At 70.3% G+C, this 113365-nt stretch carries 100 protein-coding genes and 2 pseudogenes (1 of these 102 cut by a window edge); 50 read left to right on the top strand and 52 right to left on the bottom strand.

The genetic code is table 11. The features are described 5' to 3' along the window. The 6 genes from PV396_RS05180 to PV396_RS05155 all read right to left on the bottom strand — a co-directional run. On the bottom strand, positions 1-565 hold the 5' portion of the coding sequence (locus PV396_RS05180) for a M55 family metallopeptidase (RefSeq protein ID WP_319200855.1). 269 nt of this gene lie to the left of the window's left edge; 565 of the gene's 834 nt are visible here — the first part of the coding sequence; it begins with the start codon at positions 563-565; its stop codon lies off the left edge, out of view. Positions 566-753: 188 nt separating this feature from the next. Continuing rightward, positions 754-1683, bottom strand: a complete 930-nt coding sequence (locus PV396_RS05175; protein WP_319200853.1) for a hypothetical protein — start codon at positions 1681-1683, stop codon at positions 754-756. Between the two features lie 237 nt (positions 1684-1920). Continuing rightward, the gene (locus tag PV396_RS05170; protein ID WP_319200851.1) at positions 1921-2646 is read right to left on the bottom strand and encodes a class I SAM-dependent methyltransferase; all 726 of its coding nucleotides are present in this window, start codon (positions 2644-2646) and stop codon (positions 1921-1923) included. Between the two features lie 228 nt (positions 2647-2874). Beyond that, entirely contained in the window at positions 2875-5355 is a 2481-nt protein-coding gene (locus PV396_RS05165) for a SpoIIE family protein phosphatase (RefSeq protein WP_319200849.1), read from the bottom strand. 197 nt (positions 5356-5552) lie between these two features. Next, a complete protein-coding gene (locus PV396_RS05160; protein ID WP_319200847.1) occupies positions 5553-7937 on the bottom strand; it encodes an MFS transporter in 2385 nt (794 codons plus the stop codon). Positions 7938-8097: 160 nt separating this feature from the next. Further along, entirely contained in the window at positions 8098-8541 is a 444-nt protein-coding gene (locus PV396_RS05155; RefSeq protein ID WP_319200845.1) for an SRPBCC family protein, read from the bottom strand. A gap of 176 nt (positions 8542-8717) precedes the next feature. Between PV396_RS05155 and PV396_RS05150 the strand changes: the two genes are divergently transcribed. Together PV396_RS05150 and PV396_RS05145 are read left to right on the top strand one after the other, a co-directional pair. Beyond that, complete coding sequence (locus PV396_RS05150) at positions 8718-9776, top strand: Rv2578c family radical SAM protein (protein WP_319200843.1); 1059 nt, start codon at positions 8718-8720, stop codon at positions 9774-9776. A 44-nt stretch (positions 9777-9820) separates the two neighbouring features. Continuing rightward, positions 9821-10348 carry a GNAT family N-acetyltransferase gene (locus tag PV396_RS05145; protein ID WP_319200841.1) on the top strand — a complete coding sequence of 176 codons (528 nt, stop codon included), beginning with the start codon at positions 9821-9823 and terminating at the stop codon, positions 10346-10348. 13 nt (positions 10349-10361) lie between these two features. Here PV396_RS05145 and PV396_RS05140 read toward each other — a convergent pair whose 3' ends face one another. Further along, positions 10362-10937, bottom strand: coding sequence for an adenylosuccinate lyase (locus PV396_RS05140; RefSeq protein ID WP_319200839.1), 576 nt, complete (start codon positions 10935-10937; stop codon positions 10362-10364). Between the two features lie 360 nt (positions 10938-11297). On the opposite strand from PV396_RS05140, the gene PV396_RS05135 reads away from it, so the two are divergent. The 9 genes from PV396_RS05135 to pssA all read left to right on the top strand — a co-directional run bounded on the left by PV396_RS05135 (position 11298) and on the right by pssA (position 22375). After that, entirely contained in the window at positions 11298-13103 is a 1806-nt protein-coding gene (locus PV396_RS05135) for a 3-hydroxybutyryl-CoA dehydrogenase (protein WP_319200837.1), read from the top strand. A 184-nt stretch (positions 13104-13287) separates the two neighbouring features. Then, positions 13288-14100: a TetR family transcriptional regulator gene (locus PV396_RS05130; RefSeq protein ID WP_319202236.1), complete on the top strand. Its 813-nt coding sequence runs from the start codon at positions 13288-13290 to the stop codon at positions 14098-14100. Positions 14101-14513: 413 nt separating this feature from the next. Then, positions 14514-15857 (top strand): crotonyl-CoA carboxylase/reductase, encoded by a 1344-nt coding sequence (ccrA, locus tag PV396_RS05125; protein WP_319200835.1) that lies wholly within the window; start codon positions 14514-14516, stop codon positions 15855-15857. A 15-nt stretch (positions 15858-15872) separates the two neighbouring features. Further along, entirely contained in the window at positions 15873-18023 is a 2151-nt protein-coding gene (locus PV396_RS05120) for a protein meaA (protein ID WP_416071341.1), read from the top strand. Further along, a complete protein-coding gene (locus PV396_RS05115) occupies positions 18020-18985 on the top strand; it encodes a CoA ester lyase (RefSeq protein ID WP_319200833.1) in 966 nt (321 codons plus the stop codon). Before PV396_RS05120 ends, PV396_RS05115 begins: the two co-directional genes overlap by 4 nt. Positions 18986-18990: 5 nt before the next feature. Next, the gene (locus PV396_RS05110) at positions 18991-19503 is read left to right on the top strand and encodes a MaoC family dehydratase (protein ID WP_319200831.1); all 513 of its coding nucleotides are present in this window, start codon (positions 18991-18993) and stop codon (positions 19501-19503) included. A 2-nt stretch (positions 19504-19505) separates the two neighbouring features. Next, positions 19506-20711, top strand: a complete 1206-nt coding sequence (locus PV396_RS05105; RefSeq protein WP_319200829.1) for an acyl-CoA dehydrogenase family protein — start codon at positions 19506-19508, stop codon at positions 20709-20711. A gap of 169 nt (positions 20712-20880) precedes the next feature. Further along, a complete protein-coding gene (locus tag PV396_RS05100) occupies positions 20881-21537 on the top strand; it encodes a phosphatidylserine decarboxylase (RefSeq protein WP_006377315.1) in 657 nt (218 codons plus the stop codon). A 16-nt stretch (positions 21538-21553) separates the two neighbouring features. After that, complete coding sequence (pssA, locus tag PV396_RS05095) at positions 21554-22375, top strand: CDP-diacylglycerol--serine O-phosphatidyltransferase (RefSeq protein ID WP_319202232.1); 822 nt, start codon at positions 21554-21556, stop codon at positions 22373-22375. Positions 22376-22467: 92 nt separating this feature from the next. On the opposite strand, the gene PV396_RS05090 is transcribed toward pssA, so the two are convergent. From PV396_RS05090 to PV396_RS05070, 5 genes are read right to left on the bottom strand one after another with little or no spacing between them, the layout of a single operon-like run. Further along, positions 22468-23739, bottom strand: coding sequence for an ABC transporter substrate-binding protein (locus PV396_RS05090; RefSeq protein ID WP_319200827.1), 1272 nt, complete (start codon positions 23737-23739; stop codon positions 22468-22470). After that, positions 23736-24836 carry a branched-chain amino acid ABC transporter permease gene (locus PV396_RS05085; RefSeq protein ID WP_416071340.1) on the bottom strand — a complete coding sequence of 367 codons (1101 nt, stop codon included), beginning with the start codon at positions 24834-24836 and terminating at the stop codon, positions 23736-23738. The genes PV396_RS05090 and PV396_RS05085 overlap by 4 nt, the downstream gene beginning before the upstream one ends. After that, positions 24829-25719, bottom strand: coding sequence for a branched-chain amino acid ABC transporter permease (locus tag PV396_RS05080; RefSeq protein ID WP_319200825.1), 891 nt, complete (start codon positions 25717-25719; stop codon positions 24829-24831). Before PV396_RS05080 ends, PV396_RS05085 begins: the two co-directional genes overlap by 8 nt. Beyond that, the gene (locus PV396_RS05075; RefSeq protein ID WP_416071339.1) at positions 25716-26531 is read right to left on the bottom strand and encodes an ABC transporter ATP-binding protein; all 816 of its coding nucleotides are present in this window, start codon (positions 26529-26531) and stop codon (positions 25716-25718) included. Before PV396_RS05075 ends, PV396_RS05080 begins: the two co-directional genes overlap by 4 nt. Before the next feature lie 6 nt (positions 26532-26537). Then, positions 26538-27452 carry an ABC transporter ATP-binding protein gene (locus tag PV396_RS05070; RefSeq protein ID WP_319200823.1) on the bottom strand — a complete coding sequence of 305 codons (915 nt, stop codon included), beginning with the start codon at positions 27450-27452 and terminating at the stop codon, positions 26538-26540. A 198-nt stretch (positions 27453-27650) separates the two neighbouring features. Between PV396_RS05070 and PV396_RS05065 the strand changes: the two genes are divergently transcribed. Beyond that, positions 27651-28892, top strand: coding sequence for a helix-turn-helix domain-containing protein (locus PV396_RS05065; protein WP_319200821.1), 1242 nt, complete (start codon positions 27651-27653; stop codon positions 28890-28892). A 75-nt stretch (positions 28893-28967) separates the two neighbouring features. On the opposite strand, the gene PV396_RS05060 is transcribed toward PV396_RS05065, so the two are convergent. Beyond that, positions 28968-30086 carry a glycerate kinase gene (locus tag PV396_RS05060; protein ID WP_319202226.1) on the bottom strand — a complete coding sequence of 373 codons (1119 nt, stop codon included), beginning with the start codon at positions 30084-30086 and terminating at the stop codon, positions 28968-28970. Positions 30087-30280: 194 nt separating this feature from the next. Between PV396_RS05060 and PV396_RS05055 the strand changes: the two genes are divergently transcribed. Together PV396_RS05055 and PV396_RS05050 are read left to right on the top strand one after the other, a co-directional pair. Then, entirely contained in the window at positions 30281-31381 is a 1101-nt protein-coding gene (locus tag PV396_RS05055) for an ADP-ribosylglycohydrolase family protein (protein WP_319200819.1), read from the top strand. 51 nt (positions 31382-31432) lie between these two features. Next, positions 31433-31924, top strand: coding sequence for an NUDIX hydrolase (locus tag PV396_RS05050; RefSeq protein ID WP_319200817.1), 492 nt, complete (start codon positions 31433-31435; stop codon positions 31922-31924). Positions 31925-31943: 19 nt separating this feature from the next. Here the strand turns inward: PV396_RS05050 and PV396_RS05045 are convergent, their stop codons facing one another. Beyond that, positions 31944-32150 carry a DUF2191 domain-containing protein gene (locus PV396_RS05045; RefSeq protein WP_319200815.1) on the bottom strand — a complete coding sequence of 69 codons (207 nt, stop codon included), beginning with the start codon at positions 32148-32150 and terminating at the stop codon, positions 31944-31946. Positions 32151-32270: 120 nt separating this feature from the next. Here PV396_RS05045 and PV396_RS05040 point away from each other — a divergent pair, with 120 nt between their 5' ends. Continuing rightward, entirely contained in the window at positions 32271-33008 is a 738-nt protein-coding gene (locus PV396_RS05040; RefSeq protein ID WP_319200813.1) for an SIR2 family NAD-dependent protein deacylase, read from the top strand. A 12-nt stretch (positions 33009-33020) separates the two neighbouring features. Here the strand turns inward: PV396_RS05040 and PV396_RS05035 are convergent, their stop codons facing one another. Then, positions 33021-35552 (bottom strand): glycoside hydrolase family 2 protein, encoded by a 2532-nt coding sequence (locus PV396_RS05035; RefSeq protein ID WP_319200811.1) that lies wholly within the window; start codon positions 35550-35552, stop codon positions 33021-33023. 258 nt (positions 35553-35810) lie between these two features. Here PV396_RS05035 and PV396_RS05030 point away from each other — a divergent pair, with 258 nt between their 5' ends. Then, positions 35811-36272 (top strand): GNAT family N-acetyltransferase, encoded by a 462-nt coding sequence (locus PV396_RS05030; protein WP_319200809.1) that lies wholly within the window; start codon positions 35811-35813, stop codon positions 36270-36272. A 9-nt stretch (positions 36273-36281) separates the two neighbouring features. On the opposite strand, the gene PV396_RS05025 is transcribed toward PV396_RS05030, so the two are convergent. From PV396_RS05025 to PV396_RS05010, 4 genes are all read right to left on the bottom strand, one after another. After that, a protein-coding gene (locus PV396_RS05025; RefSeq protein WP_416071338.1) for an IS5 family transposase occupies positions 36282-37150 on the bottom strand; the annotation gives its coding sequence in 2 pieces (ribosomal slippage) (positions 36282-36764 and positions 36767-37150; 867 coding nt in all). Positions 37151-37194: 44 nt separating this feature from the next. Beyond that, positions 37195-37677, bottom strand: a complete 483-nt coding sequence (locus PV396_RS05020) for a methylated-DNA--[protein]-cysteine S-methyltransferase (protein ID WP_319200805.1) — start codon at positions 37675-37677, stop codon at positions 37195-37197. A 29-nt stretch (positions 37678-37706) separates the two neighbouring features. Next, entirely contained in the window at positions 37707-39278 is a 1572-nt protein-coding gene (locus PV396_RS05015) for an AlkA N-terminal domain-containing protein (RefSeq protein ID WP_416071361.1), read from the bottom strand. Positions 39279-39500: 222 nt separating this feature from the next. Beyond that, entirely contained in the window at positions 39501-41468 is a 1968-nt protein-coding gene (locus tag PV396_RS05010; protein ID WP_416071337.1) for a heavy metal translocating P-type ATPase, read from the bottom strand. A gap of 67 nt (positions 41469-41535) precedes the next feature. Between PV396_RS05010 and PV396_RS05005 the strand changes: the two genes are divergently transcribed. The 3 genes from PV396_RS05005 to PV396_RS04995 all read left to right on the top strand — a co-directional run bounded on the left by PV396_RS05005 (position 41536) and on the right by PV396_RS04995 (position 44373). Next, the gene (locus PV396_RS05005; RefSeq protein ID WP_319200800.1) at positions 41536-41922 is read left to right on the top strand and encodes a metalloregulator ArsR/SmtB family transcription factor; all 387 of its coding nucleotides are present in this window, start codon (positions 41536-41538) and stop codon (positions 41920-41922) included. A 221-nt stretch (positions 41923-42143) separates the two neighbouring features. Next, a complete protein-coding gene (locus PV396_RS05000; RefSeq protein ID WP_319202224.1) occupies positions 42144-43808 on the top strand; it encodes a SulP family inorganic anion transporter in 1665 nt (554 codons plus the stop codon). A 214-nt stretch (positions 43809-44022) separates the two neighbouring features. Beyond that, on the top strand, positions 44023-44373 hold the full coding sequence (locus PV396_RS04995) for a metalloregulator ArsR/SmtB family transcription factor (RefSeq protein ID WP_319200798.1): 351 nt from the start codon (positions 44023-44025) through the stop codon (positions 44371-44373). A gap of 79 nt (positions 44374-44452) precedes the next feature. Here PV396_RS04995 and PV396_RS04990 read toward each other — a convergent pair whose 3' ends face one another. Beyond that, complete coding sequence (locus tag PV396_RS04990) at positions 44453-44965, bottom strand: O-acetyl-ADP-ribose deacetylase (RefSeq protein ID WP_319200796.1); 513 nt, start codon at positions 44963-44965, stop codon at positions 44453-44455. 7 nt (positions 44966-44972) lie between these two features. Next, a complete protein-coding gene (locus PV396_RS04985; RefSeq protein WP_319200794.1) occupies positions 44973-46382 on the bottom strand; it encodes an NAD(P)/FAD-dependent oxidoreductase in 1410 nt (469 codons plus the stop codon). Between the two features lie 96 nt (positions 46383-46478). On the opposite strand from PV396_RS04985, the gene PV396_RS04980 reads away from it, so the two are divergent. Next, positions 46479-47141: a hypothetical protein gene (locus tag PV396_RS04980; RefSeq protein ID WP_319200792.1), complete on the top strand. Its 663-nt coding sequence runs from the start codon at positions 46479-46481 to the stop codon at positions 47139-47141. Here PV396_RS04980 and PV396_RS04975 read toward each other — a convergent pair. Both PV396_RS04975 and PV396_RS04970 read right to left on the bottom strand, forming a co-directional pair. Next, a complete protein-coding gene (locus PV396_RS04975; RefSeq protein ID WP_319200790.1) occupies positions 47077-47922 on the bottom strand; it encodes an inositol monophosphatase family protein in 846 nt (281 codons plus the stop codon). The genes PV396_RS04980 and PV396_RS04975 overlap by 65 nt on opposite strands. 109 nt (positions 47923-48031) lie before the next feature. Further along, complete coding sequence (locus PV396_RS04970) at positions 48032-49867, bottom strand: gamma-glutamyltransferase family protein (protein ID WP_319200788.1); 1836 nt, start codon at positions 49865-49867, stop codon at positions 48032-48034. A gap of 104 nt (positions 49868-49971) precedes the next feature. Here PV396_RS04970 and PV396_RS04965 point away from each other — a divergent pair, with 104 nt between their 5' ends. The 4 genes from PV396_RS04965 (at position 49972) to PV396_RS04950 (ending at position 54596) form a co-directional block, all read left to right on the top strand. Then, positions 49972-51198 (top strand): sensor histidine kinase, encoded by a 1227-nt coding sequence (locus PV396_RS04965; protein ID WP_319200786.1) that lies wholly within the window; start codon positions 49972-49974, stop codon positions 51196-51198. A gap of 346 nt (positions 51199-51544) precedes the next feature. Continuing rightward, positions 51545-52543 carry a YdcF family protein gene (locus PV396_RS04960; RefSeq protein ID WP_319200784.1) on the top strand — a complete coding sequence of 333 codons (999 nt, stop codon included), beginning with the start codon at positions 51545-51547 and terminating at the stop codon, positions 52541-52543. Positions 52544-52600: 57 nt separating this feature from the next. Then, positions 52601-53752 carry a VanZ family protein gene (locus tag PV396_RS04955; RefSeq protein ID WP_319200781.1) on the top strand — a complete coding sequence of 384 codons (1152 nt, stop codon included), beginning with the start codon at positions 52601-52603 and terminating at the stop codon, positions 53750-53752. Positions 53753-53933: 181 nt separating this feature from the next. Continuing rightward, the gene (locus tag PV396_RS04950; protein ID WP_319200779.1) at positions 53934-54596 is read left to right on the top strand and encodes a hypothetical protein; all 663 of its coding nucleotides are present in this window, start codon (positions 53934-53936) and stop codon (positions 54594-54596) included. Positions 54597-54627: 31 nt separating this feature from the next. On the opposite strand, the gene PV396_RS04945 is transcribed toward PV396_RS04950, so the two are convergent. The 9 genes from PV396_RS04945 to PV396_RS04905 form a co-directional block, all read right to left on the bottom strand. Further along, on the bottom strand, positions 54628-56154 hold the full coding sequence (locus PV396_RS04945) for an NCS1 family nucleobase:cation symporter-1 (protein ID WP_319200777.1): 1527 nt from the start codon (positions 56152-56154) through the stop codon (positions 54628-54630). A 160-nt stretch (positions 56155-56314) separates the two neighbouring features. Continuing rightward, the gene (locus PV396_RS04940) at positions 56315-57334 is read right to left on the bottom strand and encodes a TIGR03842 family LLM class F420-dependent oxidoreductase (RefSeq protein ID WP_319200775.1); all 1020 of its coding nucleotides are present in this window, start codon (positions 57332-57334) and stop codon (positions 56315-56317) included. An 11-nt stretch (positions 57335-57345) separates the two neighbouring features. Next, positions 57346-58749 carry a dihydropyrimidinase gene (gene hydA, locus PV396_RS04935; RefSeq protein ID WP_319200773.1) on the bottom strand — a complete coding sequence of 468 codons (1404 nt, stop codon included), beginning with the start codon at positions 58747-58749 and terminating at the stop codon, positions 57346-57348. A 114-nt stretch (positions 58750-58863) separates the two neighbouring features. Then, the gene (locus PV396_RS04930; protein ID WP_319200771.1) at positions 58864-59706 is read right to left on the bottom strand and encodes a nitrilase-related carbon-nitrogen hydrolase; all 843 of its coding nucleotides are present in this window, start codon (positions 59704-59706) and stop codon (positions 58864-58866) included. A 181-nt stretch (positions 59707-59887) separates the two neighbouring features. Then, positions 59888-61453 carry a PucR family transcriptional regulator gene (locus tag PV396_RS04925; protein WP_319200769.1) on the bottom strand — a complete coding sequence of 522 codons (1566 nt, stop codon included), beginning with the start codon at positions 61451-61453 and terminating at the stop codon, positions 59888-59890. A gap of 44 nt (positions 61454-61497) precedes the next feature. After that, positions 61498-62784, bottom strand: a complete 1287-nt coding sequence (locus tag PV396_RS04920; RefSeq protein WP_319200767.1) for an aspartate aminotransferase family protein — start codon at positions 62782-62784, stop codon at positions 61498-61500. Beyond that, on the bottom strand, positions 62781-63623 hold the full coding sequence (locus PV396_RS04915; RefSeq protein ID WP_319200765.1) for a nitrilase-related carbon-nitrogen hydrolase: 843 nt from the start codon (positions 63621-63623) through the stop codon (positions 62781-62783). The genes PV396_RS04920 and PV396_RS04915 overlap by 4 nt, the downstream gene beginning before the upstream one ends. A 171-nt stretch (positions 63624-63794) precedes the next feature. Next, positions 63795-65801 carry a hypothetical protein gene (locus PV396_RS04910; protein WP_319200763.1) on the bottom strand — a complete coding sequence of 669 codons (2007 nt, stop codon included), beginning with the start codon at positions 65799-65801 and terminating at the stop codon, positions 63795-63797. 162 nt (positions 65802-65963) lie between these two features. Beyond that, positions 65964-66224, bottom strand: coding sequence for a helix-turn-helix transcriptional regulator (locus PV396_RS04905; RefSeq protein ID WP_319200761.1), 261 nt, complete (start codon positions 66222-66224; stop codon positions 65964-65966). A 32-nt stretch (positions 66225-66256) separates the two neighbouring features. Here PV396_RS04905 and map point away from each other — a divergent pair, with 32 nt between their 5' ends. Both map and PV396_RS04895 read left to right on the top strand, forming a co-directional pair. Beyond that, positions 66257-67048 carry a type I methionyl aminopeptidase gene (gene map / locus PV396_RS04900; protein WP_319200759.1) on the top strand — a complete coding sequence of 264 codons (792 nt, stop codon included), beginning with the start codon at positions 66257-66259 and terminating at the stop codon, positions 67046-67048. 11 nt (positions 67049-67059) lie between these two features. Next, a complete protein-coding gene (locus PV396_RS04895) occupies positions 67060-67623 on the top strand; it encodes a GNAT family N-acetyltransferase (RefSeq protein WP_319200757.1) in 564 nt (187 codons plus the stop codon). Between the two features lies 1 nt (position 67624). Here the strand turns inward: PV396_RS04895 and ggt are convergent, their stop codons facing one another. After that, entirely contained in the window at positions 67625-69445 is a 1821-nt protein-coding gene (ggt, locus tag PV396_RS04890) for a gamma-glutamyltransferase (protein WP_319200755.1), read from the bottom strand. Between the two features lie 105 nt (positions 69446-69550). On the opposite strand from ggt, the gene PV396_RS04885 reads away from it, so the two are divergent. Beyond that, positions 69551-70309 (top strand): hypothetical protein, encoded by a 759-nt coding sequence (locus PV396_RS04885; protein WP_319200753.1) that lies wholly within the window; start codon positions 69551-69553, stop codon positions 70307-70309. Positions 70310-70364: 55 nt separating this feature from the next. After that, positions 70365-70543, top strand: a pseudogene (locus PV396_RS04880) (acyl esterase); the annotation flags it as partial. Positions 70544-70806: 263 nt separating this feature from the next. On the opposite strand, the gene PV396_RS04875 reads toward PV396_RS04880, so the two are convergent. Both PV396_RS04875 and PV396_RS04870 read right to left on the bottom strand, forming a co-directional pair. Continuing rightward, on the bottom strand, positions 70807-71550 hold the full coding sequence (locus PV396_RS04875; protein ID WP_319200751.1) for an amino acid ABC transporter ATP-binding protein: 744 nt from the start codon (positions 71548-71550) through the stop codon (positions 70807-70809). A gap of 126 nt (positions 71551-71676) precedes the next feature. Continuing rightward, a complete protein-coding gene (locus PV396_RS04870) occupies positions 71677-72117 on the bottom strand; it encodes a DUF6278 family protein (RefSeq protein WP_319200749.1) in 441 nt (146 codons plus the stop codon). 177 nt (positions 72118-72294) lie between these two features. Here PV396_RS04870 and PV396_RS04865 point away from each other — a divergent pair, with 177 nt between their 5' ends. Beyond that, the gene (locus PV396_RS04865; protein WP_319200747.1) at positions 72295-74094 is read left to right on the top strand and encodes an SGNH/GDSL hydrolase family protein; all 1800 of its coding nucleotides are present in this window, start codon (positions 72295-72297) and stop codon (positions 74092-74094) included. Between the two features lie 22 nt (positions 74095-74116). On the opposite strand, the gene PV396_RS04860 is transcribed toward PV396_RS04865, so the two are convergent. The 3 genes from PV396_RS04860 to pcaC form a co-directional block, all read right to left on the bottom strand. Next, positions 74117-74896 carry an exodeoxyribonuclease III gene (locus PV396_RS04860; RefSeq protein ID WP_319200745.1) on the bottom strand — a complete coding sequence of 260 codons (780 nt, stop codon included), beginning with the start codon at positions 74894-74896 and terminating at the stop codon, positions 74117-74119. Between the two features lie 37 nt (positions 74897-74933). Beyond that, complete coding sequence (locus PV396_RS04855) at positions 74934-75566, bottom strand: MBL fold metallo-hydrolase (RefSeq protein ID WP_319200743.1); 633 nt, start codon at positions 75564-75566, stop codon at positions 74934-74936. A 112-nt stretch (positions 75567-75678) separates the two neighbouring features. Then, positions 75679-76974, bottom strand: coding sequence for a 4-carboxymuconolactone decarboxylase (pcaC, locus tag PV396_RS04850; protein WP_319200741.1), 1296 nt, complete (start codon positions 76972-76974; stop codon positions 75679-75681). 136 nt (positions 76975-77110) lie between these two features. On the opposite strand from pcaC, the gene PV396_RS04845 reads away from it, so the two are divergent. The 3 genes from PV396_RS04845 (at position 77111) to PV396_RS04835 (ending at position 78404) form a co-directional block, all read left to right on the top strand. After that, positions 77111-77497: a hypothetical protein gene (locus PV396_RS04845; RefSeq protein WP_319200739.1), complete on the top strand. Its 387-nt coding sequence runs from the start codon at positions 77111-77113 to the stop codon at positions 77495-77497. A 199-nt stretch (positions 77498-77696) separates the two neighbouring features. Beyond that, complete coding sequence (locus PV396_RS04840; RefSeq protein WP_319200737.1) at positions 77697-77873, top strand: hypothetical protein; 177 nt, start codon at positions 77697-77699, stop codon at positions 77871-77873. Between the two features lie 222 nt (positions 77874-78095). Further along, positions 78096-78404: a hypothetical protein gene (locus PV396_RS04835; RefSeq protein WP_319200736.1), complete on the top strand. Its 309-nt coding sequence runs from the start codon at positions 78096-78098 to the stop codon at positions 78402-78404. Positions 78405-78413: 9 nt separating this feature from the next. Here the strand turns inward: PV396_RS04835 and PV396_RS04830 are convergent, their stop codons facing one another. Beyond that, the gene (locus PV396_RS04830) at positions 78414-78707 is read right to left on the bottom strand and encodes a CHAT domain-containing protein (RefSeq protein ID WP_319200734.1); all 294 of its coding nucleotides are present in this window, start codon (positions 78705-78707) and stop codon (positions 78414-78416) included. Between the two features lie 210 nt (positions 78708-78917). Between PV396_RS04830 and PV396_RS04825 the strand changes: the two genes are divergently transcribed. Both PV396_RS04825 and PV396_RS04820 read left to right on the top strand, forming a co-directional pair. Beyond that, the gene (locus tag PV396_RS04825; protein WP_319200732.1) at positions 78918-82310 is read left to right on the top strand and encodes a hypothetical protein; all 3393 of its coding nucleotides are present in this window, start codon (positions 78918-78920) and stop codon (positions 82308-82310) included. 260 nt (positions 82311-82570) lie between these two features. After that, positions 82571-82888: pseudogene (locus PV396_RS04820) on the top strand (ABC transporter ATP-binding protein); the annotation flags it as partial. Positions 82889-82907: 19 nt separating this feature from the next. On the opposite strand, the gene PV396_RS04815 reads toward PV396_RS04820, so the two are convergent. Beyond that, entirely contained in the window at positions 82908-83681 is a 774-nt protein-coding gene (locus PV396_RS04815; RefSeq protein ID WP_319200730.1) for a DUF6193 family natural product biosynthesis protein, read from the bottom strand. A gap of 227 nt (positions 83682-83908) precedes the next feature. Beyond that, a complete protein-coding gene (locus PV396_RS04810) occupies positions 83909-84139 on the bottom strand; it encodes a hypothetical protein (RefSeq protein ID WP_319200728.1) in 231 nt (76 codons plus the stop codon). A 391-nt stretch (positions 84140-84530) separates the two neighbouring features. On the opposite strand from PV396_RS04810, the gene PV396_RS04805 reads away from it, so the two are divergent. Beyond that, positions 84531-85124, top strand: coding sequence for a CGNR zinc finger domain-containing protein (locus PV396_RS04805; RefSeq protein WP_319200727.1), 594 nt, complete (start codon positions 84531-84533; stop codon positions 85122-85124). Positions 85125-85162: 38 nt separating this feature from the next. Here PV396_RS04805 and PV396_RS04800 read toward each other — a convergent pair whose 3' ends face one another. Beyond that, positions 85163-86011 carry an MBL fold metallo-hydrolase gene (locus PV396_RS04800; protein ID WP_319200725.1) on the bottom strand — a complete coding sequence of 283 codons (849 nt, stop codon included), beginning with the start codon at positions 86009-86011 and terminating at the stop codon, positions 85163-85165. Positions 86012-86232: 221 nt separating this feature from the next. On the opposite strand from PV396_RS04800, the gene PV396_RS04795 reads away from it, so the two are divergent. Together PV396_RS04795 and PV396_RS04790 are read left to right on the top strand one after the other, a co-directional pair. Further along, positions 86233-87408, top strand: coding sequence for an alpha/beta hydrolase (locus PV396_RS04795; protein WP_319200723.1), 1176 nt, complete (start codon positions 86233-86235; stop codon positions 87406-87408). 2 nt (positions 87409-87410) lie between these two features. Then, on the top strand, positions 87411-88328 hold the full coding sequence (locus tag PV396_RS04790) for an alpha/beta hydrolase (RefSeq protein WP_319200721.1): 918 nt from the start codon (positions 87411-87413) through the stop codon (positions 88326-88328). A gap of 322 nt (positions 88329-88650) precedes the next feature. Here the strand turns inward: PV396_RS04790 and PV396_RS04785 are convergent, their stop codons facing one another. The 4 genes from PV396_RS04785 to PV396_RS04770 form a co-directional block, all read right to left on the bottom strand. Continuing rightward, positions 88651-90348, bottom strand: coding sequence for a CocE/NonD family hydrolase (locus PV396_RS04785; RefSeq protein ID WP_319200719.1), 1698 nt, complete (start codon positions 90346-90348; stop codon positions 88651-88653). Positions 90349-90540: 192 nt separating this feature from the next. Beyond that, positions 90541-91695 carry a serine hydrolase domain-containing protein gene (locus PV396_RS04780; RefSeq protein ID WP_319200717.1) on the bottom strand — a complete coding sequence of 385 codons (1155 nt, stop codon included), beginning with the start codon at positions 91693-91695 and terminating at the stop codon, positions 90541-90543. A 75-nt stretch (positions 91696-91770) separates the two neighbouring features. Continuing rightward, entirely contained in the window at positions 91771-92718 is a 948-nt protein-coding gene (locus tag PV396_RS04775; RefSeq protein WP_319200715.1) for a glycosyl hydrolase family 32, read from the bottom strand. Positions 92719-92831: 113 nt separating this feature from the next. Beyond that, a complete protein-coding gene (locus PV396_RS04770) occupies positions 92832-93857 on the bottom strand; it encodes a LacI family DNA-binding transcriptional regulator (protein WP_319200713.1) in 1026 nt (341 codons plus the stop codon). A 296-nt stretch (positions 93858-94153) separates the two neighbouring features. Here PV396_RS04770 and PV396_RS04765 point away from each other — a divergent pair, with 296 nt between their 5' ends. The 6 genes from PV396_RS04765 to PV396_RS04740 all read left to right on the top strand — a co-directional run bounded on the left by PV396_RS04765 (position 94154) and on the right by PV396_RS04740 (position 101798). Beyond that, the gene (locus PV396_RS04765) at positions 94154-95743 is read left to right on the top strand and encodes an ABC transporter substrate-binding protein (protein WP_319200711.1); all 1590 of its coding nucleotides are present in this window, start codon (positions 94154-94156) and stop codon (positions 95741-95743) included. A 42-nt stretch (positions 95744-95785) separates the two neighbouring features. Further along, positions 95786-96724, top strand: coding sequence for an ABC transporter permease (locus PV396_RS04760; protein ID WP_319200709.1), 939 nt, complete (start codon positions 95786-95788; stop codon positions 96722-96724). An 11-nt stretch (positions 96725-96735) separates the two neighbouring features. Further along, on the top strand, positions 96736-98697 hold the full coding sequence (locus tag PV396_RS04755) for a dipeptide/oligopeptide/nickel ABC transporter permease/ATP-binding protein (RefSeq protein ID WP_319200707.1): 1962 nt from the start codon (positions 96736-96738) through the stop codon (positions 98695-98697). Then, entirely contained in the window at positions 98694-99719 is a 1026-nt protein-coding gene (locus PV396_RS04750; RefSeq protein ID WP_319200705.1) for an ABC transporter ATP-binding protein, read from the top strand. The genes PV396_RS04755 and PV396_RS04750 overlap by 4 nt, the downstream gene beginning before the upstream one ends. A 54-nt stretch (positions 99720-99773) precedes the next feature. Then, positions 99774-100661 (top strand): SGNH/GDSL hydrolase family protein, encoded by an 888-nt coding sequence (locus tag PV396_RS04745; protein WP_319202222.1) that lies wholly within the window; start codon positions 99774-99776, stop codon positions 100659-100661. Positions 100662-100808: 147 nt separating this feature from the next. Next, on the top strand, positions 100809-101798 hold the full coding sequence (locus PV396_RS04740; RefSeq protein WP_319200703.1) for an alpha/beta hydrolase: 990 nt from the start codon (positions 100809-100811) through the stop codon (positions 101796-101798). Between the two features lie 219 nt (positions 101799-102017). Here PV396_RS04740 and PV396_RS04735 read toward each other — a convergent pair whose 3' ends face one another. From PV396_RS04735 to PV396_RS04725, 3 genes are all read right to left on the bottom strand, one after another. After that, positions 102018-102638, bottom strand: a complete 621-nt coding sequence (locus tag PV396_RS04735; RefSeq protein ID WP_319200701.1) for a nuclear transport factor 2 family protein — start codon at positions 102636-102638, stop codon at positions 102018-102020. 280 nt (positions 102639-102918) lie between these two features. Continuing rightward, complete coding sequence (locus PV396_RS04730; protein ID WP_319200699.1) at positions 102919-103854, bottom strand: ester cyclase; 936 nt, start codon at positions 103852-103854, stop codon at positions 102919-102921. Between the two features lie 64 nt (positions 103855-103918). Next, a complete protein-coding gene (locus PV396_RS04725; RefSeq protein ID WP_319200697.1) occupies positions 103919-104701 on the bottom strand; it encodes an MBL fold metallo-hydrolase in 783 nt (260 codons plus the stop codon). A gap of 315 nt (positions 104702-105016) precedes the next feature. Here PV396_RS04725 and PV396_RS04720 point away from each other — a divergent pair, with 315 nt between their 5' ends. After that, a complete protein-coding gene (locus tag PV396_RS04720) occupies positions 105017-105832 on the top strand; it encodes an AraC family transcriptional regulator (RefSeq protein ID WP_319202220.1) in 816 nt (271 codons plus the stop codon). Between the two features lie 189 nt (positions 105833-106021). Here PV396_RS04720 and PV396_RS04715 read toward each other — a convergent pair whose 3' ends face one another. Next, positions 106022-106873: an MBL fold metallo-hydrolase gene (locus PV396_RS04715; RefSeq protein WP_319200695.1), complete on the bottom strand. Its 852-nt coding sequence runs from the start codon at positions 106871-106873 to the stop codon at positions 106022-106024. A gap of 96 nt (positions 106874-106969) precedes the next feature. Between PV396_RS04715 and PV396_RS04710 the strand changes: the two genes are divergently transcribed. The 3 genes from PV396_RS04710 (at position 106970) to PV396_RS04705 (ending at position 108586) form a co-directional block, all read left to right on the top strand. Beyond that, positions 106970-107695 (top strand): hypothetical protein, encoded by a 726-nt coding sequence (locus PV396_RS04710; protein WP_319200693.1) that lies wholly within the window; start codon positions 106970-106972, stop codon positions 107693-107695. Further along, positions 107581-107985 (top strand): helix-turn-helix domain-containing protein, encoded by a 405-nt coding sequence (locus PV396_RS45000; protein WP_416071360.1) that lies wholly within the window; start codon positions 107581-107583, stop codon positions 107983-107985. Before PV396_RS04710 ends, PV396_RS45000 begins: the two co-directional genes overlap by 115 nt. A gap of 166 nt (positions 107986-108151) precedes the next feature. After that, on the top strand, positions 108152-108586 hold the full coding sequence (locus PV396_RS04705) for a hypothetical protein (protein ID WP_319200691.1): 435 nt from the start codon (positions 108152-108154) through the stop codon (positions 108584-108586). A 20-nt stretch (positions 108587-108606) separates the two neighbouring features. Here the strand turns inward: PV396_RS04705 and PV396_RS04700 are convergent, their stop codons facing one another. Further along, positions 108607-111069, bottom strand: a complete 2463-nt coding sequence (locus PV396_RS04700; protein WP_319200689.1) for a SpoIIE family protein phosphatase — start codon at positions 111067-111069, stop codon at positions 108607-108609. 235 nt (positions 111070-111304) lie between these two features. Between PV396_RS04700 and PV396_RS04695 the strand changes: the two genes are divergently transcribed. The 3 genes from PV396_RS04695 to PV396_RS04685 all read left to right on the top strand — a co-directional run bounded on the left by PV396_RS04695 (position 111305) and on the right by PV396_RS04685 (position 112682). Beyond that, positions 111305-111670 carry a hypothetical protein gene (locus PV396_RS04695; protein WP_319200687.1) on the top strand — a complete coding sequence of 122 codons (366 nt, stop codon included), beginning with the start codon at positions 111305-111307 and terminating at the stop codon, positions 111668-111670. A gap of 25 nt (positions 111671-111695) precedes the next feature. Then, positions 111696-111926 (top strand): hypothetical protein, encoded by a 231-nt coding sequence (locus PV396_RS04690; protein WP_319200685.1) that lies wholly within the window; start codon positions 111696-111698, stop codon positions 111924-111926. Between the two features lie 402 nt (positions 111927-112328). Next, a complete protein-coding gene (locus PV396_RS04685; protein WP_416071336.1) occupies positions 112329-112682 on the top strand; it encodes a hypothetical protein in 354 nt (117 codons plus the stop codon). Positions 112683-113010: 328 nt separating this feature from the next. On the opposite strand, the gene PV396_RS04680 is transcribed toward PV396_RS04685, so the two are convergent. After that, a complete protein-coding gene (locus tag PV396_RS04680) occupies positions 113011-113124 on the bottom strand; it encodes a putative leader peptide (protein WP_319200681.1) in 114 nt (37 codons plus the stop codon). Positions 113125-113365: the final 241 nt, after the last annotated feature.

Genomic DNA, 113365 nt, shown 5'->3' with positions numbered 1-113365 from the left:
GCGTCCGGCACACGGCCGCATACCGGGAGACATGGTCCTTGACGGCGACCTTCAGCGCCTCGGGCGCGTACCCGAGCGCGTCCTCGCAGGCGAGGTCGTCCCCGGTGACAAGGATGACGGGAACCCCGTACTCGGCGACCACATGGGAGTTGAGGAGCCCTTCGCTGGCCCGTACGTCGTTCACCCACACGCCGGTGATGGAGTTGGCGAGGTAGGTGTGGGCGAGGACGCCCTCCATGCCGGCGCCCGCGTGGTAGCCGACGAAGGCGATGCCGTCGATGTCGCCGTGCTGCACGCCCTCCACCATGGACAGCGACTTGTGGCGCCCGGTGAGCATCTCCACCCGCTCGTCCAGTCGTTCGAGGAGCAGGTTGCGCATGGTCCAGTGGGCCTCGTTGACCAGCACCTCGTCGGCGCCGCCGTCGAACAACCCGAGGACGGCGGCGTTGACGTCCGAGGTGAACATCGAACGGCAGCGCTCCCACTGCGGGGTGCCCGGCAGTACATCGGCCGGCCAGGTGACGCCGGTGGCGCCCTCCATGTCGGCGCTGATGAGGATCTTCATGTGAGACAGTCCCGTCGCAGGTCAGCGGCTCGCTGTCCGAACGTTACGCGCCGGGCCGGGTCCCGGCCAGGAAGCACCGCCTCACGCTCGCCCGCCACGTGAGCGGCGACAGCCCCGCCTCCCTGCGGAGACGGGGCTGTCGGAGAGGCTGTCGTGTTACCAAACGACCGCGTTCCGCGGGCTCCTGGTCAGGAGCGGCGGGCGCGGCGGGCCAGGAAGAGGGCTCCGGCGCCGAGGGCGACGACCACGGCCGCGGCACCGGCGATCGTCCCGACGGGCGCGCCGGCGCCGGTCTCGGCCAGCGGCGGGGTGCTCTCGCTGGGCGTGGGCTCCGGGGCGGTGGGAGGCGTGCTGGGCGGCGTCGACTCCGCCGGGGGCACGTCCGGGGTGGTGGGCGGGGTGGTGGAGGTGTCGGGGGTGGTCGGCGGGGTGGACTCCTCGGCGGGCGGCTCGCTGCCCGCGGGGGTGGTGGGAGTCGCGGGCGTGGTCGGTGTGGCCGGGGTGCTCGGCGCCGGCTCCGACGGGGTGGGGGCGGGCGGCTCGGAGGCGCCGGTCTCGCACGCCTTGTCGCCACCGTTCCAGGCGGCTATGAGGTGGTACGGGGTGACCACGTTGCCGGGCTTGTAGGGGGCGGGTCCGTGGCCCTCCCCGGTCTGGCCGTCGTACGTGATGTCGTCGCCGTAGAGGTCGATCTGCCCGTAGCAGTCGGGGGACTTGACGCTCAGCTTCTGCCAGTCGCGCTCGGCGCCACCGGCGTCGGCCACGTCGGCGGAGGTGAGGTAGACGGTGTCCTTGTCGACCAGGGTCTGGAAACCGGAGGTGTTCCAGTCCGGGCCCTCGGTCGTGTACTCGGCCAGGGACACGGGGTACTTGCAGCCCTCCCCGACGTTCTGGCCGGGGGCCAGCCGCACCTCGACGGCGCCGGGAGCGCTGGCCCAGGCGTGGAACCCGCCCTGCGAGGTCCAGTCGCCGCCGGCGATGCGGTACTGGACGGTGGCGGACTGGCAGGCGCGGGTGGTCGCGCTCGCCGTGCCCGCCCCGAGGACGGGGAGGGCGGCGGCGGCGAACGCGGTCGCGGCGAGGACAGTCAGGGTTCTGGGCTGGTGCGAACGCGACAAAATAAGCCTCTGTGGTTCGAAATGTGTGGGAGGTGTGTCGAATGCGGGAGACCGGCGCGGGCGGACACACGAAGCGCGCGCGACCAAGTCACTCGTGTCACTTCACTCGCTCCAGGCGCAGCGAAGTGATCCGCATTCTCGCCACGCCGAGCGACTCCCGTCAATCCTGCACCAGTTCTCCACATTTCGAGTTGGTCACGGCGGCCACCGGCGTCGCGTCCCCGGCCGCCGTGGTGCTCAGCGCTGTTGCGCCACGACGACCCATTTCGAGGGCAGCACGATGCGGGTGCCTTCCGCCGTGTACTCCGTCGTGGTGAGCGGGAGTTCGCCGCTGCCGAGGACCTCCAGGCCCGCCGCGCCCAGGTACACGGGCACCGCGGAGTCCGCCACCTCGCCGGGTGCGATGCCGTGCTCGAGGATCGGGCGCAGTTTCGGCGGCGGGCCCTCGGAGCTCTGGGCGAGGCCCATCAGGATGGGGCGCGCGTCCTGCGACAGTTCGACCAGGAAGGCCCGGCCACTCCGCCCGATGAGCGTGGCGACGCCGTCGACGAGGGTCTGCCGGTCGTCGGCGTCGCACTGGTGGAGCACCCCGCGCATGTACACGTTGGTGTCGCCGAGCTTCGCGTGCAGTGCGTCGACCTCGGACTTCTCGGCGCAGTCGAGCAGTTCGTACTCGGCCGCGCCCTCCGGGTCGGCGCGCCGGGCACGCTCGAGTGCCGCGGGCGAGAGGTCTGCGCCGACGACCCGGGTGAACCGGTCGGTGAGGAAGCGGGTCTGGGTGCCGTTGCCGCAGCCGAGGTCCAGCAGGGGCAACTCGAAGTCCGCGAGGTGCGGTTCGTACACGGCGAGGTGCAGGCCGGCCGTCAGCATCGGCTCCGAGTCCCAGAAGACGGCGCCCTGCCCGTCGGGGGCCTCGCGCCAGAAGCCCTCCCAGGCCTCCCGGTATCGACTCGTCACGCTCATACCCAACTCCCCAGGGTGCGACGGCTGCCCGTCCGAGGTGACGGGCCAGTTCGGTCTACCGCGCCCCGGTTACGCCGACAAGCGCGCCGCGCATACCTGCACGGCGCGTTCGAGAGGTGTACGCCGGTGTGCGCCTCACACGCCTCCCCGGCCCCGCGGCACCATCAATCCAAGCACAGGGCGCCGACCGCGACGGGCGCGGCGCCACCGGCCGTCGTGGCCGGAAGGTCAGCGTCTGCGTGGCAGCGTGAGTTCGAACCAGACGGTCTTGCCCGCGCCCGTACGGCTGGTCCCCCACTCCCTGGCCAGCGTGCTCACCACCCGCAGCCCGCGACCGGACTCGGCCATGGGCTCGGCGTCGAGCAGCGTGGGCAGGGTGTGGTCGTCGTCGTCCACCTCGCACAGCAGCGTCTCGCCGCGCACCAGCCGCACCTCGACCGGACGCCCGTGCGAGTGCCGTACGGCGTTGGTGACGAGTTCGTCGACCAGCAGCACGGCGCTGTCCACCAGCCGCGCCAGGCCCCACTCGTGGAGCTGTTCGCGGACCACGGCACGGGCCCGGCCCACCTCGGCCGGGTCGAGGGCGAGCCGCCATTCGGCGACGTCGTCCGGTTCGATGCCGTTGAGGCGGGCCAGCAGCAGCGCCACATCGTCCTTGCGGCCCCCGCGTGTGTTGAGGGCGCGGATGATCGTGTCGCACGCGTCGTCCATGGAGGCGGCCGGGTGGGCGGCGGACTCGCAGAGGGTCGCCAGGCCCACGCCGATGTCCTCACCGCGCACCTCGACCAGGCCGTCGGTGCACATCACGAGCCGGTCGCCGGGCTCCACGCGCACGCGTACCGCCTCGAAGGGCACTCCGCCGACGCCGATGGGCGCACCGGTGGGCAGGTCGAGCAGCTCGCTCCGGCCGTCCTCCGCGCGGACCAGCACGGGCGGGATGTGGCCCGCGTTGGCGATGTGCAGTTCGCTCGCGATCGGGTCGTAGACGGCGTACAGGCAGGTCGCGAGATAGGTGTCGCCGAGTCGCTGGGCGAGGTCGTCGAGGTTGCGCAGAAGCTGGGCGGGCGGCAGGTCGAGGGCGGCCATGGTCTGGACGGCCGTACGCAACTGGCCCATCATCGCTGCCGAGTTGAGGCCGTGCCCCATGACGTCGCCGACGACGAGGGCGGTGCGGGCGCCGGGCAGTTTCACGGAGTCGAACCAGTCGCCGCCGACGCGGCCGAGCAGCGTGCCGGGGAGATAGCGGGTGGCGATGTCGCAGCCCGCCATGCGCGGCGGGATCTGCGGCAGCATGCTGTCCTGGAGGGTCTCGGCGACGCTCTCCTGGTAGGTGTACATGCGCGCGTTGTCGAGCACGAGGCCTGCGCGGGCGGCGAGTTCGGCGCCGGTGACCCGGTCCATGTCGTTGAACTCGACGCGCTCCGGGTGGCGCAGCAGGATCATGAAGCCGAGGACGACGTTGCGCGCCTTCAGCGGTACGACCAGCATGGAGCGGCCCGTGATCAGCGGCCGGATGTCACGCTTCTCGAACTGCGAGGCGATCATGTGCCCCATCTGCTCGCTGATGCGCGGCACGAGCACGGGCTGACCGCTGGTCATGCACTGGAAGAACGGGGTGTGCGCCGGGAACGGCATGGCCTCGCCGACCGGTACGACGTCGTCCCAGCGGCCTGGTTCGTCGGTGTGCTCGAGGGCGACCCGGTGCCACATGGTCGTCGTGTCGGGCACGCCCTCGGGGAACCCCTCCCCGGCGACGACCTGTTCGCGCAGATAGGTGCCCGCCACGTCCGTGAAGCGGGGTACGACGGCCTTGCTGACCTCGATGATCGTGCGGGACAGGTCGAGCGAGGTCCCGATGCGTCCGCTGACCTCGTTGAGGAACTCCAGCCGCTCGCGCACGGCCGCGTGTTCGAGGTCCTCGACGTCGTCCTGGAGGTCCTCGGGCAGGGGCTCGCCGGCCGCCACCGCCCGCGCCGCCCGATCCCGGCGGGCCTTGCGCTCCGCGCGCCGGGGCACACCCCAGTCGGGGGTGACCGGTACCAGGTCGTTCTGGCTGAACTCCAGGACGGGATAGCCCAGTTCGAGGATCTGGGCGACGATGCGGGCGCTCTCCCCGACGCTCATGCTGGGCAGGATCTCGGGGAGCCTGCGGGCGAGTTCGTCGGCGCCGGGGAAGTCCGTGTGCAGGGCGAATCCGGGCGCGATGCGCTCGACGGCGACCCCGTCGTCCTCCTGGCGCAGTACGTCGGTGTCGGCGGCCAGCACGAGGAGGCGCTCCAGGCCGGGGCCCACCAGGGGGTAGGCCCACCACAGCACGTCGACGCGGTCGCCGTCGCGCCCGGGCACCGTCAGACGAGCGCGGCCGGCGGCACGGTAGGCGAGCCGCCCGTCGAGCGAGGACTCCAGGTCGGGGCCGAGGCCGTCGTGGGCCGCGTACGAGCCGTAGGCCCCGTACGGCGTGGTGTCCTGGTCGTCGGTGTCGGGGAAGGCACCGGAGACGGGCAGCAGGTCGACGGCGGGCCGGCCGAGCGCCTCCTCCTTGGAGGCGCCGAACAGGCGGCGCGCGCCCCGGCTCCAGTGCGAGACCATGCCGTCACGGTCGACGACCACCACGGCCAGCGGGATACGGCCCGCCGTGGCGTGCTCCGCCGACGCGTTCTCCCCAGCTCCGCGGCTGGGAGATGCGCCCGTCTCGGTGCCACGGTCCATGGCGCAGGCCCCTTCTTCCCACGGCTCCGCAAGATCTGTGCCGTCGCCACCACCGTACGGCGCCGGTCCGTCGCGATGTGTGGCATTCCGGTAATTGGTCTCGGCCGGTCCGCTCCGGCGCGCGTACGCACGCCCCGCGCGCCGGAGCGGCCGCGAGGCCCGGCCGGCCGGTCGGCGCCGAAGCCCGGACCTGCGGGTCAGTCGACGTACCCGAGTTGGAGGTCGCGTTCCGTCAGGCCGCCACCGCCCACCCGGAGCACGGTGGCGACCGGCGGGTAACCGGTGGCGATGACCGTGTACTCGCCGGAGGCCAGGTCGACGAACCGGAAGGTTCCGTCGACCGTGGTGGTGAGCGTGTTCATCACGTTGCCCGCCAGGTCGAGCAACGTCACGCGCGCGTCCTCGACGGGCCGTCCGTCGACCGTCCGCACGGTGCCCTTCAGGACGGCGCCGCCCGCGAGTTCGACGTCCTGGCGGGTCTCCCTGGACGGCTTCACGGTGACGGGGAGCGCGGCCGGGCGGAACGCGGGAGCGCCGACGGCGAGGGTGTACTCGCCTGCCACCAGTTCGGTGATGGCGTATCCGCCTTCGGGTCCGCTGCGGGTGGTGGCGACGACCTCGCCGTGCACATTGGTGAGGGTGACGATGGCGTCCGCCACCGGAGAGCCGTCGACGGTCCGTACCCGGCCCTTCAGATGCCCCGCGGCGCCGAGGACGAGGTCCAGCTCGACGGGCCGCTCGCCCACGGTCACGGAGACGGCCTGCGGCTGGTGGCCGCCCGCCGCGGCGATCAGGACGTACGCGCCAGAGCCGGGCGTGGACAGCGCGTACCGCCCGTCCTCGGCGCTCGCGCCGCGCCCGATCTGTGTTCCCGTGATGTCGATGAGGGTGAGCGCGGCGCGCGGTACGACGGTCCCGTCCGGGTGCTGCACCGTGCCGCACACCGGGATTCCGGCGGTGTACTGGGCACGGGCCTGCGACATCGCCGGGCCGGCCGGGGGGAACGGGGAGTCGAGGTCGGCGGGGGCGGTCTGGTGGGACACCAGCGGTTTCTCCTTGAGGAAGCAGGCGACGAGCAGGCCGAGGACCAGCACCGGCACCAGGTACAGGAAGATGCGCGGCATGGCGTCGGCGTACGCCCTGATGTAGCTGTCGCGCAGCGCCGGGGGCAGCGTGTGGACGAGCTGCGGGGTGATCGACTCGGGGTCGGGCAGCCGGGCACCCGCGCGCGTGGGGAGCCTGTCGCGCAGGGACTCGGCGAGCCGGTTGGCGAAGAGGGTGCCGAAGATCGCGGCGCCGACGCTGCCGCCGATCTGCCGGAAGTAGTTGTTGGCGCTGGTCGCCGTGCCGAGGTCGGCGGGGCGTGCGGAGTTCTGCACGGCGAGGACCAGGACCGGCATCACCATGCCGATGCCGGCGCCGAGTACGGCCGTCCAGAGGCTGTAGTGCAGCCGGGGCGTGTCCACTTCGAGGCGGGACAGCAGCCACATGCCGAGTGCGGCCACGGCGCTGCCGAGGACCGGCCAGAACTTGTAGCGGCCGGTGTGGCTGATGAGCTGCCCGGAGACGATCGACGCGCCGACGATGCCGGCCATCATGGGCACCATCAGCAGACCGGACTCGGTGGCGGTGGCACCGTCGACCATCTGGAGGAAGGTCGGCAGATAGCTGGCGGCCCCGAACAGCGCCACCCCGATCACCAGGCCCACCAGAGCGCTGACGTTGAAGACGGAGTCCCTGAACAGCCGCAGGGGGATGAGGGGTTCGGGCGCGAAGTGCTCGGCGACCACGAAGAGCACACCGGCCGTGACCGCTCCGGCGCCGAGCCCGAGGATCTCGCGCGAGTCCCACGCGTACTCGGTGCCGCCCCAACTGGTCAGCAGGACCAGGCAGGTCGAGACGACGGCGAGCAGCAGCGCCCCGAGGAGGTCGAGCCGGGCCCTGGTGGCGGGCTTCGGCAGCTTCAGCACGGCGGTGACGACGGCCAGGGTCAGCAGACCGAACGGCACGTTGAACCAGAAGCACCACCGCCAGGAGAGGTGGTCGGTGAAGTAGCCGCCCAGAAGGGGCCCGGCGACCGAGGCGAGGCCGAACGAGGCGCCGATCAGGCCCATGAAGCGTCCGCGTTCGCGCGGGGGCACGATGTCCGCGATGATCGCCTGCACGCCGATCATCAACCCGCCCGCGCCGACGCCCTGGAGGGCGCGGAAGGCGATGAGCTGTTCCATGGTCTGTGACCGGCCCGCCAGCGCCGAGCCGACGACGAAGACGACGATCGCGAACTGGAAGACGCCCTTGCGGCCGAGGAGATCACCGAGTTTGCCGTAGATCGGCAGACCGACGGTGGCCGTGAGCAGATAGGCGGTGATCGCCCAGGACATCTTGTCCAGGCCGTGCAGTTCACCGACGATCTTCGGGAGCGCGGTGGCGACGATCATCTGCTCCAGGGCGGCGAGCAGCAGTGCGAGCACAAGCCCGAAGACCACCAACCGCACCTGGCGCGGGCCGAGTTGTGCCGACTCCGGAGGGGGTGGCGGGAGCTCGGTCGCCGGTTCGGCCTGCACCAGAGTGATCCCGCCCATGTACCGCTCCCCTCGCCGCACCTACCGCACAATTCCCGCTTTGGGCGACAACTGTGAGCAAGCGCGACGAGTTACGGCGTACCGGTGTACGGGAGAGAGATCCACTCGAACCGGTGAGGGGCGCGACGCCGCAGGCCAACGCCCCTCAGGAGGCTGTCCCTTACTTCTCCAGCTCGGTGGCGAGCTTGTCGAGGAGGGCGTCGTAGATGCGGGCGAGGCCCTTGGGGGCGAAGGTCCGCTCGAAGAAGCCGCCGATGCCGCCGGCGCCGTCCCAGACGGTGGTGACGACGACCCGCGACTTGCCCTCACCGGCGGGGGTGACACGCCAGGTGGTGACCATCGAGGAGTTGCGGTCCTTCTCGACGAGCTCGCCGTCGGTGGGCTCGGTGACCTCGAGGAGGCAGTCGCGGACGCGCTTGCTGGTGGCCTGGAGCTTCCAGTGGACGAGGGTGCCCTCGCCGTCGCCGCCCTCGCGCACCTCGTACTCGCTGAACTGTTCGGGCATCACTGTCGCGCGCGTGCCGCTGTAATCGGCGAGGGCGTCGAACACCGTCTCCGCGTCCGCCGCGACGATGCGCTCCGTGGTGGCCTCGACCTGCGCCATTGCGTTCCTCCAGCAGCTGGTTCTTCGGGGGTTGGGGCTCACCCAACCACCCCGCCGCCCGGCCGCCCAAATCGGGGTGAGGACTGTCGACGAGCTTCACAAGACTCGAACATACGATCGCACGATCAAGGGAACATGTGTTCTATTCTGGAGTCAGTACCAACCGAGGAGGTGTCATGCGCTGGGAGAACCTCACAGTGGAGTCGGGCTCCGGCTCCGGCCCGGCCGACGCCGCGCTGTTCGGCGCGGACGCGGTGACCACCCGTACCTTCGACTCCCCCGAGTTCCGCGGGATCACCTTCCACGAGATCCGGGCCCGTTCGATCATCAACCGTGTGCCGGGGGCCTCCCGGATGCCGTTCGAGTGGACGGTGAACCCGTACCGGGGCTGCACGCACGCGTGCGTCTACTGCTTCGCCCGCAAGACGCACAGCTATCTGGACCTCGACACCGGTCTCGGCTTCGACTCGCAGATCGTCGTCAAGGTGAACGCGCCCGAGCTGCTGCGCCGCCAGCTCGGCTCGCGCCGCTGGCTCGGCGAGCACATCGCGATGGGCACCAACGTCGACTGCTACCAGCGCGCGGAGGGCCGTTACCGGCTGATGCCGGGCATCCTCACCGCCCTGCGCGATCACGCGAACCCCTTCTCGATCCTGACGAAGGGCACGCTGATCCTGCGCGACCTCGACCTCCTCGTACAGGCCTCCCAGGTCACTGACGTCGGGATCTCCGTCTCCGTGGGCTTCACCGACCCCGACCTGTGGCGGACGGTCGAGCCGGGCACACCGGCTCCGGAACGGCGTCTGGACGTCGTACGGACGCTGGGCGAGCACGGCATCGGGTGCGGGGTGCTGATGGCCCCGGTACTCCCCTTCCTCAGCGACCACCCGGACCGGCTGCGGGCCACTGTGCGGGCGATCGCCGCCTCCGGGGCGACCTCGGTGACCCCGCTGGTGCTCCATCTGCGCCCCGGTGCCCGCGAGTGGTACATGGCCTGGCTGGGGCACCACCACCCGCATCTCGTGCGCCGCTACGAGCGGTTGTACGCGGAGGGCGCCTACGCGCCCAAGTGGTACCAGCGCCGGATCACCCGCCAGGTCCACGACCTGGCCCAGGAGTACGGGATCGGCCCCACGCGCGCGGGGATGCCCCGCAGGATCCCGCCACCCGTCGAGACCGACACCCTCGCACCCGAGACCGCGCCGGCCGAGCCGGTCCAGCTGACCCTCCTGTGAACAATTCGGAGGCCGCCGCGCGCCCCTACGCCTAGGGTGCCGCCATGAACGACCCGATCCTCGTCCGCGCGATGGTCCACGACGACTGCGAGCGCGTCTCCGAAATCCGTATCCGGGGCTGGCAGCACGCCTACAAGGGCCTGATGCCCCAGCCGTACCTCGACGCCCTCAGCGTGAGCGAGGACGCCGAGCGGCGGCGTACGTTCTTCGTGCGCGCCGGGTCGGAGGTCGTCAACCTGGTCGCGGAGCGGGCCGGCGAGATCATCGGCTGGGCCTGTCACGGGCCCTACCGGGACGGCGAGATCCGCACGGACGACGCCGAGCTGTACGCGATCTACGTGGACGTCGGACAGTTCGGCGCCGGCGTCGGACAGGCGCTCCTGCGAGAGGCAGCAGACAGGTGCGCCGACGCCGGACACCGGCGCATGTTCCTGTGGGTGATCGAGGGCAACGACCGCGCGCGGCGGTTCTACGAGCGGGCGGGGTTCACGGCCGACGGCGCCGAGGAGCCGTTCGACGTGGACGGGGTCGCCGTACGGGAGGTGCGGTACGTGCGAGAACTGCTCGGCTGACGGCCCTTCCGCTTCACCTCTGCTTCGGGATGCGCGCCAGCGCGTGCACCGCCGCCTCCGCGAGGGCCGGGTGCGCGAGGGCCTCGTTCAGGACCGGTGCCGCGCGCCGGTCCCCCAGCGTGCCCAGCGCCTCCACACAGGCGAGTGCCACCCGCCGGTGGGGGTCGTGCGGTCTCAGGCGGCGGGCCAGCGTGGTGATCAGCGCGGGCACGGACTCGGGGGCGCGCAGCTGGCCCAGCAGCCGGACCGGGTGCAGGGCATAGGCCACGCGCAGCTCGTTCGTCGCGAGGGCGGCCGCCGCACGGGCCGTGCGCGGGTCGCCGAGGCGGGCCAGGGCGTACGCGGCGGAGGCGCAGCGCTGCGGCTCACGGTGGTTGAGGAGGAGGACGAGGGCCTCGAAGGCCCGCCGGTCCCCCGCCAGTCCCAGCCGGAAGGCCGCCAACTCCCTTGCCCACAGCGGCTGTCCGGGAGCGGTGAGGACATCCGCCAGTTCGTCGAGGTCGTCGGTCGCCACGAGGTGTACGTACGCGGCGGACGTCCCCGACTCCCGCCGTAAGCGCTCCGTGAGTGATCGCAACTCTTCGTCCATGATGCCGAGATTAGGTGCGTGGGCGGACCGCGTGGGGCAGGATCCGGGGACGCACATCACAAAACCGGGGGCTGGCGCGCTCGTTACCCACCGGTTAAGCTCAGACGAGCGAGTTACCCACTCGCGTGTTTGCTTACGACGGCCTGGTGACGCAGCCGCCGTGAGTGCTGGTCGGTTCGGTACCTCGTGTACCGCAGTAGGGCATCGGCTCGGGACAGGGCCGGTCGGATCCACCAACTCCCCGGGCGTGTGCGCTTTCGCAGCCCGGCAACACCCGCACTCCTTCTCGCACCTGGTGCGCCCCTCGGCGCACCCCCAGTGCTCCCCAGTCGTCACCACCCTCATTTCTGGAGTCCCGCGATGGCCACTCCCCTGTCCCACACCTCTCCGTCCTCGCTCAGGACCGTCGCCGTGGTCGGCCTCGGCACGATGGGCACGGGCATCACCGAGGTCCTCACCCGTGGCGGCCACGAGGTCGTCGGCATCGACATCAGCGAGGCCACGGCCGCCAAGGCCGTCACCGCCCTGGAGACGTCGACCGCCCGTGCCGTGGTGCGCGGCCGGCTCACCGAGCAGGAGCGCGTGGACGTCCTCGCCCGCTTCCGCACCTCCACCGACCTGCGCGACGCGGCCGACGTCGACCTGGTCATCGAGGTGGCGCCGGAGTCGTACGAGATCAAGCACCAGATATTCCGCGCCCTGGACGACATCGTGCGCCCCGAGACGATCCTCGCGACGGGCACCAACGCGCTCTCCGTGACCCGTCTCGCCGCCGACTCGGCGCGTCCCGAACGCGTTCTGGGCCTGCACTTCTTCAACCCGGCCCCGGCGATGAAGCTGGTCGAGGTGGTCTCGTCGGTGCTGACCGCGCCGCAGGCCGTCGCCGCGGTCACCGATCTGGCGGTCGGGCTCGGCAAGGAGCCCGTCGCGGTCGGCGACCGCCCCGGATTCGTCGCCGACGGACTGCTGTTCGGTTACCTCAACCAGGCCGCCGCGATGTACGAGGCGAAGTACGCCTCCCGTGAGGACATCGACGCGGCGATGCGGCTCGGCTGCGGGCTGCCCATGGGCCCGCTGGCCCTGCTCGACCTGATCGGCATCGACACGGCCCGTACGGTCCTGGAGGCCATGTACGCCGAGTCGCACGACCGCCTGCACGCCCCGGCGCCCGTCCTGAAGCAGCTCAGCGAGGCGGGCCTGACCGGCAGGAAGTCGGGGCGCGGCTTCTACTCGTACGAGGCGCCCGGCAGCGCGACGGTGGTGGCGGACACCCTGACCCCGCTCGCCGACGCTGCCGGGACCCCCGGCCGCACGGTCCGCTCCGTCGGTGTCGCCGGCTCCGGCACGATGGCGTCGGGCATCGCCGAGGTCTTCGCGAAGGCCGGGTACGAGGTGGTCCTCGCCGCCCGCAGCGAGGAGAAGGCGCAGGTCGCCAAGGCCAGGATCGGCAAGTCGCTGGCCCGCTCCGTCGACAAGGGCCGCCTCACCGCCGAGGCCGCCGCGCAGACGCTCGACCGGATCACCGCGGCGGGCTCGTACGACGCCTTCGCGGACGTCGATCTGGCCGTCGAGGCCGTCGCCGAGGACCTGGAGATCAAGCAGCAGCTGTTCGCGACGCTGGACAAGGTCTGCAAGCCGGGCGCGGTGCTCGCGACCACCACGTCCTCGCTGCCCGTCGTCGCGTGCGCCCGGGCCACCTCGCGTCCCGAGGACGTGATCGGCATGCACTTCTTCAACCCGGCGCCGGCGATGAAGCTGGTCGAGGTCGTCCGTACGGTGTTGACGGCCGACGACGTCCACTCAACAGTCCGTGAGGTCTGCGTCAAGATCAAGAAGCATGCCGTGGACTGTGGTGACCGAGCTGGATTCATCGTCAACGCATTGCTTTTCCCGTATCTCAACAACGCGATCAAGATGGTGCAGGAGCACTATGCATCTCTTGACGACATTGACGCGGCGATGAAGCTGGGCGGCGGCTACCCGATGGGCCCGTTCGAACTGCTGGACGTCGTCGGGCTGGACGTCTCGCTGGCCATCGAGAAGGTCCTGCACCGCGAGTTCCGTGACCCGGGTCTGGCGCCGGCGCCGCTCCTGGAGCACCTGGTGGCCGCGGGCTGCCTCGGCCGCAAGACGGGCCGCGGCTTCCGCGAATATGCCCGGCGCTGACGGGCCCGGCGACTGGTCCGGCGACAGGTCCGCCGAGAGTCCCGAACGCGGCTTCGGACGCGCTTTCGGACAGGAGAACGACTGGGGCGGACTGCTCGGCCCGGCCTCGGCACCCCCGCCCACCCGGGGCGGGGGTGATCCAGGACGTGCGCGCCACCCTGCGCACATGCAGTACGTTCGCCTTATGTCCCAGGCCGCCAAGTCCTCCCGAACCCCCGCCACGCCCGACGCTCCGGAGAGCGCCGCGGGCAGCCGCGCCGCCGCCCAGCGGCTCAAGATGCGCCGTGAACTGGCGGCCGCGGCAATGGAACTGTTCTCGGCCAAGGGCTACGAGGGCACCACCGTCGACGAGATCGCGGCCCGGGCCGGCGTGGCCCGCCGCACCTTCTTCCGGCACTTCCGTTCCAAGGAAGAGGCGATCTTCCCGGACCACGACGACACGTTGATCCGGGCCGAGGCGGTGCTCAACGCGGCACCCGCGCACGAACATCCGCTCGACACCGTGTGCCGGGGCATCAAGGAAGTCATGAGGATGTACGCGGCCCGGCCGGAGATCTCGGTCGCCCGCTACAAGCTGACCCGCGAGGTCCCCACCCTGCGGGAGGCGGAGATCGCGTCGGTCGCCCGCTACGAACGTCTCTTCACCCGCTATCTCCTGGGCCACTTCGACGAACACGCCCACGACGACGACGCGAACGACGACCCGCTACTGGCGGAGGTCGCCGCCTCGGCCGTGGTCACCGCCCACAACCACGTCCTGCGGCGCTGGCTGCGGGCGGGCGGCCAGGGCGACGTGGAGGCGCAGCTCGACCACGCCTTCGGCATCGTGCAGAAGACCTTCGGTACGGGCATCGGGGTCGGCCGCGACACCGCGCCCCGGACGGTGCCGGCCTCGGTGACCTCACAGGGGGAGGTGCTGGTCGCGGTCGCGCGGACCGACGCGCCGCTCGACGAGGTCATGCGGACCATCGAGCAGGCGCTGAAGGAACGGTCGTAGGCACAGGCATGAGCGAGGCGGGTCGCGGATACTGCGGCCCGCCTCTTTCATGCCCCACGTCTACCCCACGACCGCTACTCCCCAGTAGCTTTTGATCGATCATCGCTCATTTGTTACGTAAAGATTTCATTTGAGGTCAGTTTCTGGCACCCAGTGCCTTGTCACCTGACACGGGGTGCCATACCTTGAAGGTGTCCGGGCGGCCGGCGTGCAGAGACCATTCGTACGTCGGCTGTCCCCGCAATCCACGTGATTGCGCGCCCGGACGCCTGCGTCACAGGCAACCTCCCGCGCCACCACGCGCTGCCGGAAGCACCACCCGCCGAACCGACGGCACCTCTCACCCAACCCTCAGCAGCACCGACGTAGCCCTCAGCGTCTTCCCTCGGACGCCATTCGCCGGAGGCACCACCGTGACCGTTAAGGACATCCTGGACGCGATCCAGTCGCCGGAGTCGACTCCGGCCGACATCGCCGCACTTCCGCTCCCCGAGTCGTACCGTGCGATCACCGTGCACAAGGACGAGACGGACATGTTCGCGGGCCTCGAGACCCGCGACAAGGACCCCCGCAAGTCGATCCACCTGGACGACGTCCCGGTGCCGGAACTCGGCCCGGGCGAGGCCCTGGTCGCCGTCATGGCATCGAGTGTCAACTACAACTCGGTCTGGACGTCGATCTTCGAGCCGCTGTCGACCTTCGGCTTCCTGGAGCGCTACGGAAAGCTCAGCGAGCTCACCAAGCGCCACGACCTGCCGTACCACATCATCGGTTCCGACCTCGCGGGCGTCGTCCTGCGCACCGGCCCCGGCGTCAACTCGTGGAAGCCCGGTGACGAGGTCGTCGCGCACTGTCTGTCGGTGGAGCTCGAGTCCTCCGACGGGCACAACGACACGATGCTCGACCCCGAGCAGCGCATCTGGGGCTTCGAGACGAACTTCGGCGGGCTGGCAGAGATCGCCCTCGTCAAGTCCAACCAGCTGATGCCCAAGCCGGACCACCTGTCGTGGGAGGAGGCCGCCGCACCCGGTCTGGTCAACTCCACCGCGTACCGCCAGCTGGTGTCGCGCAACGGCGCCGGGATGAAACAGGGCGACAACGTCCTCATCTGGGGGGCGAGCGGCGGACTGGGCAGCTACGCCACGCAGTTCGCGCTGGCCGGCGGCGCCAACCCGATCTGTGTCGTCTCCAGCGAGCAGAAGGCGGACATCTGCCGGGCGATGGGCGCCGAGGCGATCATCGACCGCAACGCCGAGGGCTACAAGTTCTGGGCCGACGAGCACAACCAGGACCCGCGCGAGTGGAAGCGCTTCGGCAAGCGCATCCGCGAGCTGACCGGCGGCGAGGACGTCGACATCGTCTTCGAACACCCCGGCCGCGAGACCTTCGGCGCGTCCGTCTACGTCACCCGCAAGGGCGGCACGATCGTCACCTGCGCCTCCACCTCGGGCTTCAACCACGAGTACGACAACCGCTACCTGTGGATGTCCCTCAAGCGCATCATCGGCTCGCACTTCGCCAACTACCGCGAGGCCTGGGAGGCCAACCGGCTGGTCGCCAAGGGCAAGATCCACCCGACGCTCTCCAAGGTGTACTCCCTGGAGGAGACCGGGCAGGCCGCCTACGACGTCCACCGCAACCTCCACCAGGGCAAGGTCGGCGTCCTGTGCCTGGCCCCCGAGGAGGGCCTCGGTGTGCGCGACGCGGAGAAGCGCGCCCAGCACATCGACGCCATCAACCGCTTCCGGAACGTCTGAGAGCGGAGGCCATCGATGACTGAGCGTCAGCCCGCGTCTGCGCCCGAGGGCGCGCCGGTGCCGAAAGAGACGAAGACAAGGGAGCGGAGCGACCGCGGGCTGAGGAACGTCGGCACCGGCAAAGAGCGCCCTCGGGCGCAGACGCAAAAGGAAAGGGACCGGCCGTGGCTCATGCGCACGTACGCCGGTCACTCCACGGCAGAGGCGTCCAACGAGCTGTACCGGCGCAACCTCGCCAAGGGCCAGACAGGTCTGTCGGTGGCCTTCGACCTGCCGACCCAGACCGGGTACGACCCCGACCACATCCTCGCCCGCGGCGAGGTCGGCCGGGTCGGCGTGCCCGTCTCGCACCTCGGTGACATGCGCCGGCTGTTCCAGGACATCCCCCTGGACCAGATGAACACCTCGATGACGATCAACGCCACCGCCATGTGGCTGCTGGCGCTCTACCAGGTCGTCGCCGAGGAGCAGGGTGTCGACATCACCACGCTCCAGGGCACGACGCAGAACGACATCGTCAAGGAGTACCTGTCCCGGGGGACGCACGTGTTCCCCCCGGGACCCTCGCTCCGGCTGACGACCGACATGATCTGCTACACGGTCAACCACATCCCCAAGTGGAACCCGATCAACATCTGCAGCTACCACCTCCAGGAGGCGGGGGCGACCCCGGTCCAGGAGATCGCGTACGCCATGTCGACGGCCATCGCGGTGCTGGATGCCGTGCGGGACTCGGGGCAGGTGCCCGCCGAGAAGTTCGGGGACGTCGTCGCCCGTATCTCCTTCTTCGTGAACGCGGGTGTCCGGTTCATCGAGGAGATGTGCAAGATGCGGGCGTTCGGCCGGATCTGGGACCAGGTCACGCGCGAGCGGTACGGCATCGAGAACCCCAAGCAGCGGCGCTTCCGCTACGGCGTCCAGGTCAACTCCCTCGGGCTGACCGAGGCGCAGCCGGAGAACAACATCCAGCGGATCGTGCTCGAGATGCTGGCCGTGACCCTGTCGAAGGACGCACGCGCGCGTGCCGTCCAGCTCCCCGCGTGGAACGAGGCCCTGGGGCTCCCCCGGCCCTGGGACCAGCAGTGGTCGCTGCGGATGCAGCAGGTGCTCGCCTACGAGAGCGACCTGCTGGAGTACGAGGACATCTTCGCCGGGTCGCACGTCGTCGAGGGGAAGGTGGCCGAGCTGGTCGAGGAGTCCCTCGCCGAGATCGACCGCATCCAGGAGATGGGCGGCGCGATGGCCGCCGTCGAGTCGGGCTATCTGAAGTCGAACCTGGTCGCCTCGCACGCCGAGCGCCGGGCCCGTATCGAATCCGGTCAGGAGAAGATCGTCGGCGTCAACATCTTCGAGTCGACCGAGCCGAACCCGCTCACGGCCGACCTCGACGCGGCGATCCAGACCGTCGACCCGGCCGTCGAGGCACGGGTGGCCACGGCGCTGCGGGGCTGGCGCGACACGCGGTACCAGCCGCCGTTCAACCACCCGCGCCCGTGCAAGGCGCTGGAGCGGCTGAAGGAGGCCGCGAAGGGCACCGACAACCTCATGGAGGCCACCCTGGAGTGCGCCCGCGCCGGGGTCACGACCGGCGAGTGGGCCGGGGCCCTGCGCGAGGTGTTCGGGGAGTTCCGGGCACCGACCGGTGTCTCGTCCGCGCCGGTCGCGGTGACCGCCGAGGAGGGCACCGCGCTGGCGCTGGTGCGCCGCAAGGTGGAGGTGACCGCGCGCGAGATGGGTGTCGGGAAGCTGCGGTTCCTGGTGGGCAAGCCGGGTCTGGACGGGCATTCCAACGGCGCCGAGCAGATCGCGGTGCGGGCCCGGGACGCCGGCTTCGAGGTGGTCTACCAGGGCATCCGGCTCACCCCGGAGCAGATCGTGGACGCGGCGATCGCCGAGGACGTGCACGGCGTCGGCCTGTCCATCCTGTCCGGCTCGCACGCCCAGCTGGTGCCGGATGTACTGGAGCGGCTCCGTGTGGCGGGTGCCTCGGATATACCTGTCATCGCCGGTGGGATCATCCCCAATGGCGACGCCGAACTGCTCAGGGCCGCGGGTGTGGCCGCGGTCTTCACCCCGAAGGACTTCGACATCACCGGAATCATCGGCCGCATCGTCGACGAGATCCGGAAAGCGAACAAGCTCGACCCCCTGGAGGTCCCCGCATGACCACGCCCGTCAACCGACTGCGTCCCCGGCGCTCCTGTCTCGCGGTCCCGGGGAGCAACCCCCGCTTCCTGGAGAAGGCCCAGGGCCTGCCGGCCGACCAGGTCTTCCTGGACCTCGAGGACGCGTGCGCCCCGCTCGCCAAGCCCGAGGCGCGGCACACCATCGTCAAGTTCCTCAACGAGGGCGACTGGACGGGCAAGACCAGGGTCGTACGCGTCAACGACTGGACGACGGAGTGGACGTACCGCGATGTCGTGACGGTCGTCGAGGGCGCGGGGCCGAATCTCGACTGCATCATGCTGCCGAAGGTGCAGACGCCGCAGCAGGTCGTGGCGCTGGACCTCCTGCTCACCCAGATCGAGAAGACGATGGGCTTCGAGGTCGGCAGGATCGGCATCGAGGCGCAGATCGAGAACGCCCAGGGCCTCAACAACGTCAACGAGATCGCGACGGCCTCCCCGCGCGTCGAGACGATCATCTTCGGCCCGGCCGACTTCATGGCGTCGATCAACATGAAGTCGCTGGTGGTGGGTGAGCAGCCGCCCGGTTACCCGGCGGACGCCTACCACTACATCCTGATGAAGATCCTGATGGCCGCCCGCGCCAACAACCTCCAGGCGATCGACGGCCCCTACCTCCAGATCCGCAATGTCGACGGCTACCGCGAGGTCGCGCAGCGCGCCGCCGCCCTCGGGTTCGACGGCAAGTGGGTGCTGCACCCTGGCCAGGTCGAGGCGTCCAACGAGATCTTCTCGCCGTCGCAGGAGGACTTCGACCACGCCGAGCTGATCCTGGACGCGTACGACTACTGCACGTCCGAGGCCGGCGGCAAGAAGGGCTCCGCGATGCTCGGCGACGAGATGATCGACGAGGCCAGCCGCAAGATGGCCCTGGTCATCTCGGGCAAGGGCCGCGCCGCCGGTATGCAGCGCACCAGCAAGTTCGAGATCCCGGAGGCGTGACGGCCATGCAGTTCGGACGTACCTACGAAGAGTTCGAGGTCGGGGCGGTCTACAAGCACTGGCCCGGAAAGACGGTCACGGAGTACGACGACCACCTCTTCTGTCTCCTGACGATGAACCACCACCCGCTCCACATGGACGTCAACTACGCGGAGAACACGACCGACTTCGGCAAGAACGTGGTCGTGGGGAACTACATCTACTCCCTGCTCCTCGGCATGTCCGTGCCGGACGTGTCGGGCAAGGCGATCGCGAACCTGGAGATCGAGTCGCTGAAGCACGTGGCGCCGACCTTCCACGGCGACACGATCTACGGCGAGACGACGGTCCTCGACAAGACGCCCTCCCGCTCGAAGAACGACCGCGGGATCGTCTACGTGGAGACCAAGGGCTACAAGCAGGACGGCACGCTGGTCTGCGTGTTCCGCCGCAAGGTGATGGTGCCGACCGAGACGTACATCAAGGAGCGCGGCGGCGAACAGCCCGGCCGGCCCCAGCTCAAGGAGCAGGAGAAGTAGCCATGGCGCGACTCGCCCAGACCGCCGGTCTGACCGACATCCAGCAGGAGATCCTTTCCACGGTCCGGGACTTCGTGGACAAGGAGATCATCCCGGTCGCGACCGAGCTGGAGCACCGCGACGAGTACCCGCAGCAGATCGTCGACGGCCTCAAGGAGCTGGGCCTGTTCGGTCTGATGATCCCCGAGGAGTACGGCGGACTCGGCGAGTCGCTCCTGACGTACGCGCTGTGCGTCGAGGAGATCGCGCGCGGCTGGATGTCGGTCTCCGGGATCATCAACACGCACTTCATCGTGGCGTACATGCTCAAGCAGCACGGCACGCAGGAGCAGAAGGACCACTTCCTGCCGAGGATGGCGGCGGGCGACATCCGGGGCGCGTTCTCGATGTCGGAGCCGGGGCTCGGCTCGGACGTGTCGGCCATCACCTCGAAGGCGGTCCAGGACGGCGACGAGTACGTTCTCAACGGTCAGAAGATGTGGCTGACGAACGGCGGAACGTCCACTCTGGTCGCCGTACTCGTCCGGAGTGACGAAGGACACCCGGAGGGGACCGCGCCCCACAAGTCGATGACCACCTTCCTGGTCGAGAAGGAGGCGGGCTTCGGTGAGGTCCGGCCGGGGCTCACCATCCCGGGGAAGATCGACAAGATGGGGTACAAGGGTGTCGATACCACCGAACTCATCATGGACGGGCTGCGGATTCCGGCCAATCGGGTGCTCGGTGGCGTCACCGGCCGAGGTTTTTACCAAATGATGGACGGTGTCGAGGTAGGGCGCGTCAATGTGGCGGCACGTGGCTGTGGTGTCGCTCAGCGTGCGTTCGAGCTGGGTGTCCAGTACGCCCAGCAACGCCACACTTTCGGCAAGGCGATCGCCCAGCACCAGGCGATCCAGTTCAAGCTGGCCGAGATGGCTACCAAGGTCGAGGCCGCCCATGCCATGATGGTGAACGCGGCACGCAAAAAGGACTCCGGCGAGCGAAATGACCTCGAAGCAGGGATGGCGAAGTACCTCGCCTCCGAGTACTGCAAGGAGGTCGTGGAAGACGCCTTCCGGATCCACGGCGGCTACGGCTTCTCCAAGGAGTACGAGATCGAGCGCCTCTACCGCGAGGCCCCGATGCTGCTGATCGGCGAAGGTACCGCCGAGATCCAGAAAATGATCATCGGGCGAAGGTTGCTCGAAGAGTACAAATTCCAGGGCTGATTGTCGGTTTCGGGGTGTTTTCTTGGAGAAGAAGATCACACCCCGTCAGCACTCTTCAGCCGTGGACTCGGCTTCCTGGCTTACCCAGTTGTGGCTGCGAGCCGCTACGATCGCCGGAAAGCCGCCGTCCCCTGATACAGCGCGGCATCATCCGCTACGAAGGTCATCCATGCCCCACAGCCAAACCTCTGCACCTCGCGACAGCCTGGCAGGCGTACGCCTGGCGCGCGGAGCATCGCCGTGGCTCCTCCCGACCGTCGCCACCGCAGCCCTCAGCCTGGTACGTGCGCGCAAGTCCGGCGCCGCCAAGGCCGTGGCCGTACCCGTCACCGCGCTGGCGGCGGGCATGCTGTGGTTCTTCCGCGACCCCGAGCGCGAGATCACCCAGGGCCGGGTCATCTCCCCCGCCGACGGAGTGGTGCAGAGCATCATGCCGTGGAAGGACGGGCGTACCCGCGTCGCGATCTTCATGAGCCCGCTCAACGTACACGTCAACCGCGCGCCCCTCTCCGGGACGGTGACGTCCGTCGAGCACATCCCCGGCGGGTTCGTTCCGGCGTTCAACAAGGAGAGCGAGAACAACGAGAGAGTTGTCTGGCACTTCGACACCGAGCTCGGTGACATCGAGATGATCCAGATCGCCGGTGCGGTCGCTCGCCGCATCGTGCCGTACGTGCCGCAGGGAACGAAGGTCGAGCAGGGCGAGCGGATCGGCCTGATCCGTTTCGGCTCGCGCGTCGACATCTACCTCCCCGAGGGTGTCGAGGTCGCCGTCGAGGTCGGCCAGAAGACGGTGGCAGGGGTGACTCGCATTGACCGTGATTGATCCCGAGACCCAGTGGGTGCCGGAGGCCGACGAGGTGGACGACGACGAGGAGGAGATGCCTCTTTCTCTCCGCCTGTCGATAGCGGACACCCTCACGCTCGGCAACGCCACCTGCGGGTTCATGGCGGTGTACTTCACCACCACCGGCATCCTGATCCCGCACCTCACCGGCAGTGACGAGTCGGGCATGGCCCGTCACTCGGCGGCGTCCGCAGTGATCCTGATGCTGTGCGCGGCGGTCTTCGACCTCTTCGACGGCCTGGTCGCCCGCAAGCTGCGCTCCTCCCCCATGGGCGCCGAGCTGGACAACCTCTCCGACCTGATCAGCTTCGGTCTCGCGCCGGCGTACTTCGTGCTGGTGTACGGCATGGTCGCGGACGACGCGTACCAGAAGGTGGCCGCGGTCGGCGCGATCGTCGTCCTGCTCGCGGTGGTGCTGAGGCTCGCGAGATTCTCCTGTGTGACCGTGAAGGACGGCACCTTCCAGGGCATGCCGAGTCCCTTCGGCGCTCTGACGGTCGTCTCGATCGTGCTCCTCGAGCTGCCGTTCGTGGCCACGCTCCTGGCCATCGTGGGCACCGCCTGGCTGATGGTGAGCCGGGTCGAGTACCCGAAGCCGCGTGGTCCGCTCGCGATCGCGATGGTCTCCTGGATCGTCTCCGGGATGGCCCTCCTGGCGGCCTGGGCCTTCGACGCCCCCGGCGGCCAGCTCCTCCTCCAGACCGGCTGTGCTCTGCAGCTCGTCCTGGGCGCGGTGATCCCGCTGTTCGCCACGGCCCGCCGGGTGAACAACTTCCGCGGCAACCGCCGCGAGGCACGGGCGGCACAGCTTCCGTAGCGGTGGCGATGACGCAGGTGTGACGCAGATGTACGGAGGGCCCCGAACCGGACGGTTCGGGGCCCTCCGCGTTGCGCACCCGGTGTTTCGGGTCACGCGCTCGGCGAGTAGCCCTCCGCGACGGACGAGGCCTCGGACTCCCGTACGACCTTCATGCCTCCCGTCACGCTCTTGTCGGGCTGCAGGATGACGCTCTCCTTGGAGGAGGGGGCCTTAGGGTCGGTGAAGTCCTGCGGGCTGCCGAAGCCCGCGTCGAACGCGTTGATCGTCAACAGGGCCTTGTCCACGCCCGCGCGGGTGAGGTCCTTGTTCGCGCAGGCCTTCTTCAGGGCCTCGCCGAAGACGGAGGCCGCCGTCCAGCCGGCCACCACGCCGTTGTCGAGCGAGTCGCTCGGGTAGGCGGCCTGGTAGTCGGCCACGAGCTTCTGCGCCTGCGGGGTGTCCGCGCCGATGGGCAGGGACGGTGAGGCGACCCAGTAGTTCTTGGCGAGGGCCGGGCCCGCCTGGGTGGCCAGGAGCTGCGGGGCGAACGCCGAGTTGTTGCCGATGACGGGGACGCCGAAGCCGCCGGCGGCGGCCACTCCGACCAGCGAGGCTGCCTGACGCGGACCGGCGCTGATCACGATCGCCTTGACGCCGGCCTGTTTCAACGCCGCGACCTGTGCGGTCATGTCGTTGTCGGTCGGCTTGATCTTCTGCTCGACGACCGTCAGCCCCGATTTCTCCGCCATGTACTTGGCACCGGCCAGGGCGCTCTCCCCGTAGTCCCCCTCGAAGTACACATGACCGATCTTGTCGCCCTTCTTGATCCCCTTCTCATTGATCAAGAAGTCGACGGCATTGATCGTCTCGATGTCGTACGTTGACCCAATCACGCGTATGTACGGACTGCCGAGCAGCGAGGCCGCCCATGCCTGGGGCAGCACGAGGACCTTGTCCTGGCCGTCGACGCGCTGTTTGACCGCCGCGACGAACGGCGAACCGATGAACTGGGCGAAGCCCAGCACCTTCGGGACCAGTTCCGTGTAGCCGGAGACGGCCTTCTGCGGGTCGTAGCCGTGGTCCCGGACCGTCAGTTCCACCTGACGGCCGCAGACGCCTCCGGCGGCGTTCAGCTGCTTCACATACAGCTGCTGGGCCTGGGTGACGCTCTTGCCGAGTGTCGCGTAGACGCCGGTCATGTCGGTGAGCGCGCCGAGCGTGATCGTCTTGGCGGACACGCCCACGTCGGTCTTGACGCCGCCCTTCGAGGCCGAGCCCTTGTCGCCCCCATCGTCGTCCTTGGCCTTGGAGCTGCATCCGGCCACTGCGAGCAGCACGGCGAGCGCGCCCGCGGCAGCTCGGGCCGCGTATCTCGTGGTCATCGTTCCTCCCCTGGATTACGTTCGACGCGGCGCCGGGCGGCCACCCTGACCAGCCCGCCCGGCAGGAAGAGCACCACCGCCACGACGGCGGCGCCGTACAGGTACCGGGACGCCTCGCCCGGTGCGATCCCGCCCGTGCCCGGGGCCGAGACCAGGGGCAGGGCGTCGCTGTAGCGGGTCAGCAGCTGGGGCAGCAGCGAGACGAACACCGCGCCGACCACCGCCCCGGAGACCGATCCGAGCCCGCCGATGACGATCATGGCGAGGTACTCGAGCGAGAGCGTGATGCCGAAGTAGTCGGGCACGGTCCGCTGGAAGACGAGGGCGAGCAGCACGCCGGCGAGCCCCGCGTACATCGACGACAGGACGAAGACGGCGGCCCGGTAGCGGGCCACGGGCACGCCGATCACCCCGGCGGCGATGCGGTGGTCGCGGATGGCGTTCATGGCCCGTCCGGGCCGTCCGCGCAGGACGCCCCGGGCGAACAGGGCGCAGCCGAGGAGGACGACGAGTCCGGCGTACCAGAGCTTCTCCGCGGAGCCGAACGGCACGTTCGCGACGAGGAGTTCACGGTCGTCGAAGGTGAGGCCGAAGAGGTTCAGCGGCGGTACGTCACGGCCGTTGAAGCCGCCGGTCAGGTCGCGCGCGTTGAACAGGACGTGCTGGCCGATGAAGATCAGGGCGATGGTGGCGATGCCGAGGTAGGGGCCTTGCAGGCGTCCGGCGATCGGGCTGAACAGACCGCCCGCGACGCCCGCGACGAGCGTGGCCAGGACGGCCGCGAGCCAGGTCGGCAGCCCGAGCCCGCTCAGCCCGTCTCCCCCGTCCGCGGCGAACACGCAGTAGCTGTAGGCGCCGACGGCGAGGAAGAAGGCGTGGCCCATGGAGAGCTGCCCGGTCGCGCCGGTGAGGAGGTTGATGCCGATGGCGCCGATCGCGGCGGCCATGGCGAACAGGCCCGCCTGCAGCCAGAACCGGTCCAGGTAGAACGGAAGGGCGAGCAGCAGAAGGGCGCCCGCGGCGGTCGCGTACGTACGCGCGTGCGGCTGTCGGAGCATGCGTCGGCGTTCGGCCGTCCCGGCAAGGGCTTCAGACACGGGCGAGCTCCTTCGTGCCGAAGAGCCCGGAGGGCCGCACGAGCAGGATCACGACCATGACGAGATAGGGCGCGAGGTCGCCGAGACCGCGGCCCATGAAGGCCAGGTCGCTCTGGTAGCCGGTGGCGAGGGACTCGGTGACGCCGACGACCAGGCCGCCGACGAGGGCGCCGGTCGTGGAGTCGAGGCCGCCGAGGATCGCGGCCGGGAACGCCTTGAGCGCGGCGAGGGAGGTGGCCCGTTCCAGGCCCGGGGTCGGGAAGACGGTGAGGAACAGGGCGGCGACGGCCGCGAGTCCGCCCGCGACGGCCCAGGCGCCGAGCGACACCCGGCCCAGTCTGACCCCCATGAGGGCGGCCGTCTCCGTGCTCTCGGCCGCCGCGCGCATCGCCACGCCCCAGCTGGTGTAGCGGAAGGCGAGCAGGAAGGCGGTGATGAGCAGGGCCGCTGCGACGAAGGCGGCGATGCGGGTGTGCGCGAGCGAGATCGGGCCGAGGGTGAGGACGGCGTCGCCCCAGGGGTCGCCGAGGGCGAGGACGTCCGTACCGAGGCGGCGGGTGAGTTCGGTGGTCAGCAGGATGTCGACGCCGATGGTGACGATGGCCAGCACGCTGTGGTCGCCGCCCCGGGCGCGGCGCATCACCAGGAACTCCACGGCCGCGCCGACGAGCGCCGCCCCGGCGATTCCCGCGCCCAGCGCCGGCCAGAAGCCGATGTCGTCGTGGAGGGAGGCGGTGACGTAGCCGCCGGCGAGCAGCAGTGAGGCGTGCGCGAAGTTGACGACCTCGGTGGCCCGGAAGATCACGACGAAGCCGAGGGCGATCAGGGCGTAGACACTGCCCATGGAGATGCCGTTGAGGAGCAGTTCGGCGAAGGTGCTCACGGGGTTGCCTCCTCACCGAGATAGGCCCGGACGACCTCGGGGTCGTTCTGTACGTCCGCCGGGGCCCCGTCCGCGATCAGTCGGCCGAAGTCCAGGACCGTGACCGTGTCGGCGAGTCTCATCACCACCCCCATGTCGTGCTCCACCAGGACGATCGAGATACCGAGGCTGTCGCGGACCCCGGCGATGACGGCCGCGACGCGGCGCCGTTCGTCGGCGGTCATACCGGCCACCGGTTCGTCGAGGAGCAGCAGTCGTGGCTCCATGCACAGGGCCCGGGCGAGTTCCGCGAGCTTCTGCTGTCCGTAGGGCAGGGAGCCCGCGGGGCGTCGCAGGTGGTCCTCCAGGCCCACGAACTCGGCGATCTCCCGCACGCGCGCGCGGTGCCGGCGTTCCTCGCGCGCCGCCGACGGCAGCCGGAGGCCGGCGGCGACGAAGCCGGTCCTGGTCAGCCGGTGGCGGCCGAGCAGCAGGCTGTCCTCGACGCTGGCGTGGGGCGGCAGGGCGAGGTTCTGGAAGATGCGGGCTACGCCGAGATCGGCGACGCGGTGCGGGGGCATTCCGGTCAGCTCGTGCTCGCCGAAGCGGACGCTGCCCGAGGTGGCCCGGTAGACCCCGGACAGGACGTTGAAGCACGTGGACTTGCCCGCGCCGTTCGGCCCGATCAGGGCGTGGACGGTGCCTGGGCGGACCGTGAAGGTGACGTCGTCGAGGGCGAGGAGGCCGGCGAAACGGACGGTGAGGTGGTCAACATGGAGGGTGGGTACGGTGGACGGCTCAATGGTGGACGCCGATCCGTCATGTCCGGTCAATGTGGATCAACCCTCCCATCTGGTCAACGTCGGCATGGAGTGCGTCAACCCGGGCACGTCCGCCGCCGCCGTCTCGTCCACCACGCCCAGATAGCGCCGCCGCACCTCGTCGGAGGCGGCGAGTTCGGCGGAAGGGCCGGAAAGGGTGACCTCTCCGACCTCCAGGACGTAGGCATGGGTGGCCAGCCGCAGCGCCAGGGCGGCGTTCTGTTCGACGAGCAGGACGGAGGTGCCCTGAGCGTTGATCTCGCGCACGGTGTCGGCGATGCGCGCGGCCATCAGGGGGGCGAGCCCCAGCGACGGCTCGTCGAGAAGCAGCACCTTGGGGGCGGCCATCAGGGCACGCGCGACGGCCAGCATCTGCTGCTCGCCGCCCGACAGCAGTCCGGCACGCTGCTGGGCGCGGTCGGCGAGGACGGGGAACAGTTCGTGAACGCGGCGCAGGGCGGCGGCCCGGTCCGCGCGTCCACCGCGCGCGCCGAGGGCTCCGGCACGCAGGTTGTCGGCGACGGTCATCCGGGCGAACACCCGCCGCCCTTCCGGGACTTGCGACACTCCGGCGGCCACCACCCGGTCGGCGGCGAGAGCGTCGATCCGGCGCCCGCCGAGGGTGACGGTGCCACCGGTCGTGGCCCCGCCCTGGAAGGAGAGGGTGCGGCTGATGGCGCGCAGCAGGGTGGACTTGCCGGCGCCGTTTCCGCCCAGCACCGTCACGACGGCGGCCTCGGGAACCTCGAGGGACACCTGACGAAGGGCGCGCACGGGCCCGTACCCGACCGACAGATCCCGTACGACGAGATCGGCGCCGCCCGTGGACCGGCGCGGCGGCCCGCCCGCGACCCCACCCGCGAAACCGTCTGCGGAACCAGCCGCGAGACCGTCCGGGGAGGCACCCGGAGATCCTCTCGTTCCACCGCCCATGGCGACCGCTCCCTCCCGCACACCCGTCCGGTGTGGCGCTCAGCCCAGCACCGGTGCGGCCGTCCGTCCACGGGTCGCGGCCGAAACCCCACCGAAACGTGGCCGGTGACCAGAGGAGTCCGCCGCCCGTTGTGCGCGTGCACAACACCGCGTGTCAGGGGCCTGCCGAAGGGGCGCGGAGGGTGGCATCCTCCGCTCATGGGACCGCGCAGAAGGCGTACGGGTCATGACTGGCAGGTGCTCGCCGAGTCCTGTGCCGCGCTGCTGGAACGAGTGCCGGAGCTGGTGGACGAGCATGTGCGGCAACTGTCCGAACACTCCCCCGTCTACGGCCAGGTTCTCCCGCTCGACCAGCACTGGCGGGAGGCCGAGGAGGCGATGCGGATCGGCATCGGGACGATCTCCGCGCCCCGGGGCTCACCCCGCCGCGACCTGGAGTACGCGGAGGACGCGGGTCGGCGCCGCGCCCAGCAGGGCCTGCCGCTGGACCTGCTGGTGCACGCGTACCGGAGTGCGGGCTATCTGGTGTGGGACGCGCTGCTGGAGGGCGCGACCGGCCAGGAACCGGAGCGGCTCGGCGTGCTGATGCGGTCGGCGACCCTGGTGTGGGCGGCGATCGACGCGCAGGCGGCGGTGGCGTCCGAGGCGTACCGGGCGACGGAGATGGAGTTACGGCGGCGTACGGACGAGCAGTTGCAGGCGTTACTGGACGCCCTGCTCGACGGCCAGGAGTCGCCGGGGCTGGCCGCGAGGGCCGCGGCGGGGCTCGATCTGCCGGAGCGGGGCGCGTACGCGGTGGTCGTGCTGCGGGCGGAGCGGCGGGATCCGCGGGAGGCCTTCCACCGGCCGTTACGGGGCGCCGGGTACCGGTTCGTGTGGCGGATGCGGGCCGACCGGGAGGTGGGCGTGGTGCTGCTGGGGCCCGACCAGGGGCTGGACGCGGTGGCGCAGGCGCTGAGCGGGCGGTGCTCGGGGGCCGGCGGGATCAGTCCCGTCGTACCGGGGCTGACCGAGCTGGGGCGGGCCCGGCGGCTGGCCGAACTGGCGTTGCGGACCTGCCCGCCGGACGCGAGCGAGGTCGTACGGCTGGATCAGCGGATGCCTACAGCGCTGGTGGTGAGCCAGCCGGAACTCGCGAACCGCCTGGTGTCGGCCGTCTTCGGCCCCCTGGCCGGGCTGGAGCCCGCCGACCGTGAGGTGCTGCTGGAGACGCTGGACGTGTGGCTGGCCTGCGAGGGGTCGGCGGGGCGGGCGGCGGGGCGGCTGTACTGCCACCGCAACACGGTGTTCAACCGGCTGCGGCGGCTGGAACAGCTGACGTCCAGGTCCCTGGCGAGGCCACGGGATCTGATCGAGATGACGCTGGCCCTGGACGCGTACCGGCTGTCGGGACCGGCCGGCGCGCCGGAGGAGACGGCGCGGCTCGCGGGGAGCGGGTGACGGCCCCGGCGGTGTCGGCCCCGGCGGTGTCGAGCCCGGCGGTGTCGAGCCCGGCTGTGTCGACCCCGTGAACCCTCAGACCAGGAAGTCGCGTCCGATGTTCTCCGCGACACGCTCCAGGATCGGCCCGGCGTCGGCGATGCACTTGGCGACGTCCGGCTCGATCTCCGTGAGGGGGTACGCGCGTCGGATACCTGCCCGGCCCAGGGCCTCCGGGCGCAGGGCGAGGCGCCCGCACACCGCGACGACCTCGCGGCCCTCGGCCCGGGCCGCCGCCGCGACACCGGCCGGGGCCTTGCCGTGCAGGGTCTGCTCGTCGAGGGAGCCCTCGCCGGTGATCACCAGCGTGGCGCGTTCCAGGGCCTCCGCGAAGCCGAGGACGTCGAGCATGATCTCGATGCCGGGCCTGAACCGGGCGCCTAGAACCAGCGCGCCGTAGCCGATGCCGCCTGCGGCGCCCGCGCCCGGGGCGGCGGCGTACTGGGCGGCCTTCGGGCCGATCGCCGTCTCCAGGATCTTGGCGTAGTGCGCGAGGGCCTCGTCCAGGGCGGCCACGTCGTCCGGGGACGCGCCTTTCTGCGGGCCGTACACCGCGGGTGCTCCCGTCGGCCCGGTCAGCGGGTTGTCCACATCGCTGGCCAGCACGAAGTCGATGTCCGCGAGGCGGGTGTCGAGGCCCGAGAGGTCGGCCGTGACGAGTCCGCCGAGCCCACCGCCGCCGGGCGGCACCGGCTCGCCGTCGGCGTCCAGGAAGCGCGCGCCGAGCGCGGACAGCATGCCCGCGCCGCCGTCGTTGGTGGCGCTGCCGCCGACCCCGAAGACGATCGTGCACGCGCCCGCGTCCAGCGCGGCCCGCAGCAGTTCGCCGGAGCCGTACGTCGATGCCGTGAGCGGCGCGAAGACGCCGGCGGGCAGCCGCTGCAGCCCGCTCGCCTCCGCCATCTCCACCACGGCGGTGTCGCCGCGCAGCGCGAACGCGGCCGTCACCTCGTGTCCGAGCGGCCCCGCGACCCGTACCTCACGCCGTTCGAATCCGGCGGCGATCGCGGCGGCCACGGTCCCGTCGCCGCCGTCGGCCACGGGAAGCGACTCGACCTCGACGCCGGGGGCCGCCTTTCGCAGACCGGCGGTGACCCGCTCGGCGACCTCCACGGCCGTCAGCGACCCCTTGAACTTGTCGGCGGCGATCAGCACCCGCGCCACCCGCACACCTGTTCCCGTCGCCGTAACCGCAGCGTCCGACACCCTGTACTCCCCTTGCTCTCGGCCCCGTATTCGTCAGGGCAGTCGCGCCGCTGCGACCATAACCGCAGGAGGCCCGCCCCGTCATGCCCTCCCGGCCGCTCACAGCCGGTACCACCGGCCTCGGATGGTGGTAAACCGGAGAGATGACCGCTGCGGGCACCGCCACCGGACAGACCGACCGCGTTCTCGGGGGCTGGCTGGGCCGGATCGCGGGCAACATGCTCGGCAAGCCGGTCGAGCGGGGCGACTACTGGACGCGCGACCGCATCGACCGCTATCTGCGACGCACCGGCGCCCTGCCCCTCACGGACTACCTGCCCGAGCCTCCGGCCCGCCGCCAGGACGGGATCGGGGACGACGAAACCGACGGCTTCGCACTGCGTCCCGAGTGGCGCCAGTGCGTGCGCGGCCGGATCCACGGCAGTTGCCGTGACGACGACGTCGACTACGCGATCCTCGGCCTGGACCTGCTGGAGACCCACGGCTTCGACTTCAGCACCGAGCAGGTCGGCGAACTGTGGCTGCTGCGGCTGCCGTTCCTCCAGACGTTCACGGCGGAACGCGCCGCCTACCGCAACCTCGCGGCCGGTCTCAAGCCGCCGCTGACCGCCACGTACGACAACCCGTACCAGGAGTGGATCGGCGCCCTGATCCGCGCCGACATCTACGGCTGGACCTGTCCGGACGCCCCGGAGCGCGCCGCCTACCTGGCCCGCCGGGACGCCGTCCTCTCCCACACGGGCAACGGCGTGTACGGGGCGATGTTCGCGGCGGCGCTGATCTCGGCGGCGTTCACGGCACCCGATGTGCGCCGCGCCCTGGACACGGCGCTGACGGTGATCCCGGCGAGCAGCCGCCTGGCCCGTACGGTCCGCCGCGTCATGTCGCTGCACGAGGCCCGACTGCCCTGGGAGGACACGCTCGCCACGGTCGCCGAGGAGACCGCCGGGCTCGGCTGGATCCACACCATTCCCAACATCGGCGTCCTCACCGCCGGACTCCTGTACGGGGACGGCGACTTCACCCGCACGATCGCCCTGACCGTGCGGGGTGGCCTGGACACCGACTCGAACGGCGCGACCGCGGGTTCGGTGGCCGGAGTGCTGTGCGGCGCGGAGGCGATCCCGAGCCAGTGGAAGGACCCGCTGGAGGACACCGTACGCAGCGCGGTGTTCGGTTTCGACGGAGTGCGGATCAGTGAACTGGCGGAACGGACCGTGCGGTTGGGACACCCACAGGTGTGACGCGACCCGGACGGCCTCTTCCGCCGTCCGTCCCCTGGTTACGCTTCCCCGGTGACCATTCAAGACTTCGCCACGTACATCGCCGGCCTGCCCCGCGTCCTGTCCGGCGCCGCCGCGCTCTTCCGCGACACCGAGGGCCGGGTGCTGCTCGTCGAGCCCAACTACCGTGAGGGCTGGGCCCTTCCGGGCGGCACGATCGAGTCGGACGACGGGGAGACCCCGCGCCAGGGCGCACGCCGCGAGACCCTCGAGGAGATCGGCCTCGACCGTGAGATCGGCCGTCTGCTGGCTGTCGACTGGGTCCACATCGCGGGCCACCCGCCGCTGGTGGCGTATCTGTACGACGGTGGCGTCCTCGGTGAGGAGGAGCTCAAGTCGATCACCTTGCAGGAGGAGGAGCTGCTGTCCTGGCGGCTCGTGGCGCGCGAGGAGCTCGCCGAGTACCTCAGGGGCTCCCTGGGCCGCCGGGTCCTGCACGCCCTCGACGTCCTGGCGGAGGGCGCGGGGACGGTCGAGCTGGAGAACGGCGAGCGAGTGGGCTGAGGCTTCCCCGGCCCGGGTGTCAGCCCTGCGTGTCCGGAGGCCGCACGTCGTCCGCCGCCCGCCGTGCGTCGTCGCGCTCGGCGACCCGGGCCTCCGTACGGTGACCGCGCGCGATGTAGTCCCGTACGACGAGCTCGACGGCGTCCTGGGGGCTTCCGACGCCCGCGAGCACCATGACTTCGACGACGAGTTCGGCGTCGAGGGAGACGGAGACCTTGGCTGCCATGCGGGGACATTAACACCGGACGGGCGTTCGTACAGGGGTACGGCGGCAACGGCCTCGGCGGCGGCCTTCCGAGCGGATATCCAGTCGCCGCCCGGGACCCGGAGACCTACTCTCGGTCACATGACCAGGCCCCTCGTCGCCGTCCTCAGCGGCGCCGGCATATCGACCGACTCCGGGATCCCCGACTATCGCGGCCCGAACGGTCTGTGGCGGCGCGATCCCGAGGCCGAGAAGCTCGTCACGTACGACTACTACATGGGCGATCCGGAGATCCGGCGCCGTTCCTGGCAGATGCGGCGCCAGAACCGGACCCTTCGGGCCGAGCCCAACGCCGCGCACCTGGCCGTGGCCGAGCTGGAGCGGGCCGGGGTGCCGGTGCGGGTGATCACGCAGAACGTGGACGGGCTGCATCAGCTCGCCGGCATGCCGTCCCGCAAGGTGCTCGAACTGCACGGCACCGCACGGGAGTTCGTGTGCACCAAGTGCCATGCGCGCGGGCCCATGGAGGACGCCCTCGCCCGGGTCGAGGCCGGGGAGGACGACCCGCCGTGCCTGAAGTGCGGCGGAATCCTCAAGTCGGCGACGGTGATGTTCGGTCAGCGCCTCGACCCGGTCGTCCTCGGTGACGCCCTCGCCATCACCAAGGCCTGCCAGGTGTTCATCGCCGTCGGGACCAGCCTCCAGGTCCAGCCCGCCGCCGGTCTCGCCGGTGTCGCCGCCGACCACGGCGCCCGGCTCGTCATCGTCAACGCCGACCCGACCCCGTACGACGACCGGGCCGACGAGGTCGTACGCGAGCCGATCGGCACGGCCCTGCCCCAACTGCTGCGCGAGCTGCAGAAGTTCGGGGCGGCCTAGACGACCCGGAGTTCACGACGGCGGGAGCTCCGTGAGTCCCCCCGTCGTCGTGACAGAGGTGGACGTGACCGTCACCGTGCCGGTGGCCAGGCCGCCGCGTGTGGCGCGGACGGTGACGGGGCCGGCTGTGCGTGTCATGCGTACGAAGATCCTGTTGATGCCGGCTTCCGTGTCGACGTAGGACTGGAACACGCTGTGCGGGACGCCCGCGTTGTGCCCGCCGAGGAGTTTCGCCGGGCCGGTGAGCGTGAAGTCCACCCGGGCTTGGTCGGTCGGGACGCGGCGGCCCGCCGAGTCCACCGCCTCGACGTCGATCATCGCCACGTCGGTGCCGTCGGCCTTCAGACCGTCGGGTGAGACGTGGGCGGTGAGGCGGAGGGCGACCGGTGTGCCGGTCGTCTGCTTCTGGGCGCGGGTCAGTTCGGTGCCGCCCGCGTCGTAGCCGACGGCGGTGATCGTGCCGGACTGCCACGCGACGCCGGTGAAGGTGTGCAGGAAGTCGTACTGCGGGGAGGTGGACGTGCCGATCGACCTGCCGTTGACCAGCAGTTCCACCCGGGCGACGCCCGCCGCCATGACGTACACCGTCTTCACCGTGCCGGCCGGGTAGGTCCAGTGGCCGACGATGTGCAGGTCCGGGGTCGGGCTCTGCATGACACGGTGGGTGTAGTAGGTCTCCTTGGGGATGCGGACCGCGTCCACCCGGCCGGAGAGGCGGCAGGTCTCCCAGTTGTACTGGCGGCCGTGCTGGTTGGAGTCCGCCCAGGTCAGGGCCGCCGCCCCGGAGTAGCGGCTGTTTCCGGGGCCTTGGATGCGCTGGCTCCAGAACTCGTGGCGGGTGCTCGCGGCGACGGTGGCGGCGAAGTCCTCGGACGTCCAGTGGTAGGTGACGTCCGGGCCGGTGACATAGCCGAAGTCGGGTGGGGAGGCGGTGTCCCAGACGCGGCGGGGGGCCTCGTCGCGGGTGAACTCGGACTCGATGAGCGGCATCCGGTCGCGGGCGTAGTCGCTGTAGTGACGGTTGAGCATCGTGCCGATGTACTCGCACTGGTCCACGGCCGCCGTGCCGCCGTAGGCGGAGTTGTCGGAGGTGGCCCGGGAGCCGATCGCGCGCATCCCGCTGGGGTCCCAGGTCTGCTTGAGGGCGCGCATCTGCTGCTGGTGGTCGGCGGTCAGCCAGTTGTTGCCGGACTCCCAGAACAGGATGCTCGGGCTGTTGCGGAAGTAGATCATCACGTCCCGCATGGCGGCGAGACGCTGGTCCCACTGCACACCGGTGACGTCGGCCTCCTTGTCCCCGGCGGGCTGGACCGACACCAGCCCGTACCGGTCGGTCATCCGGATGTTGGCAGGCTGTGCGGCGAGGTGCATCCAGCGGATCAGGTTGGCGTTGCTCTCCCGGATGAGCCGCCCGTCGTGGTCGCGCAGCCACTCGGGTACGGCGTCGCCGAGCACCGCCCATTCGTTGGTGGCGCGCTGCGCGTACCCGGTGAGGAAGATCTGCCGGTCGTTGATGTAGACACCGCCGGTGCTCGCCCCGCCACGGAACTCGGCCTTCCGAAAGCCGGTGCGCACCGTGTACGTGTCGACGACCGTCGTTCCCTCCGCGAGCGTCAGCCGCACGGTGTAGAGGGCGGGGTACGACGGTGACCAGAAGTTCAGCCTGCTGATCCGGTTGCTCACCTTGACCACATGACTGGTCCCGGCTGCCAGGGTCACCGTCGAGGCGGGCAGCGTGCCGACCGACGCGCCCTGTTCGTCGAGGACTTCGGCCGACACCGACAGGGTCCGGGAGCGGTCCTCCTGGTTGCTGATCTGGGCCTCCGCGTTGATCGTCGCGGTGTGGCCGGAGACGTTGGCGGCGGACGGGTAGACGTAGGTCCCGAGGGTGCCCAGCTTGCTGTACAGCGGAAGGGTGAAGTGGGTTTTCGGGACGACGTGCAGGATGACGTTCCTGGTGAGGCCGCCGAAGGTGGGGTTGAAGTCCCGGGTGTCCCACTGGAAGGGCATCCCGGTGGCGGCTTCGGGCCGCCACTTGGTGTTGTCCGCGCAGATCGCCAGCACGTTGTCGGCGCCGAACAGGACCTTGTCGGTGAGGTCGAAGCCGAAGGGCGTGACGCCGGCCTCGTAGCTGCCGATCAGGACGCCGTTCAGGTAGACCGTCGCTGCCTGCCGGATGCCCTCCAGTTCGAGGATCACCTTGTGGTCCGCCAGCTCCGCCGGTAACTGAAAGCGCTTGCGGTACCAGGTCGGTTGCATCGCCACCGAGGACTCGCCGGAGCTGCCGATCCAGTTGTCGAAGGAGTCCGTGTCGTTGTAGGTGTGCGGCGCGCTGACCACGGCCCACGACGAGTCGTCGAAGGTGGTCCGTTCGGCGCCGACGACGTTCGACTTGATGAACCGCCAGTCGAGATTCAGGCTGAAAGTCCGCCGCCCGGCGGCCTCGGCCTGGGCTGCCGAGGCCGATCCGCCCACTGGAAGGGCCACCGCACCCACGCCTGCGGCGGCCCCTTGCAGTACGCGCCGTCGACTGGTGAACACCATCGTCTACCGCCCTTCGGGGGCGCGCCGCTGTCGGCACACCCACCAGACTGATGTCAGGAACGCGACAGAAAGCGCTTCACATCATGCGCCGCGGTGCGGCGGGCGACAAGGTGCGTGACGGGAGCAGTTCGTGAGGGAGGTGGGGTGGTGGATACGAGAGGGATCAGCGAGTGGGGGACTAAGGTCTGTGGTGAAAGTGGATCAAGGTCCTGAGTAATCGCGTGGTGTGGAGTCGGACGGACTGACATACTCCGCGCCGTGACGACTGACCACGGCCCCGGCCCAACTCTGACCATCGGCGAGCGCGACACCGACCTCAATGACCGATTGACCGAGGAATTGGTCGCCTTCAACACAGCCGCCACAGGTGCGGCTGACCGCGGAACGTTCTCGATCAAGGTCGCCGATCAAGCAGGCGAACTGGTCGGCGGGCTGGCCGCATGGACTTGGGGCGGCCTCTGTGGCATCGAACTGCTGTGGGTTCGCGAGGACAGCCGCAAGGACGGGTGGGGTCGCAGGATCCTGCAGGCAGCCGAGAGGGAGGCTCGGCTACGCGGTTGCGATCGCGTCGCCGTCTCCTCTTTCACCTTCCAGGCTCCCGGCTTCTACCAGCGCCACGGCTACGCCGAGACCGGTCGGACCCTGGGTATCCCCGGAGGGCACGCGGACGTGCACCTGTTCAAGTCACTGACCGCTTCGACGCCGTCGTGCCAGTCGTAGGCGTGCTGGTCACAGCCATTCGTTGATGGCCGCAACCAACACCGTTGCTTCGTAGCGGACCGCGAGTTTCTCGTATCTCGTGGCCATGGCCCGGCGGCGCTTGAGCCGGTTGATGCCGCACTCCACCGCGTGGCGCTCCTTGTAGTCGTCCTTGTCGAACTTCGGCGGGCGGCCGCCGCGGGCCCCGAGTTTCTTGCGATTGCGGACCTGGTCTGCCTTCTCCGGGAGCGTGCATCCGATCCCGCGTCTGCGCAGGTAGGCCCGGTTCGCGCGGGAGCCGTACGCCTTGTCCGCGCGGACCTTGTCCGGCTTGGCCCGTGGCCGGCCTGGGCCGATGCGGGGCACCCGGATGCCCTCCGGGACCGGCTGGAACTGTGGGCTGTCGTGCCGCTGCCCGGCGGTGATCAGTAGCGACAGCGGCTTTTGCCCCTGCTCCACCGCCAGGTGCAGCTTAGTGGTCAGCCCCCCGCGCGACCGACCGAGGCCGTGGTCGTCGGGCTCGGTGAAGACGCCGCCAGGAGGCTCCTTCTGCAGGGCCCCTTTTTACGCGCACCGGCGGCGTGCTGGTGAGCCCGGGCGACCGTGGAGTCCACGCTCACGTCCCATGTGATCAAGCCCTTCGCGTCGGCCTCGGCCTGTAGCTGCACGAAGATCCGCTTCCAGCTGCCGTCCCGTTGCCGGCGTCGGAACAGGTCGTAGACCCGGTCCCAGTGCCCGTACCGTTCGGGCACGTCCCGCCAGGGCTCGCAGGTCCGGGTCCGCCACCTTATTCCGTCGATTAGCTGCCTACGCGTCCACGTCGGTGGCCGGCCAGGCTTCTTGCCATGCGGCAGCAACAGCTGAGCCCACTGACCGTCCGTCAGATCACTACGCCCCACGACCAGCGATCATCCACGACCTTGATCCACTTTCACAACAGAACCTAGAAGAGCGCCGCCCCTCGTTCGAAGTCCAGCAGTCGCTGCTTGCGCTCGATGCCGCCTCCGTACCCGGTGAGGCTGCCGTCGGCGCCGACCACCCGGTGACAGGGCACGATGATCCCGACCGGGTTCTTGCCGTTGGCCAGACCCACGGCACGGGACGCCTTCGGGTTGCCCAGGGCGGCGGCGAGTTCGCCGTACGAGCGGGTCTCGCCGTACGGGATACGGCACAGCTGCGCCCACACGCTGCGCTGGAAGTCGGTGCCAGGAAGCCGGAGTTCGAGGGTGAACTCCTTCAACTCGCCCTCGAAGTAGGCCTTCAGCTGGTCGACCGTCTCCCCGAAGGGTGTGTCGTCGCGGCCGCCGAAGTTCTCCTCGGGCGGGCGGTGGCGCTGGTCGACCATGTAGAGGCCGCAGAGGACGCCGTCCTCGGCCACGAGGGTGAGGGGGCCGTACGGGCTGTCGATGACCGCGTGCTGTTTCACTTTGCTTCCTAACGTCCTGGCTGATGTCCCTATACCGGGAGGAAGTTGATCGGGTGACTGTCCGTCGCCCACAGATACTGGACCGCGTACGCCCGCCACGGCCGCCACGCCGCCGCCCGCGCGGTGAGCGCGGCCGGGGTCGACGGCATCCCCAACTCCTGGGCGGCGCGCCGGATTCCGAGGTCCGTGGGGAGAAACGCGTCCGGGTCGCCGAGGGCACGCATCGCGATGACGTCGGCGGTCCAGGGACCGAAGCCGGGGAGGGCGAGGAGCCTGGCGCGGGTCTCCGGCCAGTCGCTCTCGACACCCAAGTGGAGCGTTCCGTCAGCGAGTTGGGCGACGAGGTTGGTGAACGTGGTTCGCCGGGTGCGCGGCATGGCCAGCGCCTCGGGGTCGAGGGCCGCGAGGGCCTGCGGGGTCGGGAAGAGGTGGGTGAGACCGCCCTCCGGATCGTGGACCGGGTCGCCGTGCGCCAGGACGAGGCGGGCCGCGTGGGTACGGGCGGCGGCCGTCGAGACCTGCTGTCCGAGCACCGCCCGTACGGCGAACTCCGCCTCGTCGACCGTACGCGGGACGCGTCGCCCCGGGGCCTTCGCGACGAGCGGCGCCAGCACCGGATCGGTACGCAACTGCTCGTCGACCTCGACCGGATCGGCGTCGAGATCGAGCATCCGGCGGCAGCGGCTGATGGCGACGGGCAGATCGCGCAGGTCGCTGAGGGTGAGGCGGCACGCGATGTGGTCGGGCTTCGGGGTGAGGGCGGCGATGCCGTGTCCGTACGGGAGGCGCAGGGTCCGGCGGTAGGCGCCGTCGCGCCACTCCTCGACGCCGGGTACGGCGGTCGCGGCGAGGTGGCCGAAGAGGTTGTCGGGGTTGAGCGGGGCACGGAAGGGGAGGCGGAGGTTAAGCGCGGCCGGGGTGCCGGCGGCGGCTTTCACCGCACTCTCAGCGCTCTCCGCACCCTCTGCACCCTCTGCACCCACGGCACCCACGGCACCCACGGCACTCGTACCGCTCGGGTGCGTCTCGGTGCGTGTTTTCGGCAGGCGGTCGCGCAGTGCGCTCGGGGAGAGGGCGAAGACCTCGCGGACGGTGTCGTTGAAGGTGCGGATCGAGGAGAAGCCCGCCGCGAAGGCGATCTCCGCCATGGGCAGGGCGGTCGTCTCGACGAGGAGCCGCGCGGTCTGGGCGCGCTGCGCGCGGGCGAGGGCGAGAGGGCCCGCGCCCAGTTCGGCGAGGAGTTGTCGTTCGATCTGCCGGGTGCTGTAGCCGAGACGGGCGGCGAGACCGGGAACTCCCTCGCGGTCCACTATCCCGTCGCCGATCAGCCGCATCGCGCGGGCCACGAGGTCGGCGCGCTGGTTCCACTCGGGTGAGCCGGGGCTGGTGTCGGGCCGGCATCGCTTGCAGGCCCGGAACCCGGCCTGCTGGCAGGCCGCCGCGCTCGGGTGGAAGGTCATGTTCTCGGGCTTGGGCGGCACCGCGGGGCAACTGGGCCGGCAGTAGATCCGGGTCGTCGTGACTGCCGTGAAGAACCAGCCGTCGAAACGTGCGTCCTTGGACTGGACGGCACGTACGCAGCGCTCGGTGTCCGTGTGCATGGCGTTCCGCATACGTCCAGCATCGACGATGCGACGGGTGTGGGCTGGCGGAAATCCGACATCGAGGTGGCGTGTACAGGGGCGGCCCGGATCACTGTTCGAACTGGGTGAACCACTCAGTCACGCACAGGCTCACTCACTGACTCAGTAGCTCCTGACTCAGTGGCTCAGTGGCTCACCGGCTGGTCCACTCCCCCGTTTCCGATCCCCCTTTCCGAGCCTTCACTGGGTCCAAGCCCGCTCCCGCAGCAACCGCAACCCATTGAGGCCCACGAGGACGGTCGAGCCCTCGTGGCCAGCGACGCCGAGCGGGAGCGGCAGCGTGCCGATCAGGTCCCAGGCGACGAGGCCCGCGATGCACACCCCGGCGATCACCAGATTCTGCACGACCAGGCGTCCGGCGCGCCGGGAGAGGGCGATCACGGCGGGCACCGCGGTGAGCTCGTCCCGCACGATCACCGCGTCCGCGGTCTCCAGCGCGAGGTCGGAACCGGCCCGGCCCATGGCCACGCCGGTGTGGGCGGCGGCCAGCGCCGGGGCGTCGTTGACGCCGTCCCCGACGACCATCACCCTGCGTCCGGCTTCCTCCAACTCCCTCACGGCGTCCAGCTTCTGCTGGGGAAGCAACCCAGCCCGCACGTCCTGGATCCCGACCTCGGCGGCCAGTACGGCGGCGGCGCGCGCGTTGTCGCCGGTCAGCAACACGGGTGCGGTGCCGGTGAGTTCGGTGAGCGAGGCGACGGTGGCGGCGGCGCCGGGACGCGGGCGGTCGGCGAGCCCGAGCACCCCGGCCGGCACATCGTCGAGGACGACAAGGATCGCCGTACGACCGGACGCCTCAAGTTCCCTGACCAGCCGCCAGGTTGGCGAGCCGGCCGACATCCCGGCCGCCACCCCCAGCCGATCCGGCGCCCCCACCGCGACCGTGCGCCCGTCGACGACCGCCGTCACGCCCACTCCGGGCGTCGAAGCGAAGTCCGCCACGAGTGCCGTCATCGTGAGCCCGCGCTCACGCGCCGCCTCCACCACGGCCCGAGCCAGCGGATGCTCGCTCGGGTGCTCGGCCGCCGCCGCGAGGGCCAGCAGGTCGTCCTCGCCCAGGTCCGATCCGGGCAGCGGCCGCAGGTCCGTCACCCTCGGCGTGCCCTCGGTGAGCGTGCCGGTCTTGTCGAGGGCGACGGCGTCGACCTGTCGGAGGCGTTCCATCACGACCGCCGACTTGACCAGAACACCGTGGCGCCCGGCGTTGGCGATCGCCGAGAGCAGCGGCGGCATGGTGGCCAGCACGACCGCGCAGGGCGAGGCCACGATCATGAAGGTCATGGCACGCAGGAGGGCGTCGGTGAGGTCCGTCCCGAAGGCGAGCGGTACCGCGAAGACCGCGAGGGTGGCGGCGACCATGCCGAGCGAGTAGCGCTGCTCGACCTTCTCGATGAACAGTTGGGTGGGCGCCTTGGTCTCGGACGCCTCCTCGACCATGCGCACGATCCGGGCGATCACCGAGTCGGAGGCGTCGCGCTCGACCCGTACGCGCAGGGCGCCGGTGCCGTTGAGGGTGCCGGCGAAGACCTCGTCGCCCGGTTCCTTGGGCGCGGGCAGTGGTTCACCGGTGATGGTCGCCTGGTCGACCTCGCTCGCGCCGTCCAGGACGCGGCCGTCGGCACCGACGCGTTCTCCGGGGCGTACGAGGATGGTGTCGCCGACGGTCAACTCCGCGACCGGGACGGTCAGTTCATGTCCGTCGGGAGTCACCCGGGTCGCGGTGGCGGGGGCCAGGTCGAGGAGGCCGCGGACCGAGTCGGCGGTGCGGGCGGTGGCCAGGGCCTCCAGGGCGCCGGAGGTCGCGAAGATGACGATCAGCAGGGCGCCGTCCATGACCTGGCCGATCGCGGCGGCGCCGAGGGCGGCGACGATCATCAGCAGGTCGACGTCGAGGGTCCGTTCCCGTAGCGCCTTCAGACCTTCCCAGCCCGGCTCCCAGCCGCCGGTGGCGTAGGCCAGCGCGTAGAGCGGACCCCAGGTCCAGGCGGGCGCGCCGGTCAGTTGCAGGGGCAGCGCGAGCAGGAAGAGGGCCGTGGCCGCGGCGGCCCAGCGGGCTTCGGGGAGCGCGAGGACGCGGGTGGGGCGGCGAGGCGCGGTCTGTGCGGTGGGCGACGGGGCGGCAGGGGTGGGGGTGAGAGTGACGGACACCCGCACACCATACAGGAACGCATGAACACTCATTCATTCTTTCATGTGTGATGAGTAGGATACGGCCATGGGTCATGGAGCCGTCACCACCGCGCAGGACGCCGCCGAGCGCGTACGCCTCGACGCGGACAACGTCGCGAAAGTGGCCACCACTCTCCAGGCCCTCTCCACGCCCTCCCGGCTGCTGATCCTGGCCCGGCTGCGTGAAGGGCCGCTCCCGGCGACGGAGTTGGCGGCCGAGGTGGGGATGGAGCAGTCAGCCTGCTCGCACCAGCTGCGACTGCTGCGCAACCTGGGCCTGGTCGTCGGCGAGCGGCGCGGGCGTTCCGTGGTGTACGCGCTGCACGACCACCATGTCGCCGAGCTCCTCGACCAGGCGGTCTACCACGTGGAGCACCTGCGACTGGGCCTGAGCGACACGGACGCCGACGCCGAGGCGGGCGTCGCCGGGTAACGTCGCCGGTAAGCCCGGTCAGACCGGCAGGGCTACTCGAAGACTCCCCCATCTGCAGAATTGCCAATTTTCGCAATTAGCTAGATGCTTAATAAATCGTGTCCGGAACTACCGGCCGCGCCGATGGAAGCCGAGGTCGCGGCCGAGTGAGCAGTTCTGTGATCAGCCGCGCATGGGGCCCGGTGCGGTCCCTGCTGCCCGTGCGAGCCGACCTCAAGGCGATGGCCCGCGACCCGCGCCGGGACCTCCTCGCCGGGCTGACCGTGGCGATCGTGGCGCTCCCCCTCGCGCTCGGCTTCGGCGTGTCCTCCGGTCTCGGCGCTGCGGCGGGACTGGCGACCGCGGTGGTCGCGGGCGCGCTGGCCGCCGTGTTCGGCGGATCGAACCTGCAGGTGTCCGGGCCGACCGGGGCAATGACCGTCGTCCTCGTACCGATCGTCGCCCAGTACGGGCCGGGCGGGGTACTGACCGTCGGGCTGCTGGCCGGGCTGCTGCTGATCGGGCTCGCGCTGGCCCGTGCGGGCAAATACATGCAGTACGTGCCCGCTCCCGTCGTCGAGGGCTTCACGCTCGGCATCGCCTGTGTCATTGGGCTGCAGCAGCTGCCGAACGCGCTGGGAGTGCCGCGGCCCGAGGGCGACAAGGTTCTCGCGGTCGCCTGGCGGGCCGTCGAGGCGTTCGTCCGCCATCCCAACTGGACAGCGCTCGCGCTGGCCGCCGGTGTCGCGTCGGTCATGCTGCTCGGTGCGCGATGGCGGCCGACCGTGCCGTTCTCGATCGTCTCGGTGATCGTCGCCACCGTGCTGGCACAGACCCTCCATCTCGACGCGGCCGCTCCGATCGGGGATCTGCCCGCCGGTCTGCCCGCACCCTCCCTGGCCTTCCTCGACCTGTCCGCCCTGTCCTCGCTGCTCGCCCCGGCTGTGGCAGTGGCCGCGCTGGCCGCGCTGGAGTCGCTGCTGTCGGCGACGGTCGCGGACGGCATGACGGTCGGCCAGCGGCACGATCCCGACCGGGAGCTGTTCGGGCAGGGCATCGCCAACCTGGCCGCCCCGCTGTTCGGCGGTGTGCCGGCCACGGCCGCGATCGCGCGGACCGCCGTGAACGTCCGTACGGGCGCCGGTTCCCGACTCGCCGCGCTCACCCACGCCGTGATCCTCGCGGTGATCGTCTTCGCGGCCTCGCCGCTGGTCTCGAAAATCCCGCTGGCCGCGCTGGCGGGCGTCCTGCTGGCCACCGCGATCCGCATGGTCGAGGTCGGCTCCCTGCGGTCGATGGCCGGAGCGACCCGCTCCGACGCGCTGATCCTGGTCCTGACCGCCGTCGCGACCCTCGCCCTCGACCTGGTGTACGCGGTGATCATCGGCCTGGTCGTCGCGGGCGCCCTCGCGCTCCGGGCGGTGGCCAATCAGGCCCGTCTCGACGAGGTGCCGCTGGACCCGGGCGACCACAGCGCCGAGGAGCACGCCCTGCTGGCGGAGCACATCGTCGCCTATCGCATCGACGGGCCGCTGTTCTTCGCCGCCGCCCACCGCTTTCTGCTGGAGCTGACCGAGGTGGTGGACGTACGGGTCGTCATCCTGCGGATGTCGCGGGTGTCGACCATGGACGCGACCGGTGCGCTGATGCTGAAGGACGCGGTCCGGAAGCTGAACCGGCGCGGCATCGTCGTGATGTTCTCCGGCATTCGGCCCGGCCAGCGCCAAGTTCTGGACTCCGTCGGCCTGTTGGATCTCCTGCGGCGGGACGGCCACGAGTACGGCAGCACCCCGGAGGCGATCCAGGGGGCGCGCGCTCACCTGGAGACCGCCGGAGTCCTGTCCACCGTACCCGCCCCGAGAGCCACGCCCACGGGGACCGTCGAGGACGCTCCCCGATGCCGATGAGCGTCATACCCACAGTCCTGCGCATGGCCGATGTCCCCGATGCCGAGGCATGGTTGCCGCCGCTCGCGGCCGCCCGAGCGCGGAACACCGCGATCCCGGTGACGGCTGCCTGGGCGAGGATGAGTGTCATGGTGCTCATGAATGGATGGGCACGAGGTGCCGGAGACCGGCCGCCGGTTCGGGCGTGCCGCTTCTCCTGGGAGGCGACGGCACGATGAGCACGCCGCTGTACCAACTCAAGGCCGAGTTCTTCAAGACCCTCGGGCATCCGGCCCGTATCCGCGTCCTGGAGCTGCTGAGCGAGCGTGAGCACTCGGTGGCCGAGATGCTGCCCGAGGTGGGTATCGAGCCCGCGCACCTCTCGCAACAGCTGGCGGTGTTACGGCGGGCCAATCTGGTCGTCACCCGCAAGGAGGGCTCAACCGTGTACTACTCGCTGACCAGCCCGTACGTCGCCGAGTTGCTCCGAGTCGCCCGGACCATCCTGTCCGGGGTGCTGGCCGGGCAGGCGGAGCTGCTGGCCGACCTTCGGGCAGCGCAGGGGAAACCGGAACCGCCGTCGTAGCGTCGCGGGGGCCGGTGAGCCAGTGGGCCGACTGTCCGGTGCGGCTCGGACGGCCACGCGGAACCGGAACCCGGTTCCGTCAGCGGAGTCGCGCCGCGAACGCCTCGTACGCCGCGTCGTCGAAGAGTACGAACCGCACCTCTTCCACGGCGGTCTCCGCCTCCCGCACCGTGGCCACAGCGATGCGTGCCGCGTCCGCCATCGGCCAGCGGTAGACGCCTGTGGAGACGGCGGGGAACGCGACCGTCCGGGCGCCCAGTTCGTCGGCGACGCGCAGTGACTCCCGGTAGCAGGAGGCCAGTTGGTCCGAGCGGTCCTCCTTGGTCCCGCCGAACACGGGGCCGACCGTGTGGATGACCCAGCGGGCGTCGAGTTCGCCCGCGGTGGTGGCGACCGCCTTGCCGGTGGCCAGGCCCTTGCCGTACTGGGAGGCGCGCAGGGCTCGGCAGGCGGCGAGGATCTCGGGCCCGCCTCTGCGGTGGATCGCGCCGTCGACGCCTCCGCCACCCAGGAGTGAAGAGTTCGCCGCGTTGACGATCGCGTCGGCACTCTGTCGGGTGATGTCGCCCTTGACGAGCGTGATCGTGGTCATGACCGTCTCAGCCTTCTCTGAGTCTTTTCCAGACGGCCTTCGCCGCGTTGTGTCCCGACATGCCGTGTACGCCGGGGCCCGGCGGTGTGGCCGAGGAGCAGATGAAGATCGCCGGGTGCGGGGTGGCGTACGGGGCCAGGGAGAGCCTCGGACGCAGCATGAGCTGGAGACCGCTCGCCGCGCCGGAGCCGATGTCGCCGCCTACGTAGTTGGCGTTGCGGGCCGCCAGTTGGGGTGGTCCGGCGGTGGCGCGGGCGAGGACCCGGTCGCGGAACCCGGGGGCGAAGCGCTCGAGCTGGCGTTCTATGGCGTCAGTGAGGTCGCCCGTCCAGCCGTTCGGGACGTGTCCGTAGGCCCAGAAGACCTGCTTGCCCTCGGGTGCTCGGGAGGGGTCGACGATGCTTGGCTGCACGGTGATCAGGAAGGGGGTGTCGGGGGCCCGGTCCTCGCGGGAGGCGGCGCGCAGGGCGGTGCCGATCTCGGCGCTGTCCGCGCCGACCTGGACGGTGGTCGCCGTGCGGGCCTCCCTCGCCGTCCAGGGCACGGGGCCGTCCAGCGCGTAGTCGATCTTGAAGACGCCGGCGCCGTAGCGATAGCGCCCGTAGTAGCCGCCGAAGCCCGCGATACGGGCCAGTGCGGTGGGTGAGGTGTCGAAGACATACGCACGGGCGGGTGGCAGGTCGTCCAGCCGCTTGACCTCGTAGCCGGTGTGGACGCTGCCGCCGAGGTCGGTCAGATACGCGGTGAGCGCGTCGGAGATCGACTGGGAACCACCCCGTGCGACCGGCCAGCCGCGGGCGTGTGCCGCCAGGGCGAAGACCAGGCCCACGGCGCCGGTGGCGACCCCTCCGAGGGGGGCCATGACATGGCCGACGAGGCCTGAGAACAGGGCTTTCGCCCGCTCGTCGCGGAAGCGGCGCATCAGCCAGGTCGAGGGCGGCAGTCCGGCCAGGCCGAAACGGGCGAGCGTGACCGGGTCGCGGGGCAGCGCGGTCAGGGGCAGCGACATGAAGTCGTGGGCCAGGGTGTCCCACCTGCTGAGGAACGGCTCGACCAGCCTGCGGTACGCGCCCGCGTCGCGCGAGCCCAGGGAGGCGGCCGTCTCGGCCACTGAGCGGGCCAGGACGGCGGCCGTGCCGTCCGGGAAGGGGTGGGCCATGGGCAGGTCGGAGTGCAGCCACTCCAGCCCGTACTCAGCCAGCGGCATCGCCCTGAACGCCGGGGAGTTGATGCCCAGCGGGTGCGCGGCGGAGCACGGGTCGTGCCGGAAACCAGGCAGTGTCAGTTCCTCCGTGCGGGCGCCGCCGCCCACGGTGTCGCGCGCCTCGAAGACGGCCACGGAGAAGCCGCGCCGGGCCAGCTCCACAGCGGCCGTCAGCCCGTTGGGCCCCGCCCCCACCACGACCGCATCGAGCATCGACGGCACCTTCGGACTCCTTTGTCAGCCGACGGCCAGTTGAGATCAGGATATGCCGGGACACCGACACCGCCCGGCGCGGGTAACCTCGGCCGGATGACGCGCCGTTTCCGCATCCAGTCGCCCGGCAAGGACGCCGACGACACCGCCTGGTACTGGTTCGAGGTCGAGGACGACGGGTGGGTGCTGCGGCAGGTGGTGTTCGAGTCGGCACTGGAGATCCCGCGTACCTGCGAGGCCATTCAGAACTCCGACGGCACCACCTCCGGCGGCGCGTCCATGGCCGCTTCCCAGGCCCAACTGGCGCTGGTGCGCGAACGGTTCGGGCGCCTGGGTGTGCAGCTCTACCAGACCGTGTACGGAGCGTTCACCGAGGGCGCCGTGGAGGTGCCGCCGGAGGCGGTGGATGTCACGGAGGCGGAGTTCGAGCGGGCGTGGTCCACAGCCCTGCAGCACCGGCACCTGAGCCACTACGTCACCGGCCCGCTGCCGGAGGGCGCCCGGGTCACCGGCATGGTGTGCGCCCTGCCGTGGGGGCCCGGCCGTACGGGACTGTTCGTCGACATCGACGTACCCGTCGACGCCTTCGTGGACATCGCCTCGCTGCCCTTCGACCCCGCGGACTGGCCGGCGGTCGGGACCGTGGCCGAGTTCGAGGTCGTCACCCTGCGTTTCAGCTCGGCCCGCCCGCAGATCAGGCTCCGCCCGACAGCAGCTCCACCACCCGGCGAGCCGTGGCCGCGTCGCGCGCGGCGGTGAACGGCAGCACGTTGCCGCCGGTTATGCGGAACGGCTCGCCCGCGCGGGTCAGATGGGCGCCGCCCGCCTCCTCGACGAGGAGGATGCCCGCCGCGTGGTCCCAGGCGGCCTCCCAGGAGAACGCGGTGGCGTCCAACTCGCCCCGGGCGATGGCCAGATACTCCAGGCCCGCCGAGCCGCAGGCGCGCGGCCGGACGCCGTACGTCCACAGGCCGAGGAGCGCGCGCTTCTGCTCGTCCGTCGTGTAGTCCGGGTGGGAGGTGGCCACCTCGAGGTCACGGCCGGGCTCGGGCGAGCCCGCCCGCAGGGGTGCGCCGTCGAGGAAGGCGCCCTGTCCGCGGATCGCCGTGGCGAGCTGGTCGCGGGCCGGGGCGAACGTCCATGACCCGCGGACGACACCCCGGTGCGCGAGCGCGACGAGGGTGCAGAAGCCGGGGTCGCCGTGGACGAACTGCCGGGTGCCGTCCACCGGGTCGACGATCCAGACGGGCGCCTCTTCCTGTATCGCCTCGTACGAGGCGGGGTTGGCGTGCACCGCCTCCTCGCCGACCACGACGGAGCCGGGCAGGAGCTTGGGCAGGACCTCGGTGAGATACAACTCGGCCCTGCGGTCGGCGTCGGTCACCAGGTCGTGCGGGCCGCTCTTCTGGTCGACCTCGTGGGCGGCGAGCTGACGGAAGCGCGGCATGATCTCCGCGGCCGCCGCGTGGCGGACCGCTTCTTCGACGTCGGACGTGTGCCGGGCCAGAAACTCTTCGATGGTTTCGTTCTCTTCGATCATGCCTCCATGAGAGCACGCGCCACTGACAATCCCCGCCCGCCCGGTGGACATGGGGTGGAAACGGCCTGAACACCCGGATTCGGACATCGGCGCGGACGGCCCGGACGTCTCAGCGGCCGACCGCGTACCCCTGCATCCCCCGCGGGTTCGCCGCCGCCGACAGCACACCGGTCCCCGGGTCCCGGGCCACCGCGCACAGCCGGCCTTCGGACCAGTCGTCGCCGATGGTCACGTCGTGCCCCCGGCGGCGCAGTTCCTCGACCACCGCGTCCGGCATCCGGGCCTCCACGGTGACACTGCCCGGACGCATGCCGCGCGGGTAGAACGAGCCCGGGAAGCTGTCGTTGTGCCAGTTCGGGGCGTCGATCGCGCCTTGGAGGTCGAGGCCGCCGCGTACCTGGCGGCGCAGGGCGACCGCGAGGAAGAAGTGCAGCTGCCACTGGTCCTGCTGGTCCCCGCCGGGTGTCCCGAACGCCAGCACCGGCACCCCGTCGCGCAGCGCGACGGAGGGGGTGAGGGTGGTCCGGGGGCGGCGGCCGGGGGTGAGGGAGTTCGGCAAGCCCTCCTCCAGCCAGGTCATCTGGAGCCGGGTGCCCAGGGGAAAGCCCAGTTCCGGTACGACGGGGTTGGACTGGAGCCAGCCACCGCTGGGCGTCGCCGCGACCATGTTGCCCCAGCGGTCGACGACGTCGAGGTGGCAGGTGTCGCCCCGGGTACGCCCGTCTGCGGCGACGGTGGGTTCGCCCGGCACCGGGGAGGTCGGCGGCTTGGCCACGGTGGGTTCCCCGGCACCGAGCGGGTTGAACCCTGGTTCATCGGTGGCCACCACGCGCGCGTGCGCGCACAGTCGCGGGGTGCGCCCGCCGGGACTGCCGGGGCGCAGCTCGTAGGAGGCCTTGTCCCCTACGAGGGTCCGCCGGTCGGCGTTGTAGGCGTCGGACAGCAGTTCGTCGAGCGGTACCTCGGCGCCGCCGGACGCGTCCCCGTACCAGGCCTCGCGGTCCGCCATGGCGAGCTTGCAGCCCTCGATGAGCAGGTGGACGTAGTCGGCGGACTCGTACGCGGGCAGTTCCGGCGGGAGCAGCGCGAGTTGCTGGAGGAAGGCCGGGCCCTGGCTCCAGGGGCCGGCCTTGCAGAGGGTCCAACTGTGCCAGTCGTAGGTCGCGGGGGCTTCGTAGGCCGCCGACCAGGAGCCGAGGTCGGCGGCTGTCAGGGTGCCGGTGTGGTGCTCGCCGCTGGTGTCGAGGGTGGGCCGCGCGGACTGTCGTGCGAGGGCTTCGGCTATGAAACCGGACCGCCACACCTCCCGTGCCGCCTCGATCCGGGCGACGCGGTCACCGGCCCCGGCGACCTCGGTGAGCAGTCGTCTCCAGGTCGCGGCGAGGGCGGGATTACGGAACAGCTCGCCGGGGCGGGGCGCCTGTCCGCCGGGGAGGTACACGTCCGCGGAGGAGGTCCACTCCGTCTCGAACAGTTCCCTCACGGTCTCCACGGTCGCGCCGATGTTCTCCACGGGCGCGTGGCCGTCCTCGGCGTACCCGATGGCGTACTTCAGGACGTCGGCGAGCGACTTGGTGCCGTGGTCGCGGAGCAGCAGCATCCAGGCGTCGAAGGCCCCGGGCACTGCGGCGGCGAGGGGCCCGGTGCCGGGCACGAGGTCGAGCCCCAGGCCCCGGTAGTGCGCGATCGTGGCGCCGGCGGGCGCGACGCCCTGCCCGCACAGGACGCGCACCTCGCCGCCGGCCGGGGCGATGATGATCGGCACCTCACCGCCGGGCCCGTTGAGGTGCGGTTCGACGACGTGCAGGACGAAGCCCGCGGCCACGGCGGCGTCGTACGCGTTGCCGCCGTCCTCCAGGACGGCCATCGCCGACTGGGAGGCCAGCCAGTGCGTGGAGGACACCATCCCGAAGGTGCCCTGGAGGGTGGGGCGGGTCGTGAACATACGGCTTGTCACCTCGCTGTTCGAGCGCATCGGCCGGATCGGTCGGTGCTCAGGGCCCATTCCGGGGAGAATCCGGGGAGTTCGGACCAGAGCCCTTCCCTACAGTGACCGATGTGAACCTCCTGCCTGCGACTGCCTGCCTCCCTCCGACGCGGACTCGTCGGCAGAGCTGCCTGCGTGCGGTCGGTTTCGCCACGCCGGTCATGCTGGCCGCGGCGGACCTGCTCATCGCCGTCGCCAACGGCAAGATCCTCTGGCCGGTGTCCCTGCTCCTGTCGCTGGGCCTTGCCGCCGTTCTCTGGCCGTCCGACCGTCGGCCCGCGTGGCTCACACCCCAACTGCGCGCCGCCGTACCCGCGGGTGCCTCCCTGGCACTCACCGCCGTCGCCACGACGACCGAGCGAGTGCGCATGTTCGGCCCCGGCGAGGTGGCGGTCCTGCTCTGCCTGCTGCTGATCGCCGTCCGTACCTGCCCACCGCGCTGGGCGGGCCTGTTTGCCCTGCTCACCGGCGGGGCAGCGGTCGCGGCGCCGTTGCGCTTCTACGCGACCGGCACCCAGGACGACGTCCTGATCCTGGGGATCACGGTGGTGGTGGCACTGCTGGCCGGCATCACCGCCGGCCTCGGCGGCTACCTGCGCACCCTGGACCACAGGCGCGGCGTCGCGGTCGCCGAGACCCGCCGCTCCGAACGCCTCGCCATGGCGGCCGATCTGCACGACTTCGTCGCCCACCATGTCACCGGAATCCTGGTCCAGACACAGATGGCCCGCATGATGGCCACGACCGAACCCGGCCGCCTGGATCCGGTTCTGGCGGGAATCGAGCACGCCGCGACCGAAGCGCTCAGCTCCATGCGCGTGACCGTCGGCATTCTGCGCGGTGGTCCGGACGAAACGGCCCGGCTCGAGCCGGGCACGGGACGCCCGGTGGGAGACCTGACAGCCCTCACGGAACTGGTCGAGGGATTCGGCGGTCCGGCCGGCCCGCGGGCCGAACTGCACCACGACGCCTCGGTGCCCCGGAATCTGCCCCACGAAGTGCGGGCCGCCGCCTACCGCGTCGTCCAGGAAGCCCTCACGAACGTACGCCGACACGCCGCCGACGCCACGGAGGTCACCGTCGCCCTCGCCTACGCCGATGGCGTGCTGCACGTGACGGTGCGCGACAACGGCCGAGGGGGCGCCACGATGCCGTACGTCGCCCGTGGCGGGGGCTTCGGCATCGTCGGTCTCACCGAACGCGTCACCGCCCTCGGCGGCACACTTCGCACTGGCCCACGCAAGGACCACGGCTGGGAGGTCATGGCACTTCTCCCCGCCGTGAGGTGAGAACCCGGCGGAGAACTCCTCCGTCGTCCGGTTCGTACGGGCCTCGCGGATCAGCCGAAATGCCGACCCCCTGGGGCTGATGCGAGAGACGGCCGCGTAAGCCTCAGGTATGCCGTTGCCTCAGCTCCAGGGATGACGCCCGGGTGCAATCCTCTCGAAAACGGGCCCGCCGCAGGCCTGCCGTCCGCTCAGCGGCGCGCCGCACCTCATCGCGACACGACCCGCCCGCTCTCCGTATTGGCCAAACGGCCGAGGCGCGGCCGGGCCGAGCGATGCGACCCTCGTCCACGAGGCGGGGAAGCGTGACCCGCACGTCCGCCGTTCCGCAGATCACCTGGGTCAACACATGATCACCTTTGCTCCAGCAGGCGTCTTCTTCCTGGTGTTCGTCTGCAGCTTCCTGTACGACCGACGACTCGTGCGCAACGGCGTCTACCTGTTCCTCGCGCTGCTCTTCCTGGCCTCGGGACTGCTGCTCAAGCTGGCGACGGTGTCCCAGACGGCCACTCTGATACTGCTGTGGACGCTCTGGTTCCTCCTCATCGTGCTGCCCCTCGTGCTCGGGGTCTTCCTGATCGTCAACGGAGTGACCATGCTGCGCCGCGAGGGCAGGCGTCCGGCGAACCTCCTGTCGCTGGCGGCAGGCGCCGGCATCCTCCTGTTCATCGCGCTGAAGGTGATGGCCGACCAGACCCGATGGGACGCGCTGGACACCCCGGTGGACGCGGTGGGGTTCGTCCTCGGTTATGTGTCGCTGCTCTTCGTGTGCTTCGTGCTCTACTCGTTCGTCTACGGCAGGATCCGGCACCGGCACAGCGTCGACTTCATCGTGGTGCTCGGTTCCGGGCTCATCGAAGGTTCGCGGGTCCCGCCGCTGCTGGCCGGCCGACTCGACCGGGGGCGCGCGGCTTTCGACGCCGAACGGGCCAAGGGCCGGGAGGCCATGCTGCTGACGTCCGGCGGCCAGGGGCCGGACGAGGACCTTCCCGAAGCGCGGGCGATGGCCGACTACCTCATAGCCGGCGGCGTGCCGGCCGACCGGATCCTGGTCGAGGACAAGTCCCGCACCACCCAGGAGAACCTGCGGTTCAGCAAGACGCTGATGCAGGCTCGCAAAACGGACTACCGGGCCCTGGTGGTGACCAATAACTTCCATGTCATGCGTGCCGCGCAGATCGCGCGTAAGGAGAAGCTCGCGGCACAGGTCATCGGCTCGCCGACGGCCCGCTACTTCTGGCCGAATGCGACGATCCGCGAATTCGCGGCCGTCTTCCTGTCGCACCGGTTCCTGAATCTCAGCATCTGTGTGCTGCTGGCCGTCATCGGCTTGCTGCGCCTTCACTGACCCGTTTTTCGCGTGCCGTCGCCGACCAGGGCCACGGCGCTGAGAGGAATCCGCTCAATGAGCACAAGAGTGGCGCCGGCCATCTGGGCCGCCCTGCTGATGTCCGTGGCCGCCGCCGTGCTGTTCGTGCCCTATATCGCCGTGCGCTACCGGCGACGCGGCGAACTGGGCATGGGCAACCTGGCCCTGGCGTTCGCCGGACCCCTCTACGGCCTGGCCCTGTTCTTCTATGTGTTCGCCCCGTTCCCGCAGCTGCGGGACGACTTCTGTGCCGTCATCGGTGTTCGCCGGCCGCAGCTGATTCCCTTCCATTTTCTGCACGACATGGGGAGGGCAGCCGGCCGCGGCGGCGGCCATGTGGCGATGCTGCACAACCCTGCTCTGACGCAGGTGCTGCTGAACGTGGCGCTCTTCATACCCCTGGGCATGTTCGTCCGGTACATGTTCCAGCGCAGCGTGCCCGTCACCGCGGCCGTCGGCCTGGGCGTGTCACTGCTGATCGAGCTGACACAACTGACCGGAGACTGGTTCATCTACCCGTGCGCGTACCGACTGTTCGACGTGGACGACCTGATCGCGAACGGCCTGGGAGGTGTGCTCGGCGCGCTGGCCGCCCCGCTGCTCAGTGCGGTGCCCGGTCAGCGGGTCCACGCCGAACCCGGAGAGCCGCGCCCGATCACCTGGCGCAGACGGTTGCTGGCGTCCGTGTGCGACGTGATGAGCTTCGCGTTCCTCTATGTGTCAACGGTCGCCGGCTACTCCGCGCTGATGTGGGTGGGACAGGGAGACCTGGCCCCCGGCGACGTCATCGCGTACTCGAACTTCTTTTTCGACGCGAGCGTCGAGCGTGTCGGGTTCTGGGTGCCCTGGCTGATCCTCACGGTCGCGATTCCCCTGGCAGGCAACGGAGCCAGTCTCGGCCAGCGCATCGTCAAGTTGCAGGCCGCCACCGCCGACGGCCGACGACCCGGCGCGAAGGCCAGACTCGCGCGCGGTCTGACGGGGGTCGGAGGCCTCCTGCTCCTCAACCACTTCAGCTCGTCGCCCGGCCCCGCCACCGTCCTGGCCGCCGTCCTGATCGTCGTCTCGCTCATCGCGCTGTTCATGACGTCACAACACCGCGGTTTCTCCTATCTCTGCGCACGACTGACGATCACGGACTCCCGAATACCGAGCGCGCGGGCGGCATCGACCGAGCCCGTTCACTGACACGCCCCACTTCGCCCGGTCACCCGGGATGTGCGGGATCGCCCATTTGAGTGCGGTGGAAGACCGCCCTCGCACGGCCCCGAAACGGGTTCTTACTTCCGCCCCACAGACAGGCATGTGACACTGGCGTCCCGTCCGGAGTGCGGACCCTCTCCGCACCGTCCCCCACGAGAAGTGCGCCTTGAGCCTTCCTCTGCCGCTCGCGCTCACCACCCGGCTCGCGCCGGTCGCCGTGCTCGCCACGGCCGGCTGGGCGCTGTCCTCGGGCCCGCTCGCCCCCGCGCCGGCCGCCGACCACCACGACTCGGCGACCACGGGCGCGTCGGCGTCGCCCACCGCGCCCTCCACCTCGGCGGCCACGAAGACGTTCACCGCCGCGCCCGCGCCCTGCACGGCCGTGAGCGTGGCGACGGTCAAGTCCCTCGTCCCGGGCGCCAAGACGGCCGGCAAGGAAATCCCCTCGACGGACAAGGCGGCGCGCCGCACCTGCTCCTGGAACGCGCTCAAGGGGTACGACTACCGCTGGCTCGACGTGTCCTTCGAGCTGTCGGACACGGACGCGGCGGCGAAGAAGACGTACCAGGACCGGCTGACGGAGAAGAGCGGCGGCGGGGTGGTGCCGGGTCTCGGTGACGCCGCCTACTCCGTCGTGAACCTCTCCACCGAGGACAAGCAGCAGACCCGCGAGGGCGTCGTCCTGGTCCGCGCGTCGAACGCGCTGGTGGTGATCACGTACAACGGCAGTGACTTCGAGTCGAAGAAGGCACCCAGTACGGATGTGATCAACAAGGGTGCTATCAAGGCCGCCAAGGACGCGGTGGCAGCACTGGAGGGCGGCCGGTAGAACCGACCGCCCTCCGCCGTCCGTCAGCCGGTCAGACCTCCGTCTTCCCCTTTCCGGTCGCCAGCATCAGCGCCAGGTAGAGGGCCATCGAGGTGCCCAGGCCCACGGCCCAGCCGTAGTCGGCCAGCGAGGACAGGGCCGGAATGGGCCGCCCGTCGATGAGCGGCGCGAAGTTGGCGCCGCCGACGGCCAGCACACCGCCCACCAGGAAGGCGACGACCGCTCGCCAGTTCCAGCCGTTGTCGTACCAGTAGCGCCCACCCGACCTGTACAGGTCCGCGAGGTCCAGCTTGCCCCGGCGCAGGATCCAGTAGTCGGCGATGAGGATGCCTGCGACCGTGCCGAGGAGACCGCCGACGAGGCCGAGCCACGTGAAGATGTAGCCCTGCGGGTCGGAGTACAGCTTCCACGGGAAGATCAGGACGCCGAGGACACAGGTGGCGAGCGCGCCGGCCCGGAAGCTGATCTTCCGGGGCGCGATGTTGGAGAAGTCGAACGCCGGGGAGACCAGGTTCGCCGCGACGTTCACGGAGAGGGTCGCCACCAGCACGGTGACCAGGGCGAACAGCAGCCCGAAGACGTTGTCGGTCTTGGCGGCGAGCTGTACCGGGTCCCAGATGGCCTCGCCGTACACGGCCTGCGAGCCCGAGGTGACCATGACGGACAGGAACGCGAACAGTGTCATGGTCGTAGGCAGACCGAGTGCCTGTCCCCACGTCTGGGCCTTCTGGCTCTTTCCGTAGCGGGTGAAGTCCGGGATGTTCAGCGACAGCGTGGACCAGAAGCCGATCATGCCCATGAGGGCGGGCGCGAAGATCTTCCAGAAGTCCGCGCCGTAGCCGACCTTGGAGGGCTGGTCGAGCAGCGGACCGAAGCCGCCGGCCTTGCTCGCCATCCACCACAGCATCACGCCGGCGCCGAGGAGCACGAAGGGCGCGGCCCAGTTCTCGAACCGACGGATGGTCTCCATGCCCCGGTAGATGATGGCGACCTGGATCGCCCAGAAGATGGCGAAGGACAGCCACATCGTCCAGGCGTAGCCGCCGATCTTCCCGGCGTCGCTCCAGCCGTTGCCGATGAGTTTCCCGGCGAGGAAGTAGATCGCCTCGCCGCCGATCCAGGTCTGGATGCCGAACCAGCCGCAGGCCACCAACGCCCGTACGACGGCGGGCAGGTTGGCGCCGCGCACCCCGAAGGAGGCGCGGGCGAAGACGGGGAAGGGAATGCCGTACTTCGGCCCGGCGTGCCCGGTGAGCAGCATCGGGACCAGGACGATCACGTTCGCCAGGGCGATCGTGAGCACGGCCTGCTTCCAGTCCATGCCCACGGCGATCAGACCCGAGGCGAGGGTCCAGGAGGCCGTGTTGTGGGCCATGCCCACCCAGAGAGCCGAGAAGTTGTACGTGTTCCAGGTGCGCTTCTCGATGGGAACCGGCAGCAGGTCCTCGTTGGCGTACGGCCCGCTGGGAAGGGGGGCGTCGGGGGAGATCTCCACCCGGCCGTCGGGGAGGGTGAGTTGGGAGGACGGCGGTATGGCCGTGGGAGCGGTGTCGGTCATGGGCAGGCCAATCAAAGAGGTGGGTCGGGAAAGGCCGTGCGGGTGGCGCGTTGGGGGACGCGCACAGGACACCCGGAGGTGTCCTGACCCTCTCCCCGGCAACCTGAACGCCGGGGAGAGGGAGATGGTGGGTGCGTAACACAGCGGGATTTCGGGGACGTCAGGCGTTGACGGCCGGGATCACCGTCGACCCGTAGGCGTCGATGACTCGCTCCTGGGCGTCGTGCATGTCGTAGACGGCGAACTGGTCGACACCGAGCTCACGCAGCTTGTTGAGCTTCTCGATGTGCGCCTCGGGGGTACCGATGACGCAGAACCGGTCGACGATCTCGTCGGGCACGAACTGCGTGTCGGGGTTGTCGGCCCGTCCGTGGTGGGAGTAGTCGTAGCCCTCGCGGGCCTTGATGTAGTCGGTGAGTTCCTCGGGTACGGCGGCGGAGTGTTCGCCGTACTTCGACACCAGGTCGGCGACATGGTTGCCTACCATCCCGCCGAACCAGCGGCACTGGTCGCGGGCGTGGGCGAGCGCCTCCGGCGAGTCGTCCTCGGTGACGTAGGCGGGGGCGGCGACGCAGATCTTCACCTCGGACGGGTCGCGTCCGGCGGCGACGGCCGCGTCCTTGACCGCCTTGACCATGTACTCGGTCAGATAGAGGTCGGAGAGCTGGAGGATGAACCCGTCGGCCTCCTCGCCGGTCATCTTGAGGGCCTTGGGCCCGTACGCGGCCATCCAGACGGGGAGTTCGGCGCCCGGCTTCACCCACGGGAACTTGACCACCGTACCGCCGAGGTCGGCCTCGTCACCGCGGCCGAGCGAGCGGATGACCTTCATCGCGCCGCTGATCCGGGCCAGGGTGTTGGGAGTCCGGCCGGCGACACGCATCGCGGAGTCACCTCGGCCGATGCCGCACACCGTGCGGTTGCCGAACATGTCGTTGAGGGTGGCGAAGGTGGAGGCGGTGACCTCCCAGGTACGGGTGCCCGGGTTGGTGACCATCGGCCCGACCGTCAACTTCTGGGTGCTGGAAAGGATCTGACTGTAGATCACGAACGGTTCCTGCCACAGCACGGCGGAGTCGAAGGTCCAGCCGTACGTGAAGCCGTTGCCCTCGGCGCGCTGCATCAGCTCGATGACACGCGAAGCCGGCGGGTCGGTCTGCAGGACGAGTCCGAAGTCCATGTGCGCCTCTCCTAGTTGAGGTACTGACAGGTGGAGCGGGGGGTGTAGACGCCGTGACCCGCGCGTCCGGTGAACTCCCGCTCGTTGATGACCAGTTCGCCGCGCGAGAGGACGGTCTCGACGCGGCCGGTGATCCGCTTGCCCTCGTACGCCGAGTAGTCGACGTTCATGTGGTGCGTCTCTGCGGAGACGGTCTGCTCCGCCGCGGGGTCGTAGATGACGATGTCGGCGTCGGCGCCCGGGGCGATGGTGCCCTTCTTCGGGTAAAGGCCGAACATCCGGGCCGGGGTGGCGCAGGCGATCTCGATCCAGCGGCGGCGGCTGATGTGCCCGTCGACGACGGCCTGGTGGAGGAGGTCCATGCGGTTCTCGACGCCCGGGAGCCCGTTGGGGATCTTCGAGAAGTCGCCGCGGCCCAGTTCCTTCTGGCCCTCGAAGCAGAACGGGCAGTGGTCCGTGGAGACCACCTGGAGGTCGTTGGTCCTCAGGCCCCGCCACAGCGCGGCCTGGTGGTCCTTGGGCCGAAGCGGCGTCGAGCACACGTACTTCGCGCCCTCGAAGTCCGGCTCGGCGAGGTTGTCGGTGGACAGGAACAGGTACTGCGGGCAGGTCTCGCCGAAGACGTTGAGCCCCTCGTCGCGCGCCCGTGCCAGCTCGGCGACTGCCTCCTGCGCCGAGACGTGGACGACGTACAGGGGTGCGCCGGCGACCTGGGCGAGCTTGATGGCGCGGTGGGTGGCCTCCGCCTCGAGGAGGGCCTTGCGGACCTCGCCGTGGTAGCGGGGGTCGGTCTCGCCACGGGCGAGCGCCTGTTCGACGAGGACGTCGATCGCGATGCCGTTCTCGGCGTGCATCATGATCAGGCCGCCGTTCTCGGCGGAGCGCTGCATGGCGCGCAGGATCTGGCCGTCGTCGCTGTAGAAGACGCCGGGGTACGCCATGAACTGCTTGAAGGAGGTGACGCCCTCCTCGACCAGCAGGTCCATCTCCTTGAGCGTGTCCTGGTTCACATCGGAGACGATCATGTGGAAGCCGTAGTCGATGGCGCAGTTGCCGTCGGCCTTGGCGTTCCAGGTGTCGAGTCCGTCGCGCAACGACTGGCCGACGCTCTGTACGGCGAAGTCGATGATCGTGGTCGTGCCGCCCCAGGCGGCGGCCCGGGTGCCGGTCTCGAAGGTGTCCGAGGCGGCCGTACCGCCGAACGGCAGTTCCATGTGGGTGTGCGCGTCGACGCCGCCGGGGATGACGTATTTGCCGGTGGCGTCTATGGTCCGCTCGGCGCTCCACGCCTCGGCCGCGGGGGTACCGGTGGCGGCGAGGGCGACGATACGGCCGTCCTCGATCAGGACGTCGGCGTGGATCTCGTCGGACGCGGTGATGACTAGTCCGCCTCGGATGACAGTACGGCCGGTCATGGGTTCACGCTCCTCGGTTGTCTTCGAAGTGCCGGTTGGATGTGGCTGGTCGCGCAGTTCCCCGCGCCCCTGAAGGGCTGCGCCCTTCACGGGGGCGCGGGATCACTCTCCGATTTACGGCGCCGTCAGGGGGCCGTACGCGTCCGGGCGGCGGTCTCGGAAGAACTGCCAGCGGTCGCGGACCTCTCGCAGCTTCGCCAGGTCGAGGTCGCGGACGACGAGTTCCGTTTCCTTGTCGCTCGCCACCTCGCCGACGAACTGGGCCTCCGGGTCCACGAAGTAGGAGGTCCCGTAGAAGTCGTTGTCGCCGAGCTCCTCGACGCCGACCCGGTTGATCGCACCGACGAAGTACTCGTTGGCGACGGCCGCCGCGGGCTGCTCCAGCTGCCACAGGTAGGCGGACAGTCCGCGCGAGGTGGCCGACGGGTTGAAGACGATCTCGGCGCCCTCGAGGCCCAGCGCACGCCAGCCCTCCGGGAAGTGCCGGTCGTAGCAGATGTAGACGCCGATCTTGCCCACGGCGGTGTCGAAGACCGGCCAGCCGGCGTTGCCCGGGCGGAAGTAGAACTTCTCCCAGAAGCCCGCGACCTGCGGAATGTGGTGCTTGCGGTACTTGCCGAGGTACGAGCCGTCCGCGTCGATCACGGCGGCCGTGTTGTAGAGGACGCCGGGCTGCTCCTCCTCGTACATCGGCAGGACGAGGACGATGCCCAGTTCCTTGGCGAGCGCCTGGAAGCGCTTGACGATCGGGCCGTCCGGGATCTGCTCCGCGTACTCGTAGAACGCCTTGTCCTGCACCTGGCAGAAGTAGGGGCCGTAGAACAGCTCCTGGAAGCACATGACTTGAGCACCCTGGGCCGCGGCGTCGCGGACCGCCTGCTCGTGGACCTGGATCATCGACTCCTTGTCGCCCGTCCAGGCTGTCTGGAAAATGGCGGCGCGAATCACCCTGCTCATCGGGACCTCCGGTCACTCGGTGTACGGCGAGCCTAGGAAGCCCGGAGATCGGGTTTGAGTTGCACGGTGTCACGCCTGCGGGCGTTCGGCGTTCCACGGTGTCACCCTGGCGTAGGCCCATGTTTCACCACTGTTTTCCCAGGTCCTTTGATGTTTCGGAGGGGTAAGAAGGGGCTGGTGGTCAGCGCTGCTGAGCGTCGTGCGCGAGGAGCGCGATATGCACGGAGGCGGCCTGCTCGAAGTCGTCGAGATCGAGACCGAGCCGCGCCTGTATCGCCTCCAGCCGGCGGTAGAGCGCGGGGCGCGAGACATGGTGCAGTTGCGCGGTACGTGACTTGTTGCGCCCGGTGGCGAGATAGGTGCGCAGCACGGGCAGCAGATCGGACTCGCCCTCGGCCCCGCACAGCAGCCCGTCCAGCTCCCGCTCCGCGAAGGCCTGCACCTGCGGATCGTCCCGCAGCAGCCGGACAAGCCCGCGCAGCCGTACGTCCCTCAGGTGCACCAGCACCGGCAGCTCCTGCCCCGCCGGGGTGTCCGCGACGGCCGCCGCGACGTGCAGCGCCTCGCGCAGTCCGGTGGGTACGTCGTCCCAGGAGGCCAGCGCCTCGGCGGCGGCCACGACGGTCCGCCCGCCGCCGGTCTCGGTACGCAGCCGGAGTGCGAAGTGCGCGGCCAGCGCCTTGGCGTCCTGGTCGCGGGCGAGGCTGAGCAGGACGGCGGTGGCGTCGTCGGCGAGCTCGGCGACCAGCCCCGGCAGCCCCAACAGCCGTAGTACGCGGTCGAGTTCGGCGGGATCGCCGCCCCGCACGACCAGCGGAACGAACGTCCGCCGGTTGACGGGCAGCCCGGCCGCCCGCGCCCGCGGCAGCAGTTGCCGAGCCGGTACGACACCGCTCACCAGGTCGGTCAGCAGGCTCTGCGCCGACTGCTCCTCCCAGCTGTGCACGGAGCCGCCGAGCATGCGGTGCAGGACGAGTGCCTCGGCGCCCCGGTCGGCGAGGAGCCGTCCGGTGGCTGCGTCACCCCGGTAGCCGCACAGCACGATCCGCCCCCAGCGTTCGCCGCGCCCGCCCAGCTCGGCCCTGATCCACCCGTCGCCCTCGCTCCCGCCGGCCTGCCGGGCGATGCGCTCCCAGTCCCGCAGCACGTCGTCGACGGCCGACCGCTCCCCCGCCGTGGCGAGGACGCGATGGGCGAGGTTGGTGACGACGACGGGACAGGCACTGTGCGAGGCGACCTCGTCGAGGAGGAGTTGCAGCGGGGCGCCGGAGGTGATGAGCCCCGTGAGAGCGGTCCGCACCGCCTCGGACAGGCTCACGGCGGCGAACTTCCGCCGCACCAGCCGGGACTGGACCTCTTCCGTCAACTCCGCGAAGGGGAACGGACGATGCAGGACCACCATCGGCAACCCGCACCGCTCGGCCGCGCGCCGCATGACGTCCGGCGGTGCCGGGAAGGCACGGCCGAGCCCGAGCACGACGGCGGCGGCCTCCGCCCGGTGCAGCGAGCGGATGTACTCGACCTGCGCCTCCTCGTCCCCGGCGAGCAGCACGCCGGTCGTGAGGATCATCTCGCCGCCGCTGAGCATCACGCCGACGTCGGCGGCCTCGGCGACATGGACCCAGCGCACGGCCCGGTCGAGCTGGCCGGCGCCGGCCACCACCTCGGGTTCCCCGGCGAGGACCCGTTCCAGGCCGAGGACCTGGCGGACCGACAGGGCGGGTTCCAAGGTGGTGGTCGTGAGCATGGCCGTCTTCCTTGCCGTGGTCCAGCTGTGGTCCTGCCGCGGTGTTACTGGACGCAACTCCTCAGAGCACGTTCGAGGATCGCGGCGCCCTCCTCGGCCTCCGCGACGGTGAGCGACAGCGGCGGCGCGATGCGCAGCGCGCTCGTGTTGTGGCCGCCGCCCTTGCCGAGCAGCAGCCCCTCCTCGCGGGCCGCCTCGAGCACGGCGGCGGCGGTCTCCGGGTCGGCGGTGTCGGTGCCGGGCTTCACCAGCTCGACGCCGATCATCAGGCCGCGTCCACGGACCTCCCGTACGCCCGGAAGCTGTGCGGCGACGGCCCGCAGCCGTTCGATGAGGAGTCCGCCGACGCGCCGGGCGTTGCCCTGAAGGTCGTGTTCCAGGAGGTAGTTCAGGTTGGCGAGGCCGGCCGCCATGGTGATCTGGGTGCCGCCGAAGGTCGAGATGGAGTTGGAGTCGAGGCAGTTCATGATCTCGGCGCGGGCCACGACCCCACCGATGGACATGCCGTTGCCGATGCCCTTGGCGAAGGTGAGGATGTCCGGCGGACCGTTCTCCGCGTGTGCCTGCCAGCCCCAGAAGTGCTCGCCGGTGCGGCCCCAGCCGGTCTGCACCTCGTCGGCGATCCACAGGATGCCGCGTTCCTCGAGGACGCGGCGGAAAGCGGCGTACAGCCCGTCGGGCGGCGAGGTGAAGCCGCCGACGCCCTGGATGGGCTCCGCGATCAGCGCGGCGGGCGGGCGGACGTGCCCGAGCAGGTCCTCCAGGTCGGCGACGCAGGCGGCGATGAACTCGGCGTCGCTCAGATCGGCGTACGGACCACGGGTGCGGACGCCGCCGTGGACGTACAGGGTCTGGAGCGGGGACAGGGAGGTCGGGGACCAGCCCTTGTTGCCGGTGATGCCGACCGTGCTGAAGGAACGGCCGTGGTAGCTGTTGCGCATCGCCAGGATCTGGTTGCTGCGCCGGTAGGAGGTGGCGAGCAGGAGAGCCGTGTCGTTGGCCTCAGTACCGGAGGTGGTGAAGAAGACGCGCGCGTCCGGGATGCCGGACAACTCGGCTACGCGCTCGGCGAGTTCGACCATCGGCCGGTTGAGGTAGAGCGTGGACGAGTGGATGATCCGCCCGGCCTGTTCGCTGACCGCCTTGGTGATCTCGGGCAGCGCGTGCGCGGTCATCGTGGTGAGGATGCCGCCGAAGAAGTCGAGGTACTGCTTGCCGTCCGCGTCCCAGACGTACCGGCCCTCGCCGTGCGTGATCTCGATCGGATCCGCGTAGTAGAGGGCCAGCCAGTCCGGCAGAACTGCCTTGTGACGCCCGTGGAGATCGCTCACGGCTGTACCAGCCCTTCGTACGCGTCCGGCCGCCGGTCCCGGTAGAAGGCCCACTGCTGCCGGACTTCCTCGATGAGATCGAAATCAAGATCCCGCACGACGAGTTCCTCGTCCTGGTCGCTGGCGACCTCGCCGACGAACTGTCCGCGCGGGTTCACGAAGTACGAGGTCCCGTAGAAGTCGTTGTCCCCGTACTCCTCCTGGCCGACGCGGTTGATGGCGGCGACGAAGTACTCGTTGGCGACGGCGGCGGCGGGCTGCTCCAGCTGCCACAGATAGGAGGACAGGCCCCGGTGCGTCGCGGACGGGTTGTACACGAGCTGCGCGCCGTTCAGCCCGAGCTGGCGCCAGCCCTCCGGGAAGTGGCGGTCGTAGCAGATGTAGACGCCGACCTTCCCCACGGCCGTCTCGAAGACGGGCCAGCCGAGGTTTCCGGGCTTGAAGTAGTACTTCTCCCAGAAGCCCTTGACCTGCGGGATGTGATGCTTGCGGTACTTGCCGAGGTAGGTCCCGTCTGCATCGATCACGGCCGCGGTGTTGAAGTAGAACCCGGACTGCTCGACCTCGAACACGGGCACGACGACGACCATGCCGGTCTCGCGCGCCAGCTCCTGCATCCGGGTGACGGTCGGCCCGTCCGGCACCGGCTCCGCCCACCTGTAGTGCTCGGGCTCCTGGACCTGGCAGAAGTAGGGGGCGTTGAAGACTTCCTGGAATCCGATGACCTTGGCGCCCTGCCGGGCGGCCTCACGGGCGTGCTCCACATGTTTGGCGACCATGGACTCGGTGTCGCCGGTCCAGGTGGCCTGGACCAGAGCGGCACGTACGACGTTGGCCATGACCTGCTCCTTCGGCTGGACGTCAGTGAGCCTCTACGCCCGTAGACAAGGTCACAAAGGTCGTAGGGGCTTGAAAGTAAGCCTCCCGGACAGCCTTGCCAAGACCATCGTCGTTAACCCGCGAAGTCGATCACGTTTCACACTCCTGTGGGCGAGTCACGTCCAGCCGGGTCACGCACTGTGTCCGGCGACCCGGAGGGCGTGCAAGAGATCCCAGTAGCGGTCCTCGGAGGCACCCTTGGCCGCCTCCAGCAGCAGGGGTACGAGGCGCTGCGGGTCGGTGGCGACACTGCGGGCGGCCTCCTCGGGGGTGCGGACCCGGACGTACGCGTCGAGCAGCGCACGTACCTCGCGCTTCCTGCCGTCCTCGGCGAGCCGGAGCACCGCCTCGCCCACCTCCTGCGCCGGGCGCGCCATGCCCTGTCGCAGGATCTGCTCGCCGTCGGTGCCCCGGCCCGCCGCGACGAGCGCGTCCGCGGCGGCGACCAGCCGGTCCACCGGCAGGGAGGCGGCCTCCCAGAGCAGGGTGGCCCAGTCGGCGCCGAGGCCCGCGCGGTGCAGCTCGGCGGCGAGCAGCGGAAAGCGCGCGGCGGGCCAGTGGGAGGCCTCGACGAGCAGCGCGTGCGCCTCACCGCTGCGGCCTTCGCTCCGCAGCCGTACGAGGTTGCGGACGGCGTCGATGGTGTCGTGCCGGGCGTCGTCGTCCAGCGGCTCCCGCACCGGCACCGCGCTCTTGGCGCCGGCCCCGGCGAACCGCGCCCCACGCGGGGTACGGCGGCCCGACGCCCCCGGCGTGGGATCACCGACGGGCGTACCGCCCGTGTCCGCGTCGTCCATGGCCCCGGCGAACCGCGCACTCCCCCGGGCCCGCCGCTTGGATCGCTGCTTGGGGGCGGGCTCGGGTTCGGGTTCGGGTTCGACGGCGGGGGCCGCGTACCAATCGGCGGGAAGCTGCGGCACCGGGGACTCGCCCGGCTCTTCCGAGCCGGTGGAATCCGGAAGGGGTCCGTCACGGTCGTCGGCACGACGGGCGTCGTCACGTCGGCCGGACGCACCATCGCCGACGTCATGATGTCCGACGTAGGCGGCGGGACGACCACCACCAAGGTCATCCGCACGGCGGGCGCCCTCGCGCCAGTCGGACGCGCCGGCGCTCGTCTCCTGAGCGACACCGCGGGTGTCGGCGCGCCAGAGGGGTGCCTCGTCTCCAGAACCAGGACGGCCGAAGGCCCGCTCCCCGCCATGGGCGGCCTGGCCGGCACCGGCACGCTCGTCCACGCGGCCGGGGTCGCGACTGCCGTCCCGACCGCCGGAGGCCTCGTCGTCGGAGTACTGACGGCGGAGTCCGGGGTCGCCCGCGCCGCGGTCGTCCAGGTAGCCGGAACCGCTCCCGTCGCGCCAGCCGGCCCCCTCGTGCTCGCCTGCCCTGCCGGAAGCTCGGTCGCCCCCGTGGACGGCCGAACCGGGACCCTCGCGGTCGGCCGCTCGGCCGGTGCGGCGCCTGCCGGCGCCCGCGTCCTCGGAGTCGGCCGTTGTCCGCTGGTCCGTTTCGGTGCGCTGTCTCGGCAGGGTCAGGGGGTCCGTGGGGTGCGGGGCGTTTCGGACGCCGCCCGCGAACAGGTCCGCCTCCTCGTCGCCGTCGCGGTGTGGAAGGGGCGCCCTGCTCACCACCCTGCGGGCCAACTGGTCCAGGCGGTAACGGAGTTCGACGCAGCGGGCGGAGGCCCGTTCATGGTCGTCGCGGGCCCAGGCGAGGTCGAGGCGGAGACCCTCGGCCTCCTCGTGGGTGGTGGCCGAGGCGAGCAACCGCCCCAGTTCGGCGAGGCGGTCGGCTGCGTACTTCTGTTCGCGGAGCATCACGTCGAGCCGGTCCCCGAGGGTGTCGCGGGCGCCGAGCCGACTGTCGAACTCGGCGAGCGAGGCCTGGTGCAGGACACGCGCCTGCTCGGTCTCCGAGGTGACGGCGTCCGTCGCGTACCCGGCCGCGAGATCGTGCAGCAGCGCCTCCACGACGTCCCACGGCGGGACTTCACGCCCTTCCAGGCAGGCACGCATGCCGTCGGGGTCGCGCTCCCAGAACACGCCGCACCAGCCCGCGCCCTGATCGAGGCGGGCCAACAGGCCGTTCAGATACCGCGCGAACTCCCGCACCTGCCCCGGGAGTTGTTCCACCGCCATGACGTTCACCCCATGCCCGACCGGAGTTCTCCGCCCCGTAGAAAACACCAGTCGTGTTACGGATGGGCTACGGGGGGTTTTCGGACCGGACGCAGAGTACCGCGCGCCCAGCGGACCGTGACGTGAAGCACGGTCACAATGGCCAAAACCGCCCGACGGGGCTCACGCCGCGACCGGGGCGGTCGGGGCAAGCCGGCCGATCAGTTCGTCCATGGACAGCCCGAGGACCCCCGCCAGCGCCGCGACCGTGAAGAACGCCGGGGTCGGCGCCCGGCCCGTCTCGATCTTGCGGAGGGTCTCGGCGGAGATACCGGCGCGGGCGGCGATCTCCGCCATGCTGCGGCCACCACGCGCCTCACGCAGCAGCCGGCCGAGCCGCTCGCCGCGTTCACGCTCTTCGGGAGTGAGAGGAGTGCGTACCATGCCACCATTCTAATACCGGTATAGTAATTGGCATGGTTGAACTCAAGACGGACGCCGCGATCGATGCCATGTACGAGACGGGCCAGGTGGTCGGCAGAGGCCTCACTGCCGTCAAGGAAGCCGCTGACGTGGGCGTTTCCCTGCGGGAGCTGGACGAGGTGGCACACCAGGTACTGCGCGACGCCGGGGCGACCTCCCCGTTCCTCGGCTACCACCCCTCCTTCGCCCCCACCCCGTTCCCGGCCGTGCTCTGCCTCTCGGTGAACGACGCGATCGTGCACGGCATCCCGGACGACTACCGGCTGCGCGACGGCGACCTCGTCTCCGCCGACTTCGGCGCCGAACTGGGCGGCTGGGCGGGCGACTCGGCGATCAGCTTCATCGTGGGCGAACCCCGCCCGGCCGACGTACGGCTCGTCGAGACCGCCGAGCGGGCCCTCGCGGCGGGCATCGCGGCGGCGGTCGTCGGCAACCGCGTCGGCGACATCGCGCACGCGATCGGCGAGGTGTGCCGCAGCGCGGGCTACGGCATCCCGGACGGCTTCGGCGGCCACGGCATCGGCCGCCGTATGCACGAGGACCCCCCGGTGCCCAACGAGGGCCGCCCCGGCCGGGGCATGCCGTTGCGGCACGGCCTGGTCCTGGCGATCGAGCCCATGCTCATCGCCAGCGGCAAGGACGGCTACCACGAGGCCCCGGACGGCTGGACCCTGCGTACCAACGACGGCTCCCGCGCGGCCCACGCGGAACACACGGTGGCGATCACCGAGTCGGGGCCCCGCGTGCTCACGGCGCGGCAGGAGGCGCGCACGAGCCCGGCGTAGCCTTCGGCGTCATGCGTATCAGGAACGGCACCTCGGCCGACGCGGAGAGCATCGCGGCCCTGCACACCGCCAGTTGGCGCAGCGCGTACAGGGTGCTCATGCCCGCCGCGTACCTGGACGGCCCGCTGGCTGCGGAGCACCTCGCGAAGTGGCGGGACCGCACGGCCGAACCGTCCGACGAGCGGTGTCTGCTGCTCGCCGAGCAGGAGGGCGAGCCGCTCGGCTTCATCCATCTGGCCGCCGGCTCGGACGGCCGGGTCCACGTGGACAACCTGCACGCGCGTCCGGACCACGTCGGCACCGGCGTCGGCCGCACCCTGCTACACCACGGCTTCGCCTGGGCGGCCGGCCGGTACCCCGGCCGGGACGTCTACCTGGAGGTCCTGCGCGGCAACGCCCGGGCGATCTCGTTCTACGAGCGCGCGGGCGGCCGGCGCACCGCCGAACGCCCGCTGCGGATGGCCGCGGGATTCACCCTGGAGGAGTTCGAGTACACCTGGCCCGCGGCGACCGTCGGCCGCTACGGGGACGGGCGGCCGGCCCCGGACACCGTGCCGCCGCCCACCCCCGGCTGACTCACGACGCCGGCCGCACCACCATCGCCGACCCGCCGCCACGCCGTACCGTCTCCGCCGCCGCCAGCCACTTGCCGTTGGGCAGACGTTGTACACCGGTCGCCGCGCCGATCTCGGGGTTGAGCCGGAAGCCGTGCCCGATGGCCTCCAGCTTGGTCCTCAACTCACTGTTCCACAGGCCCGGTTCGAGCTCGGTGGTCGTCTGGTTGCGCTGGCTCGCACGGGGTGCGGCGATCGCGTCGACCAGCGGGAGCCCCCGGTCGAGGAAGCCCGTCAGGGTCTGCAGGACGGTCGTGATGATGGTCGCGCCGCCGGGCGAGCCAAGAGCCACCACCGGCTTGCCGTGCGCGTCCAGGACGATCGTCGGGGACATCGACGAGCGCGGTCGCTTGCCCGGGCCCGGCAGGTTCGGATCGTGGACGGCGGGACTGGCCGGAGCGAAGGAGAAGTCCGTCAGCTCGTTGTTGAGGAGGAATCCCCGGCCGGGGACCGTGATGCCGCTGCCGCCGGTCTGCTCGATCGTCAGGGTGTAGGACACGATGTTGCCCCACTTGTCGGCCGCCGTCAGATGGGTCGTGTTCTCACCCTCGTACGTCGTCGGCGCGGCGATGCCCGTGCTGGTGCAGGCCGCCGGGTGACGCGGGTCCCCGGGCGCGACCGGGCTCGTCAGCACCGCGTCGTCCTTGATCAGGCACTCCCGCGAGTCGGCGTACTTCTGCGACAGCAGCTCCTTCGTCGGTACGTCCTCGAAGGCCGGGTCGCCCACCCAGCGCCCCCGGTCCGCGAAGGCGATCCGGCTCGCCTCGATGTAGCGGTGCAGGAACTGGACCTCGCTCGCCTTCGAAAGGTTCGTCCGCTCAAGGATGTTGAGGGCCTCACCGACCGTCGTACCACCCGAGGATGAGGGTGCCATCGAGTAGACGTTCAGGCCCCGGTACGACGTCTTCGTGGGCGCCTGGCGCTTCACCCGGTAGGCCGACAGGTCCTTCAGCGACAGTGCGCCGGGGCGTGCGTTGTAACCCGAACCAGGGGCCACCGGCGGCTTGTTGACCGTGTCGACGATCTCCTTCGCCAGCTTCCCCCGGTACAGGGCGCCGACGCCCTTTCGGCCCAACTCCGCGTACGTACGCGCCAGTTCGGGGTTCTTGAAGCTCGACCCGACCACCGGCAGGGCGCCGCCGGGCAGGAACAGCTTCGCCGTGTCCGGGAAGTTCCTGAACCGCGCCTCGTTGGACGCGGTCTGCGATCTGAACGTCTCGTCCACCGTGAAGCCGTCGCGCGCGAGCCGCTCCGCCGGTTTCAGCAGCGTGCCGAGCCGCTCGCTGCCCCAACTGTCCAGCGCCGCCTGCCAGGTGGCGGGCGTGCCCGGCGTGCCGACGCCCAGTCCGCTGGTGACGGCGTCGGCGAAGGGGATGGGCTGCCCGTTCTCCAGGAAGAGGCCCGAGTCGGCTGTCAGAGGTGCCGTCTCGCGGCCGTCGATCGTCTGCACCGTACGGGACTTGGCGTCGTAGTAGACGAAGTAGCCGCCTCCGCCGATGCCGTTGGAGTAGGGCTCGGTCACCCCGAGCGCGGCGGCCGTGGCGACGGCGGCGTCCACCGCGTTGCCGCCCTTGCGAAGCACCTCGATCCCGGCGGCCGAGGCATCCGCGTCCACGCTCGCGACGGCACCGCCGTACCCGACGGCGACCGGGACCTTCTGCACAGCGGTACCCGGGGCCCTGTCCGCCGGCGTGGCGCCCGAGGGCGGCGCGGCCGCTCCCACCGACACCATCGTGGCCGATACCGCCAGGACCGCCAGACTCCGCGCGACAGGGCGACGCATCAAATACCTCCAGTCAACGACCGTCCGCGCAGCGTAACCGCATCGTGATGGATCCCGTAAGGGCATCTCGAACACCCCTGCGGTTGACCGCTACCATGCGCGCACATGACTGACGACGTGCGCAATATCGTCCTCGGTGTGGTCGCGGCCGGTATCAGCGCAGCCCTCGGCTGGCTGGCCCGCACCTATCTGTGGAAGCGCAAACTCCGCCGCAAGCAGACCTTCTTCGGGCTGCCGGACAACTCCGAGTCGCTGCTCGTGGTGAACCGCGAGGCCGGTGGCCCCGAGTTGACGGTGATGCGCCACGACGTGTTCGCCCTGCTGGAACTCGCCGCGCTCATCAAGGACTGCAACGCCCACGCGCAGGTCGTCGCCCACGACGCCACCCAGCAGGGGGTCGGCGAGCGGACCGAGTTCTGTGTGGGCGGCCCGGCCTCCAACCGCCGCATGCTGGCGCATCTGCAGACGCTGCTCCCCGGCGTCCGGGTCAACGTCGACGCCGAACCCGGCCCGGACCGGGGCGCCTTCCAGATCGGCACCGAGCGCTACCGGCTGGAGTCGGGCCGGGGCGAGTACGTGATCCTCGCGCGGCTCACCGCCGGCACGGGCGGCCAGGCCCGGCCGGTCTTCCTCTTCTGCGGCCAGCGCGCGATCACCAACCAGGCGGCGACCCGCTATCTCGCCCGCAACCACGAACGGCTGGCCCGCAAACACGGCAACAACTCCTTCGCCCTGCTGCTGAAGGTCGTCAACTCACAGGCGTACGGACCCGATGTCGTCGAGGTCGTCACGGACATCACCCGAGCCGCCCAGACCCCCCTGCCGGCCGTCGCGGCGACCCGGAACTCGCACCGCGCCTCATAGGGTCTCTCCGGGGTTCCTGCACCATGCGGCGTCGTCGTGCCGGCCGGGCGCCGAAACCAAGGAGAGCGGCACCCGCGTCGCGTATCTCCGCGACGTGGGCCCGCTCGGCCTCGGCACAGCTGGTCAGCCCGGTCGACCCGCTCTGCGTCGAGCACAACCCGTCCGGCGCAGCTGACCTCCTGCTCGCCGGAGCGCGACCCCTGGTGGGAGTCGGTACCCCTGCGCGAGCAGTGATCTCCGGCTGCCGCCGGGCGAACGCATGCCCTCCTACTACTGCCCGCCTGGCAGCAGCGTCCCTGTTTCGGCCGGCGCCACCGGCCTCGGCCTCGGTCCCCGTCCCGATGGGGATGAACGACAAATCGTAGTCGAGGTTCGGGGCGGCCGGTTTCCCGGCCCGTCCCGTCACCGGGAGGTTGTCCGTCAGCAGGTTCGCGCTGTCCTCAACTCCCCTGGCAGAGAACGCTGTTGCTACATCGTCACAGCGCCCCCGGAGTGTCTCAGTGTTTGAGGATCTTGGAGAGGAAGTCCTTGGCGCGGTCGCTGCGCGGGTTGGTGAAGAACTCCTCGGGGCTGCGGTCCTCGACGATACGACCGTCGGCCATGAAGACGACCCGGTTGGCGGCCGAGCGGGCGAAGCCCATCTCGTGGGTGACGACGACCATCGTCATGCCCTCGCGGGCGAGTTGCTGCATGACCTCGAGAACCTCGTTGATCATCTCCGGGTCGAGCGCCGACGTGGGCTCGTCGAAGAGCATGACCTTGGGGTCCATGGCCAGAGCGCGCGCGATGGCCACCCGCTGCTGCTGGCCGCCGGAGAGCTGGGCCGGGTACTTCGGCGCCTGGGAGGCGAGGCCGACACGGTCGAGGAGCTCGCGGGAACGCCTGTCGGCCTCCTCCTTCTTGCGTCCACGCACCTTGATCTGGCCCAGCGAGACGTTCTGGAGGACGGTCTTGTGGGCGAAGAGGTTGAACGACTGGAAGACCATCCCGACCTCGGCCCGGAGCCGGGCGAGGGACTTGCCCTCGTCGGGAAGCAGTTGTCCGTCGAGTTTGATCGTCCCGGAGCCGATCGGCTCGAGCCGGTTGATCGCCCTGCACAGAGTGGACTTGCCCGACCCCGACGGGCCGATGACCACGACCACCTCCCCCCTGCCGACGGTGAGGTCGATGTCCTGGAGAACATGCAGTTCACCGAAGTGTTTGTTGACTTCATGCAGCTCGATCAACGGATCGACAGCCATGCCCAGCCCTACTCACTTCTCAGCTGTGTCGTGGTTGCCGCAAACTATCCAGACAGGAGCGGAGTTGACGCACGACACGCACTTTTCAGGCATTAGCCGTATTTACGACAAATGCGGCCACCGCGCCTACGCCTCCGCGACCTCCGCGTACAGCTGTGACAGCTCGGGCGCCCCGCTGGACGCCCATTCATGGCCGGACGCGACGACGTCGAACTCCCGGCCCGACGACAGCCGTACGACGGGCTGGCCGTTCGGCCAGAAGTCCCAGGCGGCGCCGGGCACGGTCCGCACGATGACCGTGCCCAGATAGAGCCCCGCGTCGTTGCCGAGCCAGGACAGCGACTCCTCGTCGTCACGCCAGCCCGGCAGCAGCTGGTCCAACGCCTCCAACGAGGCGGCGGAGTCGTCGAGTTCGACCCCCTCCCGGCCCGCCTGGGAGCGCAGCAGCTCACACTCGGAGAGAAGCCCTGCGACCGCCTCGGGGTCCGGCTCGCCCTCGGAGAACACCGCCACGCCTCGGGCGGGTCCATGCTTCTTGCGCCAGCTGCCCAGGAAAGGGATGTTCATACGTCCAGCCTGTCATTCCCGCACCGACCGCACCACAGGGCGCGCGGGGACGCCGGTTCCGGCCAAGTTCCCCGCGCGCCCCCTGTCCGGTGCGAGCGGCGAATTGACTGGCCCCCCGGTAGCTCTTTAGCTTCACACTGCACTGAGCGGAGGGCCGAGCGGACCGGGAGGACGAAGATGCGCCGAGGTGGCCGAGGCGAGCGGACACCGGGATTCCGGAGTCTCTCGGGGCCAGGCCTCATCCTCGCCCTGTGCGCGGCGCTGATGCCCCTGTCCTCCACGACCGAGGCCGCCGAACCCCTCCCCCTGACCCGGTACTTCGACAACAGCGCCGTCAGCGACGACGCCCTGCCCGACGCGGCCGACTTCGACGGCTCGGGCGCCTCCCTGTCGGCCCAGGACCTCACGGCCGCCGGCTGGACGGGGGGCCGGGCCCTCAACGTCGAGGGCGCCCGCCTGACCTGGCCCGACCGGGATCCGGGCGAGGCCGACAACGTCCGCGCCGCCGGCCAGCCCGTCCGTGTGCGGGGCAAGGGAGACGCCCTCGCGTTCCTCGTCGCCGGCACCGGCGGCTCCGACGTGAGCGGCGGGGGCACCGTCTCGTACGCGGACGGCACGTCCTCCACGTACCGGCTGACCGCCCCCGACTGGCGCAGGGGTTCCCTCGGTGCCAAGACGGTCGCGCTGCCGCACGTGAACACACCCGACGGCCAACTCGCCGAGAAGGCACGGCTGTTCGTCGTCACCGTGCCGATCGAACGAGGGCACGAGGTCGCCTCCGTACGGTTGCCGTACGCCGCCGACCTGCATGTGTTCGCGCTCTCGGTACGGCCCGACACGGCGGGCTGGACGGGCAGTTGGGCGGCGCCGACCTCGACGTACGCGACCGTCGGCCCGTGGACCGACCGGACGCTGCGCCTGGTGGTGCACACCTCGGCCGGCGGACCACGGGTCCGGCTCCGCTTCGACAACACCTTCGCTTCGGCGCCGGTACGGATCGGCAGCGCGACGGTGGCCGTGCAGGGTACGGGTGCCACGGCGAGCGGTACGCCGGTGCCGCTGACGTTCCTGGGCGCGCGTGGCGTCGAACTCCCGGCCGGGGCACAGGCGTTCAGCGATCCGCTGGACTTCGCGGTCCCCGCGGACGCCAATCTGCTGGTGAGCTTCCATCTGCCCGGCACCGTGACAGCGGCCCCGCTGCACCGGCTCACCCAGCAACGCTCGTACGTCAGCGAGCCGGGCGACCACACGGCGGACGCGACCTCGACGCCGTACACCTCGTTCCTGACGACGTGGCCGCTGCTGACCGGCGTGGACGTGGGTGCCGGGCCGGGATCCGTCGTGGTGCTCGGGGACTCGATCACCGACGGCCAGGCCTCGACCCTGGACGCGAACCGGCGCTGGCCCGATGTGCTCGCCGACCGGCTGCTGGCCCAGAGCGCGGTCCCCCGCTACGGCGTGCTCAACCAGGGCATCGCCGCCAACCGCGTCCTCGCCGACCGCTACCCGGGCGACGGCGTCTCCACCGACTCGGGCGGGGTGAGCGCCCTGCACCGCCTGGACCGGGACGTCCTCGCCCAGGCCTCGGCGCGTACGGCGATCGTCTTCCAGGGCGTGAACGATCTGCGCACGGGCGCGACGGCGGACGATGTCGTCGCCGGTCTGCGGGAACTGGCGGAGCGGGTGCGTGCGCGCGGGGTACGGGTGCTGGTCGCGACCATCGTGCCGTGCGGCGGTGAGTCACGGTGCACTTCGGTGGTCGACGGGCAGCGGGAGGCCGTGAACACCTGGATCCGGGAGGAAGCCGCGTCCCACTCCGGTTTCGACGGCGTCCTCGACTTCGACGCGGCGCTGCGGGATCCGGCACAGCCGACGCGGTTGCTGCCCGCGTACGACAGCGGGGACCATCTGCATCCGGGTGATGCGGGGTTGGCTGCTGTCGCGGGAGCGGTGGAACTGGGGGCGCTGGTTCCGTAGGCGGCGGCTTGGGCGCGCGTCTCTACACCTCCAGGTCCACCACCACCGGGGCGTGGTCCGACGCGCCCTTGCCCTTGCGCTCCTCGCGGTCCACGTACGCGTCCTTGACCGCCTTGGCGAACGGCTCGTTGCCGTAGACCAGGTCGATGCGCATGCCCCGGTTCTTGGGGAAGCAGAGCTGGCGGTAGTCCCAGTACGTGAACGGGTGGTCGTACTTCAGGGGCCGGGGGACCACATCCGTCAGGCCCGCCTCGCGCAGGGCCGCGAGGGCCGCGCGCTCCGCCGGGGTGACGTGGGTGAGGCCCTCGAAGGCGGCCAGGTCGTAGACGTCGTCGTCCGTCGGCGCCACGTTGTAGTCGCCCAGGACCGCGAAGGGGCGGCTGCCCGCCGCGTCCTCGGCGACCGCCGCCTTGAGGGCCTCGAACCAGCCCAGCTTGTAGACGTAGTGCGGGTGGGCCACCTCGCGGCCGTTCGGCACGTACACCGACCAGACGCGGACCGGGCCGCAGGTCGCGGAGACGGCGCGGGCCTCCTCGACGCCCTCGTAGCCGGGGTCGCCGGGCAGGCCACGCACCACGTCCTCCAGGCCGACGCGGGAGATCACCGCCACGCCGTTCCACCTGCCGGTCGCGTTGACCGCCACCTCGTAGCCCAGCTCGCGCAGCTGGTCGGACGGGAACTGCTCGGCGGCGACCTTGGCCTCCTGGAGGCACAGCACATCCGTGCCGCTGCTCTCCAGCCAGGCCAGCAGCCTCGGCAGGCGGGCGGTGATCGAGTTCACGTTCCAGGTCGCGATACGCATGCCCCACAACCTACCCGCCGGGTCTGACAACGCCGTCTCAGACCTCCGCCGACGACCCCGGCGTCAGCCGCACGTGCTCGGAACCGCCCAGGCCACCGACCAGCCGGTCGTAGATCGGGCGGGCGAGGTCCGTGAGGAGGGAGTCGTGGATGTCGTACGCGCGCTGCGGCTTGACCTCACGGACGTAGTCGACGACCTCGGACAGCTTGCTCCAGGGGGCCATGACCGGGAGCAACAGCGTGTCCACCGGGTGGTCGGGGACGGTGAGGGCGTCGCCGGGGTGGAAGACGGCGCCGTCGACGAGGAAGCCGACGTTGGTGATGCGCGGGATGTCCGGGTGGATGACTGCGTGCAGTTCGCCGTGGACCTGGACGTCGAAGCCCGCCGCGGTGAAGGTGTCGCCGTGGCCGACGGTGTGGACGCGGCCCGGGAAGCCCGCGGAGAGCTGATCCGCGACTGCGGCGAGGGTCCACAGCTCGGCGGCCGGGTTGGCGTCCAGGGCGGCGCGCAGCCGTCCCTCGTCGAAGTGGTCCGCGTGCTCGTGGGTGACCAGGATCGCGTCGGCACCGGCCGCCGCGTCCTCCTCGCTGAATCCCCCGGGGTCGAGGACGAGCGTCCGTCCGTTCTTCTCCAGGCGGACGCAGGCGTGAGACTTCTTGGTGAGCTTCATGGGTCCATCCTGCCGCGCGGACCCGGGGCCGTGAGCGGCTGGGGCTGGTGCTCCGACCACCCGGCTAGGAGGCAGGCCCGGGATCACCCGGATCACCCGGATCACCCGGGGATCACTCCTCGGGCGTGGTCTCCTCGCGGATGACCTGCTGGGCCACCTTGAAGGCGCTGTTGGCGGCCGGTACCCCGCAGTAGACGGCGGCCTGGAGGAGCACTTCCTTGATCTCGACCGGGGTGAGGCCGTTGCGGAGGGCGGCGCGGGTGTGGAAGGCGAGTTCGTCGAGGTGACCGCCCGCGACGAGGGCGGTGAGGGTGACACAGCTGCGGGAGCGCCGGTCGAGGCCGGGCCGGTTCCAGATCTCGCCCCACGCGTATCTGGTGACGAAGTCCTGGAAGTCCCCGGAGAACTCGTCCGCCTGCGCGAGCGCCCGGTCCACATGCGCGTCGCCGAGCACCTCGCGCCGGACCTTCATCCCCGCGTCGTACTGATCGGGACGGCCCCGCACCTCGGGCTGCACGGCAGGCGGGGCTATCTCCGCGATGGGGGTGATCGGCGCGGGTGCGGCCAGGACCGGCTTGGCCGGGGCGGCCGAAATGGCCATCTGGCCGATGGCGATGTCGTACGCGGGCTGCCAGGCCGTCGAGAAGTGGCGTACGAGGAGATCGGTGACGGCCGCGGGCTGCTCGACCGGGACCAGATGGGAGGCACCGGGCACCACCGCGAGGCGGGCGTCCGGGATACCCGCGACGAGGGTGCGGGCCTCGGCGGGGCCGGTGACCTGGTCGTCGGAGCCGACGAGTACGAGGGTCGGCACACCGACGCGGGCCAGTTCGCCCCGTACGTCGAAGGAGGCGAGCGATTCGCAGGCCGCGATGTAGCAGCCGGGGTCGGTGGTGCGGACCATCTGTACGGCCCACTCGGTGATCGCGGGCTGCGCGGCGGCGAAGCCGCTGGTGAACCAGCGCTCAGGGGCGGTACGGGCGATGGGGTCGAGCCCGTTCGTACGGACGATCACCCCGCGCTGACGGAACTCGTCGGCCGTCCCGAACCGGGGCGAGGCGGCGATCAGCGCGAGCGAGGCAAGCCGCTCGGGGTGGCGCAGCGCCAGTTCGGTGCCGATCGCGCCGCCGAGCGCACAGCCCGCGTAGCCGAAGCGCCGCACGCCGGCCGCGTCGAGCGTGGCGAGCAGCCGGGCGGCCAGATCGGCGACCGATCCGACGGGGTGCGCGGGGGCTCCGCCGTGCCCGGGAAGGTCGAAACGGAAGATCCGCCACTGCTTCGCCAGCTCCGGTACCTGCCGGTCCCACATGTGCCAGGTGGTGCCCAGTGAGGGACCGAGGATCAGAACGGGGGCGTCTTCCGGCCCGTCAAAGCGGTACTGCAGGGTGTTCATCGGCGTCTCACTCACCCGCCCGACCCTCTCATCTGTCACGAGATGTCACATCGGCGGGGTGGATCTGCCTGGAAACCTTCCCGACTCCCACCCAACAGCGGCTTGAACACCACATGGTGAACAGGATCTGTCCCCGCCCTCAGGAACCCGGGTGGTCGTGCTCGGCGCGGCCCTGGCTGTCCTCGCCGGCTGCGGTACGGAGACCGCCGACGAGACGACAGACGCCGCCACGGGCACGGCCAGCGCCACGGCCACAGCCTCCGGCTGGACCCTCGCCGCTCCGATTCGCATCGACGGCATCCGTACCGCCGACGGCGGTCGGTCTCTGGTGGTCGAGGCCGAAGTGCCCGACGGGGAACGCGACTGCGTACGCGGCCTGCGCGGTGAGCTCGACACCGTCGAACACGGCACGGTGTACGTGAAGGTCACGTACCCGTTGCACCTCGTCCTCGTACGGGCAAGCAGTCGACGACACGGACATCCCCCAAGCACACGAGCTGGGAGGAACGCGGCTGAGAATGGGGCCCGCGTGCGGTGACCCCGGCGACGGATGCTCCTCCTCCGCTGTCTCCCAACGCAGGTTCTACCGCGCCGACTCCACGGGCTGGCGACCGGTCACCACGAACGGCGACGCGGGGTGCGCCGGGATCCACGAAGTCCTGCCGAAATTCCCCGAGCACCTGTGCGCGTGACTGCCGGGGCTCAACCGCGGCTAATCCTGCGGGGTAGCTGCAGGCGTGCCGCGTCGGGTCCAGCGGACCGCAGAGACGCTGTTTGAAGACCTCTCCCGTGCGGGGCTCGTCGATTTCGGCGATCCACAGGTTGCCCTGGAAGATCAGCATCGCGTCGATGTACTCGATGAGCGCCAGAATGTTGTGTCCGGTCACCGGCTTGCCGTTGCGGGCGAGTACTGAGTGGTAGAAGTACGGAAAAAGGTGCGGGATGTCCCGCTTCTTCGTGGGGTCGCGGTCCCCGTCGGCCCAGTAGGACGACACCGGCCTTGCGGATGACGTGTCGTCACTGAGCCGGGCTTGGGGCGAGGGTGCTGTCGGTGAGTTCGTCTTGGGGCGGCCGTAGAGCTTCACGTAGAGGTCGGTGCCGCTGTCTCCGGGTTTGCGGGAAGCCATGAACGACGTGTGGACAGCGCCGTGGCGGCCGGGGTGTGGGGCCTTCTTCTGCCGCCGGCCGTGCTCCACACGCTCTGGGCGCTGCTCACGCTTCCGTTCGTGTACGTGATGTGGTGGGGCGTACTGCCCGGCGCGTGCCGTGAGTCCGGGGTGCTGATGGGCGCGGCGTTCAACCTCCATCGCGGGGACCTGTACCGGGCCTTGCGGCACCCGCTCCCGCCCGACGCCGCGGCGGAGATCCCCGCAGGAGAGCGTCTGACGGCGGCGGTGCTCAGGGGGTCCGACGACGGGGCATTGCTGTACGTTCCCGATCCCTGACCGGTGTCCTCACGGGCCGTAGTGCATGAACGGGGCCCACGCGTGCGGTTCCGCGTGCGACCGGCGCACCTCCTGTACGGCCTGGTGCAACGCGACCGCAGGTTCGACGCCTCCCACCCGCGCGGCGGCGACACGGTGGTGGAACGCGGTGGCGACCTCGGCCGCCACCCGGTCGCGCACGGTCCACTGTGCGGCGACGACATGGCGAAAGCCTGAACCCAGGAGCATCCCCGCCACATGGACCTGGTCGTCGGCGAGGGTGAGCTGACCGGCGGCGTGCTGCAGGTCGCCCAGAGCGCGCACCTCGTTCCCCACAGTGCGGGTAGAGCTGCCGGAGAGCCTGCAACTCCCTCGTGACTTGCGGGAGTTCGGGTAGCTGGCGGAGTTGCTGACCGAGCCTGCACAGACCGCCGCAGAGCCCGCACAGACAGTCACACAGCCTGCCGCACGACGACCCCCGCCCCCGCCGAAATCCGCAGGCGCCACCCCCGCCCGCCAGGCAGAATCGCCCTCATGTCCCAGCGTGCCGAACACCTGCTCGCAGCCGTCGACCGGCTCTCCTACCCCCACCGCATGCGTGAGCTGGCCTCCGCTGCCCGGCGCGCCGCGGCAATGGGGGCGGTCGACGAGCTTGTGACCGGGCTCGCCGCCCACGGCGTCCACGGACGGCGGCTCGCCGCCACCGTGGCGGACATGGCGCGCCACGACGCGTATCTGGAGGGCTGCCTCGCGGACCCCGACCGCCTCGTCCGCGCCCCCGCGATCAGGGCACTGCTGCAGGGGCGGCTCACGGACCCCACCGTGATCGAGGCCGTCGAGGACGCACCAGCCGCCGTGCGGCAGCAGCTCGTGCACGCCATCGCCGTGGCGGGGCGTACGGGCCTCGCCGAGGCGCTGGTCGAGCCGACGTACCGACGATGGGGCGCCGAGGCCGCCGCGGAACTGCTCGCCGCCTGCACGGCGGAGATCGCCGCCCGGCTGCTGCCCCGCCTGTTCCGCGGACTGAGCTCCTACCGGCTGCTCGCCGCCCGCCATCCCGCCCTGCTGCTCGCCGAGATGGAGCGGCAGCTCGACACCCTCCCCGCCGTCGTACGGGACGGCTGGCTGGCTTCCCGCGCGGACGCGCTCGCGCTCCTCGCCGAACGGCATCCGCTGGGCGTGCTGGCTGTGCTCGAGCGCTACGAGACGCTGCCGATGCCCGTGGACCGCAAGCTGCACCTCCTGGTCGAGGCGGATCCCGGCCGCACGGTGCGGCTGCTGCTACGCCCGAAGCTGAGGTCCCGGCTGAACAGCGGCCACCTCGAACCCGCCGTGCTGCGCCGCCTCGTCCGCCACGCCCCTGCGGAACTCACCGACCTCGCCAGCGCCTGGAACGACAACGCACCCGCTCTCGCCCGGCTCCTGGCCTGCCTGCCGCCCTCCCGCCGCGGCACCCTGTTCGACGCGGCGATGGAGGGCAAAGACCTCGCCCACGCGGACCTCAGCCCCGCCCTGCTCGACGTACTGCCGTACAAGCGGCGCACCGCCGAGGCTCGGCGGATGGCGACGCTGGCCCGCGGAAGGGGCGCGCCCTGGACGCAGATACTGACGGCAGCCGCCTATCTGCCGCCGGACGAGGTCCGTGACGACCTGCTCACCGCCGTCCGCCGCTCCGCCGCGGACGACCGCGCCACGGCGTACCCACTGCTCGTCCGCAACGCAGCACGCTCCCGCGACCCACAGGAAGTGAGCCGGTTGCTGCGTGCGCTGCTGAGGCTGCGCAATGAACAGGACCCGGTCCGCAGCGCAGCCCTCTCCGCACTGGCAGAGGTGCCCCCTTCGCTGTTCGCGGAGGACGCCGCCGAGGACCTCGAACGCATCTCCATCGACGCCGTCGAAGCCCGCGACTCCTCCTGGAGCACCCGTCACGCGCTCAGCACACTCGCCCTGTCCGTGCTGCGCGAGCACGCCGTCACGGGCGGCACTCGGCTCATCGGCTGGGCCCTCGACACCCTCACCCGACTGTCCGGCCACACCGGCGGCGCGAACGTCGGCCGCCTCGACACCGTGCTGCGGCGCGGCCAGGAGCACGAGGTACTGGCGGCGCTACGGCCCTGGCTGGAGGCCGCCACCGACAAGGCCGACTACTCGCTCGTCTTCGCACTCGTACGGGCACTGGGGCGGCGCGCGTGGGGGATGGCCGAACTCCAGGAGTACCTGTGGCAGGCCGTCCAGTTCGGAAACGACGCGTCCGTCCGCACCGCCGTCGACCTCTGGCTGGAGCAGCCGAAGGGGCGCGACGAGCGGGTGGAGCGGATCGTGCGGCAGGAGCCGTCCGCCGCCGTCCTGCCGTCCGTTCTCAGAGTCCTGACGGGGCGGCGTACGGACCTGCTCGACCCTGTGCTGGCCGACACCCCACCGTACGGCCGCTTCCTGACCGCCTGCAGCCACTGGACGCCACCCACCTACCGGGCGCACCGCTGGGTGCCGCGCCAGCAGCGGGCGGCGGCGGAGCTGCTCGCGCGCACAGCGGGCGACGCGGGGCAGCCGGCGCATGTGCGCGTCCAGGCCCTCTCGGCGGCGGCAGTGATCCCGGAGGCGGGCCTGGAAGTCGTCCGCCGCTACACGGGATCGTCGAACGTCCCGTTGGCGGAGGCGGCCCTCGGCGCACTGCCGTGGACCGACCGCCCCGACGAGGTGCTGCCGCTGCTGCTGGAGCACGCGGGCGGCGACCGCGCCCGGGTCGCGGTCTACGCGGCGACGCGGGCCGCGCAGTACGTCGCGCCGGCGCGGCTCGCCACGGAACTCCGCAGGCTGCTCACGCCGAAGGACCCGCGGACGGTGAAGGTCACCAGCCGCAAGGAGGCGGTGCGCCTCGCGGCGACGATGCTGCCCCCGGCGCAGGCGGCGCCGCTGCTGCGGGAAGCGTTCGAGCTGCCCGGGCAGCACCACGACGTCCAGTCGGTGTGCGTCGCGTTTGCCCAGGGCATGCTGGCGGAGCCGGCCAGCTGGCCCATGCTGGAGTCGGCCGCGCGGGGACGCACGGAGCTCCGCCGGGAGCTGGCACGGGCGGCCGTGGCCGAGGTGGACGAGGAGCATCGGGCCAGGTACGCAGGGCTGCTGCAGCACGCCTGCGAGCCGCTCGAACCGGAAGCGGCTGCGGCTCTGTTCCCGGCACTGGCGGAATGGGCACCGTGGCAGCCGGAGATCGCCGAGATACTGGTGGCCGCCACCACGGACCTCGCCGATCGGGCGGTGTGGGCGATGGCCGGGCAGGCGCTGGTGGAGCTCGCGGCGGACGACGACGGCCCGTACCTTCGCGCCCTGCGGGCGATGCTGGAAGCCACAGGAGACCCGGACCAGCCCGACGCCGAGCCCGAACGCGACCAGCCGGCCCGGCAGCGGGCCGCGAGCCTGCTGCACCACCTCCTGCTCCACCATCGCTACCGCGGCGGGGGCCGGCCGACGGCGGACGTGCTGCTGCGCGCCGCCGACACCGCCGCCGGGCACGAGGATTTCGCGCGCCCCGTCGCCGAACTCCGGCTGTACGCCCTCGAACTGAACAAGGACGCCACCACGGTGTCGTCGGGCCTGCGCCGACTGGCTGCCGACTGCGAAGGACGTCCGCTGCTCGCCCGGGACATCGCCGAAGGACTCAGCTCGCGGCTCAGCATGATCAGCGGCCACGTGCCAGACGCGTGGTTGGAGACCGCCCGCACGCTGGGTGCGGAACCGGGCCTGGCCCAGGGCCTGTTCGCCGTCAGGCTCACCGTCTCCGGCGGCAGCCGCTCTCGGTGGACGGAGCCGTGGCGCGGCCAGCTCCGCACCCTGCGCCGGCACGCACACCCCGACGTCCGCGCGTCGGCACGCGAGACGGTCACGGCACGGGAGGCGCCGCCGTCGGTCCCAGGGACGATCCAGTGGTGACCGGGCCCACGCGGTGGCGCCAGGCCGGTGCCGCCAGGCCCTGATCGCCCCTGCTGCAGGCGGTCGAGTCCCGTCAGCTCAGCCCTGCCACACCCATTGACCGACCGCGCGCTGCGCCCGGCATCTGCCGGACTGTCATGTGCCGACTGCCCCGCACGGTCGAGGGCAGCCAGCAGTGGCACCGCACGGATGGATGCCGGGGTCGGCTTCGCGCAGGCCGCCGCCTCCAAGACGACGTACCGGGACTCGACGATCCGCCGTCCGACCCCTGCCTCAGCCTCACCAACCCCATTGCCGAACCCTTGCGAGCAACCGGCCGGCGCGAGGAGATACCCGAACTCGCCACGACCGTCGGCTTGACCATCGACCTGCTGGCCAGACGCCCCCACGAGGTCAGCGACGGCAAGCTCCAACGCGCCTGTCCGGCCTGCGCCCTCGTACTGGGCCCACGCTGGCTGATCTGCGACGAGATGACGGCGAAGCTCGACACCTCCACCACCGCCGCCCTGGTCACGGTCGTCGAGGACTACCGCCGCACCACCGGAGCGGGCCTGTGGGAAGTTGGGGAATCTTCGGTCTGCACAGAGGCCCGTTTTGTTATTCGAGAAGCAGATCCGCAGGGCCTTCCACTGCTGGGCCGCAGCCGTCGGGAAGACCCGCGACTACGAACGCGACGGCTTCCTCGGGGGTTTGAGCGATGTGATCCGGAATATCTCGACCTTTGTGGGCGCGTAGTGCCCTCCAGCCGCCTCCCAGCTGGGGAACGAGGCTGGGGACGTCGTAGGACCACGGGTCGCGAGTGCAGCGGCTGAACTGCAGACTTCCGTGGCTGATCAACGGAAAGAGGCTCCGCAGTAGCGGGTTCGCGTACGCCGCTTCGACGATGTCGTGGTCGATCAGCCGATCCGGAGTGTTTCGTACGATCTGCCATTTGAAGGCAACAGCCTCACCTCGCTCGTGAGCCAAGGTGAGCCCGTGGATCTCTAGGAACGGCCACCTGTCGCCCAGTTCGCGGACTGAGGCCCCTGCCTGCCATGCGTGCGCGACATTGACGACGGTCTGCAACTCGGCGGTTCGGCCGAAGGCCGCTTCTCCGACCCCGGTCCACCATATCCGGATGCCGAAGACTCGCTCCTGCTCGCCGAGTGTCACGACAACCGAGCCGCGGGACGCGTCCACGCTCGCGACGATGAGTCGCCGGCTGTCTGTCGGAGACTCGGGGCCACTGACGGTGCCGAGATCGACATGCATGTCGGCGGCGGCATCGCGAAGGGCTGCCACCCAGTTGCCGTTGGTTGCGGCCACTTCCGGATAGAGCAGTGGATCTGGCTGGATCGCAGGTGGGTAGCCTGCCGGGTGAGGGGCGTCCATACCGGTGATTGTTGCCGGTCGCGCGCAGTGCCACCAGCAGCGTCTGCGGCCTCGCCGGGCGTTCGATCGAGGTGTCGGCATCGTCCGCCCATCCGACGCCCATCCGACGAGGTCGTGGTCGGTGTGCGCCCGCCCACCTTGTTCGCCAATGCCGCCCCCGCACGACCCCTCGAATTCGCCATGGTTTCCGACGGGGCTTCGCCGTTCGCCCGCTCTCACAGACGCCCCTATAACGCGGGGGTGCGGGAAACCGGTCTGACCAGGTTGAAGACCTCTCGGGCGGCATATCGCTTGAGGCGTCGGATGATCTCACGCCGGGTCTTGTCCTCCTGGGTGCGGCGTTCGCAGTACGCCTGGGTGCGCGGGTCGTGGCGCAGGCGGGCGAACACGATGCGGTGCAGGGCGGCGTTGGCCTGCCGGTCGCCGCCGTAGTTGAGCCGTCGCGTGATTCGCCGCACGGAGGAGTACTCGATGGGGCCAACTCCGCAGAGGGTGCAAACGACGCCTCGGTGTTCAGTCACTCGGGGTTGTCTCCCATGGTGATCAGAAGAGTGACGGCGCTGTCCGGGCCGATGCCCACCGGTAGGAGTAGCTGTGGGGCGTGGTTGGGTCGCGCGAACGCATCCACCCAACTCAGGAGCGACTCACCGAAGCGCGCGCGGTCCACCGACCGGCCGCCGGTGTACTCGACGCCGGCGGAAGGGCACCCTCGACGGGCACGTGACGGCCAGCGGCCCCTTGTGCCGCGCACTCGCCGGTGCGTCGAACGCCAGGCGCCGCCGTTAGGGTCTTTTCGGTGGCGATCCCGTTGTTCTCGCCAATGAAGACTGGAGCTAATAAGCTATGCCTATGTCTGAACTCGCGAGCGAACGCTACACCGACCGCATCGCCACCGGGCCGCTCGTCCTCGTCCAGGAGGTCTTGAACACCCGCGCCGCCGGCAAGCCCGCGCTTGAGGACCTGCTCTCGACGCCGGACTTTGCGACGTCGTGGCTCTCCGGCGCGCTGGGCGAGTGGAGTCGGCGTAGTGGGGCGGCGGCGCCGGCGGTCGAGGTCGACGAACCGGGGCTGGTGCGGCTGCAGCAGCTACGCGCGTCACTGCAGATGACGGTGTCGGGTGCGGTGCGTGACGCTCCGGCGCGGTCCGCGCCGAAGGGGGTGAGCGGCGCGCTCGAGGTGCGGATCGACGCCGATGGCGTCTTCTCGCTGGCGCCGCGCGGCAAGGACGTCGCGTGGGTCGTCGCGACCGTGCTCAACGAGATCACGAACGCCCGACTGACGGACACGTGGCGTCGTTTGAAGATGTGCCGCAACCAGATCTGCTCGGTGGCGTTCTACGACGGCACGAACCCCAACAACGGCGCCTGGCACGACGTACGCATTTGCGGTAACGCCGTGAATCTTCGGGCCTCGCGGCAGCGTCGGGCGGCCGCGCGCGCCTAGCGCGCCGCAGGCCGGCCGACCCGCCCCGCGCCGACTCCTCAGCCTTTCGCTGCCCGGCAGGAGCCCCACAGCGCACCGGGATTGATGCGCGACGGGTGACGCTCCAGCATGTACTCGTAGAGCCCGAGGGTGCTGGTGGTGCGCTGCACGCCGGTGTTGAAATCGAGGATGTAGCGGCGGGTCTCCTCGATGTGGCGCGGGTCGTCGTCGGCGGTCGGATCCTTGTGGCCGGCGACGATCGCCGTCGGGGCCAGCGCCTCGACCGTGTCGAGAGCCCTCAGCCACTCCGCTCGCCCGTCCGCGTCCGATGCCGCCAGCATGAGGTGCACGTTGTTGTAGATCACGTCACCCGCGACGACCAGCCCCAGGTCGGGAACATGCAGGCAGGTGGTGTTGTCGCTGTCGGTGTGTCCCAGCCGGACCGGGCGGACCTCCGCCCCGCCCACGGTCAGCGCCTCGCCCTCCAGCGGCTCGGCGAGTACGAGCCGGTCAGGTATCTGCTCGGGGAACCAGGCATGCCAGACCGCCTTGAGGACCTCGGGCGAGGACTGGTACGCCATGTCCTCGACGACCTCGGGCAGCGCGAAGGCGCGCGCGCCGGGGTACTGCCGCAGAACGGCTCCGAGCCCGAACCAGTGGTCCCCGTGGCCGTGCGTGACGTACACGCTCGTCACCGGGGCGTCACGCTCACCGAGCCACAGCAGCAGGCCCTCCGACTGCGCGATCGTGAAGAGCGGATCCACCAGCAGCCCCTCTCCCCCGTTCGAGATGAGGATGCTCGACGTCGGCGACCAGGCACGCTCGCTCTGATCGGGCGGCACGTCGGCGTTGGTGGTCGGCATGCCGTCGGCGATGTGAACGGCGTAGGTCAAGGCGTTCGACGTCATGGGTGGACTCCTCGGATTCTCGGGTGGCGCTTCCGCTCTGGGCCCGGAACGCGGAGTGAGCCGGAAGTCCCGGCCCTCGTTCCGCCCCTCACCGAGCGATAACATTGACGCAAGCATAGACCCTATGCTTACGTCATAGGGCTCGCGTCGGCCGAGAATCTCGAGAGCCGCTGACTTTCGGTTCGTCGCCGCAAGAGAGCGATCGTCAAAGGAGACACGAGATGAACAGCCCAGCGACGCAGGCACCGACCGCGGTGCTCGTCCACGGATACCTGGACGACGGCCCCATCTGGAACAGCGTCCGCACCGTCCTCGACGAGGGGTCGATCCCCTCGATCGCGTTCGAGCTCGCCGGCATGGGTGCGCGCGCCTCGGATCAAGGGCCGTTCACGCTCGCCCGCTGGGCCGACGATCTCGAGAGCGTGGTGCGCGCGACGGAGGGCCCCGTCGTGCTCGTCGGGCACAGCATGGGAAGCCAGATCGCCGAGCTCGTCGCCGCCCGCCTGGCCGATCAGGTGCGTTCGCTCGTCCTGGTCAACCCGATCCCGCTGGCCGGCACCCACCTGCCTCCGGAGCAGCTCGCTCCCTTCCAGGCACCGGATCTCGGACTTGACGCGCAGCGCGCCTTCCGCAGTGCGCTCGCCACCGCGTTCCCGGACGAGGAAAACGACCGGCTCGCCCAAGTCGCCCTGCACGTCGACCCGTCGACGATCTCCGACACGGCGACGGCATGGAACAACGGCCACCCGGACGGGCAGCAGCCCAGCAAGTTCCACGGCAGCGTCACTGTCCTGCGCGGCGAGAACGACCCCTTCGTCACCGCAGAGATCGTCTCCGCGTATGTCGTGCCCCGCTTCTCCGGCGCCGCCACGCAGACGATCGCCGACGCCGGTCACTGGGCGCACGCCGAGAACCCGGCCGCGGTCGCCGCCGTCATCACCACGGTCGCCGAGGACAGCGCGTCGGACGCCGCCGACGACCGCCCGGCCGAGGCCTGGACGAGCGCGTTCGAGCAGCGCACCGAGGATGCCTTCTCGGCGGCGCTCTCGCCGAACGTGCGGATGGAGGCGAGCGCGCTCGCCAAGCCGGTCGAGCGCAAGGAGCACGTCGAGGCCCTCATGGCCGCGGTGAGCTCCGTCTACGAGCGGCTCGAGTTCGTCCGGAAGGCACAGGACGGCCCTCGGACGTATCTGGAGTGGGAGGCCGCCGCGTTCGGCGGCTTCCAGATGAAGGGGATCACGATCCTCACACGTGATGACGAAGGGCTCATCACCGAGATCGCCATCCACCACCGGCCCATCGGCGCCGTGCTGCAGATCAACGCGAAGGTAGGCGGACCTCTCGTCGAGGCCGGCCTCATCCCCGCCGAGTACTTCAACTTCACGGAAGGCGAATGACCATGACAGAACGCATCGACGTGGAGTTCACGGCGGACGGGGGCGTGACGCTGCGCGGCTGGCTCTATCTGCCGGACGCCGAGGGCCCGCGCCCCGCGATCACGATGGCGCACGGATTCGGCGCCAACCGCGAGATGGGCCTCGACCCGTACGCGTGCAAGTTCGCCGACGCCGGATTCGTGGTGCTCATCCACGATCACCGCACGTTCGGCGCCAGCGACGGCGAACCCCGCAACGACGTCGACCCGTGGCGTCAGATCGCGGACTGGCGCCGCGCGATCAGCTTCCTGGAAGCCCGGCCCGAGGTCGACGCGGACCGCATCGGAGTGTGGGGCTCGAGCTTCTCGGGCGGTCACGCGATCGTGCTCGGCGCGACCGACGTGCGGATCAAGTCTGTGGTGTCGCAGGTGCCCACCATCAGCGGATTCGAGCAGTGGCAGCGCAAGGTCCCGCCGGAGCGCATCGCCGCCTTCGAACTCGCCCAGGCCGACGCCGAACGCGCCCTGGCCGCCGGCGGTGAACTGCCGTACCAGACCTCCATCGGCGACGATCCCACCGACCCGGCCCTGTACAACAGCCCGGACGCCGTGCGCTTCTACCACGACCTGGTTCCCCCGGGCCGCGAGAACAACACGGTGACGACGCGCTCCAGCCGGGCCGCCCGGCTCTACGAGCCGGGCGTATGGATCACTCGGGTCTCACCCAAGCCACTCATGATGATCGTCGAGACCGGCGAGACGGTGGTCCCGGCCGACATCCAGCTCGCCGCCTTCGAGCGAGCCCTCGCCCCGAAGGAACTCGTGCTGCTGCCCGGCGGACACTTCGACGCCTACAAGGTGCACTTCGAGGAATCCAGCGGCGCCGCGCTGTCGTGGTTCCGCACTCACCTCGAACCGGCCACGGCCTCGACCGGCTCGTGAAAAGGAGGCGGTTCCGGCTGCTGCCGGCACCGCCTCCCCAGGCAGGTGACCGCGCCCTGTCACGCGGTGCCCGCCGTCGACCTGGTCGCCGGGGAGCACGTGGCCGTCGTACAGGGGCATCGGTATCCGGTCGAGGTGATCTGCCCGCGTAGGGTGTACCACCGCATCCCGCTCAGCTTCCGCTAGGTCGAGGTCACGGCCTGAGCGCAGGCCTGGAGCCGGGCTTCACCGCGATCGCGCGCACGCCAGAGACCCCCACATCCACCCTCGTGTTGGCGAGCACGGCGCGACAGCCTGGCTCCCCGGCTCTCAGTGGACATGACTATGCGTGACACACGGAGAGCGTCGGCAGGATCACGCGGGACACAGAGCCGGCGTCGTGGTGGATGGTGTGCGTGCACGGCCGCAACTCGCTGCCGGTGCCGGGCAGTTCACCGGTGCCCTCGTTGCGTGCGTACCGTGGGTGGGAGCCGCCGGCGATCAGCAGACGGATCCGGTGGCCGGCCTTCACCTGGTGGGCGCACGCGTCCAGCCGCACGCGCACGGTCTGCGCCTGGTCGATGGGCGAGGTGGGGTCCAGCCGGAGGAATCCTTCGGTGAAGTTGCGGGACACGCCCTTGGAGTCGACGTCGCAGAGCCTGACGAAGACGTCGGCGTGCGGGTTGCTCCTGGTGTGGGCGAGGTCGACGACGGGTGTTCCCATGATCTCCAGCGGGGCGGTCAGCGGTTCGGTGGTGAAGGTGAGTACATCGGAGCGGCTCTCCAGCTTCGCGTTGTCCTTGCTTCCGCTGTCGAGGGAGAGAAGGGGGCCGCCGAGGGTCGGGGTGGGGTTCGCCGGGTCGTAGACATACGTGGATGGCGCACCACCGCTGGGCTCGTCGGCCAGAAGTCTTCCGCCCGGCTGCAGGTAGTGCACGGTCTCGCCGGCCGCCGGTGGCCACTCGGCCAGGTGTCGCCAGGCGCCCTGTCCAGCGACGTACACCTCGACCGGGGGTATGGACCGTGGCTGGGCCGGCGCTTCGTCGGCAAGGTGTGTCTCCAGCCATTCCAGACTGCCGCGGAGCAGGTGCCCCATGCCCTTCAGGGCCAGTTCGTTGTGGGTCCAGGGGCCCACGGAGAGCGAGACGTCGACCCCGCGGGCACGCAGCGACTGGTACTGGTGCAGGGTCTGGTCGAGGAAGAGGTCCTGCCAGCCTGCGGTGAGCCGCACCGGAACGTTCGCCCGCTGAAGAGCATCGTCGAGCCTGAGCCGATCCCATACCGGGTCGTTGGAGTCGGGAGTCGTCAGCCATTCCCGAAGCCACGGCGCGCGATGCTCGGTCGCCGTGTCGGCCGCGTCGGCCAACGGGAGGGCGTCGAAGACCGGGGCCAGCCGTCGCTTCATCGTCAGGGCCCGGGCCGCAGCCCGCAGTCCGGTGAATCGCTCCTGGTTGATCAACATCGCCGCCCAGTGCAGGAAGTCGCCCACGTGGAACGCTCCGCCTCCGTAGACCGCCTCGTACATGTTGTGCGGGGCAACGGCGATCAGGCACGTACGCAGTTCAGGGGGCGGATCCATCAGCAGCGCCCACTGGGTCCAGCCCACGTAGGAACCCCCGGAGGTCGCCAGCCGCCCGTCGAACCACGGCTGGGTACGCAGCCAGGCCACCGCGTCCTGGGCGTCGTCGGCCTCGTTCGCCATCGGGTAGAAGTCTCCCGTGGAGCCGAAAGTGCCGCGGCAGCTCTGCAGCACGACGTGATACCCGCGGCCCGCGTAGACCCGCGCCTCCAAGTCGCCGGGAAAGCCGCGCTCGTACGGAGTGCGCACGAGGACCGTGCCCTTCGGCCGGTCGGTGACGGGGGCGTAGTGGTCCGTCACCAGATCGGCGCCGTCGCGTGTGGCCGTCGGGAGGTTCCGCTCGACCCGGTAGCCGTATCGCGGGCCTGGCAACGCCAGCAGGCGAGCCATGACCCGGTCGGTGACGCGAGCGGCCAGGCTCGGCGGTGCTGAAGCGGTGTGCGGCGGAAGCGCGGTGGTCATTGCCTGGTTTCCGGTTCTTTCGGTGGACGGGTCCGGAACGTGATTCGTCGGCGCGCTGTGCTTGACGATCACCGGCGCCGCGAGGGGGTCCGCTTCGAATCGACTGCGCGTCGGTCATCGGCCGTCGGCAGCGGATCCCGGCTTTCCGGTCGCTGCCCGCAGGCCGTCGATCCTCATCGTGGCGACGCCGGCTCAGAGGGCATTGCGGAGCGCGTCGAGTATGTCCAGGGTTCGGGTTTCCGCTGCTCCCTGCACGTCGTTGGTGACGAAGCCGAAACCGACTCCATGGGCCGGGTCGGCGAAGGCGAGCTGGCCACCGGTGCCGTCGTGGCCGAAGGACGACGAGGTCAGGAACGGGCGGTCGGGGCTGTCAATCATGAAGCCCGTTCCCCAGCTGGGCTGGGGAATGCCCTGGAGGCCCAGGATCTGTGGCCCGGAGGACTGGACGCGCACCATGTCCGTCAGCACGTCCTCGGGGAGAGGCTGGGTCGCGCTCGTGGGCAGGATCGTCGAGGACCAGATCTCGGCGAGTGCCCGTGCGGTCGCGACCGCCCCGCCACCGGGGACTTCGGCGGCCTGGATGGCCGGATCGCTCAGGCCCGTGCCATTCCCGGCGACAGTGGCGGGGAAAGCACCACCGAGGGTGAAGGCCCTTCTCACGGGGTCGAACTCCGGTGTGAACGGCAACAAGTCGAGGTTGATCTCGGGGGCCATCGCGAGAACCGCCACCGACGCAAGCTCCTCTTGCGGCACGCCGAACCACGCACGGGCGCCGAGCGGCCCGGTGACCAGTTCTGTGAACGCCTCACCCACGCTCTGGCCGGTGACGCGGCGGACCACTTCGCCGACCAGCCAGCCGTAGGTGAGGGCGTGGTAGCCGTGTCCGGTGCCGGGCTCCCACAGGGGCGCCTGGGCGGCGAGCTTGTCCACGACGGGATGCCAGGCGAGGACGTCGTCCCTCGTAATGTCCTCGGTCGGATAGGACAGGCCGGCCTGGTGCGAGAGCAGCCACCGTACGGGGATGTTCTCCTTGCCCGCCTGGCCGAACTCGGGCCAGTAGGTGCCGGCCGGCAGGTCGAGGCCGATTTTTCCGGCTGCCACGAGCCGGGCGACGAGGAGGGCGAGGAGCCCTTTGCTGCAGGAGAACGTCACGGTGGGGGTGTTCGGGCCCCAGGCGCGGCCGTTGTCGGCGTCAGCCGCTCCGCCCCACAGATCGACCACCTTCTCACCGTCGACCATGACCGTCAGCGCCGCGCCGCCGCGTGAGCTGCGGGTCAACTCCGCTGCGAAGGCGTCGGCGACCTTGCCAAAACCCGGGGCGACGAGACCGTCGCGATGAGCGTGCATGTTGTCCCTCTCAAGGGTTCTCGGTCAGCACCCCGCAGGCAGGATGCACAGGGGTGAATGGATTTAGCAAGAGGCTCAGGACTCGGGACTCACCACTCGTCCGACGACACCGAGGCCGTCCTCGGGTGTGTAGCGGACAGGGATCGGGTCGGACAGCTCACCCGCGAACAGCCCGTCGCGCTCTTCGACGAAGCCCATGAGGTTCCAGCTCCCGGTGGCGTCCTGCACCAGGCGTGGTGCGTAGAGGTTGTCCACCAGAACGGGCCGCGCCTGTGCCATGTCCCATGGACCGGTGAGGGACGGGCCGGGCACCACCCAGATCTGATGGGTCAGGGGCTGTTCGGCGTAGTTGCTGCAGAACAGCAGAAGCGGTTGGCCGTCGACGACAGCCGCCTGCGGGACTTCCAGGTGACCGAATCCGGCCGGTTCGGTCAGCGGGGGCCGTACCTGCCAGGTGAGCAGGTCGGGTGACCAGGCGTGCCCGATCACTCCACCGCCGTGGGCGGGGCGCTGCTTGGCGTAGGCGGTGACGAGCATGTGCCAGCCGTCGCCGGACGGGTCGGGGAAGACGAAGGGATCGCGCCACGCCTCGCCCGCCCATGAGGTGGCGTCGCAGTCCTCGTACCAGGTCGGATCGGGCTCCACGAGCGGTTTGTCGCCGTGTCGTCGCCAGACGCGCAGGTCGTCCGACACGGCCAGGCCTATGCGCTGCACATGACGGTCCGGGGCCTGGGTGAGGCCGGTGTAGAAGAGATACCACCGCCGGTCCGGACCGCGCACCACGCTGCCGGTCCAGGTGGCGAGGTCGTCCCAGGCCGGTGCGTCGGCGGCCACGAGGGCGTCGACGTCGAGTTCCCAGGTGCGCAATTCGGTGGAGACGGCGTGCCCGATCGACGCCCGTCGGTGACGGCGCTCGGGATCCTGCAGGGCGCGGGAGGCGCGGAGGAAGAAGGCGTGGTGGCGGCCTTCGTCGTCCCGCGCGTACCAGCTGTCCCAGACCCAGTGGTCGGTAAGACGCAGCATGCTTCGGTCTCCTTTGCTCGATCGACTTGCTCAATCGATTTAGCATCATGGGCTGCTGTACGGCTCCCGCGCAAGGGTCAGTTCGTCGCACTGTTTCGGACCGGCTATGTCGGTCAGTGCGCGGGGGCGCCGATGGAACCGCGCTCCCGCAGGGGCATCGGCACCCAGCGCACCCCCGGACCGGGATCCTCGTCGAGCAGCAACCGGACGGCCAGTCGCCCCATGTCCTCGTGGGGCAGGGCGGCGGTGGTGAGCCCGGGGCGGAGCCAGGTGGCGATGGGATCGTCGTCGAAGGAGACGACCGACACGTCGCCCGGGATGCTCAACCCCGCCTCGGCCACGGCCTGGTAGGCGCCGAGGGCGAGGCGGTCGTTCATGCAGATGACCCCCGTGGGCGGGTTGGCCCGCCCCAGCAGCGCGGTCATGGCCTCATACCCGTGCGAGGGTTCCCATTCGGCGGTGGACTCGACACCGACGAGCCTGAGGCGACGGTCGGCCAGCGCCCGCCGTATGCCCCGCAGCCGTGGGCCGACGGCGAGGGACTTCCACGGGTCGCGCTCCTTTTCCTCCGTGCGCCCGATCACGGCGACTCTGCGGTGCCCGTGGTCGAGGAGCGCGGTCGCCACGACCTGCCCCGCCTGCTCGTCGGCCGGCAGTACGGAGGGCACCGGATCGTCCGAGGTGGCGTTGAGCAGGACCGTGGGCCGGCCCAGGATCTCCTGCGGGACCGCGAGCCGACGGCTGTACATGGCCGCGTAGACGATGCCGTCGACCTGGCGGTCCAGCATCGCCTCGATCGCCTCACGCTCCAGATCGGCGTTGCCCTGGGTCTCGGCGATGAGCAGCACATGGCCCTGTTCCCGTGCCGCGTCGAGAGCGCCCCGGATCATGTCCCCGGCGAAACGCGTGGTGGCGACCGTGTCCGACACGAAGGCGATCGTGGCGCTCTTGCGGGTACGGAGGCTACGTGCCGCGGCGTTGGGACGGTAGCCCAGTTCCTCGGCGGCGGCGAGGACGCGTTGCTGCGCGTCCTCGGACAGCCGGGTCCCGGGCCGCTTGTTCAACACCAGCGAGGCCGCGGTCGTGGACAGTCCCGCACGCCGGGCCACGTCGGCCAGTGTCACCCGCCGCTGGGGCATGGGCTCCTCCATCTGTGGCTCGCGTCGTCCGGTGCTCGGGCTCGGGGAAGCATAGAACGGGGTCTTGACGAGGCGCCCGGTCGGGCGCATCCTGCTAAAACCTTTGAGCAAGGTACACCGAGATCCCGTCACCGCGGGATACCCGACGTTCGTGGAGCCGCGAACGGGCCTCCCTGCACCATCAGGCGGGCCTTACCGAACCTCTTCACGTCACCAGTCATACGAGCCGGCACACCTCGTCGCCTGGTTCTCACCTGCTAAATCGATAAACTCCCTCAGAGTCGCTGGAGATGAACGTGTCCATTCGCCTGTCCCACCGCAGATTCCAGGCACCCCGACCGCGCAGCGGCGCGGCGATAGCCGTAGTCGCCGCCACCGCCCTGGTCCTCACCGCCTGTTCGGGAGGCGCGGCTTCCAAGGCCGGTGCCGGAAAGGTGGGCGCCGAGCTCACCTTCGGCTCTCCGCTGTCGCCGCCGAGCCTGAACCCGGCGGTCGGTGACCCCGCCTACGGCTCCTTCTACCAGTGGGCGTACGACTCGCTGGTGGTCATGAAGGGCGACGGCACGTTCGGCCCCGGCCTCGCGGTCAAGTGGGGCTACGTGGGGAAGGGCAACCGCGCCTACGAGCTGACCCTGCGCAAGGACGTCAAGTTCAGCGACGGCACGGTGCTGGACGCCCAGGCGGTGAAGACGTACCTGGACTACGAGAGAGCCCAGAAGACCGGCAGTGTGGCAGGCATGCTGGGCAACGTGGAGTCCATCGAGGCCACCGGGCCCCTGACCGTGCGGCTGACACTGCGCGCGTCCGACCCCAACCTGACGTTCGCCTTCGCCCAGGCGTTCGGCGCGGGGAACATCGTCAGCCCGAAGGCGGTGGGCAAGCCCGCGTCGCTGGACAACGGCACGGCCGGAGCGGGTCCGTACATGCTGGACGCGACCCGGACGGTCGCCTCCGACCACTACACCTTCGTCCCCAATCCGAACTACTGGAACAAGGGCCGCCAGCACTTCAAGCAGGTGACGATCCGCGTCATCCCCAACTCGTCGTCGATGATCCAGGCGATGCGGGCCGGTCAGGTCCAGGCCGCGATGGGCGACGCCACCACGCTCCAGGCGGCATCGGGCGCCGGACTCACCGTGCTGGCCCCGCCGCAGGCGATGACCGGGCTCAACCTCGCGGACCGGCAGGGCAAGGTCAGCAAGCCGCTGGGCGACGTACGGGTGCGGCAGGCCCTGAACTACGCCGTCGACCGCAAGGCCATCGCCAAGGCGCTGTACGGCGACGAGAAGCTGGCACTCAGCCAGTACGCCCTCCCAGGACAGGCCGGGTACGAGGCCTCTCTCGACGCCACCTACCCCTACGACCCGGCGCGGGCCAAGAGCCTCCTCGCCGCGGCCGGATACCCGGATGGGTTCACGCTCCCCGTGCTCGACACCACTCTCGTCGGGCTCGACAAGATGACGCAGGCCGTGTCCGGCCAGCTCTCGAAGGTCGGCGTCAAGCTCCAGATCACCACGAAGCCGAGCGTGGGCGACTACTTCGTCGCGATGACCTCCGGTAAGTATCCAGCCCCCGTGATCGGGTACGGCCTGGCCAACATGGCCACGCTGCACGTCGGCTTCGTCAATCCGAAGGGGCCGTTCAACCCCTTCCACGTGTCCGACCCGCACCTCGACGCGCTGTACAAGCAGTACTTCGCGGCGGACGAGAAGGACAGCGCCGCGCTGCAGAAGCAGATCAACGCCTACCTCACGAAGCAGGCATGGGCGCTTCCCGTCGTCGGCTCACCGCTGAGCTACTACCTCGCCAAGGGTCTCACCGGTCTGGATGCCACGACGGCCAACGCCGGGGTTCCCACGTTCGCCGATCTGCGCCGGGAGAGCTGAGCCGATGAGCACGCCCGTGAGCAACGGGAAGAGAGGTGACCGATGCTGAGGCTCGTCCTGCGCCGGCTGGCCTGGGCCGTCCCGCTCGCACTCGTGGCCTCGGCGGTCTCCTTCGTCCTCGTGGCGCTCCTTCCGGGCGATGCCGCCCGCTCCCTGCTGGGGCAGAACGCCACCGAGGCCCAACTCGACACCGCACGCCATGAACTGGGCCTGGACCAGCCCCTGTGGGTCCAGTACTGGCGGTGGCTGTCCAAGGCGCTACACGGTGACTTCGGCACCTCGCTGATCAACCGGCAGCCGGTTGCCGCCCAACTCGACGACCGGCTGGGGCCGTCGCTGTCGCTGATCATCGGCGCCACCCTCCTCGCCGCCGCCGTCGGGATCCTGCTCGGAGTCCGCGGCGCCCAGCGAGGCGTACTGGGCCAGGCGGTCAAGTCGGGATCGATCATCGGCCTGGCCATTCCCGACTTCTGGCTGGGGCTCGTGCTGGTCGTCCTCCTCGCGGTGAAGCTGCCCTTCTTCCCGCCCACGGGCTATGTGGCACTGCCAGAGGACCCGGCGGCGTGGTTCGACTCCCTGGTCCTGCCGGTCGTCACCCTGGCGGTCCCGGCCACCGCCGTGATCGCCAAGCAGAGCCGCGACGCCGTGGCGACCGCGCTCGACCAGCCCTTCGTCCGCACTCTGCGGGCGGCCGGGGTGCCGGAACGGTCCGTGGTCTACCGGCACGCACTGAAGAACGCCGCCGTCCCGGTGCTCACCGTGATCGGCACGGTGTTCGTCGGCGCACTCGGCGGGGCCGTCGCCGTGGAGTTCATCTTCGCCATCCCCGGGCTGGGAAGCACCGCCGTCCAGGCGACCGCCTCCCATGACCTGCCACTGATCGAAGGAGTCGTCGTGTACTTCACGATGATCGTCATCGCGGTGAACCTCCTGGTCGATGTGGCCTACCACGTCGTCAACCCGAGGGTGCGCATGTCATGACGCTGAATGCCATGAACAGAGAGGTCTCCCAGGCCTCCTCGCAGCCGGTGAAGTCGGCTCCCGAACCCCATCGGCTGCGCCGCCTCCTCGGTCGGCACCCACTGGGCGCTGTGGCTACGGCCTACCTGGCTCTGCTGGTACTGGCCGGACTGTTCGCCCCCGCCATCGCGCCCTACTCACCCGATGAGCAGGACCTGAGCACCGTACTCAGCGGCCCGTCGGGTGCGCACTGGCTGGGCGCGGACACGGTGGGCCGCGACGTGCTCAGTCGCCTTCTGTACGGAATCAACCCGGCGCTCGTGAACACGCTCACCGCGCTGGCGGTGTTCCTGCTGCTGGGGGTGCCGCTGGGCATTCTCGCCGGCTACCGGGGCGGATGGCTCGACACCGTGATCAGCCGGACGGCCGAACTGGTCCTGGGCGTTCCCGCGATCATCATCGTCCTGGTGGTGCTCGGTGTCTTCTCCTCCAGCCCCACGGCGGCCATGATCACCCTGGGCGTCCTCGGCTCACCGGGCCTGGTCCGGCTGGTGCGGGGCGCCACGCTCGTGGTCCGCGAGGAACTGTTCGTCACCGCGGCCCGGGTCGCCGGTGTACACCCCCTGCGGATCATGAGCGGCCATGTGCTGCGCCGGGTGCTCGGCCCGGTGCTGGCCCAGGCGTCGGTGTTCGCGGGCGTCGGCCTCGGTTTCCAGGCCGCGCTCGCCTTCCTCGGCGTCATGTCCGCGGGCGACCGGCCGAGCTGGGGGGAAATGATCAGCCAGGCCTCCACCGTCGTCACCTCCGACGGGTGGCTGCTTGTTCCCCCCGGAGTGACGATCGCCCTCACCGTGCTGGCGTTCGGTGTGCTCGGCGACGCCATCAGCGAACAGACCGCGTTCGAACGCAGGACCGCCGCACCGCGCGGACGTCGGGCGGGACACGGCCGCAGGACGAACGCGGCACAGCGGGCGGTGGTGGCGACACCGCCGGCCAATCCGGATGACGGCCTGCTGCACGTGCGGGGACTCACCGTGACGGCGAGCACCTCCGGCCCGGACACCACCCTGGTCAGCGACGTGACGTTCAGCATCGGCACCGGAGAGACGGTCGCCGTCGTCGGCGAATCCGGCTGCGGCAAGAGCATCACCGCCCTCGCGCTGCTGGGGCTGCTGCCGGACGGCGTGGACGTCACCGGCGGCGAGGTCGTCCATCGCGGTACGGACCTCGTGGCCGGCGGACCCAAGGCCTACCGTGCCGTCCGCGGCTCCGGCATCGCGTACATCGCCCAGGACGCCCTCGGCAGCCTCGACCCCACCCACACGATCGGCAGCCACCTCAAGGAGGTCGTCCGCCGCCACGAACGCCTCTCCGGAGCCGCGACGCGCGCACGAGCCGCCGAACTGCTCCACCAGGTCAAACTGCACAACGTCGACCGGGTGCTCGCCTCCTACCCGCACGAGATCTCCGGCGGAATGGCGCAGCGCGTCAACATCGCCCTCGCGCTCGCCGGCCGCCCGAAACTCGTGATCGCCGACGAACCCACGACCGCGCTGGACGTCACCGTGCAGGCGGAGATCCTCGCTCTGCTGCGCGAGCTGCAGCAGAGCACCGGCATGGCGATCCTGCTGATCACCCATGACTGGGGCGTCGTCGCGGACATCGCCGACCGGGCCGTCGTCATGTACGCCGGGGAGGTCGTCGAACAGGCCCCTGCGCAGCGTCTGTTCCACGCGCCGCGCTTCCCCTACACCGCGGCGCTGCTGGCCGCCGACCCGAGCACCGCGCGGGAAGGGGCACGACTGCCCACGCTGCCCGGCCGGGTGCCACCCCCCGGGGCCTGGCCCACCGGATGCCGCTTCGCCGGCCGGTGCGTCCACGCGCGCGAGGAGTGCACCGACGGGCCCGTCCCCCTCCTGCCGGCCGGCCCGGACGCGGCCGCCCGCTGTATCCGCACCGAGGACCTCGTCCGTGAAGGAGCACTACCGCTATGACCGAGGAGACCGCTATGACCGAGGAGCAGTCTCCCGTTCTGGATGTCCGCAACGTCAGTGTGGGATTCAGACGCCGACGCCGTGAACCGCTGTTCCAGGCACTCGACGACGTGAGCCTGACCGTCCCGCGCGGTACGACCATGGGGCTCGTCGGAGAGTCCGGATCGGGCAAGTCCACGCTCGCCAAGGCGGTACTGGGCCTCGTGCCCACCCAGTCCGGCAGTGTGCGTCTGCTCGGCCAGGACACGACTCACCTCGGCCCCGCGGCGAGAAGGAAACTCGGCAGCTCCCTGCAAGCCGTCTTCCAGGACCCGAACAGCTCCCTCAACCCCTCCTACAGCGTGGGCCGCAGCCTGGCGGAACCGATGCTGGCCCAGGGCATCCGCTCCCGGGAGATCATCGCGCGCCGCACGGAGAGGATGCTGGAGGACGTGGGACTGGACCCGGCCGCCGCCGCCAAGTACCCGCGCGACTTCTCCGGAGGACAACGCCAGCGCATCTCCATCGCCCGAGCCCTGATGACCGACCCCCAACTCGTCATCTGCGACGAGTCGGTCAGCGCGCTCGACCTGTCGGTCAAGGCCCAGATCCTCAACCTATTGGCCGACCTCCAGGACGGCCACGGGGTCGGCTACCTGTTCATCTCGCACGACATGTCCGTCGTACGGCACATCTGCCACGACGTCACCGTCCTGTACCGAGGGCAGGTGATGGAGGCCGGACCGACCCGGCTGGTCACGCAGGAACCCGCACACCCGTACACCCGCGCACTCCTGCTGGCCGCCCCGGTCGCCGACCCCGCCGTCCAACGCAAGCGCCGGGCGATCGCCACGGCCGGTGAACTCGCGAACGGCGCCCCGCAGCCGGGGAGCGGCTGTCCGTTCGCCGCCCGATGCCCGGTCGCTCAGGAACGCTGCCGGCAGACCCGACCGGAGGCCCGGACGACGGCCGACGGCCGGACGGTCGCCTGCCATCGCTACCCCGAGTGGCAGAGCGAGATCACCACCGACATCGCACGGTGACCCCCTGCCGGGAGTCTTCGTGTTTTGCGCTGATCGTTCATTGGAGTGTCGAGGATGACGAGAACCTTTTCGAATGCACCGACCGTCAGTCGTGGTGTAGCCGCCCTGGCTGCGGTCACCGGCCTCATCGCGGTCGCCGGTGTCGCCGTTCCTGCCCGTGCGGACACTGCTCCACTGGCGTACGTCGCGATGGGCGATTCGTACAGTTCCGGAGCAGGAAATCTGCCGCTGGATCCGACCGCGCCGCCGACGTGCGTCCGCTCCACCGCCAACTACGCCAACGACATCACGCGTGCGACCGGCGCCAGCCTGACCGATGTCACCTGCAGTGGTGCGACCACCGCGAACTTCACGGCTTCGCAAGGTATCGGGATCGCGCCCCAGCTCGACGCCGTGACCTCGGCAACACAGCTGGTGACGATGACGATCGGCGGCAACGACAGCAACGTCTTCGCGAACGTGATCAACGACTGCGCCGTCGCTTCAGCCACCACCCTCGGACAGGGCAACCCCTGCGAGCAGCAGTACGGTTCCAGCTTCGCCGACACGATCAACAGCACCACCTACCCGGCGATCGTCCAGGCGCTCAAGGCCGTGAAGGCCAAAGCACCGCACGCCCGCGTCGCCATCCTCGGCTACCCCTGGATCGCCCCTGCGGCCGGCGGTTGCTACCCCACGCTTCCGGTCGCCGTCGGCGACATCCCCTACGTCCGCGGGATCCAGGCCACCCTGAACGACGCCGTCCGTCGGGCGGCTGGTGCCGCAGGAGCCATCTACGTGGACATGAGCGGCCCATCCAACGGACACGACGCCTGCGAAGCGCCCGGCGTCCGCTGGGTCGAACCCGTCGTGACGATCAATTCCCTCTCCGTCGGACATCCGAACGTACTCGGAGAATCCGAGATGGCCACCCAAGCCCGCAGCGTCCTGCACCTGCCATGAGCCGGTGGTTCGGGCGAGCTGTCAAGGGCGCTCGCCTGCACTGCCTTCCAAACCGCCCAAGCCGGTGACGGCGACACACGCGGATCCTCTCGGCTGCTCTGCTTTCTTGCCTGTGACCTTCCTCGCGCACCCCGAACAGGAGTCTCCATGCCCATCGATCCCGCACTCGTGCCGTTCCTGCCCTTTCCCTCGTTGCCCGAGGACATCGACTTCCCCTCTTGGCGCGCCCAGGAAGAAGCGAATGGAGAAGCGCTCGTCAGTCAGATCGCCGAGCCCGGACCCGACGTCGCTGAACACCGCGTCGAGACCATCCCCGTCGAAGGAGGCACCATCGACCTGGCGATCTTCCGCCCCGCCTCGGACGGAGCACTCCCTCTGCACATGTACATACACGGCGGCGGATGGGTCGCCGGATCGGGCCTCAGCCTCAGTACCGCGATCATCGGGCGTGAACGCGCCGTGGGCGCGCAGTGTGTCGTGATCACCGTGAACTACCGCAAGGCACCCGAGCATCAGTTCCCCGTCCCGCTCCAGGACTGCCAGGCCGCGTTGGAATGGGCGATCCGGCATGCCGAGCAACTCGGTGTCGACACGAACACGATCACCCTCGGCGGAGGATCCGCCGGCGCCAACCTCGCCGCCGCTCTCACCCTGAAGCTGCGCGACGAACACGGCCCCGCCATCGCACTGCAACTCCTCGAAGTGCCCGCCCTCGACCTCACCGGCAGCCTCCCCTCACACTCCGACCCGGAGCTCGGCACGAAGTACGCGCTGCACCGACAGGACGTGGACCGCCTCATCCCCCTCTACCTCGGCGCAGACGGCGACCCCACGCACCCCTACGCCTCACCTCTGCTCGCCGACAGCCTCGCCGGCCTGCCACCGGCGTACATCATGTCCGCGGAGTTCGACATGCTCCGCGACGACGGCCAGGCGTACGCCGACAAGCTCAACGAAGCAGGAGTGCCCGCCCAGTTCTCCCTCCAGCACGGTCACATCCACCCCTCGCCCGCATTCACGAAAATCTTGCGCGCCGCACGAGCGTGGCGTGAGGAAGCACTCGAGGTCCTCCGTGCGGCGCACGCCGGCACCCTCCGCCTTCCACCGCACTCCGCGGCCGCCGGCGCAACCCGCTGACAGCCCACTGCGTACGGCCGGACAGCGGGGGCGACCAGCCTGCAGGTCGCCCATTACCTTGGACCAGGGCTGGCGCCCATCCAGTCGGCATCCGTATGCCCCCTTGACAGCCGGGCCCTCCAGATCAGCCGTTGCGAAGCTGCGCCGTCGTCGACGCTGATCTCGATGGTCTTTCCGGCGAACGCGGGTGTGCCCGCCTCATTTCTCGGGGTCCGGCGATCAGAACAGGCCGTTGTCGTGGGGCAGGGTGTCCGGGATGGCGGGGACGATGTCCCAGTGCTCGACGATCTTGCCATCGGCGACACGGAACAGGTCCCAGTAGGCGACCGGCCCATCGAACTCGCCCTCGCCGACCACCAGCACGAAGTTGCCCTCGGCGATCACCCGGTGAACTGTCCCGTAGACGACGTTCTTGCCCTGCTCGGCCCACGCCGCAACGGCGGCGCCGAGCCCGTCAAGCCCGTCAGCGATCTCCGGGTGGTGCTGGTCGTACTGCTCGGTGGAGATGAAGTCGGTCAACACGGAGAAGTCCCCACCCTTGAGGACCTTCTCGGCGAACTCGAGGACGAAGGCACGGTTGGCCTCTGTCCTGTCGAGATCGCTGGCCTCTGCCGGGCCGTCGACCTGCGAGCGGCCCGAGACGGTCTTGGTGATCTGAGGGGTGAGGCCGTCCCAGTGCTCGGCGAGCTTGCCGTCGGCGACGCGGAACAGGTCGAAGCTGCCCCGGCCAGAGGTGTTCTCGAGGGCTTCGCGTGGGCGGATGCGGCGGTTGACCAGCACGCCGAAGTCCTTGCGCAGGGCGGCCAAGGCGCGGATTGGAGCGCGGGCAGCTTCGGACACGCGGTGAAGCCGAACTCGTCCATGAAGGCCAGGAGCACGCCGATGGGAGGCGCCGCCAACGGGGCGGGCAGGCGCCGGTGCTCCCCATCAGGCCGCCGACTGCGGACGTACATCACCGACTTGGCGGACTGCTTCAGCCGTCGGCCCCCTGCGGTGACCCGTGTGTCATAGCGGCCGTGACCGGCGTGGCGAAAGCGGGATCCCACCCGCCCTGCGAGGAACCTACTGGCGCACAAAGGGGCGTCCTGTTTTCGTTGAACGCCCCTCAGGTTCAGAAGATTCAGAACATCGTGTTGTCGTTGGCGGAGGTGGCCGGCACGTCCTGAAGCACGTCCCAGTGCTCGACGATCTTCCCTCCCTGTACCCGGAACAGATCCACGACGGCCTGCCCGCGCTCTCCTGGCGCGTTCACGTAGTGACTGTGGACGGCGACCAGATCCCCCTCGGCGACAACACGCTTGCGGGAGACGGCCAGTTCCGGGAACGCCCGGAAGTACGCCCCGAGCCCGTCCCGCGCACCGGCCGCACCATCCGCGATGCCGGGATTGTGCTGGTGGTACCCGGCGCTCCAGTACGTGTCGAGCGCGGACAGATCCTTGTCGACGATGAGCCGGTCGAACGCCTTGGTGACGAGCTTTTTGTTGGAGTCGGTGAGCCCGCGTGGACCAGGTTGCCCGGTCTGCGGCCGACTGATGGTGGAGAACATGTCGTTGCCGTTGACACTGCTGCCGGGGACGTCCTGAAGCACGTCCCAATGCTCGGCGATCTTGCCGTCCTGGAACCGGAAAATGTCGAATACGGCCGAGCCTCGACTTCCCGGCGTCAGTACGAGGTTGGAGTGCACCACGACGAGGTCGTGCTCGGAGATGACCCGCTTGACGTCGTACTCGGTGTCGGGGAACTGCTGATGCAACCCGACAGCGAAGTTCTTCAACGCCTCGGGGCCATCGGACGCGAGGGGGTTGTGCTGGATGTAGTCGGCCCGCACGAACCTGTCCACGACCGCGGTGTCACCCCGCTCGAACGCCTCCTTGAGGACACGTACGGCAACGGCCTTCTGGTAGTCGAGCCGTGCGCCGCCGTCGACGTGCCCGATGGCGTGACCCGCGCTGACGGGCGGCGAGGCGAAGGCGGGTACGGTCGCGGCGCCCAGCAGGGCGGACGTGGCGACCGTGGCGAGGAAGGTGCGACGGGTGGCCATGCGCCGGCTGGACATGCGGGAAGTCACGATGTTCCCTCTCTTGGGACTTGGGCTCTTTGCTGGAAGGTCGGAGCGGACTTCAGTTCTTGGGGCCGAACATGTAGGCGTTGGCGACGTCGATGAGGGCTGCGCCCTGGTAGGCGGGGTAGCGCTCGGTGATGGCCTTCTTGTAGGCGTCGCCGTCGTCACCGAGCAGCTCCCGGCCGGCGTTGACGTAGTCGGTGAGCTCGGCCCAGACGGCGGGGGTGGTCGGCTCGCCGTGGCCGGGCAGGATGGTGTCGTACTCGGTCTCGGCCGCGAAGCGGTCGATGTTGGCCTGCCAGCCGTCGAAGTCCTTGTCCAGGAACCACAGGTGGGTGTGGTTGTAGACGACGTCCTGAGCGACCAGGACACCCTGCTCGGGCAGCTTGATCACGAGAGTGGTGTGGATCTCGCCGCCGGTGACCTTCTCGAACACGAGCGGGATGCCGTCGACGACCTCGGTGCCCGGGGTGATCTCCACGGTCGGAGTCATGTCGGCGAGCGGGATCTCGGCGCCGGTGGGCAGGTCCGTCTTGGCACCCATGGCGACGATCTCCGCGATGGTCTCCGGCAGGGCGTGCATGGGGACGCCGAAGCGGGCCGCGCCCTGGTAGTGGTCCGGATGCGCGTGGCTGACGACGAGGCGGTCGAGCGGCTTGCCCAGGCTCTGGGCGTAGGCGACGACCTCGTCGGCGTAGGCCAGGACGAACTGCGCGTCGACGGCGATGATCCGCGACGGCGTCTCGATCAGCTGGGTGGTGACGCCCAGGCCGTCCTCGGGCGAGACGTAGCTGTGGATGCGGACCTGGCCCTTGTCGATGACCGTGAGGGTGCCGTGCATGGCTGTGCTCCTGTCGAAGTGCGGATGAGCGGTGATGAGGGGACGCGGGATGGGGCGGATCGTCGATGGCCGGCTCACCAACGACCACCGGCCACCGGCCATCGGCCGCAACGGACACGGCCGGCTTTCCGCCCCACGGGCCCCCGCCCCTGGAACAACTCCATACTGGGGCGGAACCGGAGGTCCGGCGAGGTACGCTGCGGTCTCGTGATGGTCCACAGGCGACAAGCACGGCAGAAGCCCGATCGGCGGGAGACGGGACTGCCGAAGGTGGTTTTCCATCCGCCGGCCGGAACCCCGGCGGGCGTGGAGGTCATGACCCTGGCCGACTTCCGCGACCGCATCCGTGACTGGCCCTGGCACATCGCCACCCCGCACCGGCAGGACTTCCACGGCCTGATGCTGGTCACCGCCGGCACCTTGCGCCACCGCGTCGACTTCACCGGGTACGTACTGCCGCCCGGTTCCTGGCTGTGGATCCGGCCTGGCCAGGTGCACCAGTGGCAGAACCCTGAGCAGGCCGAGGCCATCCTGATCTTTTTCCAGGAGGACTTCGTCGCCCCCGAGACCGCGGAACTAGCCGGACTCGGCACCGGCGCCGCCGCGATGCCCTTGTACAGCCCCGATCCTTCGCAGGCCCCCGTACTGGCAGCTGCGGCCGAGCAACTGGCCGCGGAGTTCTCCCAGGCGGACCGCCAGCCACTGCCCGTGTACACCGCCCTGCTGCACCGCCTGCTCGACGTCGTACTCCTGCGCCTGGCCCACCTGGAGCAGCACGGCCAGGCCGCAGAACCCGTCCCCGAGCCCTTCCTGCGCTTTCGCGACGCTGTCGAGCGAGGCTTCTCCCGCACCCATCGCATCGACGACTACGCCCGCGAGCTCGGCTACTCCACCCGTACCCTCACCCGCGCCACCCAGACCGCGGCGGGCCTCAGCGCCAAGGACTATCTCGACCAGCGCCTCGCCCTGGAGGCCAAGCGACTCCTCGCCCACGGCACCGAACCCGCCTCCACCATCGCGGCCCACCTCGGCTTCACCAGCGCCACCCACTTCGGCAAGTTCTTCCAACGCCACACCGGCCGCACCCCCCTGGCCTTCCGCGCCTCCCAACGTGCGTCGCCGCCTGGGTAACCGCCCACGCCACCTGACTTCGTGAACGAGTTCGGCGAGGGCTGCCTTTGGGCGCCGGCCCGTTGGAGTCACGAGCAACGGATTCCATCCCCTTGGGCCAAAAGCCTGACCGGGCCGCCCGCGCCGGCTCGAAAGGGGGCGTCGAACCCGGTCGCAGCAGTTCGCCCTTCCAAGGCGGGTACTTCCGGCTCAGCCTCCGAACACCTCCGGCGGCACGCCCAGTTCCTTGGGTCCGACAAGCCCGAACGAGGGGCCTCGGGTGAGCCAGAGCACCATGGGCAGGGCACGGTCGGGGTGTCGGCGGCTCATTTCGCGGGCGATGTCGGCGACGGGTACCCGCGGCTTGGCCACCTCCCGGTAGTCCTCCAGCCAGGCGCGGGTGTCGTCGAACACCTCTGCCCCGCCCACCGCGCCATGGCCCGGGACCACGATCCGGTGTTCTCCCAGCGCCTGGACCTGATCCAGGGCGGTGAGCCATGACGCGGGGTTGTTGGTGTCCGCCATGTAGCAGTGCGAGTGGTGGTTGAGCAGGTCCCCGGCGATCACAGCTTGCGCGTCAGGCACGTGGAAGGCGGTCGCGTGGACCGTCTCGGCCACCGGGAGGTCCACGAAGACCACCGCGTGCCCCTCCAGGGAATAGCTGTCCCCAGTCAGCGGCTCGGGCACCGGCATCTCGTCCGGGATCTGGTCGCCGTAGGCTTCCTGCCAGTGCAGTCGCTTGGCCGGCCACTCCAGGATCCCGTCGATGACGCCCTGCCGGGCCAGGATCCGGGCGCCCGGGAAGGCGGAGGCGATCTCACCCATGCCGCCGTAGTGGTCCGGGTGCGCGTGCGTGATGAAGGCCGCCTTGAGCTGCTTACCGCTGTCACGGACGCGCTCGGCGAGTTCGCGTGCCTCGTCGATGACGAACTGCACGTCGATCAGGATCGCGTCGTGCTCGCCGCTGATGAGGACGCAGTTCGGCGACAGAGCCGCTTCGGAACCCGCGAACACATCGAAACGAAGCCCGTTCCGCTGCTCCGAGAAGATATTGGTGATCATGGGTCACTCCTCTCTGAACGGCCCTTTTCGTGCCACTCCATGCGTGGCATCCTCTGAGCCGTGCGGTAACGCTAAGGAAACCTGGGAATCCATGACATGACTGGGAGCGCGCCTTTTTCGGCACCACAGCGCAGCGACAACGCCGGTGCGGACGCCGAGCGGCGTTTCACCACGCTCGGCCTGGACCATGACCCGTGGGACTACTGGAGCGAGGTGACCCGCACGGCGTTCGTCGCCATGCGTGCGGCCGCACTGCCCGACACGGCTCCCGTCCCAGGTAAGCACGGCTTCGCTGCATCCGCTGTCGCCCAGGTGACGGGCGGGCTGCTGGTCAGCACCATGCGGGCGGATCCACATGAGGCCGCTCGTACGCCTGACCTCGTCAGGAGGGCGGCAGGAGAGGACTTCTTCCTGACGCTGCTCACCGAAGGGTCGGCCAGGCTCCGGCAAGGCGACCGAGCCGCCGAGATGGGTCCCGGGGACTTCGCTCTCGTGGACAGCGCCCATCCCTACGTGTTCCGCTTCGATCGCCCGTTCCGCTCGGTGGTCCTTCAGATACCCCGCACGATGCTCACCTCCCGCAGCGCCGTCGCCGAGCACGTCACCGCGGTACCATTCCGGACCGCGCGCGGCACGGGCGCCTTCGTCAGCCCCGTCCTGCGCGCCCTGGCCGAACAAGGTCGTGACCTTGGCGAGGCGACCACCGCATCCTTCATGAGGAACCTTCTCGATCTCCCGGGAAAGCGAGTGCGGCCGTTCACCGACGTGATCTTCGCCGGGCCAAAGCCCACCTCGCCGACCGGCTCCACGACCCCGGCCTGACGCTGCTGGCCGTCAGTCAGGACCTGGGCTTTTCACTGCGTTATCTGCATGAGCTGTTCCGCGAGGCCGACACCACACCGCGCGCATGGCTCTACGCCCTCAGGCTCGACCGCGCCCGCGCGATGCTGTCGGGGGCCGGATACGACGCTCAGAGCATCAGCAGCATCGCGCTGCGCGTCGGGTTCAAGGATGCTTCCCACTTCTCCCGGGCGTTCAAGTCCCGCTTCGGGACCAACCCCGCCACCTACCGCAGGACGCAGCGCACGTCGAAGGGCGATCGCGTCCGTTGACACGCCTGGCTGGGAGGTCCGAACGGTCGTCGGCAGCAGGCGCCCTCTCCGTCTGGAGGTGGCGCTGTGCCGTACGCCTCGAGATGGTGGCCGCAGAGCCGTCGTGGGAAGCCCTGGCTGCCCAGGTCGACCGCGCCTCCCATGCCGCTACGAGAAGGGCACCCCCATGAGCGGTTACAGCGAGCGCGAGCAGGAGGTCCTGGAGGGCCTGGACCTCCTGATCGTCCGTCTGGACAGGGAGCATGAGCAGGGGCTCAGTCTCCTCGACACACACGCTGTGCTGCGCGTCTGGTCGGGAACGCCGTACGACGCCCTCCACGACCTGGCCGTTCCCCTGGGGCTTGGAGCGGGCGGCCGGGTGGTCGCCGTCGGCCGCACGGTGGTCGTCGGCGACCACACCCGCTCCCATCGGATCACCCATGACTTCGACTCCCAGGTCGGCCGCGAGCGCGTACCTGGTCAGGCAGTCCGAGGACGCAATGGGCTGGACCGGTGCGTCAGGCGCGAGGACGTTCTGTCCGACATGCTCGAGGCCCCCAGCCGCGATCGCGGATCGAGGGATGGTGCGTCCGCTCGTCGACTGCTTCGCGTCCGGCGATGAGGAAGAAATGGCCGCGCGGGTCAGAAGGGGCCGGGCGGGGTCGGCTCGAAGGTCTGTTCCGCCCAGATGGTCTTGCCCTGAGTGCCCTGGCGGGTGCCCCAGCGCTGGGTCAGCTGGGCGACAAGGAGCAGGCCCCGGCCGCCCTCGTCGTAGGTGCGGGCGCGGCGGAGGTGGGGGGCCGTATTACTGCCGTCGGAGACCTCGCAGATGAGGCTTCTTTCGTGGATCAGGCGGAGTTGGATCGGAGGTTCCGCGTACCGGATGGCGTTGGTGACAAGTTCACTGACGACCAGTTCGGTGACGAAGGCGGCGTCGTCCAGCCCCCAGGCCTCGACCTGTGCCACCGCGTCCTTGCGGACCCGGGCGACGGCGGAAGGGTCGGCCGGGATCTCCCACGTGGCGACCTGGGAGGCGTCGAGTGCGTGGGAGCGGGCGAGGAGCAACGCGACGTCGTCGGCCGGGCGCTGGGGCAGGAGATCGGCGAGCACCGTGTCGCACAGGGCCTCCAGGGAGGGCGCCGGGCGGGTGAGCAGGTGGCAGAGCTGGTCGAGGCCGTCGTCGAAGTCGCGGTCCCGGGACTCGATCAGGCCGTCGGTGTAGAGGGCGAGCAGGCTGCCCTCCAGCAGCTCGATCTCGGCCGCCTCGAAGGGCAGGCCGCCCAGCCCCAGCGGGGGGCCGGCCGGGAGGTCGACGAGTTCGACGGTGCCGTCCGGTCGCACCACGGCCGGCAGCGGATGTCCGGCCCGGGCGAGTGAGCAGCGCCGGGAGATCGGGTCGTACACGGCATACAGGCAGGTCGCACCGACGTCGCCGCCGATCTCCGGGGACCGGCCGGCCGGCTGGGCGCTCTCCTGCTCGGTGGACAGACGGGCCACCAGGTCGTCGAGGTAGGTGAGCAATTCGTCGGGAGGCAGGTCGATGTCGGCGAGGGTACGTACGGCCGTACGCAGACGGCCCATGGTCGCGGAGGCGCGGATGCCGTGACCGACGACATCGCCGACGACCAGGGCCACCCGCGCCCCGGACAACGGAATCACGTCGAACCAGTCACCGCCCACGCCGGCGTGCCCGCCGGCCGGCAGGTAGCGGGAAGCGACCTCCACCGCCGCCTGCTCGGGCAGTAGCTGCGGCAGCAGGCTGCGCTGCAGCATCACCGCCGTGCCGCGTTCCCGGGTGTAGCGGAGGGCGTTGTCGATGCAGACGGCCGCCCTGGCCGCCAGTTCCTCGGCCAGCACCAGGTCGTCCTGCTGGAAGGCCTCGGGATGGTGGTAGCGGACGAGGACGGCGACGCCCAGTGTGGTTCCGCGTGCCGTCAGGGGCACGGTCATCACCGAATGGGCGCCGAGTCCGCAGAGGCGGGACATGCGGGCCGGGTCACGGGCGATCCACTCGGCAATCGCAGCGTCGGTCGTGCGGTGCACCGCGGGCCGCCCCGACCGCAGGCTCTCGACCGGTGCGGAGCCCTCCGGATACTCGCCCACATCGTCCAGGCCCAGGACCGCCTCCGGGATGCCCGGAGTCACGGACTGGTGGGCGACGCGCCGCAGCACGAGATGGCCGGCCGTCGGCACGCCACCCGGGGGCGGCTCGTGCAGGTCGTCCAGGGAGGTCAGCAGGTCGACGCCGACGAAGTCGGCGAGTTCCGGGACCACGACGTCCGCCAGCTCCTGCGCCGTGCGCATCACATCGAGGGTGGTGCCGATGCGGCGGCCGGCCTCGGCGATCAGCTGGAGCCGCTTGCGGGCCCAGTACTGCTCCGTGATGTCGCGCGCGGTGTGGCAGACGCCGCGCAGCTCGCCCGCCCGGTCCCGCAGCGGCGACAGAACGGTCGACCAGGCGTGCTCGCGCCTCTCACCGGGGGCGCGCACAAAGTGCTCCCGGTACTGCGGCTCGCCGGTCTCCAGCACCCGCACCAGGCCCTGTGCCAGCTGATCAGCGACCGGGCTGTCCCAGGTCTCGTCGAGGTGCAATCCACGCACGTCGTCCTCGGTGAGGCCCATGATCTGTTCCGTGCCCTCGTTGACCCGCCGCACCAGGAGACTGGTGTCGTACAGCGCCTGCGCACAGGACGGGAACTGGGCGAAGCTCCAGCTCACGAGGTCGTCGTCGGAAGGCCGGAGCTGCTGCCCGGTCAGGGCGGCGACCAGGAACCACTCGCGGGTACCGGTCTCCGGCGTCCTGTGGTGCGCAAGGACCCTGATCTCCAGCCACCGGCCGTCACGGTGCCGGACGGAGAGCTTGCCATGCCATCTCGGCAGCTCCGCGAGGGATCGCAGGTCCTGCGCCGGGATCGGCTCAGCCAGCAGATCGGCCGCTGATCGCCCCACGGTCTGAGCAGCCGAGTATCCCAGCAACTGCTCGGCCCCCGTGTTCCAGCCGGTCACGGTGCCATGCTCATCGACGGTGACGCGCGCCGTGAGCGCCTCGCCGTCCACCTCTGCGAGCGGCCTCGTCACCCGGTCAGCGGCGATGCGTTGGCCCATGATCGCTCATCTCGCTCTCACGGAGATCCACTGTCTGCGATCCGCTGCCCGCGCATACCTCGGGCAGCGGATCGTTGAATGTAAGCCATTATCCTCCTGTCCTGCGGCTCGGCCCAAGAGTGCCCAGCGAGACAGCGACGCGTAGCGAGGGGCCTGCGCTCGTCCCGTCCTGTCCAGCCCCTGCTGGGCCGCCAGGACCACTTGTACGGAATGCCGGACCCGCGACCCGGCGCGTGTGGAGCTGGTAGGTACGTCGCGCTCGCGGCGGAGGCACAGGTGCCCCGCAGGCGCTCACCGGCGCCATCCGGATCTGAAGAACGCCTTCCACGACCAGGCCCGCGTCCACGGCCGGACACCGGACAGCGAGAACCGGCTGCGCCAGCAGGTCCGCAAGCCCAATGAGCTGCGGGCCGCCGACACCGAAGAGATCACCCAGCCGCGGAGCGAGGTCGAAGCACTCGTCGGCGCCCTGCACCAGTCGATGACGGAGAACCGTCTGCCGCGCCGGCAGCTCGCCGATCACACACCGTCGTCCGCTCACTGCCCGCGCAGGCCAGGGTCAGGGACAGCGCCCGCCCCGATGCCACCCGACCTTCCGTGATGCCCTTCTTCCTCATAATTGCCTGATGGACTGTCCGAAGGGCGTGACCATGCCCCGTCTGCTGCCCTGGCCGACCCTCGAGGGCAAACCCCGCTACCTGCTGACGGACGACGGCAACAGCCGCCTCTGCGGTCTCGTCGGCGGCCTGGAGGCCGCCCAGCTCGCCGTCGGCACCAACGCGCTGGGTCTCGCCCGCAGGGTGCTGGCCGACCCCAGTCGCCGTACACCGAGGTCCGCTACCCCGGCATCCGCATAGCCGAGTGCGTCCTCGACGCGGGCGTCGTCTCGCACCGCACCGAGTGGTACGACGGCGACGGCCCGCTGCCCGCCGAGGCCATCGAGCGGATGAAGCGCGAGCTGGACCTCGGCTACTGGAACTTCTACGGCACCCTCTACGGCCCACCGCCGGTGATCGACACCTCCTACGGGATGATCAAGGACGCCTTCGGGCAGATCCCGGGCGCCAGGTTCCACACTCACGAGGAGCGCCCCGAAGCCGGCGACCGCGGCGCACACGCCCTCCATGACCGCCACAAGATCAACAACGACATCACCGGCCTTGACGAGCTCAAACTGCTGGACTGGATCCCCAACAGCGGCCGCCGCCTTCTCCCCAGTCTCCGCTCCCGACGGCGAGGACGCGCTCAAGCAGTTCAGGATGGTTCGCCGGCGCACCGACGAGTGGGGCACCGACTACGCGGCGCAGTTCATCATCGGCCTGCGGGAGATGCACCGCATCGGCCTCTTCCTCTACGACACCCACGACCCCAAATCCCGTCAGGAGACCCTCGACCTGATCAGGCTCCTGATCCGCGAGGCCGCCGCCGAGGGCTACGGCGAGTACCGCACGCACAACGCCCTGATGGACGACGTCATGTCCACCTACAACTGGGGCGACGGCGCCCTGCTGAAGTTCCACGAGCGCGTCAAGGACGCCCTCGACCCGCGCGGCGTGATCGCCCCCGGCAAGTCCGGCATCTGGCCCGAACGCTTCCGCGGGCAGAGCCACTGAACCGGCGCGGCGGACGGGTGCGTCGTGCCCGACGCGGCCGCGTCCGGTCCGGCCACAGCGGTCAGGGCGCCACCGCCGACGAGCCCGCCGAACAGCCGCCGGGAGATGCCCCGGACGTCGGCGGGCGGGACGGCCCCGGAAGACAAGGAGGAGGTATCGGGTATACGCGATGTATAGGACATGACTGTTCCTCGAGAACGTAGGTGGAGCGCGCGAGGGCAGGGGCCGACCCGTCAGTGCGCGCGGACGCGCATAGGTACGGAGGCGCGCGTGGCACGAAGTAGGAGGAGCCTGGGAAAGGCCAGAAAGACGGGAGAGATCTGCGGGATCAGCGACAGATGGCGCTGGACTCCCGGCACAGATCGACATGGCGCCGCTCCACCAGCGCGGAGGACGCGCACGGGTGATCAGCGGAAGCATTCATGATCAAGACCTTGCTCATGGGGCACTCCCGGTGTCAAGGGGCGTCCGCACCGTGAGCGAGAAGATGTCTGTGTCCATCGGTACAACGCACAGAGGTGCGAGCCTGGCCCTCTCCTCCCGAGGATCAGGCCCCGCCCGTCCCGGCAGCGGTGTCACTTCCCGGTTCTGGCACAGATCTTGGGGCGCCGTCGCGGAGCGTTACCTCGATGTTCGATCGTGAGGAGTCGAGTTCGCGTGAGATCGCGTACGCCGTGTCGTCC

It is taken from the genome of Streptomyces sp. ME02-8801-2C, assembly GCF_033793965.1.
Taxonomy (GTDB): Bacteria; Actinomycetota; Actinomycetes; order Streptomycetales; family Streptomycetaceae; genus Streptomyces.
Note: the sequence above shows the minus strand (reverse complement) of the source record. Positions and strands in the feature narration are given on the sequence as shown.

What these genes read in the sequence shown, in the direction of transcription:
- PV396_RS04980 (WP_319200792.1), top strand. Translation starts at nt 46,479, where the DNA reads ATGACGCGCCGTTTCCGCATCCAGTCGCCCGGCAAGGACGCCGACGAC.
- PV396_RS04760 (WP_319200709.1), top strand. Translation starts at nt 95,786, where the DNA reads ATGCTGAGGCTCGTCCTGCGCCGGCTGGCCTGGGCCGTCCCGCTCGCA.
- PV396_RS04860 (WP_319200745.1), bottom strand. Translation starts at nt 74,896, where the DNA reads ATGCGTATCGCGACCTGGAACGTGAACTCGATCACCGCCCGCCTGCCG.
- PV396_RS04970 (WP_319200788.1), bottom strand. Translation starts at nt 49,867, where the DNA reads ATGTTCACGACCCGCCCCACCCTCCAGGGCACCTTCGGGATGGTGTCC.
- PV396_RS04875 (WP_319200751.1), bottom strand. Translation starts at nt 71,550, where the DNA reads ATGGCTGTCGATCCGTTGATCGAGCTGCATGAAGTCAACAAACACTTC.
- PV396_RS04775 (WP_319200715.1), bottom strand. Translation starts at nt 92,718, where the DNA reads ATGCTGCGTCTTACCGACCACTGGGTCTGGGACAGCTGGTACGCGCGG.
- PV396_RS05045 (WP_319200815.1), bottom strand. Translation starts at nt 32,150, where the DNA reads ATGGCAGCCAAGGTCTCCGTCTCCCTCGACGCCGAACTCGTCGTCGAA.
- PV396_RS05110 (WP_319200831.1), top strand. Translation starts at nt 18,991, where the DNA reads ATGCAGTTCGGACGTACCTACGAAGAGTTCGAGGTCGGGGCGGTCTAC.
- PV396_RS04985 (WP_319200794.1), bottom strand. Translation starts at nt 46,382, where the DNA reads ATGCTCGATGCGGTCGTGGTGGGGGCGGGGCCCAACGGGCTGACGGCC.
- PV396_RS04915 (WP_319200765.1), bottom strand. Translation starts at nt 63,623, where the DNA reads ATGGCCAACGTCGTACGTGCCGCTCTGGTCCAGGCCACCTGGACCGGC.
- PV396_RS05015 (WP_416071361.1), bottom strand. Translation starts at nt 39,278, where the DNA reads ATGCACACGGACACCGAGCGCTGCGTACGTGCCGTCCAGTCCAAGGAC.
- PV396_RS05170 (WP_319200851.1), bottom strand. Translation starts at nt 2,646, where the DNA reads ATGAGCGTGACGAGTCGATACCGGGAGGCCTGGGAGGGCTTCTGGCGC.
- PV396_RS04975 (WP_319200790.1), bottom strand. Translation starts at nt 47,922, where the DNA reads ATGATCGAAGAGAACGAAACCATCGAAGAGTTTCTGGCCCGGCACACG.
- PV396_RS05135 (WP_319200837.1), top strand. Translation starts at nt 11,298, where the DNA reads ATGGCCACTCCCCTGTCCCACACCTCTCCGTCCTCGCTCAGGACCGTC.
- PV396_RS04870 (WP_319200749.1), bottom strand. Translation starts at nt 72,117, where the DNA reads ATGAACATCCCTTTCCTGGGCAGCTGGCGCAAGAAGCATGGACCCGCC.
- PV396_RS04865 (WP_319200747.1), top strand. Translation starts at nt 72,295, where the DNA reads ATGCGCCGAGGTGGCCGAGGCGAGCGGACACCGGGATTCCGGAGTCTC.
- PV396_RS04745 (WP_319202222.1), top strand. Translation starts at nt 99,774, where the DNA reads ATGACGAGAACCTTTTCGAATGCACCGACCGTCAGTCGTGGTGTAGCC.
- PV396_RS04705 (WP_319200691.1), top strand. Translation starts at nt 108,152, where the DNA reads ATGAGCGGTTACAGCGAGCGCGAGCAGGAGGTCCTGGAGGGCCTGGAC.
- PV396_RS04910 (WP_319200763.1), bottom strand. Translation starts at nt 65,801, where the DNA reads ATGGCGGTGGAACAACTCCCGGGGCAGGTGCGGGAGTTCGCGCGGTAT.
- PV396_RS04730 (WP_319200699.1), bottom strand. Translation starts at nt 103,854, where the DNA reads ATGTCCAGCCGGCGCATGGCCACCCGTCGCACCTTCCTCGCCACGGTC.
- PV396_RS04715 (WP_319200695.1), bottom strand. Translation starts at nt 106,873, where the DNA reads ATGATCACCAATATCTTCTCGGAGCAGCGGAACGGGCTTCGTTTCGAT.
- PV396_RS04995 (WP_319200798.1), top strand. Translation starts at nt 44,023, where the DNA reads ATGAGCACGCCGCTGTACCAACTCAAGGCCGAGTTCTTCAAGACCCTC.
- PV396_RS04755 (WP_319200707.1), top strand. Translation starts at nt 96,736, where the DNA reads ATGAACAGAGAGGTCTCCCAGGCCTCCTCGCAGCCGGTGAAGTCGGCT.
- PV396_RS05160 (WP_319200847.1), bottom strand. Translation starts at nt 7,937, where the DNA reads ATGGGCGGGATCACTCTGGTGCAGGCCGAACCGGCGACCGAGCTCCCG.
- PV396_RS04750 (WP_319200705.1), top strand. Translation starts at nt 98,694, where the DNA reads ATGACCGAGGAGACCGCTATGACCGAGGAGCAGTCTCCCGTTCTGGAT.
- PV396_RS05040 (WP_319200813.1), top strand. Translation starts at nt 32,271, where the DNA reads ATGACCAGGCCCCTCGTCGCCGTCCTCAGCGGCGCCGGCATATCGACC.
- PV396_RS04790 (WP_319200721.1), top strand. Translation starts at nt 87,411, where the DNA reads ATGACAGAACGCATCGACGTGGAGTTCACGGCGGACGGGGGCGTGACG.
- PV396_RS05130 (WP_319202236.1), top strand. Translation starts at nt 13,288, where the DNA reads ATGTCCCAGGCCGCCAAGTCCTCCCGAACCCCCGCCACGCCCGACGCT.
- PV396_RS04795 (WP_319200723.1), top strand. Translation starts at nt 86,233, where the DNA reads ATGAACAGCCCAGCGACGCAGGCACCGACCGCGGTGCTCGTCCACGGA.
- PV396_RS05105 (WP_319200829.1), top strand. Translation starts at nt 19,506, where the DNA reads ATGGCGCGACTCGCCCAGACCGCCGGTCTGACCGACATCCAGCAGGAG.
- PV396_RS04925 (WP_319200769.1), bottom strand. Translation starts at nt 61,453, where the DNA reads ATGCTCACGACCACCACCTTGGAACCCGCCCTGTCGGTCCGCCAGGTC.
- PV396_RS05140 (WP_319200839.1), bottom strand. Translation starts at nt 10,937, where the DNA reads ATGGACGAAGAGTTGCGATCACTCACGGAGCGCTTACGGCGGGAGTCG.
- PV396_RS04805 (WP_319200727.1), top strand. Translation starts at nt 84,531, where the DNA reads ATGTCTGAACTCGCGAGCGAACGCTACACCGACCGCATCGCCACCGGG.
- PV396_RS04740 (WP_319200703.1), top strand. Translation starts at nt 100,809, where the DNA reads ATGCCCATCGATCCCGCACTCGTGCCGTTCCTGCCCTTTCCCTCGTTG.
- PV396_RS05055 (WP_319200819.1), top strand. Translation starts at nt 30,281, where the DNA reads ATGACCGCTGCGGGCACCGCCACCGGACAGACCGACCGCGTTCTCGGG.
- PV396_RS05065 (WP_319200821.1), top strand. Translation starts at nt 27,651, where the DNA reads ATGGGACCGCGCAGAAGGCGTACGGGTCATGACTGGCAGGTGCTCGCC.
- PV396_RS05145 (WP_319200841.1), top strand. Translation starts at nt 9,821, where the DNA reads ATGAACGACCCGATCCTCGTCCGCGCGATGGTCCACGACGACTGCGAG.
- PV396_RS04905 (WP_319200761.1), bottom strand. Translation starts at nt 66,224, where the DNA reads ATGGTACGCACTCCTCTCACTCCCGAAGAGCGTGAACGCGGCGAGCGG.
- PV396_RS04700 (WP_319200689.1), bottom strand. Translation starts at nt 111,069, where the DNA reads ATGGGCCAACGCATCGCCGCTGACCGGGTGACGAGGCCGCTCGCAGAG.
- PV396_RS04895 (WP_319200757.1), top strand. Translation starts at nt 67,060, where the DNA reads ATGCGTATCAGGAACGGCACCTCGGCCGACGCGGAGAGCATCGCGGCC.
- PV396_RS04780 (WP_319200717.1), bottom strand. Translation starts at nt 91,695, where the DNA reads ATGCACGCTCATCGCGACGGTCTCGTCGCCCCGGGTTTTGGCAAGGTC.
- PV396_RS04930 (WP_319200771.1), bottom strand. Translation starts at nt 59,706, where the DNA reads ATGAGCAGGGTGATTCGCGCCGCCATTTTCCAGACAGCCTGGACGGGC.
- PV396_RS04825 (WP_319200732.1), top strand. Translation starts at nt 78,918, where the DNA reads ATGTCCCAGCGTGCCGAACACCTGCTCGCAGCCGTCGACCGGCTCTCC.
- PV396_RS04720 (WP_319202220.1), top strand. Translation starts at nt 105,017, where the DNA reads ATGACCCTGGCCGACTTCCGCGACCGCATCCGTGACTGGCCCTGGCAC.
- PV396_RS05155 (WP_319200845.1), bottom strand. Translation starts at nt 8,541, where the DNA reads ATGGCGCAGGTCGAGGCCACCACGGAGCGCATCGTCGCGGCGGACGCG.
- PV396_RS04960 (WP_319200784.1), top strand. Translation starts at nt 51,545, where the DNA reads ATGATCACCTTTGCTCCAGCAGGCGTCTTCTTCCTGGTGTTCGTCTGC.
- PV396_RS05150 (WP_319200843.1), top strand. Translation starts at nt 8,718, where the DNA reads ATGCGCTGGGAGAACCTCACAGTGGAGTCGGGCTCCGGCTCCGGCCCG.
- PV396_RS04685 (WP_416071336.1), top strand. Translation starts at nt 112,329, where the DNA reads ATGGTTCGCCGGCGCACCGACGAGTGGGGCACCGACTACGCGGCGCAG.
- PV396_RS05000 (WP_319202224.1), top strand. Translation starts at nt 42,144, where the DNA reads ATGGCCCGCGACCCGCGCCGGGACCTCCTCGCCGGGCTGACCGTGGCG.
- map (WP_319200759.1), top strand. Translation starts at nt 66,257, where the DNA reads ATGGTTGAACTCAAGACGGACGCCGCGATCGATGCCATGTACGAGACG.
- PV396_RS05120 (WP_416071341.1), top strand. Translation starts at nt 15,873, where the DNA reads ATGACTGAGCGTCAGCCCGCGTCTGCGCCCGAGGGCGCGCCGGTGCCG.
- PV396_RS04990 (WP_319200796.1), bottom strand. Translation starts at nt 44,965, where the DNA reads ATGACCACGATCACGCTCGTCAAGGGCGACATCACCCGACAGAGTGCC.
- PV396_RS04690 (WP_319200685.1), top strand. Translation starts at nt 111,696, where the DNA reads ATGGACTGTCCGAAGGGCGTGACCATGCCCCGTCTGCTGCCCTGGCCG.
- hydA (WP_319200773.1), bottom strand. Translation starts at nt 58,749, where the DNA reads ATGACCGGCCGTACTGTCATCCGAGGCGGACTAGTCATCACCGCGTCC.
- PV396_RS04855 (WP_319200743.1), bottom strand. Translation starts at nt 75,566, where the DNA reads ATGAAGCTCACCAAGAAGTCTCACGCCTGCGTCCGCCTGGAGAAGAAC.
- PV396_RS04885 (WP_319200753.1), top strand. Translation starts at nt 69,551, where the DNA reads ATGACTGACGACGTGCGCAATATCGTCCTCGGTGTGGTCGCGGCCGGT.
- PV396_RS05005 (WP_319200800.1), top strand. Translation starts at nt 41,536, where the DNA reads ATGGGTCATGGAGCCGTCACCACCGCGCAGGACGCCGCCGAGCGCGTA.
- PV396_RS04945 (WP_319200777.1), bottom strand. Translation starts at nt 56,154, where the DNA reads ATGACCGACACCGCTCCCACGGCCATACCGCCGTCCTCCCAACTCACC.
- PV396_RS04940 (WP_319200775.1), bottom strand. Translation starts at nt 57,334, where the DNA reads ATGGACTTCGGACTCGTCCTGCAGACCGACCCGCCGGCTTCGCGTGTC.
- PV396_RS05100 (WP_006377315.1), top strand. Translation starts at nt 20,881, where the DNA reads ATGCCCCACAGCCAAACCTCTGCACCTCGCGACAGCCTGGCAGGCGTA.
- PV396_RS04710 (WP_319200693.1), top strand. Translation starts at nt 106,970, where the DNA reads ATGACTGGGAGCGCGCCTTTTTCGGCACCACAGCGCAGCGACAACGCC.
- PV396_RS05115 (WP_319200833.1), top strand. Translation starts at nt 18,020, where the DNA reads ATGACCACGCCCGTCAACCGACTGCGTCCCCGGCGCTCCTGTCTCGCG.
- PV396_RS04785 (WP_319200719.1), bottom strand. Translation starts at nt 90,348, where the DNA reads ATGACCACCGCGCTTCCGCCGCACACCGCTTCAGCACCGCCGAGCCTG.
- PV396_RS04955 (WP_319200781.1), top strand. Translation starts at nt 52,601, where the DNA reads ATGAGCACAAGAGTGGCGCCGGCCATCTGGGCCGCCCTGCTGATGTCC.
- PV396_RS04725 (WP_319200697.1), bottom strand. Translation starts at nt 104,701, where the DNA reads ATGCACGGCACCCTCACGGTCATCGACAAGGGCCAGGTCCGCATCCAC.
- PV396_RS05165 (WP_319200849.1), bottom strand. Translation starts at nt 5,355, where the DNA reads ATGGACCGTGGCACCGAGACGGGCGCATCTCCCAGCCGCGGAGCTGGG.
- PV396_RS05035 (WP_319200811.1), bottom strand. Translation starts at nt 35,552, where the DNA reads ATGGTGTTCACCAGTCGACGGCGCGTACTGCAAGGGGCCGCCGCAGGC.
- PV396_RS04770 (WP_319200713.1), bottom strand. Translation starts at nt 93,857, where the DNA reads ATGCCCCAGCGGCGGGTGACACTGGCCGACGTGGCCCGGCGTGCGGGA.
- PV396_RS04680 (WP_319200681.1), bottom strand. Translation starts at nt 113,124, where the DNA reads ATGAGCAAGGTCTTGATCATGAATGCTTCCGCTGATCACCCGTGCGCG.
- PV396_RS04815 (WP_319200730.1), bottom strand. Translation starts at nt 83,681, where the DNA reads ATGGACGCCCCTCACCCGGCAGGCTACCCACCTGCGATCCAGCCAGAT.
- PV396_RS05070 (WP_319200823.1), bottom strand. Translation starts at nt 27,452, where the DNA reads ATGGGCGGTGGAACGAGAGGATCTCCGGGTGCCTCCCCGGACGGTCTC.
- PV396_RS05090 (WP_319200827.1), bottom strand. Translation starts at nt 23,739, where the DNA reads ATGACCACGAGATACGCGGCCCGAGCTGCCGCGGGCGCGCTCGCCGTG.
- PV396_RS04800 (WP_319200725.1), bottom strand. Translation starts at nt 86,011, where the DNA reads ATGACGTCGAACGCCTTGACCTACGCCGTTCACATCGCCGACGGCATG.
- ggt (WP_319200755.1), bottom strand. Translation starts at nt 69,445, where the DNA reads ATGCGTCGCCCTGTCGCGCGGAGTCTGGCGGTCCTGGCGGTATCGGCC.